General features: G+C 61.3%; 96 protein-coding genes, 3 tRNA genes and 1 riboswitch (2 of these 100 cut by a window edge). Of the genes, 45 read left to right on the top strand and 54 right to left on the bottom strand.

Features of this window, described 5'->3' with window-relative positions:
- Nucleotides 1–616 carry the start of a glutamyl-tRNA reductase gene (gene hemA, locus AC07O2_RS07220; protein ID WP_495075051.1) on the bottom strand. It extends 653 nt beyond the left edge of the window, so only the first 616 of its 1269 coding nucleotides appear in the window; the start codon lies at nucleotides 614–616; the stop codon falls past the left edge of the window.
- 67 nt (nucleotides 617–683) lie between these two features.
- On the opposite strand from hemA, the gene AC07O2_RS07215 reads away from it, so the two are divergent.
- Nucleotides 684–953 (top strand): hypothetical protein, encoded by a 270-nt coding sequence (locus tag AC07O2_RS07215; RefSeq protein ID WP_495075050.1) that lies wholly within the window; start codon nucleotides 684–686, stop codon nucleotides 951–953.
- On the opposite strand, the gene AC07O2_RS07210 is transcribed toward AC07O2_RS07215, so the two are convergent.
- The 6 genes from AC07O2_RS07210 to ugpB all read right to left on the bottom strand — a co-directional run bounded on the left by AC07O2_RS07210 (nucleotide 936) and on the right by ugpB (nucleotide 7037).
- Nucleotides 936–1646, bottom strand: coding sequence for a GGDEF domain-containing protein (locus AC07O2_RS07210; RefSeq protein WP_495075049.1), 711 nt, complete (start codon nucleotides 1644–1646; stop codon nucleotides 936–938). The two genes, AC07O2_RS07215 and AC07O2_RS07210, sit on opposite strands and share 18 nt — an antisense overlap.
- Before the next feature lie 172 nt (nucleotides 1647–1818).
- The gene (ugpQ, locus tag AC07O2_RS07205; protein ID WP_495075048.1) at nucleotides 1819–2568 is read right to left on the bottom strand and encodes a glycerophosphodiester phosphodiesterase; all 750 of its coding nucleotides are present in this window, start codon (nucleotides 2566–2568) and stop codon (nucleotides 1819–1821) included.
- A 5-nt stretch (nucleotides 2569–2573) separates the two neighbouring features.
- The gene (locus AC07O2_RS07200) at nucleotides 2574–3608 is read right to left on the bottom strand and encodes a sn-glycerol-3-phosphate import ATP-binding protein UgpC (protein WP_495075047.1); all 1035 of its coding nucleotides are present in this window, start codon (nucleotides 3606–3608) and stop codon (nucleotides 2574–2576) included.
- A gap of 72 nt (nucleotides 3609–3680) precedes the next feature.
- Complete coding sequence (ugpE, locus tag AC07O2_RS07195; protein ID WP_495075046.1) at nucleotides 3681–4532, bottom strand: sn-glycerol-3-phosphate ABC transporter permease UgpE; 852 nt, start codon at nucleotides 4530–4532, stop codon at nucleotides 3681–3683.
- Nucleotides 4533–4682: 150 nt separating this feature from the next.
- A complete protein-coding gene (ugpA, locus tag AC07O2_RS07190) occupies nucleotides 4683–5564 on the bottom strand; it encodes a sn-glycerol-3-phosphate ABC transporter permease UgpA (RefSeq protein WP_495075045.1) in 882 nt (293 codons plus the stop codon).
- A 165-nt stretch (nucleotides 5565–5729) separates the two neighbouring features.
- The gene (gene ugpB, locus AC07O2_RS07185) at nucleotides 5730–7037 is read right to left on the bottom strand and encodes a sn-glycerol-3-phosphate ABC transporter substrate-binding protein UgpB (RefSeq protein ID WP_495075044.1); all 1308 of its coding nucleotides are present in this window, start codon (nucleotides 7035–7037) and stop codon (nucleotides 5730–5732) included.
- 280 nt (nucleotides 7038–7317) lie between these two features.
- On the opposite strand from ugpB, the gene serA reads away from it, so the two are divergent.
- The 11 genes from serA (at nucleotide 7318) to AC07O2_RS07130 (ending at nucleotide 20886) form a co-directional block, all read left to right on the top strand.
- Nucleotides 7318–8547: a phosphoglycerate dehydrogenase gene (serA, locus tag AC07O2_RS07180; RefSeq protein ID WP_495075043.1), complete on the top strand. Its 1230-nt coding sequence runs from the start codon at nucleotides 7318–7320 to the stop codon at nucleotides 8545–8547.
- Nucleotides 8548–8665: 118 nt separating this feature from the next.
- Nucleotides 8666–12649 (top strand): DUF3683 domain-containing protein, encoded by a 3984-nt coding sequence (locus tag AC07O2_RS07175; RefSeq protein WP_495075042.1) that lies wholly within the window; start codon nucleotides 8666–8668, stop codon nucleotides 12647–12649.
- The gene (locus AC07O2_RS07170; RefSeq protein WP_495075041.1) at nucleotides 12649–13062 is read left to right on the top strand and encodes a gamma-butyrobetaine hydroxylase family protein; all 414 of its coding nucleotides are present in this window, start codon (nucleotides 12649–12651) and stop codon (nucleotides 13060–13062) included. Before AC07O2_RS07175 ends, AC07O2_RS07170 begins: the two co-directional genes overlap by 1 nt.
- An 84-nt stretch (nucleotides 13063–13146) precedes the next feature.
- Nucleotides 13147–13878: a bifunctional demethylmenaquinone methyltransferase/2-methoxy-6-polyprenyl-1,4-benzoquinol methylase UbiE gene (ubiE, locus tag AC07O2_RS07165; RefSeq protein ID WP_495075040.1), complete on the top strand. Its 732-nt coding sequence runs from the start codon at nucleotides 13147–13149 to the stop codon at nucleotides 13876–13878.
- Nucleotides 13879–13954: 76 nt separating this feature from the next.
- Nucleotides 13955–14926, top strand: coding sequence for a Tim44 domain-containing protein (locus tag AC07O2_RS07160; RefSeq protein WP_495075039.1), 972 nt, complete (start codon nucleotides 13955–13957; stop codon nucleotides 14924–14926).
- Between the two features lie 35 nt (nucleotides 14927–14961).
- Nucleotides 14962–15510, top strand: a complete 549-nt coding sequence (locus AC07O2_RS07155; RefSeq protein WP_495075038.1) for a hypothetical protein — start codon at nucleotides 14962–14964, stop codon at nucleotides 15508–15510.
- A complete protein-coding gene (gene ubiB, locus AC07O2_RS07150; protein WP_495075037.1) occupies nucleotides 15507–17087 on the top strand; it encodes a ubiquinone biosynthesis regulatory protein kinase UbiB in 1581 nt (526 codons plus the stop codon). The genes AC07O2_RS07155 and ubiB overlap by 4 nt, the downstream gene beginning before the upstream one ends.
- A gap of 67 nt (nucleotides 17088–17154) precedes the next feature.
- Nucleotides 17155–17499, top strand: a complete 345-nt coding sequence (locus AC07O2_RS07145) for an FmdB family zinc ribbon protein (protein WP_495075036.1) — start codon at nucleotides 17155–17157, stop codon at nucleotides 17497–17499.
- 8 nt (nucleotides 17500–17507) lie between these two features.
- A complete protein-coding gene (locus tag AC07O2_RS07140; protein WP_495075035.1) occupies nucleotides 17508–18134 on the top strand; it encodes a DUF502 domain-containing protein in 627 nt (208 codons plus the stop codon).
- A gap of 81 nt (nucleotides 18135–18215) precedes the next feature.
- A complete protein-coding gene (gene aspS, locus AC07O2_RS07135; RefSeq protein ID WP_495075034.1) occupies nucleotides 18216–20024 on the top strand; it encodes an aspartate--tRNA ligase in 1809 nt (602 codons plus the stop codon).
- Nucleotides 20025–20190: 166 nt separating this feature from the next.
- Nucleotides 20191–20886, top strand: a complete 696-nt coding sequence (locus tag AC07O2_RS07130) for an aspartate/glutamate racemase family protein (protein ID WP_495075033.1) — start codon at nucleotides 20191–20193, stop codon at nucleotides 20884–20886.
- Nucleotides 20887–20961: 75 nt separating this feature from the next.
- Here AC07O2_RS07130 and AC07O2_RS07125 read toward each other — a convergent pair whose 3' ends face one another.
- Nucleotides 20962–21765 (bottom strand): AraC family transcriptional regulator, encoded by an 804-nt coding sequence (locus tag AC07O2_RS07125; RefSeq protein ID WP_495075032.1) that lies wholly within the window; start codon nucleotides 21763–21765, stop codon nucleotides 20962–20964.
- A gap of 79 nt (nucleotides 21766–21844) precedes the next feature.
- On the opposite strand from AC07O2_RS07125, the gene AC07O2_RS07120 reads away from it, so the two are divergent.
- Complete coding sequence (locus AC07O2_RS07120) at nucleotides 21845–23083, top strand: MFS transporter (RefSeq protein WP_495075031.1); 1239 nt, start codon at nucleotides 21845–21847, stop codon at nucleotides 23081–23083.
- 68 nt (nucleotides 23084–23151) lie between these two features.
- Here the strand turns inward: AC07O2_RS07120 and arsA are convergent, their stop codons facing one another.
- The 14 genes from arsA to AC07O2_RS07050 all read right to left on the bottom strand — a co-directional run bounded on the left by arsA (nucleotide 23152) and on the right by AC07O2_RS07050 (nucleotide 41781).
- On the bottom strand, nucleotides 23152–24933 hold the full coding sequence (arsA, locus tag AC07O2_RS07115) for an arsenical pump-driving ATPase (protein ID WP_495075030.1): 1782 nt from the start codon (nucleotides 24931–24933) through the stop codon (nucleotides 23152–23154).
- A 22-nt stretch (nucleotides 24934–24955) separates the two neighbouring features.
- Nucleotides 24956–27481, bottom strand: coding sequence for a cation-translocating P-type ATPase (locus AC07O2_RS07110; protein ID WP_495075029.1), 2526 nt, complete (start codon nucleotides 27479–27481; stop codon nucleotides 24956–24958).
- Between the two features lie 238 nt (nucleotides 27482–27719).
- Complete coding sequence (locus AC07O2_RS07105; protein WP_495075028.1) at nucleotides 27720–28841, bottom strand: ABC transporter permease; 1122 nt, start codon at nucleotides 28839–28841, stop codon at nucleotides 27720–27722.
- Complete coding sequence (rbbA, locus tag AC07O2_RS07100; RefSeq protein ID WP_495075027.1) at nucleotides 28842–31565, bottom strand: ribosome-associated ATPase/putative transporter RbbA; 2724 nt, start codon at nucleotides 31563–31565, stop codon at nucleotides 28842–28844.
- Nucleotides 31562–32554: an HlyD family secretion protein gene (locus AC07O2_RS07095; protein ID WP_495075095.1), complete on the bottom strand. Its 993-nt coding sequence runs from the start codon at nucleotides 32552–32554 to the stop codon at nucleotides 31562–31564. Before AC07O2_RS07095 ends, rbbA begins: the two co-directional genes overlap by 4 nt.
- A 137-nt stretch (nucleotides 32555–32691) precedes the next feature.
- The gene (locus AC07O2_RS07090) at nucleotides 32692–34086 is read right to left on the bottom strand and encodes an efflux transporter outer membrane subunit (RefSeq protein ID WP_495075026.1); all 1395 of its coding nucleotides are present in this window, start codon (nucleotides 34084–34086) and stop codon (nucleotides 32692–32694) included.
- An 86-nt stretch (nucleotides 34087–34172) separates the two neighbouring features.
- A complete protein-coding gene (gene arcC, locus AC07O2_RS07085) occupies nucleotides 34173–35120 on the bottom strand; it encodes a carbamate kinase (RefSeq protein ID WP_495075025.1) in 948 nt (315 codons plus the stop codon).
- Nucleotides 35117–36115: an ornithine carbamoyltransferase gene (gene argF, locus AC07O2_RS07080; protein WP_495075024.1), complete on the bottom strand. Its 999-nt coding sequence runs from the start codon at nucleotides 36113–36115 to the stop codon at nucleotides 35117–35119. The genes arcC and argF overlap by 4 nt, the downstream gene beginning before the upstream one ends.
- A 14-nt stretch (nucleotides 36116–36129) precedes the next feature.
- Nucleotides 36130–37356, bottom strand: coding sequence for an arginine deiminase (locus tag AC07O2_RS07075; RefSeq protein WP_495075023.1), 1227 nt, complete (start codon nucleotides 37354–37356; stop codon nucleotides 36130–36132).
- 16 nt (nucleotides 37357–37372) lie between these two features.
- Entirely contained in the window at nucleotides 37373–38818 is a 1446-nt protein-coding gene (gene arcD / locus AC07O2_RS07070) for an arginine-ornithine antiporter (RefSeq protein ID WP_495075022.1), read from the bottom strand.
- Between the two features lie 266 nt (nucleotides 38819–39084).
- Complete coding sequence (locus tag AC07O2_RS07065) at nucleotides 39085–39423, bottom strand: chaperone modulator CbpM (protein WP_495075021.1); 339 nt, start codon at nucleotides 39421–39423, stop codon at nucleotides 39085–39087.
- Entirely contained in the window at nucleotides 39404–40333 is a 930-nt protein-coding gene (locus tag AC07O2_RS07060; protein WP_495075020.1) for a DnaJ C-terminal domain-containing protein, read from the bottom strand. Before AC07O2_RS07060 ends, AC07O2_RS07065 begins: the two co-directional genes overlap by 20 nt.
- A gap of 403 nt (nucleotides 40334–40736) precedes the next feature.
- A tRNA-Pro gene (locus tag AC07O2_RS07055) sits at nucleotides 40737–40813 on the bottom strand.
- A gap of 38 nt (nucleotides 40814–40851) precedes the next feature.
- Nucleotides 40852–41781, bottom strand: coding sequence for a polyprenyl synthetase family protein (locus AC07O2_RS07050; RefSeq protein ID WP_495075094.1), 930 nt, complete (start codon nucleotides 41779–41781; stop codon nucleotides 40852–40854).
- 201 nt (nucleotides 41782–41982) lie between these two features.
- Between AC07O2_RS07050 and rplU the strand changes: the two genes are divergently transcribed.
- The 4 genes from rplU (at nucleotide 41983) to proB (ending at nucleotide 44983) form a co-directional block, all read left to right on the top strand.
- The gene (rplU, locus tag AC07O2_RS07045; RefSeq protein WP_092756606.1) at nucleotides 41983–42294 is read left to right on the top strand and encodes a 50S ribosomal protein L21; all 312 of its coding nucleotides are present in this window, start codon (nucleotides 41983–41985) and stop codon (nucleotides 42292–42294) included.
- Between the two features lie 12 nt (nucleotides 42295–42306).
- Nucleotides 42307–42567 carry a 50S ribosomal protein L27 gene (gene rpmA, locus AC07O2_RS07040; RefSeq protein WP_490592743.1) on the top strand — a complete coding sequence of 87 codons (261 nt, stop codon included), beginning with the start codon at nucleotides 42307–42309 and terminating at the stop codon, nucleotides 42565–42567.
- Nucleotides 42568–42662: 95 nt separating this feature from the next.
- On the top strand, nucleotides 42663–43745 hold the full coding sequence (cgtA, locus tag AC07O2_RS07035; protein WP_495075019.1) for an Obg family GTPase CgtA: 1083 nt from the start codon (nucleotides 42663–42665) through the stop codon (nucleotides 43743–43745).
- 65 nt (nucleotides 43746–43810) lie between these two features.
- On the top strand, nucleotides 43811–44983 hold the full coding sequence (gene proB, locus AC07O2_RS07030; RefSeq protein ID WP_495075018.1) for a glutamate 5-kinase: 1173 nt from the start codon (nucleotides 43811–43813) through the stop codon (nucleotides 44981–44983).
- A 23-nt stretch (nucleotides 44984–45006) separates the two neighbouring features.
- Here the strand turns inward: proB and AC07O2_RS07025 are convergent, their stop codons facing one another.
- Nucleotides 45007–45651, bottom strand: a complete 645-nt coding sequence (locus AC07O2_RS07025; RefSeq protein WP_495075017.1) for an RNA pyrophosphohydrolase — start codon at nucleotides 45649–45651, stop codon at nucleotides 45007–45009.
- 100 nt (nucleotides 45652–45751) lie between these two features.
- Here AC07O2_RS07025 and AC07O2_RS07020 point away from each other — a divergent pair, with 100 nt between their 5' ends.
- Together AC07O2_RS07020 and AC07O2_RS07015 are read left to right on the top strand one after the other, a co-directional pair.
- Nucleotides 45752–47509: a proline--tRNA ligase gene (locus tag AC07O2_RS07020; protein WP_495075016.1), complete on the top strand. Its 1758-nt coding sequence runs from the start codon at nucleotides 45752–45754 to the stop codon at nucleotides 47507–47509.
- A gap of 55 nt (nucleotides 47510–47564) precedes the next feature.
- Nucleotides 47565–48143, top strand: coding sequence for a lytic transglycosylase domain-containing protein (locus tag AC07O2_RS07015; RefSeq protein ID WP_495075093.1), 579 nt, complete (start codon nucleotides 47565–47567; stop codon nucleotides 48141–48143).
- Here AC07O2_RS07015 and AC07O2_RS07010 read toward each other — a convergent pair.
- The 22 genes from AC07O2_RS07010 to AC07O2_RS06905 form a co-directional block, all read right to left on the bottom strand.
- A complete protein-coding gene (locus AC07O2_RS07010) occupies nucleotides 48140–48688 on the bottom strand; it encodes an NUDIX hydrolase (RefSeq protein ID WP_495075015.1) in 549 nt (182 codons plus the stop codon). The genes AC07O2_RS07015 and AC07O2_RS07010 overlap by 4 nt on opposite strands.
- Before the next feature lie 23 nt (nucleotides 48689–48711).
- Complete coding sequence (locus tag AC07O2_RS07005; RefSeq protein WP_495075014.1) at nucleotides 48712–49407, bottom strand: fumarylacetoacetate hydrolase family protein; 696 nt, start codon at nucleotides 49405–49407, stop codon at nucleotides 48712–48714.
- Nucleotides 49408–49422: 15 nt separating this feature from the next.
- Nucleotides 49423–50406, bottom strand: a complete 984-nt coding sequence (gene tolA / locus AC07O2_RS07000) for a cell envelope integrity protein TolA (protein WP_495075013.1) — start codon at nucleotides 50404–50406, stop codon at nucleotides 49423–49425.
- 5 nt (nucleotides 50407–50411) lie between these two features.
- Nucleotides 50412–50834: a protein TolR gene (gene tolR, locus AC07O2_RS06995; RefSeq protein ID WP_495075012.1), complete on the bottom strand. Its 423-nt coding sequence runs from the start codon at nucleotides 50832–50834 to the stop codon at nucleotides 50412–50414.
- Nucleotides 50835–50847: 13 nt separating this feature from the next.
- Nucleotides 50848–51540 carry a protein TolQ gene (gene tolQ / locus AC07O2_RS06990; protein WP_495075011.1) on the bottom strand — a complete coding sequence of 231 codons (693 nt, stop codon included), beginning with the start codon at nucleotides 51538–51540 and terminating at the stop codon, nucleotides 50848–50850.
- Entirely contained in the window at nucleotides 51537–51938 is a 402-nt protein-coding gene (ybgC, locus tag AC07O2_RS06985; RefSeq protein ID WP_495075010.1) for a tol-pal system-associated acyl-CoA thioesterase, read from the bottom strand. The genes tolQ and ybgC overlap by 4 nt, the downstream gene beginning before the upstream one ends.
- A gap of 2 nt (nucleotides 51939–51940) precedes the next feature.
- On the bottom strand, nucleotides 51941–53125 hold the full coding sequence (locus AC07O2_RS06980; RefSeq protein ID WP_495075009.1) for a pyridoxal phosphate-dependent aminotransferase: 1185 nt from the start codon (nucleotides 53123–53125) through the stop codon (nucleotides 51941–51943).
- Nucleotides 53126–53135: 10 nt separating this feature from the next.
- The gene (gene nusB, locus AC07O2_RS06975) at nucleotides 53136–53681 is read right to left on the bottom strand and encodes a transcription antitermination factor NusB (RefSeq protein ID WP_495075008.1); all 546 of its coding nucleotides are present in this window, start codon (nucleotides 53679–53681) and stop codon (nucleotides 53136–53138) included.
- Nucleotides 53678–54154 (bottom strand): 6,7-dimethyl-8-ribityllumazine synthase, encoded by a 477-nt coding sequence (gene ribH / locus AC07O2_RS06970; RefSeq protein WP_495075007.1) that lies wholly within the window; start codon nucleotides 54152–54154, stop codon nucleotides 53678–53680. The genes nusB and ribH overlap by 4 nt, the downstream gene beginning before the upstream one ends.
- Nucleotides 54148–55290, bottom strand: coding sequence for a bifunctional 3,4-dihydroxy-2-butanone-4-phosphate synthase/GTP cyclohydrolase II (ribBA, locus tag AC07O2_RS06965; RefSeq protein ID WP_495075006.1), 1143 nt, complete (start codon nucleotides 55288–55290; stop codon nucleotides 54148–54150). The genes ribH and ribBA overlap by 7 nt, the downstream gene beginning before the upstream one ends.
- Nucleotides 55287–55931 carry a riboflavin synthase gene (locus AC07O2_RS06960; RefSeq protein ID WP_495075005.1) on the bottom strand — a complete coding sequence of 215 codons (645 nt, stop codon included), beginning with the start codon at nucleotides 55929–55931 and terminating at the stop codon, nucleotides 55287–55289. Before AC07O2_RS06960 ends, ribBA begins: the two co-directional genes overlap by 4 nt.
- Nucleotides 55932–55982: 51 nt before the next feature.
- Nucleotides 55983–57068: a bifunctional diaminohydroxyphosphoribosylaminopyrimidine deaminase/5-amino-6-(5-phosphoribosylamino)uracil reductase RibD gene (gene ribD, locus AC07O2_RS06955; RefSeq protein ID WP_495075004.1), complete on the bottom strand. Its 1086-nt coding sequence runs from the start codon at nucleotides 57066–57068 to the stop codon at nucleotides 55983–55985.
- A 54-nt stretch (nucleotides 57069–57122) separates the two neighbouring features.
- Nucleotides 57123–57461, bottom strand: coding sequence for a hypothetical protein (locus AC07O2_RS06950; protein WP_495075003.1), 339 nt, complete (start codon nucleotides 57459–57461; stop codon nucleotides 57123–57125).
- Nucleotides 57462–57736: 275 nt separating this feature from the next.
- On the bottom strand, nucleotides 57737–58228 hold the full coding sequence (locus AC07O2_RS06945; protein WP_495075002.1) for a type IV pilin protein: 492 nt from the start codon (nucleotides 58226–58228) through the stop codon (nucleotides 57737–57739).
- Complete coding sequence (locus AC07O2_RS06940) at nucleotides 58225–63291, bottom strand: pilus assembly protein (protein ID WP_495075001.1); 5067 nt, start codon at nucleotides 63289–63291, stop codon at nucleotides 58225–58227. Before AC07O2_RS06940 ends, AC07O2_RS06945 begins: the two co-directional genes overlap by 4 nt.
- A 51-nt stretch (nucleotides 63292–63342) precedes the next feature.
- A complete protein-coding gene (locus AC07O2_RS06935; RefSeq protein WP_495075000.1) occupies nucleotides 63343–64014 on the bottom strand; it encodes a pilus assembly PilX family protein in 672 nt (223 codons plus the stop codon).
- A gap of 35 nt (nucleotides 64015–64049) precedes the next feature.
- Nucleotides 64050–65150 carry a PilW family protein gene (locus AC07O2_RS06930; protein WP_495074999.1) on the bottom strand — a complete coding sequence of 367 codons (1101 nt, stop codon included), beginning with the start codon at nucleotides 65148–65150 and terminating at the stop codon, nucleotides 64050–64052.
- A complete protein-coding gene (gene pilV, locus AC07O2_RS06925) occupies nucleotides 65147–65851 on the bottom strand; it encodes a type IV pilus modification protein PilV (protein ID WP_495074998.1) in 705 nt (234 codons plus the stop codon). The genes AC07O2_RS06930 and pilV overlap by 4 nt, the downstream gene beginning before the upstream one ends.
- Before the next feature lie 26 nt (nucleotides 65852–65877).
- Nucleotides 65878–66483: a GspH/FimT family pseudopilin gene (locus AC07O2_RS06920; protein WP_495074997.1), complete on the bottom strand. Its 606-nt coding sequence runs from the start codon at nucleotides 66481–66483 to the stop codon at nucleotides 65878–65880.
- Nucleotides 66484–66573: 90 nt separating this feature from the next.
- Nucleotides 66574–67017 (bottom strand): transcriptional regulator NrdR, encoded by a 444-nt coding sequence (nrdR, locus tag AC07O2_RS06915; protein WP_495074996.1) that lies wholly within the window; start codon nucleotides 67015–67017, stop codon nucleotides 66574–66576.
- A 13-nt stretch (nucleotides 67018–67030) separates the two neighbouring features.
- Complete coding sequence (gene glyA / locus AC07O2_RS06910; RefSeq protein WP_495074995.1) at nucleotides 67031–68275, bottom strand: serine hydroxymethyltransferase; 1245 nt, start codon at nucleotides 68273–68275, stop codon at nucleotides 67031–67033.
- Nucleotides 68276–68311: 36 nt separating this feature from the next.
- Nucleotides 68312–68471, bottom strand: a riboswitch (ZMP/ZTP riboswitch).
- 26 nt (nucleotides 68472–68497) lie between these two features.
- Nucleotides 68498–69331: a lytic transglycosylase domain-containing protein gene (locus tag AC07O2_RS06905; protein WP_495074994.1), complete on the bottom strand. Its 834-nt coding sequence runs from the start codon at nucleotides 69329–69331 to the stop codon at nucleotides 68498–68500.
- A gap of 628 nt (nucleotides 69332–69959) precedes the next feature.
- Between AC07O2_RS06905 and AC07O2_RS06900 the strand changes: the two genes are divergently transcribed.
- The 3 genes from AC07O2_RS06900 (at nucleotide 69960) to AC07O2_RS06890 (ending at nucleotide 78474) form a co-directional block, all read left to right on the top strand.
- On the top strand, nucleotides 69960–73811 hold the full coding sequence (locus AC07O2_RS06900; protein WP_495074993.1) for a DUF748 domain-containing protein: 3852 nt from the start codon (nucleotides 69960–69962) through the stop codon (nucleotides 73809–73811).
- Nucleotides 73812–73964: 153 nt separating this feature from the next.
- Nucleotides 73965–76772 (top strand): DUF349 domain-containing protein, encoded by a 2808-nt coding sequence (locus AC07O2_RS06895; protein WP_495074992.1) that lies wholly within the window; start codon nucleotides 73965–73967, stop codon nucleotides 76770–76772.
- 109 nt (nucleotides 76773–76881) lie between these two features.
- Nucleotides 76882–78474 carry a glycosyltransferase family 39 protein gene (locus AC07O2_RS06890; RefSeq protein ID WP_495074991.1) on the top strand — a complete coding sequence of 531 codons (1593 nt, stop codon included), beginning with the start codon at nucleotides 76882–76884 and terminating at the stop codon, nucleotides 78472–78474.
- A gap of 4 nt (nucleotides 78475–78478) precedes the next feature.
- Here AC07O2_RS06890 and AC07O2_RS06885 read toward each other — a convergent pair whose 3' ends face one another.
- The 4 genes from AC07O2_RS06885 to AC07O2_RS06870 form a co-directional block, all read right to left on the bottom strand.
- On the bottom strand, nucleotides 78479–80461 hold the full coding sequence (locus AC07O2_RS06885; protein WP_495074990.1) for a 3'-5' exonuclease: 1983 nt from the start codon (nucleotides 80459–80461) through the stop codon (nucleotides 78479–78481).
- A 77-nt stretch (nucleotides 80462–80538) separates the two neighbouring features.
- Nucleotides 80539–81093, bottom strand: coding sequence for an elongation factor P (gene efp, locus AC07O2_RS06880; protein WP_490592775.1), 555 nt, complete (start codon nucleotides 81091–81093; stop codon nucleotides 80539–80541).
- Nucleotides 81094–81216: 123 nt separating this feature from the next.
- Complete coding sequence (gene earP / locus AC07O2_RS06875) at nucleotides 81217–82332, bottom strand: elongation factor P maturation arginine rhamnosyltransferase EarP (RefSeq protein ID WP_495074989.1); 1116 nt, start codon at nucleotides 82330–82332, stop codon at nucleotides 81217–81219.
- The gene (locus AC07O2_RS06870; protein ID WP_495074988.1) at nucleotides 82329–82841 is read right to left on the bottom strand and encodes a M48 metallopeptidase family protein; all 513 of its coding nucleotides are present in this window, start codon (nucleotides 82839–82841) and stop codon (nucleotides 82329–82331) included. Before AC07O2_RS06870 ends, earP begins: the two co-directional genes overlap by 4 nt.
- Nucleotides 82842–82886: 45 nt before the next feature.
- Between AC07O2_RS06870 and uvrC the strand changes: the two genes are divergently transcribed.
- From uvrC to AC07O2_RS06810, 12 genes are all read left to right on the top strand, one after another.
- A complete protein-coding gene (gene uvrC, locus AC07O2_RS06865; protein ID WP_495074987.1) occupies nucleotides 82887–84863 on the top strand; it encodes an excinuclease ABC subunit UvrC in 1977 nt (658 codons plus the stop codon).
- Nucleotides 84864–84896: 33 nt separating this feature from the next.
- Nucleotides 84897–85463, top strand: coding sequence for a CDP-diacylglycerol--glycerol-3-phosphate 3-phosphatidyltransferase (gene pgsA, locus AC07O2_RS06860; protein ID WP_495075092.1), 567 nt, complete (start codon nucleotides 84897–84899; stop codon nucleotides 85461–85463).
- 327 nt (nucleotides 85464–85790) lie between these two features.
- Entirely contained in the window at nucleotides 85791–86063 is a 273-nt protein-coding gene (locus AC07O2_RS06855) for an HU family DNA-binding protein (RefSeq protein ID WP_490592778.1), read from the top strand.
- 17 nt (nucleotides 86064–86080) lie between these two features.
- A tRNA-Val gene (locus tag AC07O2_RS06850) sits at nucleotides 86081–86156 on the top strand.
- A gap of 62 nt (nucleotides 86157–86218) precedes the next feature.
- On the top strand, nucleotides 86219–88144 hold the full coding sequence (locus tag AC07O2_RS06845; protein ID WP_495074986.1) for a SurA N-terminal domain-containing protein: 1926 nt from the start codon (nucleotides 86219–86221) through the stop codon (nucleotides 88142–88144).
- Nucleotides 88145–88184: 40 nt separating this feature from the next.
- Nucleotides 88185–88260, top strand: a tRNA-His gene (locus AC07O2_RS06840).
- A 332-nt stretch (nucleotides 88261–88592) separates the two neighbouring features.
- Nucleotides 88593–91079: a sensor domain-containing protein gene (locus tag AC07O2_RS06835; protein ID WP_495074985.1), complete on the top strand. Its 2487-nt coding sequence runs from the start codon at nucleotides 88593–88595 to the stop codon at nucleotides 91077–91079.
- A gap of 107 nt (nucleotides 91080–91186) precedes the next feature.
- A complete protein-coding gene (gene surE / locus AC07O2_RS06830) occupies nucleotides 91187–91948 on the top strand; it encodes a 5'/3'-nucleotidase SurE (protein WP_495074984.1) in 762 nt (253 codons plus the stop codon).
- 14 nt (nucleotides 91949–91962) lie between these two features.
- Nucleotides 91963–92769 carry a protein-L-isoaspartate(D-aspartate) O-methyltransferase gene (locus tag AC07O2_RS06825; protein WP_495074983.1) on the top strand — a complete coding sequence of 269 codons (807 nt, stop codon included), beginning with the start codon at nucleotides 91963–91965 and terminating at the stop codon, nucleotides 92767–92769.
- 13 nt (nucleotides 92770–92782) lie between these two features.
- Nucleotides 92783–93688, top strand: coding sequence for a peptidoglycan DD-metalloendopeptidase family protein (locus tag AC07O2_RS06820; protein ID WP_495074982.1), 906 nt, complete (start codon nucleotides 92783–92785; stop codon nucleotides 93686–93688).
- A gap of 5 nt (nucleotides 93689–93693) precedes the next feature.
- Nucleotides 93694–94671, top strand: coding sequence for a sigma-70 family RNA polymerase sigma factor (locus tag AC07O2_RS06815; protein WP_495074981.1), 978 nt, complete (start codon nucleotides 93694–93696; stop codon nucleotides 94669–94671).
- Nucleotides 94671–95234, top strand: coding sequence for a DUF1439 domain-containing protein (locus tag AC07O2_RS06810; protein ID WP_495074980.1), 564 nt, complete (start codon nucleotides 94671–94673; stop codon nucleotides 95232–95234). The genes AC07O2_RS06815 and AC07O2_RS06810 overlap by 1 nt, the downstream gene beginning before the upstream one ends.
- A 93-nt stretch (nucleotides 95235–95327) precedes the next feature.
- Here AC07O2_RS06810 and trxB read toward each other — a convergent pair whose 3' ends face one another.
- On the bottom strand, nucleotides 95328–96284 hold the full coding sequence (trxB, locus tag AC07O2_RS06805) for a thioredoxin-disulfide reductase (protein WP_495074979.1): 957 nt from the start codon (nucleotides 96282–96284) through the stop codon (nucleotides 95328–95330).
- 227 nt (nucleotides 96285–96511) lie between these two features.
- Between trxB and AC07O2_RS06800 the strand changes: the two genes are divergently transcribed.
- From AC07O2_RS06800 to lolA, 3 genes are all read left to right on the top strand, one after another.
- On the top strand, nucleotides 96512–97186 hold the full coding sequence (locus AC07O2_RS06800; protein WP_490592787.1) for a Crp/Fnr family transcriptional regulator: 675 nt from the start codon (nucleotides 96512–96514) through the stop codon (nucleotides 97184–97186).
- Nucleotides 97187–97307: 121 nt separating this feature from the next.
- The gene (locus tag AC07O2_RS06795; protein ID WP_495074978.1) at nucleotides 97308–99647 is read left to right on the top strand and encodes a DNA translocase FtsK; all 2340 of its coding nucleotides are present in this window, start codon (nucleotides 97308–97310) and stop codon (nucleotides 99645–99647) included.
- Nucleotides 99648–99651: 4 nt separating this feature from the next.
- Nucleotides 99652–100296, top strand: coding sequence for an outer membrane lipoprotein periplasmic chaperone LolA (gene lolA / locus AC07O2_RS06790; RefSeq protein WP_495074977.1), 645 nt, complete (start codon nucleotides 99652–99654; stop codon nucleotides 100294–100296).
- Between the two features lie 18 nt (nucleotides 100297–100314).
- Here lolA and AC07O2_RS06785 read toward each other — a convergent pair whose 3' ends face one another.
- Nucleotides 100315–101508 (bottom strand): HD-GYP domain-containing protein, encoded by a 1194-nt coding sequence (locus tag AC07O2_RS06785; RefSeq protein ID WP_495074976.1) that lies wholly within the window; start codon nucleotides 101506–101508, stop codon nucleotides 100315–100317.
- Nucleotides 101509–101809: 301 nt separating this feature from the next.
- Here AC07O2_RS06785 and AC07O2_RS06780 point away from each other — a divergent pair, with 301 nt between their 5' ends.
- The 7 genes from AC07O2_RS06780 to AC07O2_RS06750 all read left to right on the top strand — a co-directional run bounded on the left by AC07O2_RS06780 (nucleotide 101810) and on the right by AC07O2_RS06750 (nucleotide 112078).
- Nucleotides 101810–103120: a replication-associated recombination protein A gene (locus tag AC07O2_RS06780; protein WP_495074975.1), complete on the top strand. Its 1311-nt coding sequence runs from the start codon at nucleotides 101810–101812 to the stop codon at nucleotides 103118–103120.
- A 496-nt stretch (nucleotides 103121–103616) separates the two neighbouring features.
- Complete coding sequence (locus AC07O2_RS06775; protein ID WP_495074974.1) at nucleotides 103617–104546, top strand: branched-chain amino acid ABC transporter permease; 930 nt, start codon at nucleotides 103617–103619, stop codon at nucleotides 104544–104546.
- A gap of 13 nt (nucleotides 104547–104559) precedes the next feature.
- Complete coding sequence (locus AC07O2_RS06770; protein WP_495074973.1) at nucleotides 104560–105636, top strand: ABC transporter permease subunit; 1077 nt, start codon at nucleotides 104560–104562, stop codon at nucleotides 105634–105636.
- Between the two features lie 9 nt (nucleotides 105637–105645).
- Nucleotides 105646–106431 carry an ABC transporter ATP-binding protein gene (locus tag AC07O2_RS06765; protein ID WP_490592794.1) on the top strand — a complete coding sequence of 262 codons (786 nt, stop codon included), beginning with the start codon at nucleotides 105646–105648 and terminating at the stop codon, nucleotides 106429–106431.
- A 2-nt stretch (nucleotides 106432–106433) separates the two neighbouring features.
- Complete coding sequence (locus tag AC07O2_RS06760) at nucleotides 106434–107174, top strand: ABC transporter ATP-binding protein (protein WP_495074972.1); 741 nt, start codon at nucleotides 106434–106436, stop codon at nucleotides 107172–107174.
- 162 nt (nucleotides 107175–107336) lie between these two features.
- Nucleotides 107337–108614: a metallophosphoesterase family protein gene (locus AC07O2_RS06755; protein ID WP_495074971.1), complete on the top strand. Its 1278-nt coding sequence runs from the start codon at nucleotides 107337–107339 to the stop codon at nucleotides 108612–108614.
- Nucleotides 108611–112078: an AAA family ATPase gene (locus AC07O2_RS06750; RefSeq protein ID WP_495074970.1), complete on the top strand. Its 3468-nt coding sequence runs from the start codon at nucleotides 108611–108613 to the stop codon at nucleotides 112076–112078. Before AC07O2_RS06755 ends, AC07O2_RS06750 begins: the two co-directional genes overlap by 4 nt.
- A 101-nt stretch (nucleotides 112079–112179) precedes the next feature.
- On the opposite strand, the gene bfr is transcribed toward AC07O2_RS06750, so the two are convergent.
- Both bfr and AC07O2_RS06740 read right to left on the bottom strand, forming a co-directional pair.
- Nucleotides 112180–112656, bottom strand: a complete 477-nt coding sequence (bfr, locus tag AC07O2_RS06745) for a bacterioferritin (protein ID WP_495074969.1) — start codon at nucleotides 112654–112656, stop codon at nucleotides 112180–112182.
- A 113-nt stretch (nucleotides 112657–112769) separates the two neighbouring features.
- Nucleotides 112770–113555, bottom strand: coding sequence for an oxygen-binding di-iron domain-containing protein (locus tag AC07O2_RS06740; protein WP_495074968.1), 786 nt, complete (start codon nucleotides 113553–113555; stop codon nucleotides 112770–112772).
- Between the two features lie 98 nt (nucleotides 113556–113653).
- Here AC07O2_RS06740 and AC07O2_RS06735 point away from each other — a divergent pair, with 98 nt between their 5' ends.
- Nucleotides 113654–114154, top strand: coding sequence for a 3'-5' exonuclease (locus AC07O2_RS06735; protein WP_495074967.1), 501 nt, complete (start codon nucleotides 113654–113656; stop codon nucleotides 114152–114154).
- Nucleotides 114155–114187: 33 nt separating this feature from the next.
- Here AC07O2_RS06735 and AC07O2_RS06730 read toward each other — a convergent pair whose 3' ends face one another.
- On the bottom strand, nucleotides 114188–114771 hold the 3' portion of the coding sequence (locus AC07O2_RS06730) for a GGDEF domain-containing protein (protein ID WP_495074966.1). It continues 406 nt past the right edge of the window; the window shows 584 of its 990 coding nt (coding positions 407–990); its start codon lies beyond the right edge, outside the window — the gene reads right to left on this strand; the stop codon is at nucleotides 114188–114190.

Below are 114771 nucleotides of genomic sequence, written 5' to 3'. Positions count from 1 at the left end.
ATTTGGGGTTCTTGGCGGCAAAGTGGGTGGCCGCCAGTTCGATCATTTCACCGGCGCCGACAAACAGTACCCGCACCTGGCCCAGGTCTTCAAACAACTGGCTGGCCAGGCGCACCGCAGCCGCCGCCATGCTGATGGAGTGCGCGCCGATCTCGGTGGAGGTGCGTACTTCCTTGGCCACGGCGAACGAGCGCTGGAACAGCTGATTCAGGGTCGTGCCCAGGGCGCCGGCTTGTTCGGCCACGCGGACTGCGTCCTTCATCTGGCCCAGGATTTGCGGCTCGCCCAGCACCATGGAATCCAGCCCGCTGGCCACGCGGAAGGCGTGGCGCGCCACGGGGCCGTCTTGCAAGGTGTAGGAGTGCGAACGCAGCAAGGCGGGCGATACGCCACCGCTGTGGGCCAGCCAGTCCACCGTGTGGTCCAAGGCCTGTTGGTTGCCCGCACAGTAGATTTCGGTGCGGTTGCAGGTGGAGATGATGGCGGCTTCCGGGCCGGCCAGGGCGGCGCGCAAGCCTTGCAGCGTGGGCGCGATCTGGTCCAGGGCGAACGCAAACCGACCGCGCAAATCCAAGGGTGCGGTGGTGTGGTTAATGCCTAATGCCCAGACTGCCATTACCAGATTATAAAATTTGTGCGGCCCGAATTCGCCAGTTCGCGGCCAAAGCCTCAAAATTGCCGCTATGGGACCCATAGATTCATTGATTCACCTGCTGAACTTCGCTGCACCTGCCCTGGTTGTGGGGCTGCTGACGGCGCTGCTCGCCCGCATATTTATGAAAAAAAGGGCTGCGGCGCAGGGATTACTTGCGCAAGCAGCTATTAATTTTGTAGTGTGCATGTTGGTGCTGCTGGGCGGGCTCTGGTTTTTCGGCCATGACGGCAAGATGGCGACCTATGCCGCGCTGGTGCTGGCCTGCGCCAGCAGCCAGTGGTTATTGACCGGCCGCTAGCGGGCTAGGCATAAAACCGCTGGGCGGTGTGGCCAGCCAGACCTGGTTGCGGCCCGCGCGTTTGGCGTCGTACAGCGCACGGTCGGCCTGTTGTACCAGGGTGTCCAGCGTGGTGGAAGACTGGGCCACGGTGCCGGCCACGCCTATGCTGATCGTCGCCCTTACAGCGCCTTGCGCGGCGTAGAGCTGGGCCGAGTAGGCCACGGTTTCGCGCATGCGCTCGGCCAGTTGGTGGGCCTGTTCGTAGTCGGTATTGGGCAGCAGCACCACAAATTCCTCACCGCCCCAGCGCGCCAGCAAATCGGTGGTGCGCAGCACCTGGGCGCAGCGCCGGCCTACTTCCACAAGTACCTGGTCACCTACGTCATGGCCGTGCTGGTCGTTGACGCGTTTGAAGTGGTCGATATCCAGTATCAGCAGGGCCAAGGGCAGGTCGTGGCGCTGGGCCAGGTCCAGCTCACGCTGGGCGGTTTGCATGAAGTGGCGTCGGTTGTGCAGGCCGGTCAGCACATCGGTCATGGACAGGGTGTGTGCTGTGTGCCGGGCCTGTTCCAATGCGGCCACCAGCGCGAAGATCAGGCTGCCGGGCAGCAGTGTCATGGGCAGTGGCACCAGCAGCGAGATGTAGAAGGCTTCGCCCATTTCGCCGTAACCCATCAGGCGGATATAGAGCCAGGTGAGCGCCAGCGACATCAGGGAAATACTGGCACTAAACAGCAACGTGGTGCGCCACACACCCAGCCGCACGACTGCCCGTGAACACCGCTGCAGTAGCGGTGTCAAAGCGGGAGCGGCTGAACGGGAAGTGGAGCGTGCTGGCATGCGCTGCAATGCTAGCAAACACTGCCGCCGCAGGGTGTGCGGCTCAATCCGCGGGCGAGAACAGGTCCACGCGGTCGGTGATGACGCCGTCGGTTTCCAGGGCCAGCAGGCGCTGTACGGACTCGGCGTTGTTGACGGTGTAGCTGGAGGTACGCAGGCCAGCGGCTTTGACGCGCGCCACGGTTTCGGTATTCCACAGTGTGTGGTTGCAAATGATGGCGACGCAACCGAGTTGCAGGGCAGCTTCCAGCCAGCCGTCGCAGAGTTCGTCCAGCAGCAGGCCGCGTGGTAGAGCGGGCTGGGCGGCTTTGGCGCCTTCCAGTGACTCGGTGCTGAAAGAGCTGAGCAGCGGCGGCACGGCATGGCCGCGCCACAGGCGGGATGCGTGGTGCGCCACGGCTTCGCCGGTGAGGCGTTCCACACCAGGCGTGGGTTTGATCTCGATGTTCAGGAAGTAGCTGTTGCGCAGGCAGAAGGCGGCGATGTTGTCCAGCGTGGGCAGGGTTTCGCCCGCATAGTTGCGCGAATGCCAGCTGCCAGCGTCTAGCTGGGCTAGTGCACTCCAGGCATGGTCGCCGCCCAGGCCTTTGCCGGTGCTGGTGCGCTCCAGCGTGTCGTCGTGCAGCAAAAACGGCACGCCGTCGGCGCTGAGTTTGACGTCGCACTCGAACATGCGGTAGCCGTGTTGTGCTCCCAGGCGAAATGCGGCGAGGGTGTTTTCTGGCGCCAGTTTGCCCGCGCCACGGTGGGCGACCCAGCGGGGGTAGGGCCAGTTGCTTGCGGTGATTTGCATGGAATTCAGGGGTTTAAGCGTTTTCCGGTGTCGCTATTAAACCAGTGCAGCTTATCTGTGCGCGGCGTGGCGTGGATGGTGCTGCCGATGGCGGGTGCGGCTTCGCTTTCTTCGGTGCGGATGATCAGCAGCTCGCTGCTGGGGCCGGTGCCCAGACGCGCGTAGGTCAGGCGTTCCGCGCCCAGCATTTCGGTGGTTTCCACGGTCAGCGGCCAGCCGTCGGCGCTGAGCTGCAGGTGCTCGGGGCGTATGCCCAGGATGGCGTCGGCCGGGCCACCCAGGCTGGTATTGGGTGCAGTCTTCAGCAGGTTCATAGGCGGACTGCCTATAAAGCTGGCGACAAAGGTGCTGGCGGGCCGGGTGTAGACCTCTTCGGGCGTGCCAAACTGTTCCATCACGCCGCCGTTCATCACGATCATGCGCTGCGCCAGCGTCATGGCCTCAACCTGGTCGTGGGTGACGAACAGGCTGGTGATGCCCAGTTCGCGGTGCAGCTTCTGGATCTCCAGCCGGGTCTGGGCGCGCAGCTTGGCGTCCAGGTTGGACAGCGGTTCGTCGAACAAGAACACCTGTGGCTGGCGCACGATGGCCCGGCCCATGGCGACGCGCTGGCGCTGGCCGCCGGACAGTTCGCGCGGCTTGCGCGCCAGGTACTGGCCCAGCTCCAGGATCTTGGCGGCCTTGTCGACCCGGGTTTTGATCTCGTCCACCGGCACCTTGGCGATCTTCAGACCGTAGGCCATGTTGTCGAACACCGTCATGTGCGGGTACAGCGCATAGTTCTGGAACACCATGGCGATGTCGCGTTCGCTGGGTTCCAGGTTGTTGACCACGCGCCCGCCGATGGAGATGGTGCCGTCGCTGACTTCTTCCAGCCCGGCAACCATGCGCAGCAGGGTGGATTTGCCACAGCCCGAGGGGCCGACGATGACGATGAATTCGCCGTCTGCAATCTCGGCGTTGACGCCGTGGATCACCTGGTTGGCGCTGGCGCCTTTGCCGTAGCGCTTGATGACGTTCTTGAGTGTGATGGCGGCCATAAATTGTTCTGCTAGTCTTTTAATAGCTGCTGACGCAGGTAATATCTGCGCTAGAGCCAAATTTCTTTTAAATTATTTCTCTGTATCCACCAGGCCTTTAACGAACCACTTTTGCATCAGCATCACCACTAAGGCAGGTGGCAACATCGCCAGAATGGCTGTGGCCATCACCAGGTTCCACTCAGTCTGGCCGTCGCCGCCGGAGATCATGCGTTTGATGCCGATCACCACCGGGTACATGTTCTCGTTGGTGGTCACCAGCAGCGGCCACAGGTACTGGTTCCACCCGTAGATGAACTGGATCACGAACAGCGCGGCCATGCTGGTGCGTGACAGCGGCAGCAGGATGTCCCAGAAGAAGCGCATGGGGCCCGCGCCGTCCATGCGTGCGGCCTCCACCAGCTCGTCCGGCACACCCATGAAGAACTGGCGGAATAAAAAGGTGGCAGTGGCCGAGGCAATCAGCGGAATCGTCAGGCCGGCATAGCTGTCCAGTAGCCCCAAGTCGGCCACCACCTTGTAGGTCGGGCCTATGCGCACCTCCACCGGCAGCATCAGGGTGACGAAGATCATCCAGAAGAAGAACTGCTTGAACGGAAAGCGGAAGTACACCAGCGCAAACGCCGACAGCAGCGAGATGGCGATCTTGCCGATGGCAATCACCAGCGCGGTGACCAGGCTGACCACCATCATGCGGCCCACTGCCGCGTTGGAGCCGCCGTGGGCACCCGTGCCTTGCAGCGCCGCTGTGTAGTTTTCAACCAGATGTGAACCGGGCAGCACGGGAATCGGGCGCTGCACCATCTCGGATGCGGTGTGGGTAGATGCGACAAAGGTGATGTAGACCGGAAAGGCCACGATCAGCACGCCCAGAATCAGAATCACATGGGCCAGCATGCCCATGGTGGTGCGGCGTTCAACCATGCTAAAGCACCCCCCCAGGCTGCGCGCACTGCGTGTCGCTACTCCAACCCCCTGCAGGGGGCGATACCGACGGCCCGGCAAAGCCGGTTCCGTGGTATCCCACGCTAGGTGTGTCTGCCCCGTTCCGTTGAGTCATGGAATAAGCAGCCATCAATAATTCACTTTCTTTTCGACAAACTTGAACTGCACCACGGTCATGGCGACCACGATCACCATCAGTACCACCGACTGCGCGGCCGAGCCGCCCAGGTCCATGGCCTTGAAGCCGTCGAAGTACACCTTGTAGACCAGGATGGCCGTGTCCTTGCCCGGTCCGCCCTGGGTGGTGGAGTCGATGATGGCGAAGGTGTCGAAGAAGGCATACACGATGTTGATCACCAGCAGAAAGAAGCTGGTGGGAGTGAGCAGCGGAAACTGGATGGTCCAGAAGCGGCGCCAGGGCCGAGCCCCGTCCATGGCCGCGGCTTCGATCAGCGACTTGGGAATCGACTGCAAGCCCGCCAGGAAGAACAGAAAGTTGTACGACAGCTGCTTCCACACCGCCGCCATCACCACCAGGGCCATGGCGTGGCGGCTGTTCATCAGGTGGTTCCAGTCGATGCCCAGCAGGCCTAGCCAGTAGGCCACGATGCCGATGCTGGGCGAGAACATGAATAGCCACAGCACGCCCGCGACTGCAGGCGCAACCGCATAGGGCCAGATCAGCAAGGTTTTGTAGATGCTGCTGCCGCGCACCACGCGGTCGGCAAACACGGCCAGTAGTAGCGACAGGCCTATGCCCAGCACCGCTACCAGGATGGAGAACACGGCGGTGGTCTGGAACGAGGCCATGTAGCTGGCGTCGTTCCACAGGTTGCGGAAGTTGTCCAGCCCGACCCAGTCCACCGAGGTGCCAAACGCGTCAGACTGCTGCAGCGATTGCAGCATGGCCTGGCCCGCGGGCCAGAAAAAGAAGATGCAGATCACCACCATCTGGGGCGCGATCAGCACCCAGGGCAGCCAGGCCGATTTAAAGACGACGCGTTTTTCCATAAGAACTACTCACACCCCCAGGCTACACGCTTCGCGTTTCCGCCAACCCCCTTGCAGGGGGCGAACCCAGTGGCCCGGCAGAGCCGGTTCCACGGGTTCCTGGGCAGGGAGTTATCGAGCCCATCGGCCGCTGGTGAGTAGTTGCTTTTCATGGGCGATTACTGATTACTGCTTGTTGGCTTTTTCGAAGCGTTCCAGTTGCTCGTTGCCGCGCAGCACGATGGAGTCCAGGGCTTCCTTGGCGGACTTCTTGCCGGCCCAGACTTGTTCCAGTTCTTCGTCCTCGATCGCACGCACCTGCAGGTAGTTGCCCAGGCGGATACCACGCGAGTTGGTGGTGGTCTTGCGGATCATCTGGGTCGGTGCGACATCGGTGCCGGGGTTCTCTTGGTAGAAGCCCGACTTTTCGGTCAGTGCGAATGAGGCCGTGGTCACGGGCAGGTAGCCGGTGCGCTTGTGGCTGGCGGACTGCACTTCTGCGTTCGACAGATAGGTGAAGAACTTGGCCACGCCCTTGTATTCATCCGACTTCTTGCCGGCCAGTACCCACAGGCTGGCGCCGCCGATCACCGTGTTTTGCGGTGCGCCGGGCACATCGGGGTAGTAGGGCAAGGCGGACTCGCCAAAGGCGAACTTGGCGTTCTTCTTCACGTTGCCGTAGAAGCCGCTGGAGGTGGTGGTCATGGCGCATTCGCCGGACACAAAGCTGGCTTCAGGGATGTTGCCGCGGCCCTTGTAGACGAATAGGCCTTGCTTGGCCATATTGCCCAGGTTCTCGATGTGGCGCACATGCAGCGGCGAGTTGATTTTCATGCGGGCGTCCATGCCGCCCAGGCCGTTGGCCTTGGTGGCGAACTCGACGTTATGCCAGGTGGAGAAGCTTTCCAGCTGGGTCCAGCCCTGCCAGGCGATGGTCAGCGGACATTTGTGGCCGCTGGCCTTGAGCTTGGCGGCCGCCAGCGCCACTTCGGGCCAGGTGCTGGGGGCTTTGTTCGGGTCCAGGCCGGCGGCCTTGAACGCGTCCTTGTTGTAATAGAACACGGTGGTCGAGCTGTTGAACGGGAAGCTCATCATCTGGCCGTTGGCTGCGGTGTAGTAGCTGGCCACGGCGGGGATGTAGACGCTGGGGTCGAACTTCTCGCCGGCGTCCTTCATGACCTGGCCGACTGGCACGATGGCCTTCTTGCTGGCCATCATGGTGGCGGTGCCCACTTCAAATACCTGCAGGATGTGCGGCGCGTTGCCGGCGCGGAAGGCGGCAATCGCGGCAGTCATGGATTCGTCGTACTGGCCCTTGTAGGTCGGCACGATCTTGTATTCCTTTTGGCTCGCATTGAAGTCTTTTGCGAGGTCGTTGACCCATTCGCCATTGACCGAGTTCATGGAATGCCACCACTGGATCTCGGTCTGTGCCTGCGCGGAAAGAACAGCGGTGGCAGCCACTGCGGCCAGCGCTAAACGGTTGAATTGCATGGAGTCTCCTGGGGGAACGGTAAGAGCGTCAAAGGGGCCGATGCTAGGTGCCGCTTATGACAAAACAGTGAAATTTTGGCGCGTAACTGACGAAATCTATAGCGGGAAAACCCGTTCGTATGGCTGCGTTTCATTGCGTTTGTTTGCGTTTTTCTGGGATTTTTGCCCCAAGCGCGCATAGCCCTGGTGCCAGCAATGCCGCCTTTCGGCGGGTGCGTTTGCTGCGGTGCAGCATGCTAGGATCATCGCCCCTTCCTCTCTACCTGACGCCGGGCAACGCATGCGCAAGACCTCTCTGGACAAAAGCAAGATCAAGTTTCTTTTACTGGAGGGCGTGCACCCTTCCGCGCTGGAGGTACTGCGCAGTGCTGGCTATTCCCAGATCGAGAGCTTGCCCGGTGCTTTGCCAGAAGAGCAACTGAAGGAGAAGATTGCCGATGCGCATTTCATCGGCATCCGCTCGCGCACCCAGCTGACGGCGGACGTGTTTGCCCATGCCGGCAAGTTGGTTGCCGTGGGCTGCTTCTGCATAGGCACCAACCAGGTGGACTTGGAGGCTGCGCGCGAGCGCGGCATTGCGGTGTTCAATGCGCCGTTTTCCAATACCCGCTCGGTCGCCGAACTGGTGCTGGCCGAGGCGATCCTGTTGCTGCGCGGCATCCCAGAGAAAAGCGCGGTCGCGCACCGCGGCGGCTGGCTCAAGTCGGCCGAGAATTCGTTCGAGATCCGCGGCAAGACCCTGGGCATCGTTGGTTACGGCTCCATCGGCACCCAGCTGTCGGTGCTGGCCGAGGCGCTGGGCATGCAGGTCTGTTTTTATGACGTGGTGACCAAGCTGCCGCTGGGCAATGCGCGCCAGGTGGCGAATCTGCACGAGCTGTTGGGCCAGAGCGACATCGTCACCCTGCATGTGCCTGAAACCGCGGCCACCCAGTGGATGATCGGCCCGGCCGAGATCGCCGCGATGAAGGAGGGCGGCATCTTGATCAATGCCGCGCGCGGCACGGTGGTGGATATTGATGCCTTGGCCACGGCGTTGAAAAGCAAGAAGCTGCTGGGTGCCGCCATCGACGTGTTCCCCGAAGAGCCCCGCAGCAACAAGGACGAGTTCCAGTCGCCCTTGCGCGGACTGGACAACGTGATACTGACCCCGCATGTCGGCGGCTCCACCATGGAGGCGCAGGCCAATATCGGCCTGGAAGTGGCGGAAAAGCTGGTCAAGTACAGCGACAACGGCACCTCCACCTCGTCGGTCAACTTCCCCGAGGTGGCGTTGTCCAGCCACTCGGGCAAGCATCGTTTGCTGCACATCCACCACAACGTGCCCGGCGTGCTGTCGGCGGTAAACCAGGTGTTCAGCGACAACCGCATCAACATCGCCGCCCAGTTCCTGCAGACCAACGAGAAGATTGGCTATGTGGTGATAGATATAGACGCCGCGTCCAGTGATTTGGCCTTGGAGAAGCTGGCCCACGTTCCAGGCACCATCCGCAGCCGCGTCCTCTTTTAATCCGTTTGTCGCCTCTGGACAACCCGCTGTCGGCGGGGTGATAGAGCGCTGCCCTAAAATTGCTACCCGATCTGTCATCCCAGGCCCATGGGCGCTGCAGCCCACCCAGGTTATCTCCATGAATGCTCCCACCGCCTTGTCCACCCTGTTGTCGCAAGCGCCCGAGGCTGTACGCCTGCGCGAAATTCCGTATAACTACACCTCGTTTTCCGACCGTGAGATCGTCATCCGCCTGCTGGGCGCGCGTGCTTGGGATGTTCTGAATGGATTGCGCCAGGAGCGCCGCACCGGCCGCTCGGCCCGTATGCTGTACGAGGTACTGGGCGATATCTGGGTGGTGCAGCGCAATCCTTATTTGCAAGACGATCTGCTGGACAGCCCCAAGCGCCGCAAGCAACTGGTCGATGCATTGCACCACCGCCTGGACGAGGTGGGCAAGCGCCGTAAGCCCGATGTCGACAGTGAGCGCGATGCCTTGGTGGGCGAGCTGCTGGTGGCCGCCACTGCGGCCGTCACCCAGTTTGGAGCTACCTTTACCCAGGTGGCCGAGCTGCGCCGCAAGACCGCACGGGTGCTGGGCAAGCTGACCGCCAAGGACAACATCAAGTTCGACGGCCTGAGCCGGGTCAGCCACGTAACCGACGCCACCGACTGGCGCGTCGAATATCCGTTCGTGGTACTGACCCCGGATACCGAGGCCGAAATGGCCCGCCTGGTCAAGGGCTGTATCGAGCTCGGCCTGACCATCATTCCACGCGGCGGCGGCACCGGCTACACCGGCGGTGCGATCCCGCTGACCTGGAACAGCGCGGTGATCAACACCGAAAAGCTCGAAGCCATGACCGAGGTGGAAATGGTGACTCTGCCCGGTGTCGACCACCCGGTGGCCACCATCTACAGCGAAGCCGGTGTGGTGACCCAACGCGTGGCCGATGCGGCCGAGCGCGGCGGCTATGTGTTTGCGGTCGATCCCACGTCCGCCGAAGCCTCCTGCATCGGCGGCAATATCGCCATGAATGCGGGCGGCAAGAAGGCTGTGCTGTGGGGCACGGCGCTGGACAACCTGGCCTCCTGGCGCATGGTGACGCCCGACGCCCAGTGGCTGGAAGTCACCCGCCTGAACCACAACCTGGGCAAGATCCACGACGTGGAAGTGGCCAGCTTCGAGCTGCAATATTTCGAGGCCGACGGCAAAACCAAGATACGCACCGAGCGCCTGGACATCCCCGGCAAGACCTTCCGCAAGGAAGGCCTGGGCAAGGACGTGACCGACAAGTTTCTGGCCGGCTTGCCCGGCATCCAGAAAGAAGGCTGCGACGGCCTGATCACCAGCGGCCGCTGGGTGGTGCACCGCATGCCGGCGCACACCCGCACTGTGTGCCTGGAGTTCTTTGGCGACGCCAAGAACGCCGTGCCTAGCATCGTCGAGATCAAAGACTTCATGTTCGCCGAGCAAAAGCGCACCGGCGTGCTGCTGGCCGGCCTCGAGCATCTGGACGACCGCTACCTGAAGGCTGTGGGCTACACCACCAAATCCAAGCGCGGCGGCCTGCCGAAGATGGCGCTGTTTGGTGACATTGCCGGCGACAACGCCGACGACGTGGCCCGTGCGACCAGCGAAGTGGTGCGCATTGCCAATTCGCGCAGCGGCGAAGGCTTCATCGCCATCAGCCCTGAGGCGCGCAAGAAATTCTGGCTGGACCGCAAGAAGACCGCCGCCATCAGCCGCCACACCAACGCCTTCAAGATCAACGAAGACGTGGTGATCCCGCTGCCGCGCATGGCCGAATACACCGACGGCATCGAGCGCATCAACATCGAGCTCAGTCTGAAGAACAAGCTGGAGCTGTGCGACGCATTGCAGGAGTTCTTCAGCCGCGGCAACCTGCCCCTGAGCAAGGGCGACGAGGACGGCGATGTGCCATCCCCCGAGCTGCTGGAAGAACGCGTGGTGCAGGCCCAAAGCCTGGTGGCCGAGACCCGTGCCCTGTGGCAGGGCTGGCTGGACGGTGTGGAAACCCTGTTTCCGCAGCTGCAAGACCACAGCCTGCGCGCCAGCTGGAAGACGCAGATCCGCGCCCAGCTGCAAAACATCTTCACCGGCGCCGGCTTCAAGGGCATCCTGGACGAATGCACCGCCATCCACAAGACTGTGCTCAAGGGCCGGGTCTGGGTAGCGCTGCACATGCACGCCGGCGACGGCAATGTGCACACCAATCTGCCGGTCAACAGTGACAACTACGCCATGCTGCAGACCGCGCATGAGGCGGTGAAACGCATCATGGCGCTGGCCCGCAGCCTGGACGGCGTGATCTCCGGCGAGCACGGCATCGGCATCACCAAGCTGGAGTTTTTGAGCGACGCCGAGATGCAGCCGTTCACCGATTACAAGCAGCGCATCGACCCCGAAGGCCGCTTCAACAAAGGCAAGCTGCTACGAAATTCGCAGCTGCATGCGCAGGCAGGGACTGCGCTAGAGCCCGATAGGGCTCAAGGTTTCACCGCCGGGCCGCCCCAAGGTGAAACGCGCCCCCACGGGGGGCAGGGAGGACACGCCAGTGCCGAGCGTGGGGGCACTATTTACGCTGATTTGACCAATGCCTACACCCCGAGCTTCGGGCTGATGGGCCACGAATCTCTGATCATGCAGCAGAGCGATATCGGCGCCATTGCCGACAGCATGAAGGACTGCCTGCGCTGCGGCAAATGCAAGCCCGTCTGCGCCACCCACGTGCCGCGCGCCAATCTGCTGTACAGCCCGCGCAACAAGATCCTGGCGACCTCGCTACTGGTTGAGGCCTTTCTCTACGAAGAGCAGACCCGACGCGGCGTGTCCATCAAGCACTGGGAGCAGTTTGAAGACGTGGCCGACCACTGCACGGTGTGCCACAAGTGCCTGACGCCCTGCCCGGTGAAGATCGACTTTGGCGACGTGACGATGAATATGCGCAACCTGCTGCGCAAGATGGGCAAGAAGAGCTTCCGCCCCGGCAATGCCGCGGCCATGTTCTTCCTGAATGCCACCAACCCCGAGACCATCAAGTTCGTGCGCTCGGCCATGGTCGACGTGGGCTTCAAGGTCCAGCGCCTGGCCAATGACTTGCTGCGTCCTGCGGCCAAGAAGCAGACGGCTGCGCCGCGCGCCAGCCTGGGCACCGCGCCGATCAAAGAGCAGGTGATCCACTTCATCAACAAGAAGATGCCGGGCAATCTGCCGAAGAAGACGGCGCGCGCGCTGCTGGATATCGAGGACAAGGACTACGTGCCCATCATCCGCAATCCGGTGGCAACCACCAGCGAATCGGAAGCGGTGTTCTACTTTCCCGGCTGCGGCTCGGAGCGACTGTTCAGCCAGGTCGGCCTGGCCACCCAGGCCATGCTCTGGCATGCCGGCGTGCAGACCGTGCTACCGCCTGGCTACCTGTGCTGTGGCTACCCGCAAAAGGGCAGCGGCCAGTTCGACAAGGCCGACAAGATCATCACCGACAACCGGGTGCTGTTCCACCGTGTGGCGAATACGCTGAACTACCTGGACATCAAGACCGTGGTGGTGTCGTGCGGAACCTGCTACGACCAGCTGCAGGGGTATGAATTCGACAAGATTTTCCCCGGCTGCCGCATCATCGATATCCACGAATACCTGCTGGAGAAGGGCATCACCCTGGGCAACGGCGGCACCTATCTGTACCACGACCCCTGCCACACGCCGATGAAGCTGCAGGAGCCGATGAAGACGGTGAAGGCGCTGCTGGGCGACCAAGTGACCGAGAGCAAGCGTTGCTGCGGCGAGTCCGGCACCCTGGGCGTGACCCGGCCCGACATCTCCACACAGATTCGCTTCCGCAAGGAAGAAGAGCTGCGCAAGTCCGAAACCGCGCTGCGCGAATCCGGCCAGGTGGGTCCGCAAGAGAATTTGAAGATATTGACCAGCTGCCCCAGCTGCCTGCAAGGCCTGAGCCGCTACGGTAACGACTTGCAGAACGGCCTGCTGGAAGCCGACTACATCGTGGTCGAAATGGCCAACCAGATCCTGGGCGACCAGTGGCTGCCGACCTATGTGGCGCAAGCCAACAACGGTGGCATTGAGCGGGTGTTGGTCTGATGGCCGGCTTGACGGCGGGATCGCCGACCCCACAAGACATCACCGTGCACGGCCAGTCCAAGGTACTGGAAGTGAGCTTCTCCGATGGCGCCAGCTTCCGCATTCCGTTCGAGTTGATGCGCGTGTATTCGCCCTCCGCCGAGGTGCAAGGCCATGGCCCAGGCCAGGAAACCCTGCAGACCGGCAAGCGCGAAGTCACCCTGGTGGGGTTGGAGCCGGTAGGCAACTACGGAGTGCAGCCCACGTTTTCCGACGGCCACAGCACCGGTATCTTCACCTGGGACTACTTGTATTTCCTGGGGGCGGAACAAGAAAGGCTTTGGGCCGAATACGACCAGCGCCTGGCCGCCGCCGGGCTGGATCGCGATGCGCCCATGGTCGACAATAAGGGCCATGGCTGCGCCAGCCACTGAGTTGCTGGCGGCTATACTTTTGATAGCTGCTTGCGCAGGAATTACCTGCGCTACAGCCCTATTTTATTGAAACGGTGCGCTGAGATGACTTCTACCCATTTTGGTTTTCAGTCGGTGGACGAGAGCGAAAAGGCCCGCCATGTGCGCGGCGTGTTCGACTCGGTGGCCAGCAAGTACGACTTGATGAACGACTTGATGTCCGCCGGGCTGCACCGCGCCTGGAAGGCCTACACCGTGCTGGTGGCCGACATCCGCGAAGGCCACCAGGTGTTGGATATCGCCGGCGGCACGGGTGATCTGTCCATGGCGTTTGCCAAGAAGGTCGGCAAGACCGGGCGCGTGGTGCATACCGACATCAACGAAGCCATGCTGCGTACCGGCCGCGACCGGCTGATCGACAAGGGCATCGTGCTGCCCACCATGGTCTGCGATGCGGAAAAGCTGCCGTTCGAAGATGCCAGCTTTGACCGTGTCAGCGTGGCCTTTGGCCTGCGCAATATGACCCACAAGGATGTGGCCCTGGCCGAGATGTGCCGCGTGCTCAAGCCCGGCGGCAAGCTGCTGGTGTTGGAATTTTCGAAAGTGGCCCAACCTCTGGAGAAGGCGTACGACTGGTATTCCTTCAAGGTGCTGCCCCGTTTGGGCAAGCTGGTGGCGGGTGACGACGCCAGCTACCGTTACCTGGCCGAGTCCATCCGTATGCACCCGGGCCAGCAGGAACTGAAGACCCTGATGCAGGGCGCCGGCTTTGGCCATGTGGATTACCACAACCTTACCGGTGGCATGGTGGCTTTACACGTGGGTATCAAGTGCTAGCCGTGTTCCCGTATAACTCGGCCGTATACCTTGCGTTGCTTGGCAGTGGCGTCTGAATAATTCAAATGGAGATGGTATGAAAGTGTGGGCATTGGTTTTGGCTGTGACCGTGGCGTTGACGTCGGTCGTGGATGCCGAGGCCGCGCGTTTGGGCGGCGGCAGGTCGGTTGGCAAGCAGTCCAGCAATGTCATCCAGCGTGAAGCCACGCCTGCGGCGCCCGTCGCACCGATGCAAAGCACCACCAACGCAACCCGCCCCGCGCCAACGGCAGCGCCCGCAACTGCGGCAGCGCCACGCCGTCCCTGGGGTGCCATGCTGGGTGGTTTGGCGGCAGGTTTGGGTTTGGCATGGCTGGCCCATTCCTTGGGTCTGGGTGCCGAGATGGGCCAGTTTCTGATGATCGCCTTGCTGGTTTTGGCGGGCATGGTGCTGTGGGGTGTTTTCCGGGCGCGCAAGAGTGCGAGTGCGGCCGCTTCGGCCAGCCCGTATGCCTTCCAGGGTGCTGCTGCGCCCATGGCACCCAGCGTGTATCGCCCTGAAAACGTGGGCAACGATGCATCTGCACGCCCATTCGAGCGCAGCAACGTGCTGCCGCTGGAGGCTGCGGGTGGTTCTACCTCGATGATCGGCTCGGCGCTGGCCGGTCCGCAGGGCTGGGGTGTGCCGGCGGGCTTCGATGCTGAGGGATTTTTGCGCTCCGCCAAGAACAACTTCATCACCTTGCAGTCGGCCTGGGATCGTTCCGACATCGCGTTGCTGCGGGCCATGATGACCGACACCATGCTGGGTGAGATCCAGTCCCAGCTGAACGAGCGCGAGCTGCACATCGGTGCCCAGATCAACAAGACCGACGTGGTCATGCTGGATGCCAAGCTGCTGGGCATCGAAGATCTGGGCAACGACTACATGGCCAGCGTTGAGTTCTCCGGCATGATCCGTGAAGAACCATCCGCCGGCCCCAGCCCGTTCCGCGAGGTCTGGAATATGACCAAGCCCAAGAGCGGCGCCAGTGGCTGGCTCGTTGCCGGGGTACAGGCCCTGCAGTAAGAGCAGCTTGTTTCTATCCGGGATAATGGGGGACTATGGCAACACAGTCCCCTTTTTCTTTGTTCGAAAACCTTTTCAACCGTGTCACTGAGAGCTTGCAGCCACCCGCCTGGGTGGTGGACGAGGTGCAGAACCGCGTTGTCCTGCTGCTCAACCACGTGCTGCAGCAGGAGCCCGAGGCCATGGCCCGGCTCACGCGGCAAAAAGGGCAGGTGGTGCTGGTGCAGTGGCGCCATTTCCACATGGCTTTGCGGGCCACCCCGGCCGGTTTGCTGGACCGGGCCGAGCCCGGTTTGCAGCCCAGCCTGACGCTGACCGTGACCGAATCTTCGCCTTTGTCCCTGCTGCAGCAGGCGCTGAATGCCGATAAGCCGGGTGTGCGCATCGAAGGCGATGTGCAACTGGCGGCCGAGGTCAACTGGCTGGTAGACCATGTGCGCTGGGACCTGGAGGAAGATCTGTCCCGCATCATCGGTGATACCGCGGCCCATACGGCCGGCCAGGTGGCACGCCGTGTCGTGGGGGCTTTGCACCAATTCCTGGGCCAGCGCATGGCCGCCAGCGCCGACAAGGCGCACACATGAGCCGGATTTTTCGCGGCGCCTATATCGTCTGGATCGTATTCCGTTACGGCCTGGACGAGCTGGTACTGACCAGTTTGCAAAAGCCCTGGCTGGCCGTGCTGGCCCGTGTGTTGTCGATTGGCCGCAATCTGCAGGCGCCGCGCGGTGAGCGTCTGCGTGAAGCGCTGGAGCGCCTGGGTCCCATCTTCGTGAAGTTTGGCCAGGTGCTGTCCACCCGGCGCGACCTGTTGCCGCCGGATCTGGCCGACGAGCTGGCCCGTTTGCAGGACCGCGTGCCGCCGTTCCCCTCGGAAATTGCGGTGGCGACCATAGAGCGCTCCTTCCGCAAGCCCCTGGACGCTATTTTTGAAAGCTTTGACCACACACCGGTGGCCAGTGCGTCGATCGCCCAGGTGCACTTTGCGGTGCTGAAGGACCGCAACGGCCGGCTGCGCGAGGTGGCGGTGAAGGTGCTGCGCCCCGGTATGCTGCCCGCGATCGAGAGCGATCTGGGGCTGATGCGCACCATGGCTGGCTGGATCAATGGCCTGTCTGCCGACGGCAAGCGTCTGAAGCCGCTGGAGGTGGTGGCCGAGTTCGACAAATACCTGCATGACGAGCTGGATCTGGTACGTGAGGCGTCGAGTGCCGCGCAACTGCGCCGCAACATGGAAGGCCTGAACCTGGTACTGATTCCAGAGATGTTCTGGGACTTCTGCGCCACCGAGGTCATCGTGATGGAGCGCATGACGGGCATCCCCATCAGCCATACCGAGCGCCTGCGGGCTGCGGGCGTGGACTTCAAGCAGCTGGCGCGCGACGGCGTGACCATCTTTTTCACCCAGGTGTTTCGCGACGGCTTTTTCCACGCTGACATGCATCCGGGCAATATCCAGGTGTCGGTAGAGCCGGCAACCTTCGGGCGCTATATCTCGCTGGACTTCGGCATCGTCGGCACGCTGACCGAGTTCGACAAAGAATACCTGGCGCAGAACTTCACGGCTTTCTTCCGCCGCGACTACAAGCGCGTGGCCGAACTGCATATCGAGTCCGGCTGGGTGCCTGCGAACACCCGGGTGGACGAGTTGGAGGCCGCTATCCGTGCGGTGTGCGAGCCTTACTTCGATCGGCCCTTGAAGGAAATCTCGCTGGGCATGGTGCTGATGCGCCTGTTCCAGACCTCGCGTCGCTTCCAGGTGGAAATCCAGCCTCAACTGGTGCTGTTGCAGAAAACCCTGCTCAATATCGAAGGCCTGGGCCGCGAGCTGGACCCTGAGTTGGATTTGTGGAACACCGCCAAGCCCTTCCTGGAAAAGTGGATGCTGGACCAGGTAGGCCCCAAGGCTTTCTTCGAGCAGCTGAAAAACGAAGCCCCGCGCTACGCCAAGTTGCTGCCGGAGCTGCCACGCCTGCTGGTGGACTACCTGAAGCAGGGCGCCGCAGACCGGGGCGGCGACCAGCGCAAGCAGATCGAAGAGCTGCTTGCCGAGCACAAGCGTACCAACCGTTTGTTGCAAGGCCTGATTTTTGGCGCCATCGGCTTTGGCCTGGGCCTGCTGGTGATGCGTGTGGCATTGCTGTCGCCCTTCCTCTTCTGAGTCCGGGTTTTCACCCGGGCAAACTATAATCATAGGTTTTGCGACTTCAACCCGAGCCTTCTACGCCATGCCTATCTACGCTTACAAATGCGAGTCTTGCGGGCACGCATTAGACGTGCTGCAAAAAATGTCCGACGCTCCGCTGACCGACTGCCCCAGCTGCGGCGCTCCTGCGCTGACCAAGCAGGTCACCGCCGCGGGTTTCCAGCTCAAGGGTTCGGGCTGGTATGTAACCGATTTCAAGAGCGGCGGCGCCACGTCCACGCCAGCGCCCAAGGTAGACGACAGCAAGCCTGCAGCCACCGAGCCGACCAGCGCCACCAAGTCCGCCGACACCCCGGCAGCCGCAGCCCCGGTGGCGGCGCCTGCACCGGCGCCTACTGCGTCCGGTGGCACGGGATCGGGTAGCTGAGAGCCATGATGGCCGCGATCCGTAAATGGTTGCTCTCTGGCCTGCTGGTGATCGTGCCGCTGGCGATCACTGTGTGGGTGCTGGAGTCCATCATCAGCACTTTGGACCAGACCCTGCTGATCCTGCCGGACAGCTGGCAGCCCGACAAATTGCTGGGCTTCCATATTCCGGGTTTCGGCGTCTTGCTGGCCCTGGCCATGCTGTTGCTGGTGGGCGGCGTTGCCAGCAATTTCATCGGCAAGAAGCTGGTCGGCTGGTGGGACAACCTGCTGCACCGCATTCCCATCGTGCGCTCCATCTATTCGGGTGTGAAGCAGGTGTCGGACACCTTGTTTTCGGAAACCGGCAATGCTTTTCGCAAGGCTGTGCTGATCCAATGGCCGCGCGACGGTGCCTGGACCATTGCCTTCGTGACCGGTGTGCCAGGTGGCGATGCAGCGAACTACCTGCAGGGCGACTACCTCAGCGTGTACGTGCCCACCACGCCCAACCCGACAGGCGGCTACTTCATCATGCTCAAGAGCAGCGACTGCATTGAGCTGAAAATGAGCGTGGACGAGGCGCTGAAATACATTGTTTCCATGGGGGTGGTTGTGCCTAACGTCGTTGCACCCCACCTCGCCAAGCCCCATTAAGACGTGATGGGCGTGGCAGGCCCTGGTGGCCTGCCTTCTTTGTAACCATTGCGCCCCGCGGGGCGCCAGAAATCGATAGCCATGCAATCTCAAATGCGTACCACCTACTGCGGTCTCGTGACCGAAGCCCTGCTGGGCCAAACCGTCACCCTGTGCGGCTGGGTGAACCGTCGCCGCGACCACGGTGGCGTGATCTTCGTTGACCTGCGCGACCGTGAAGGCTATGTGCAAGTGGTGTGCGACCCGGACCGTGCCGAGATGTTCGCCGTGTCTGAAACCCTGCGCAACGAGTTCTGCGTGCAGATCAAGGGCCTGGTGCGTGCGCGTCCCGAAGGCACGGTCAACGACAACCTGAAGAGCGGCAAGATCGAAATCCTGTGCCACGAGCTGACGGTGCTGAACCCCTCGGTTACGCCCCCGTTCCAGCTGGACGACGACAACCTGTCGGAAACCACCCGTCTGACCCACCGCGTGCTGGACCTGCGCCGCCCGTACATGCAGAACAACCTGATGCTGCGCTACCGCGTGTCGATGGAAGTGCGCAAGTTCCTGGACGCCCATGGTTTTGTGGACATCGAAACGCCCATGTTGGGCAAGTCCACGCCTGAAGGCGCGCGCGACTACCTGGTGCCCAGCCGCGTGCACGAAGGCATGTTCTTCGCGCTGCCGCAAAGCCCTCAGCTGTTCAAGCAGTTGCTGATGGTGGCCGGCTACGACCGTTACTACCAGATCACCAAGTGCTTCCGCGACGAAGACCTGCGCGCTGACCGCCAGCCAGAATTCACCCAGATCGATATCGAAACCTCGTTCCTCACCGAACAGGAAATCCGCGATATGTTCCAGGGCATGATCACCACCGTGTTCAAGAACACGCTGGGTGTGGACCTGGGCGAGTTCCCGGTGATGACCTTCCAGGAAGCGGCGGCCCGCTATGGCTCGGACAAGCCTGACCTGCGCGTCAAGCTCGAATTCACCGAACTCACCGACGTGATGGCCGACGTGGACTTCAAGGTGTTCTCGGGTGCGGCGACGATGAAGAACGGCCGTGTAGTCGGCCTGCGCGTGCCCGGCGGCGCCAAGGAAGTCGGCGGCCTGAGCCGCAGCGACATCGATGGCTATACCGAGTTCGTCAAGATCTACGGCGCCAAGGGCCTGGCCTACATCAAGGTCAACGAGCTGGCCAAGGGCCGCGACGGCCTGCAAAGCCCGATCGTCAAGAACATCCACGACAAGGCCCTGGCCGAAGTGCTGGCCCGCACCGGCGCGCAAGACGGCGACCTGATTTTCTTCGGTGCCGACAAGGCGAAGATCGTCAACGACGCCATCGGCGCGCTGCGCATCAAGATCGGCCACAGCGAATTCGGCAAGAAGAACGGCCTGTTCGAAAAAGGCTGGCGCCCGATGTGGGTGGTCGACTTCCCGATGTTCGAATTCGACGAAGACGCACAGCGCTACACCGCCACACACCACCCGTTCACTGCGCCCAAGGACGGCCACGAAGACTGGATGGTCACCGCGCCCGAGAAGTGCATCTCTAAGGGCTACGACATGGTGCTGAACGGCTGGGAAATGGGGGGCGGCTCGGTGCGTATCCACCGTGCCGACGTGCAGCAAAAGGTGTTCGACGCGCTGAAGATCACGCCCGAAGAAGCGCAAGACAAGTTCGGCTTCCTGCTGGATGCGCTGCAATACGGCGCGCCCCCGCACGGCGGCCTGGCTTTCGGCCTGGACCGCATCGTGACCTTGATGACCGGCGCCGAGTCGATCCGCGACGTGATTGCCTTCCCCAAGACCCAGCGTGCGCAGGACTTGCTGACGCAAGCGCCTTCGACCGTGGACGAGAAGCAACTGCGCGAACTGCACATCCGCCTGCGCAACCCCATCGTCTAAGCCGCTGCAGCCCTGGGGGCTGCTGGCGTGCACCGAAAGGCCAGCTTTGTCTGGCCTTTTTTTATGGCGAAATTGCTATTGATTGTGTAGCTGCTTGCGCAGATAAATATTGCGCTGGCGGCCTGAAATGCCTAGTATCTCCAGCCCTTTGTCTGGCGGAATTTGTATGAAAACCATAGGCTTGATCGGCGGCATGAGCTGGGAGTCCACCATTCCCTACTACCGCATCCTGAACGAAACCGTGAAGCAGCAGCTGGGCGGCTTGCATTCGGCCAAGGTGGTGTTGTACAGCGTGGACTTCCATGAGGTCGAGCGACTGCAGCATGCGGGTGACTGGGATGCCGCCGGGCTGCTGCTGGCGGGCGCCGCCCGCGCGCTAGCGGCCGCCGGGGCCGACTGCCTGGTGCTGTGTACCAACACCATGCACAAGGTGGCGGCGGCGATCGAGTCGGCCGTCTCGATTCCGCTGCTGCACATCGCCGACCCGACTGGCGCCCAGATACAGCAGGCGGGCTGGCACACCGTGGGCCTGATCGGAACTCGCTTCACCATGGAGCAGGATTTCTACCGCGACCGCTTGCGCGAGCGCCACGGCCTGCGTGTCCTGGTGCCTGAAGCGGCAGAGCGTGACACCGTGCACCGCGTGATCTACGAAGAGCTGTGCCTGGGCCGCATAGAGCCCGCATCCCGCGAGGCTTACCAAAAGGTGATGGCCCAGCTGGTGGCGCAGGGTGCGCAGGCCATCATCCTGGGCTGTACCGAAATTTCGCTGCTGGTGGGCGTGGCCGATGCCAGTGTGCCCCTGCTGGACACCACGGCCATCCATGCGCGCAGCGCGGCAGTGTGGGCTTTGCAGTCCTAAACTTTTGAATGAAATAGGCCGCTGGCGCAGGTATCTTCTGCGCAGGCAGCTATCAAAAGCATAGTAACCACGAACTCAGGATTGCCAGGCCTGGAACTGGCTGGGGGTATGGCCCATGGCGGTCTTGAACATGGCGGCGAAGGCGCTGTCGCTGGTATAGCCGCAGGCCTGGGCCACCTGGCTTACCGGCATGCTGCGCGCCAGCAAGGGCAGGGCATGGGCCAGCACCGCCTGCTGGCGCCATTGCAGATAGCTGGTGCCCAACTCATCACGGAACAGGCGGGCAATGGTGCGTTCGCTGGCGCCGATATGCGAGGCCCATTCGGCCAGCGTGGCCTGGCGGGCCAGGTCGCGCAACACGGCGTCGCACAGGGCGCGCAGACGCTTGTCCTGGGGTAGGCGAATGGCCAGGTGGTGCGGCGCGGCCTGGCTGATTTCCTGCAGGGTCAGCAGCGTCAGGGCGTCCTCGCGCGGGCCGGGTTGCATACCTTCCAGGGCCTGTATGAGTTCTCGCAGCAGCGGCGACACCACCAGCGCACGCGCCTGGGTCCAGCCGGCAGGCGTGGCCGATGCGTGCATGTACACCGTGCGCAGATGGGCGTTTTCCAACATGGTCACGGCGTGCAAGGTGTTGGCCGGTATCCAGACTGCGCGCGACGGCGGCACCACGAAGCTGGTGTGGCCTTGCGGCTCCATGGCGGTCACCTGGATCAAGCCCTGGTCGCAATACGCTAGCTGCACCCAGGCGTGCTGGTGCGGCTCGAAATGCGCGTCCGCTGGCTGCATCTGGGTGCGGCTGCGCACCGGCCGGCCAGGGCTGGGCGTGAAGTTCTGGAAGTCTCCCAGGTCGGCGGATGTGAGCGGGCCTCTGCGCAGCATGGTGGGTTTGGCGTAAATTCGATGAAAACTGTCTATTTAATGCATTCCAGAAGATGCAGGCGAATACTACGATAGTCGCATGTCTACCTCCAGTACCTCCTTACCCTTGCCTCCCACTGCCAGCCTGCGCCACGAGGCCTCCGTGATCGGGCTGGTGGGCACGGCCCACATGATCAGCCATTTCAGCCAGCTGCTGTTGGCGCCTCTGTTCCCCTGGTTGAAGCAGGACTTCAATGCCAGCTACGCGGAACTGGGTTTCTTGATGACCATCTTCTTCGTTGTTTCCTGCGCGGTGCAGATGGCTTCGGGCTTTGTGGTGGACCGGTTCGGCCCGCGCCCTATTCTGTTTGCAGGCCTGGGACTGCTGGGCTTGGCGGCTTTTGGCTTCTCGGCCAGCACCAGCTACGCCATGCTGGCGGCTTTCTCTGTGTTGGCTGGCATTGGCAATGGCGTGTTCCACCCGGTCGACTACACCTTGCTGAACCGCAAGATCAGCGCACCGCGCCTGGGCCATGCCTATAGCGTGCACGGCATTACCGGCAGCCTGGGCTGGGCCTTGGCGCCGGCCATGCTGGTGCCGATTGCGCTGGCGTTCTCCTGGCGCACGGCTCTGGCCGCGGCAGGCACCCTGGCCTTCGCAGTGCTGGCCGTGCTGTGGGTGAACCGCGACAAGCTGGCTCTGCCTGTGTTGCCGGCAGTGAAAGCCGGCGCGCCTGTATTGGAGGGCGGCAGCATGGGCTTTATGCGTATACCGGCGGTGTGGATGTGCTTTGCCTTCTTCTTTTTCTATGCCATCGCGCTGAGCGTGGTCCAGGCTTTTGCGCCCGAAGCCGCGCGCCAGCTGCATGCTGTGCCGCTGGGCATGGTCGCCATGTGCCTGACCATTTACATGGTGTGCAGCTCTGGAGGCATGGTGCTGGGCGGCTTTCTGGCGGCCGACCCCACGCGCTGCGAGCGGATTGTGGGCGTGGGCTTTGGCGTCGCGGCCAGCTTCGCCCTGGTGCTGGCCCTGGTGGATGTGCCGGCCTGGAGCGTGCCCGTGCTGTTCGGCCTGATGGGTTTTGCTGCCGGCACCGGCGGGCCTTCGCGGGACCTCATCGTCAAGCGGGCCACGCCGCCCAATTCCACCGGGCGTGTCTATGGCGTGGTGTATTCAGGTCTGGATATTGGCCAGGCGTTGTCGCCCCTGGTGTTTGGTACTTTGATGGACCACCAGCGCTACACCAGCGTATTCGTGGGCTTGGCGCTGGTGCAGGCGGTGTTGATTGCCAGCGCCTTCAATGTACGCAAGGTCCGGCGCACCGCGCTGGCCGTCTGACGGCGCAGGCAGCACGGGGGGAAGAATGCAGTGTTCCAGCTGCATGCGTCCATGCGGTAAGCCGGTAGCTAAGGCTTGCTCACCATGCGGCTCAGCTGGGCGATGCCAATCGGCGGCTGGCTCAGCCATGGCACCACGAAGCTGCGCTTTGCCAGCCCAGCCGCCATGCGCTCTATCTGCTTGCGTTCGCCCACCAGCCTTGCCGCGAGCAAGGGGTCGTGGGTGCCGGCGGCCAGAACGCTTTTGTTGAGTACCCAGGCATACGGTTCGATGTGGGCGCGGCGCAGATCGTCCTGCAACGCAGCGGCCTGCGACACCGGAGTCGCTTCGGGCAAGGTCACCAGGATGATCTTGGTGTAGCTGCCGTCTTGTAGCCGCATCAGCGGCGTCACAACGTGGCCGGCGTTTTTGCCCTCGAATTCGCGCAGCATCTGCCGGTGGTAGGCGCTGGTGGCGTCCATCAGCAGCAGGGAGTGCCCGGTAGGGGCGGTATCCAGCACCACAAAGGCGCTGCGCGCTTCGCTGACTATGCGCGAGAAGGCATGGAACACGGCCACCTCTTCGGTGCAGGGTGAGCGCAGGTCTTCCAGCAGCAGGGCTTGCTCCTGCGCGTCCAGGCCGGGCGACTTGGCTGCCATGACCTTGTCGATATAGCGCTGTGTCTCCGTCTTGGGGTCGATGCGGTCCACGCGCAGGCCTAGCAGCGCACCGCCAAGCGTGCCGGCCAGGTGTGCGGCCGGGTCGGTGGTGCTCAGGTGCACGGTTTTGCCGCGCTGCACCAAACCGAGGGCAAGTGCTGCGGCAATGGTGGTTTTGCCCACGCCGCCTTTGCCCATCACCATCACCAGGCCATGGTCTGTGGCGGCCAGCGCGTCGGCCAATGCCGCCAGGTCGTGGCCAGCGGTAGCGGGTTCCATCGGCGAGGGCGGGGGCGCGATGGGCAGTGCTTGCCCGGATGACAGCAAGGCGCGCAGAGCGGGCAGTCCAATGGTGTCAAAGGCGCGCAGCGGGATCGTGTCCTGGGGCAAGGCGCGCAAGGACGCGGGCATGTCTTGCAAGGCCTGCAGGCCCAGCGCCTCGATGGCGTTGGCGACGGCATCGTCGCGTTGGCTGGCATGGAACACACTGTTGATCGCCAGGCGTTGGTTGCGCAGGCCCAGCCCCTTCAGCTCTTCAGCGCTGCGGGCTGCCTCGGCGATGGCGCCCTTGTCCGCCCGGGTGACCAGGACCACCGTGGTTTGCCTAGGATCGCTCAGCGCCGCCAGCGCTGCCTTGAAGCGCTCTTCCTGCATCTTCAGACCCGAATGCGGGCCCAGGCAAGAGGCACCTCGGTCGTTGCTAGCGAGGAAGCCACTCCAGGCCTGGGGCAGGCTTAGCAGCCGCAGGGTGTGGCCGGTGGGTGCGGTGTCGAACACGATGTGGTCGAAGCGCGCATCGTGCTCGGACAGCAGCGTGGCGAACTCGTCGAAAGAGGCTATTTCGGTGGTGCAGGCGCCGGACAGCTGCTCGCGCACGGTGGCAAGTTCGGCGACGCTGGCTGCCACACCCATCTGTGCCAATACGCGCTGGCGGTAGGCCTCTGCTGCCGTGTCGGGGTCGATGTTCAAGACCCACAGGCCGGGCGCGCCTGGCACAGCCGTCGGCGTGTTGCGCAGTTCAACACCCAGCATCTCGTCGAGGTTCGAGGCCGCATCGGTGCTGACCAGCAACACATGTTTGCCAGCATCGGCCAGTGCCAGCGCGGCGGCGGTGGAGAGCGAGGTTTTGCCGACGCCGCCTTTGCCGGTGAAGAACAGGTGCCGTGTGGCGTGGGACAGAAAGGCCATAGGCTGCTGAGATGGCGTAGGCATGTTGAGGTCTCCTGGTCACGTTTTACTTGTTGGCTGCAGACTGTCGCCCCATGGCCCATTTCACAGCCTCGAACCACAGCAGGCTGAGGGCGGCCAGGCCCAGCGCGGCCAGCAGCATCCACGGCGCGGGCTGCTCGAATGCAAACAGGCGGCGGATCGGGGCGAAGCCGAGCACCGCGCCCAGCAGTAGCACGGTGGCGGCGCAGGTCCAGCCAAAGTAGCGGTTGCGTGCGGCGTCCTTGCGCCACGAGGGTCGGGTCCAGCTGCGGTTGGCGTAGATCAGGCCCAGGTTGGACAAAACCAGCACGCTGAACACCAGGGCCCGGGCCACGCCCTCTGAGTGCATCCGGGAGGTGGCATATACGGCTAGCAGCAGTACCAGCAGGCCCAGGCCCTGCCACAGGCCACGGAGCAACACGCTGCGGTCGAACAAATGGGCACTGGCCGGGCGCGGCGGCACGGCCATGGCGTCTGCCTCCAGCGGCTCGGCCTCGAACACCACCGAGCAAGCCGGGTCGATGATCAGCTGCAGAAACAAGATATGCACCGGCATCAGCAGCAGTGGCCAGCCCAGCAGCACGGGCAGCAGCGACAGGCCGACGATGGGCAGGTGCACACCCACCACGAACACAATGGCCTTGCGCAGATTGGCAAACACGCGGCGGCCGTAGCGCACCGCTGTGACGATGGAGGCAAAGTCGTCGTTTAGCAGCACCAGGTCGGCTGCCTGGCGGGCCACTTCGGTGCCGCGCGCGCCCATGGCCACGCCGATGTGGGCGGCCTTGAGGGCCGGCGCGTCGTTCACGCCGTCGCCGGTCATCGCCACCACGTCACCGCGCGCGCGGAAGGCCTGCACCAGCCTCAGCTTGTGCTCGGGCTGCACGCGGCAAAACACGTTGGTGTTCGCCAGGCGGGCCTGTAATTCCGTGTCGCTGAGGGCGGCGAGCTCCTGCCCGGTCATGGGCGCTGCACCGCTGGGCAGGCCGACCTGGCGGGCGATGGACAAGGCGGTGGCCGGGTGGTCGCCGGTCATCATCACCACGCGGATGCCGGCGGCGTGGCATTCGGCGATGGCCTGGGGCACATCGGGCCGTACCGGGTCTTCCAGCGCCACAAGGCCCAGGAATACGAAGTCGAAGTCGTGCTGGTTGTCTGGCAGGGGCTGGGCAGGGAACACGGCGCTGGCCACGCCCAGCACCCGCAGGCCGTCGCCAGCCAGGGTGGCGACCTGGGCGGCAATCTGCTGGCGTTGTGCAACGGGTAGGTGGCACAGGTCCACGATGGCCTCGGGCGCGCCCTTGGCGGCGATCATGCGTTCGCGCAGATCGGGCGACTGCCATACACGCGACATGGCCAGCATTTCTGGCGACAGTGGGTAGTCGTCCACCAATGTCCAGTTGGCGTGCAGGTGTTCGGTATGCGCCAGCAGGCGCGCGCCTGCGTCAACGATCGCGGTTTCCATGGGGTCGAAGGCGCGGCGGTGGCTGGCCAGCACTGCGTATTCCAGCACGCCATGCAGGCCCTCGGCCAGCGGGGCATTGCCAGCCTGCAGGCTGTCATATGTCTCTGCGCCGGCGCACAGCCGCCGTACCGCCATGCGGTTGGCCGTGAGCGTACCCGTCTTGTCCACACACAACACGGTGGTGGCGCCCAGCAGCTCCACGGCGGGAATGTTACGGGCCAGCACTTGCTGGCGCGATAGGCGCCAGGCGCCCAGGCCGAGGAATAGCGTCAGGATCACCGGCAGCTCCTCGGGCAGCACTGCCATGGCCAGCGTCAGTCCGGCCAGCAGCCCGCCCAGCCAGTCGCCGCGCAGCAGGCCGTAGGCCACGGCCAGCGCAGCCGCCAGGGCAATACCCACGATGGCCACGGCTTTGACGACGTATTTGGTTTCCTGCTGGATGGGCGTAGTCTCGCTGGCGATGCCTTCCAGCGACTTGCCTATGCGGCCCAGCGTGCTGCGTTCGCCGGTGGCCACCACCAGGCCCTGCCCGCTGCCCTGCGTGACCAGCGTGCCTGAGAAGGCCTGCGCTGCTGCAGCGCCACCGGCTTGCTTCTGCACCGGCACGGATTCGCCGGTGAGTAGGGATTCGTCCAGTGCGAGGTTGGCGGTGTGGGTCAGTTGCAGGTCGGCGGGCACGCGGTCGCCCTCGGCCAGCAGCACCGCGTCGCCGCAGACAAGGTCGCGGGCTGAGATTTTCAGAGGCTGGTCGCCACGCAGCACCAGCGCCAGTGGGCTGGACAGGTCGCGCAGGGCATCCAGCGAGCGTTCGGTGCGCCGCTGCTGCACAAAGCTGATGCCCATCACCACGAACACAAAGCCCAGCAGCATCAGTGCTTCCTGGTGGTCGCCCAGCAGCATGTAGAGCGCGCCGCAGGTCACCAGCAGCAGGAACATGGGCTCCAGCACCACATCAACCACCAGGCGCAACAGGCTGCGCGGCCTGGAGGTGGGCAGGGCATTGGGGCCGTCTTGCGCCAGGCGCTGTTGCGCTTCGGCCTGGGTCAGGCCGGTGGTGTTCAGGCTTGGCGGGATAATGTCCGCCACTATGTTGGCCTGGCGGAATCTGCCGACCAAGCGGAGATGATGACGCTCGCCACCAGCAGGGCAGCCAGGGCGCTGCGAACAATTGAAGTTGTCATAGGGGCTTTCGCTGGATTGAGGTCGTTCGCGCACGAGGCTTCCGCAGCACTTCAGATTTTTGCTGTGCTGTTTAGTCTGACGCCAGCTTGTTTTCTGTTGTTGATGCAGGTCAAGCCATCCATTGCAGCCCCTGGGGACACACTCAGGCCATCTGGCTGATCGTCTTGCGAAAGCGGGCCAGGGAGGCAAAGAAAAATACAGTGCCAATCACCAGAATGGCCAGCAGCTGCGGCCATACCACCGCCAGGCCCGCACCCCGGTACAAAATCGCCTGACCGGCGGACACAAAGTGGGTGGTGGGGGCCACCAGCATCACGTTTTGTACCAGGGCCGGCATGCTTTCACGTGGGGTGGCGCCGCCCGACAGCATCTGCAGCGGCAGCAGCACCAATACCAGCAGCATGCCGAATTGGGGCATGGAGCGCGCCAAAGTCGCCAGGAAAATCCCCAGTGAGGTCGTGGCAAACAGGTGCAGCGCGGCCGCCAGCATGAACAGCGCCACCGACCCTTCGATCGGCACGCCTAAAGCGCCCTGCACCACAAACACCAAGGCTGTCAGCGCAGCCAACAGCACCACCAGGCCCATGGACCACACCTTGGCCAGCATGATCTCGATGGGCGTCACCGGCATCACCAGCAGATGCTCCAGCGTACCGTGCTCGCGTTCGCGTATCAGTGCAGCGCCGGTGAGGATGATGGAGAGCATGGTCACGTTGTTGATGATCTCCATCAATGACCCGAACCAGGCTTGCTCCAGATTCGGGTTGAAGCGCATGTGCAGCACCAGCTCCACCGGCGCTACCGCAGTGCTGCGGTAGCGCTGCACAAATTCGGTTACCTCGCTGGTCACAATCTGCTGAATGTAGCCACTGCCGGTGAACGCCTGGCTCATCAGCGTGGCATCTACATTCAACTGCACTGCGGGGGACTGCCCGGCCAACACGTCGCGCTGGAAGTTGGGCGGGATGTCCAGCACAAAGGTGTACTGGCCGCTGTCCATGCCCGCATCCACTTCGGCCAGCGACACCATGGCAGGGGGCTTGAAGTGCGGTGGGTACAAGCTGGAGATGATGCGCGCCGACAGCGGCGATCCATCCTCGTCCACGATGGCAATCGGCGCGTTGTGCAGGCTCTCGGGCATGGCCGTGGCCGCCACATAGATCGACAGGGTGAAGGTGTAGGCGATCAGCACCAGCATCATCGGGTCGCGCACCAGACTCCACAGTTCCTTCACCCCCAGGCGGTAGATATTGGGGACGCGCATTCAGCGGGCCTGCTTTTTCAGCAGCCATATGGCCGTGACCAGAATGACCGGCGCGGCCAGTAGCAAAGGCCAGAACGATGGGCCCAGGTTGGAGAAGTCCAGCGCCTTGTTGAACACGCCGCGGCAAATCGTCAAGAAGTGCGTGGCGGGATAGATGTGCCCAATCGTCGCCCCCACGCCTTCGAGTGAGGACACAGGATTCGTCAGGCCCGCAAACTGCACGCAGGGGATGATGGTGCCGATCATGGTCACAAATATCGCGGCGATCTGGCTCTTGGTGAAGGTGGACGCCAGCAGGCCAATGCCGGTAGAGCTGAGCACAAACACCAGGGCGGCCAGTGTCAGCGTGGCAAAGCTGCCCTTGATGGGCACGTCAAACACGGTCACGGCCAACGCCGCCATCAAGAAAAAATTGAACATGGCCAGCGCGATGTACGGCAGCTGCTTGCCCAGCAGGAACTCGCTGCGGGTGACCGGGGTGACGTACAGGTTGATGATGGAGCCCATCTCTTTCTCGCGCACCACCGACAGTGCCGTCAGCATGGCGGGGATCATCATCAGCAGCATGGGGATCACCGCCGGCACCATGGCGGGCAGGCTTCGGACGTCGGGGTTGTAGCGGTAGCGCGTCTCGATGCTGGCGGGCGCGGCCACCGACTGGCCTAGCCGGTGGCTGGCCATGTCGGCCAGCCAGGTCGCGTGCATGGCCTGCACATAGCCGCGCACGGTTTCGGCCCGGGCGGGCATGGCGCCATCGACCCATGCGCCCATCTGCACCGGTGTACCGCGCGCTATGTCGCGGCCGAAGCCATGGGGTATCTCAATGGCCAAGGACAACTCGCCGCTGCGCATGCGCTGGTCCAGATCGGCATAGCTGGTGATGGGCGGCTTCTCGATGAAGTAGCGCGAACCGGAGAGGTTGAGCACGTAGTTCTGGCTCAGCGCCGTCTGGTCCTGATCCATCACGGCGTAGGAGAGGTTCTCCACATCCAGATTGATGCCGTAGCCCATGATGCACATCAAAAACGCGGTGCCCAGCAGTGCCAGCGCAGCCCGCACCGGGTCGCGCTGCAGCTCCAGCGCCTCGCGCAGGGTGTAGCTCCAGGCGCGTGCAAAGCTGAAGACGCGTGTGCGGGGAGCCGATTCTGTGCTTTTGCCCGCTACAGGTGCTGCATCGGCCTTGGGTGCGGGAGGTGCGGCCTCTTCCAGATAGGCGATGAAGGCCTGCTCCAGATTCTCCGCGCCACGCTTTTGCACCAGGCCGGCCGGGCTGTCGGTCACCAGCACCCGGCCGGCGTGCATCAGAGAAATGCGGTCGCAGCGCTCGGCCTCGTTCATGAAATGGGTGGAGATGAAGATCGTCACCAGGTCGTTGCGGGCCAGGTCGATCATCAGCTGCCAGAACATGTCGCGCGCCACCGGGTCCACGCCGGAAGTCGGCTCGTCCAGAATCAGCAGCTCAGGTTTGTGCACCATGGCCACCGCCAGCGACAGGCGCTGGCGTATGCCCAGCGGCAGGCTTTCCGGCAGGCTGTTCAAGACCTCGCGCAGATTGAAGCGCTGCACCATGGCGTCCACGCGGCCGGGAATCTCGGCCTCGGCTACCTGGAACAGGCGCGCATGCAGCACCAGGTTTTGCTGCACCGTCAGCTCGCCATACAGGGAAAACGCCTGCGACATATAGCCCACCCGCCTGCGGGTGGCTATGTCCTTGGGGTTCACCTTGCTGCCAAACAGCAGAGCCTGCCCCTCGGTGGCGGGCAGCAAGCCGGTCAGCATCTTCATGGTGGTGGACTTTCCGCAGCCGTTGGAGCCCAGGAAGCCAAAAATCTCCCCGCGCCGGATACGGAAGTCCACCTTGTCCACGGCCAGAAAGTCGCCGAAGCGCATGCTCAAACCCTGGGCTTCAATGGCGATCTCGGGCTGGGCCGACTCCACCAGCGGGGGCACGTGGATGGCATGGTGGTCGTGCCGCTGGGCCTCGGGCAGCAGGGCGATGAAGGCGGCTTCCAGTGTCTCGGTGCCGGTGCGTGCGCGCAGCTCGGCGGGCGTGCCCTGGGCCAGTATGCGGCCGGCGTCCATGGCCACCAGCCAGTCAAAGCGGTCGGCCTCTTCCATGTAGGCAGTGGCCACCACCACGCTCATGCCGGGGCGCTCGCTGCGGATGCTGTCGATCAAATCCCAAAACTGGCGGCGTGATAGCGGGTCCACGCCGGTGGTGGGCTCGTCCAGAACCAACAGGTCGGGGTCGTGGATCAGTGCGCAGCACAGGCCCAGCTTCTGCTTCATGCCGCCGGACAGCTTGCCCGCTGGCCGCGACAGAAACTCTTGCAGCCCGGTGCTGCGTGTCAGGCTGTCGATGCGGCGGCGGCGCTCGGCACTGTTGTGGCCAAACAGGCGGCCGAAGAACTGCAGGTTTTCCTCTACCGACAAGGTGGGGTAGAGGTTCTTACCCAGGCCTTGCGGCATGTAGGCAATGCGCGGGCACACGCTGTTGCGATGTGCGGTGCTGGCCATGTCACCGCCCAGTACCTGCACCTGGCCCTGCTGCACCGCCCGGGCGCCGGCCAGCAAAGACAGTAAGCTGGACTTGCCCACGCCGTCCGGCCCGATCAGGCCCACCATGCACCCGGCGGGCAGGTCCAGCGTGATGTCGATCAATGCCTGCGTCTTGCCGTAGTGCAGATGCACACTTGCCAGCCGCGCAACCGGGGCTGCTGTCACTGCGGCACCTTGACGGTCAACTCCGCAGGCCACACGCTTTGTGCGTCGGTTTTGATCCAGGCCATGCCTGGCACGCCGGTCTTCACTTGTTGCAGGTGTTTTTGCAGCAGCGCAGGGTCGATTTGCGCCTTCACACGGAACATCAGTTTTTGCCGTTCGCTGGCGGTCTCCACCGTCTTGGGTGTGAACTGCGCGGTGCTGGCCACAAACGAAATCTTGCTGGGGATCACATACTGCGGTGCGGCATCCAGCACCAGATGCACCTCGCTGCCCAGCGCCAGCCGGCCGGCGTTGGCCTCGGGCACAAAGAAGGTCATGTACACATCGGACAGGTCCACCAGGCTCAGCACCTTGCCGCCGGCTGCGACCACCTCACCGGGCTGGGCAATGCGGTACTGCACCCGGCCAGCACGCGGTGCGGTCAAGGCGCTGTCGTCCATATCGGCCTGGATGCGTACCACGGTGGCATTGGCGGCCAGCACGGCAGAGCGGGCGGCCGTCACCTGGGTTTCGGCGGCGGCTACGGCGGCGCTGGCCGCTGCCACCTGGGCGCGGGCGGCATCCACCGCGGCCTGCACGCTGCGCACCCGGGCGCGGTCGTCGTCCAGCTCTTGCTCGGACGAAGCGCCTTCACGGGCCAGGATTTGCGAGCGCTGCAGACGCAGTTGTGCCGCGTCGAATTCGCTCATACGCTGCGCCACCACGGCCTGGGCGGCCAGGCGGTCGCTGGCGCGCATGGCCACCTGGGCCACTGCCGTGTCTATGCCGGTCACGGCCTGTTGCGCGCGGGCGCGGGCTTCATCGCGCTGGGCTTCCAGCGTTTGCACCTGCATGTGGCCCAGCACCTGCCCGGCCTGCACCAGCTCGCCTTCATCCACCAGCAGGTCTTGCACGCGCCCGCCAAGCTTGGCCGCCACATTGATTTCGGTGGCCTCGATGCGCCCATTGCTGCTGACGAAACCCGGCCCTGGGCCCTGGGGACGCAGCATGTACCAGGCGAAGTAGCCGGCGGCAGCCAATGCGGCCGCAGCAGCTGCGGTCAGCAGCCAGGGCTTCCATTTTTGGATGAGCGAAGGTGGCGGTGGAGGTTGGGTTGCCGGGCTGGCGGCAACAGTGAGGGCGGTGTTCATGGCGTGCCGTGTTCTGAGGGAGAGGTGTTTTCCAGCGCACCGCCGCCCAGGGCGGCATACAGGCTGACACGGCTGGCCAGCAAGGCGTAGCGCGTTTGCACCAGCTGCTGCTGGGCGGCCAGCAGGTCGCGCTGGGCGTCCAGCACATCCAGGTAGGCGGCGGCGCCGTTGTCAAAGCGCATTTGCGACAGGCGGGCGCGTTCGGTCTGGGTGGCCAGGGTGGTCTGGGCGATGGCGGTCTGCTCGGTCAGCCAGCGGCGGGCCGACAAGGCGTCGGACACGTCACGAAAGGCGCTTTGTACAGCTTTGTCGTACTGGGCCAATGCGATGTCGCGGCGGGTCTCAGTCAGCGCCAGGTTGTTGCGGCGGCGGCCTGCATCGAATATCGGCAACGTGATGCTGGGCGCGAAGCTCCAGGCCTGGCTGCCGCCGGCAAACAGGCCGTCCAGCTCGGCGCTGGCCGTGCCCCAGCTGCTGGTCAGGGCCACGCGGGGGAAAAAGGCCGCGCGTGCGGCACCGATATTGGCGTTGGCGGCTTGGAGCTGGTGCTCGGCGGCCTGGATGTCGGGGCGTAGCAGCAGCAGGTCGGATGGTAGGCCGGCACGCAGCTCCAGTGCCATGCCGGGTGAGCCGGCCGTGGAGGCTAGCTCGCCGGGTATACCCACCAGCAGCGTGAGTGCGTGCATCTGGCTGGCGCGGGCTTGTTGCAGCTGAACCCCCAGCGCCTGGGCCTGGGTGAACAGTGTTTCGACCTGCGTCAGATTCAGCCGCGAGGTGGCGCCCACCGCCACCCGGCGCTGAAAGATGCGCAGGCTCTCGGCCCGGCTGGTGGTGGTTTGCTGGGCCAGGGCGATGCGCTCGTCCAGCTCGCGCAGCGCAAAGTAGCTGTTCGCCACCTGGGCGACCAGGGCCACGGTGGCCGCCTGGCGGGCCGCATCGGTGGCCAGGTAGCTCTGCAGCGCGGCGTCTTGCAGGCTGCGGACCCGGCCCCAGAAGTCAATCTCCCAACTGGCCATGCCCAGCGCCACCTGGTACTGGCTGCCCAGCAGCGGCTTGCCGGTAAAGCTCAGGTCCGCCGGGGTGCGCGAGCGGGTGGCGCCAGCCTGGGCCGCCAGCGTGGGGTAGGCATCTGCACGCTGGATGCCATAGGCGGCGCGGGCTTCATCGACCCGTAGCACCGCGGTGCGCAGGTCGCGGTTGTTCGCCAGCGCCTGGGCAATCAGGCTATGCAGCGCGGGCTCGCTAAAGTAGTCGCGCCAGCCGGTGGCAGCGGCTTGGGCGCCTTCTTGCGTGGTGTCGGGGGCATAGTGGTTGGCGACCGGAAGTGCGGGGGCTTCATAGGGCGGCGCCATCGACGCGCAGCCCGCCAGAAGCAAGGCTGCCACCAGCATTGCGCTTTTGCGCAGCCCGTGTTTACTATGGTTTTTATAGCTGCTAGCGCAGGTAGATATTGCGCTAGAGGTCTTTTCTTTATAAATCATCGTGCGACGGGTCTACCTATGGGATCAGGGCGGACCTGGGTGCCAGCGGTGCCGGCCAGCAGGGCTTCGATGTCGTCCAGCGACCCGATGACGGCGCGGCGGCCGGTAGCGATGACGAAGGCGCAGGCGGCAGCGACCTTGGGCCCCATTGACCCGGCAGGCCAGCTGTGTCGCGCTAGCTCCTGCGGCGTGACTTTGCCCAGGGCGCGCTGGCTGGGCTGGCCCCAGTCCAGGTAGACGGCGGCCACATCGGTGGCGATCACCAGGCAGTCGGCCTGGAGTTCGCGTGCCAGCAGGCTGCTGCACAAATCCTTGTCGATGACCGCCTCCACGCCCTGCAGGCTGTGGCCGTCGGCGCGCCTGGCGACGGGTATGCCGCCACCGCCGGCTGCAATCACCAGCGCGTCGTGCTCCAGCAGCCAGCGTATGGCATCCAGGCCCAGCACGCGCAGCGGCTGGGGCGAGGCGACCACGCGCCGCATGTTGTCGCCGTCAGCGGCCATCTTCCAGCCCTTGTCGGTGGCCAGCTGCGCCGCCTGGCTGGCGGTGTACACCGGGCCTATGGGTTTGCTGGGATGGGCAAAGGCGGGGTCGAGCGGATCGACCTCCACCCGCGTCAACAGCGTGGTGATGGCACGCGTGGCGGGCAGCAGGTTGGCCAGCTCCTGCTCCAGCAGGTAGCCAATCATGCCCTCGGTCTCGGCCCCCAGCACGTCCAGCGGGTAGCTGTCCACGGCGGTGTCCAGTGCGGTATAGGCGGCGGACTGCAGCGCCAGCAAACCCACTTGCGGCCCGTTGCCGTGGGTCAGCACCAGCGTGTGGGTGTGGGCGATGCGTGCCAGCTGGGTGGCGGCGCGGCGGATGTTGGCCAACTGGTTGTCGGCGCTCAGCGCCTGGCCGCGCCGCAGCAGCGCATTACCGCCCAAAGCGACGACGATCTTCATGCCAGTGTGGCCACCAGTACCGCCTTGATGGTGTGCAAGCGGTTTTCGGCCTGGCTGAAGACGATAGAGGCATCGGATTCGAAGACTTCGTCGGTGACCTCGATCTCGCTCAGTCCATAGCGCTCGTGGACCTGGCGGCCCACCTCGGTGTCCAGGTTGTGGAAGGCGGGCAGACAGTGCATGAAGCGCGAGCGCGGCTTATGGGTGGCCTGCATCAGCGCGGCGTTGACCTGGTAGGGCAGCAGCTGGTCGATGCGCTTCTTCCACACCTCGTCCGGCTCACCCATGGAAACCCACACATCGGTGTAGACAAAGTCGGCCAGCGCCACGGCTTTGAGCGGGTCGGTCTCCAGGGTGATGCGGGCGCCGGTGCTGAGGGCCAACTCGCGCATCTGTGCCACCAGTGCTGCCGGTGGCTGCAGCTCTGGCGGAGCGGCGATACGCACGTCCATGCCCATCTGCGTGCCGCCAATCAGCAGCGAACAGCCCATGTTGAAGCGTGCGTCGCCCAGGTAGCAGAATGACAGCTCGTGCAGCGGCTTTTCGCCAAACTCCTGCATGGTCAGCAGATCGGCCAGTACCTGGGTGGGGTGGGCTTCATCGGTCAAGCCATTCCACACCGGCACATGGGAAAAGCGCGCCAGGTCTTCCACCACGCTCTGGTGAAAGCCGCGGTACTCGATGCCGTCGTACATCCGGCCCAGCACCCGGGCCGTGTCTTTCAGCGATTCCTTGTGGCCCATTTGCGAGCCTACCGAGTCGATGTAGGTCACGTGGCCACCCTGGTCGTGCACCGCGACCTCAAAAGCGCAGCGGGTGCGGGTGGAGGCTTTTTCAAAAATCAGCGCGATGTTCTTGCCCTGCAGCCTAGGGTGTTCTGTGCCGGCTGTCTTGGCGCGTTTCAGGTCGGCGGCCAGGTCCAGCAGGTAGCGGATGTCGTCGGGGCTGAAGTCTTGCAGCGTCAGCAGGCTGCGGTTGCGGAGGTTGAAGGCCATGGGGGTTTCTCTGGTTAGATGGGGTCGCGTTCGATGGGGCAGGACATGCAGTGGCTGCCGCCCCGCCCGCGCCCCAGCTCGCCGCTGGGCACGGTGATGACCTCCACCCCGGCCTTGCGCAGCAAGGTATTGGTGTAGGTATTGCGGTTGTAGGCCATGACCACGCCCGGGGCCAGGGCCAGCAGGTTGTTGCCGTCGTCCCACTGTTCGCGCTCGGCCTCATAGCTGTCGCCGCCGGTGGCTACGCTGCGCAGCCGGGGCAGGCCGATGGCGGCGGCGACCACATCCAGGAAGGGCTGTGTTTCGGTGCGCACATCTAGCGTGCCTTCGGTTTTGCCGGGGCGCAGGCTGTGCACGCGGATGGCATCCACCACGTCGGGGAACACCGTCACCAGATCCACGTCGCAAAAGCTGAACACGGTATCCAGATGCATGGCGCCGCGTGATTTGGGCAGTTGCGCGGCCAGCACGTGGGTGGCCGCACCCTGTGCGAACAGGCGCCGGGCCAATTGGCTGACGCCCTGTGGCGAGCTGCGTTCGCCCATGCCGACCAGTACCACGCCGTGGCCCACCGGCATCACGTCACCGCCTTCCAGCGTGGCCAGGCCGTGGTCTGTATCCGGGTCGCCCCACCATTCGGTGACGCTGCCTGCAAATGTGGGATGGAAGCGGTACACCGCCGCCATCAGCAGCGTTTCCTGGCGCCGGGCCGGCCAGTACATGGGGCTGAGCACCACACCCGTGCCAATCCAGCAACTGTTGTCGCGGGTGAATAAGGTGTTGGGCAGCGGCGGCAGCAGAAAATCGGCGGGGCTGGCGCAGCAGGCCAGCAGGCCGTCCATCTCAAACGGCAGCTCGGCCCGGGCTACACCGCCGATCAGGTGTTGGGCCAGCAGCGCGGGTGGCAATGTCTCCAGCCAGGGGCGCAGCTGCGCGGCAGTTTCTGCGTCTACGAAGTTGGGGCCGAGCTTGCGGTCCAGCAGCCAGGTGCGTGCGGCGGGGATGGCGACTGTATCGGCCAGTAGGTCGTGCAGTTCCAGCACTTCCACGTCGCGCTCGGTCATGGCCGAGGTGAAGGCGTCATGGTCGTTACGGGCCTGCGCCACCCACAGCACATCGTCAAACAGCAGCTCGTGGCAGTTGGCGGGGGTCAGGCGCTTTTGCGCCAGGCCGGGGCGGCAGACCAGCACTTTGCGCAGGCGGCCAACTTCGGAGTACAGGCCTTTGGGCAGGGTTATCATGGTGATGCGTCCGGTTCTATAAGCTGAGTTGGCCCACGCTGAGCAAGTAGGCGGCGACCAGGGCCAGCGCCACCAGCAGCGCCAGTACCAGCCATTCCCAGGGGGTGAAGGCTTTTTCAGCGCGCTGGCGTTTGGCCACGATGTACAGCAGCGCACCCGGTGCGTAGAGCAGGGCGCTGAGCAGCAAGTACTTCAGCCCAGCGGCATACAGCAGCCAGCCGCAATACACCGTGGCTAGAGCGGCGATAGCGATGTCACTGCGGTGCTGTGCAGCCCGTGGACCTTCGCCGCGCCAGGTCAGGACCAGGCCGTAGACGGCGCTGAACAGATAGGGCACCAAAATCATTGCCGTGGACAGCGAGATCAGCGCCAGGTAGGACGCCTTCCAGAACAGCGTGACCAGCAAAAACACCTGCACCATGCCGTTGGTCAGCCACAGCGCGTTGGCGGGTACGGCTTTGCTGTTTTGTTGGGACAACCAGGATGGCATGACACCGCCACCTGCAGGGGTGAACAACGACTCCGCCGCCAGCAGCGTCCAGGCCAGGAAGCCACCGCCAACCGAAACGATCAAGCCCAGGGTGATGGCCACCGCGCCCCAGGTGCCTACCGCTTTCTCCAGCACGCCGGCCATGGACGGGTTTTTCAGCGCGGCCAATTCAGGCTGGGTGGTGATGCCCAGCGACAGCAGCGATACCGCCATCAGCAGCAGCAAACACAGCAAAAAGCCGATGACGGTGGCGCGACCCACATCTTTGCGGTCGCTCGCACGCGCTGAATAGACGCTGGCCCCTTCGATGCCGATGAACACCCACACGGTGACCAGCATGGTGCTTTTGACCTGGTCCAGCACCGAGCCCAGCTTGGCATCGCCCCAGAAGTCCAGCCGGAAGGTATCCACCTGGAAGGCCATGGCCACCAGCACGATGAACAGCAGCAGCGGCACCACCTTGGCCAACGTGACCACGGCGTTCAGCACCGCTGCACCTTGTATGCCGCGCAGCACCAGTGCATGGATGACCCACAGCGCGACCGAAGCGCCCAGCACCGCGGCGGGTGTGTTGCCTTCGCCCAGTACCGGGAAGAAATAGCCCAGCGCGCCAAAGGCCGCTACCAGATAGCCCACGTTGCCAATCCAGGCGCTGATCCAGTAGCCCCAGGCCGAATTGAAACCCACGTATTCGCCCGACAAGGCCCGGGCATAGGCGTAGACGCCGTTGTCCAGCTCCGGCTTGCGCAGCGACAGGATTTGGTACACGCGGGCCAGGGTCAGCATGCCTACACCGGTGATGATCCAGCCCAACAGGATGGCTCCTGCACCGGCGCCCGCCGCCATGTTCTGCGGCAACCCGAAGATGCCACTGCCAATGATGGAGCCCACCACCAGCGCCACCAGCAGGCCGAGGCCCAAGGTGCCTGGCGCGCGCGCCTGTACAAGCGGGCTTGGTGTTGCAGCGTTCATGGTGTTATCTCTTGCATGGATGGGAGGATCGGGCCTGGTTCGGCGCTTGCACTAATGTTGTACAGACCGGTATCGGGTCGGCTGATCTATGTCAATGTTTCGCGCGGGTACTGCAAGTTAGACCGCTTATGCAAGCTGGATTGCGGGCTTGAAGTGCCAGCCTGCAGGAGCAGCTTCCCGATCAGGTTGTTGCAAGCCATTTAAGCCTCTAGCGCTTATTCTGTCTGCGTGGATAGCTATCTTTATTGATACTGCACGACGCCGCACTAAGCAAGGGCGTGGGACGGCAATTGGGCCTGCAGCGACCGCACTTGGCGCTCCAGCGCCTCGATGCGGTTGAGGTGACCGAGCAGCAAGGCCACGCTGAACAGGTCCAGGTCAAAGTCCTTGCGCAATTTGGCCGCAGTGCGTAGCGGGGCCACCCATTCGGCGCTGAAGGCGGACTCTTGCGGGGCGGCTTGTAGGGGGGCTAGCGGCACCAGGGCGCTGTAGTCGATCAGCTCTTCCAGGTCGGCGGTGCCCATTCCGCAGCAGCGGGATAGTTCGGCCAGGGTCATGGTCTCGCTGGCATCCAGCCAGACCCATTCAACGAGGGTGAGGTTCATGGTGTGACTCCTTGGGTGGCGTTTGGCGTGGATTGAAATGGGAGATGCGCGACAGCTCCACATACAGCTCGCGTTCCCGGTCCGACAGCGTGGTGGGTACCTCAATATGGACAAGTGCATAGAGGTCGCCGAACCCGTTTTTTCCTTGGGACAGGCCCCGGCCTCGCAAGCGCAACTTGCGGCCTGAGCGGGTGCCTTGCGGCACGGTCAGCAACACCGGGCCGTCCAGCGTGGGCACCTCGATTTCCGCACCCAAGGTCGCTTCCCACGGAGTCAGCGTCAGGTCAAAGTACAGGTCGTGGTGGTCCGGGCGGAACAAGGGATGGGGCGCCAGCGTGATGTGCAGGTAGATGTCGCCATCGGCCCCACCGTTGCGCCCCTTGCCGCCTTTGCCGCGCAGCCTGAGCTTTTGGCCCTCGCGCGTGCCGGGTGGGATGCTGACCTCCAATGTGCGCGTGCCACTGGTATCAGCCAGGTTCAGGTTGAGTGTGCAGCCCCGGTGTGCGTCCTCCAGGCTGATCTGTACCGTGTTTTCATAGTCATGGCCGGGTGTGGCCACAGGTGCGCGGGCCGATCCTCGGCGGCCGTGGCCCATGGCCGCCAGCAGGTCGGCCAGGTCCATGTCGTCAAACGATGCAGCATCTGCCGCATGTTCGTGCCGCCATTGGGGTGGTGGTGCAAATTCTTCTCCAGCCGGTGGCTGGCCTAGCGCGTCGTAGGCGGCCCGCTTCTCGGGGTCCTTGAGGGTGGCGTAGGCCTCAGCGGCATCCTTGAAGCGGGCTTCGGCATCGCTTGCCTTGGAGACGTCGGGGTGGGTCTGGCGCGCCAGTTTGCGATAGGCCTTTTTGATCTGGTCCAGGCTGGCATCGCGCGGTAAGCCCAGCGTGGCGTAGTAGTCTTTGTATTGCATAGCGGGTGGCCTTACGTAAAAGACGCATTCATGGGCCGGGTGTTCTGCACCCATGTACCCGAACCTTAGGTTGCCGCGTTGCTGGCCGGCTTGTGCACGGCGAATGTATGGCCGCAGAAACCCATTCCCATGGTGTCCGCATCTGCGCCGGACAGGCTGATCTATGTCAAGGTTTTGCTTGGAACTTGCAGCTGTGGAAGTTCAGCAGCTATCTCTGTAGCCGGGCAACGCAGAGTCAATGATTGACAGCAGATGACATAACAAGCTGTGCCTGCGCCACTATGGTGGTGGGCGCAAGGGTGCTGCGCATAGAGCATTTGTCTACACACTGCACATCCACAGCAAGGGGGCAGGGAAATCCAACAGAAAAAAGGTTGCGACCTGTCCGGGTGTCCCGTTTTGATGGTCGGGGTGAGAGGATTCGAACCTCCGGTCTCTACGTCCCGAACGTAGCGCTTTACCTGACTAAGCTACACCCCGCAGAAGCGATGCCAGAACTGCATAACCCACTATACGGGCTAAGAGCGGCGCTCCAATAATTGAGCTGCTAATTGTAGCAAACCATCGGTATAGGCATTGGGCTGGAAGTGCTTTGTTGCCTCTATTGCGCGCTGTGCTTCGGCTGCCGCGGCCTGGCGGGTGACGTCCAGTGCGCCTGTGCTTTTGACGATGGCGATGATCTCTTCCAGGCGCTCGGTTTCACCTGTCTCGATGGCTTGGCGTATCAGTGCGCACTGAGCGGGGGTTCCGCGTTGCATGGCGGCAATCAGGGGTAGGGTGGCCTTGCCTTCGCGGAGGTCGTCGCCCAGGTTCTTTCCCATTTCGGTGGCATCGCCGTCGTAGTCGAGTACGTCGTCAATGACCTGGAATGCAGTGCCTAGCGCTTGGCCGTAATCGGCGCAAGCTTGCTCCACTTCGGGGCTGCTGTTGGACAGCAAGGCTGCCAGGCGCGCGCTGGCCTCAAACAGCTTGGCGGTCTTGGAGCGGATCACCTTTAAGTACGCCGCCACATCGAGTGAGGCGTCGTGCATGTTCACCAACTGCATGACTTCGCCTTCGGCGATCACGTTGGTGGCATCTGCCAGGGTTTGCATGATGCGCATGTCCTTCGCATCCACCATCATCTGGAATGCGCGGGAGTACAGGAAGTCACCTACCAGCACACTGGCCGGGTTGCCAAAGGCTTCGTTGGCGGTGGGACGTCCGCGGCGCAGTGTGGATTCGTCCACCACGTCGTCGTGCAGCAGGGTGGCGGTGTGGATGAACTCGACCACGGCCGCCATATTGAAGCGCTGTGCCTCGCGGTAACCCAGTGCGCCGCAGACCAGCAGCAGTATGGCCGGTCGCAATCGCTTGCCGCCAGCCGAGATGATGTACTGCGACACCGTGCCTACTAATGGCACGCCGGAGGCGAGTCGTTGCGCTATGACGAGATCTACCTCACGCATGTCATCGGCAATGAGTGCGAGGGTGTCGGCTGTGCGGGATGAGTTGACGGACAAAATATGAAACCGGGAGTTGGCCAATTATATGAAGGTCGCAAACCCGTTATGAGATAGATAGCAGGGCCTGCGCAGCTTATCGGCAAAGAATGCTAGAATCTAGGGCTCTGTGGAAATTGGTCTGCAGATTAAGTGAAGAGGTCAAGCATGTACGCGGTCATAAAAACCGGCGGCAAACAATATCGTGTTGCTTCCGGCGAAAAAATTAAAGTAGAACAGATTGCTGCGGACGTAGGCCAAGAGATCGTGTTCGACCAGGTTCTGGCAGTCGGTAACGGCAGCGAGATCAAGGTTGGCACGCCCTTGGTGTCCGGCGCAACGGTCACAGTCACGGTTGTGGCGCATGGTAAGCACGACAAGGTGGGCATTTTCAAAATGCGCCGTCGTAAACACTACATGAAACGTCAAGGGCACCGTCAGCAGTTCACCGAACTGCAAATCGGCGCTATTGCGGCATAAGGGGCATAGGTCATGGCACAGAAAAAAGGCGGCGGCTCTACGCGAAATGGGCGCGATTCCAAGCCAAAAATGCTTGGTGTCAAGGCGTTCGGTGGTGAACTGGTGAGCGCAGGCTCCATCATTGTTCGCCAACGTGGTACCAAATTCCACCCCGGCACCAATGTCGGCGTGGGCAAGGATCACACCTTGTTTGCCCTGGTGGACGGCCACGTGTCTTTCGCTGTCAAGGGTTCGATGAACAAGCACCAAGTGGTCATTACGCCAGCGGCCTAAAGCCCTGGTTGCATAGATCGCTTTGATCCCTCCGAAGCCCCGCCTGGTCGGGGCTTCGGTGTTTTGGGGATTCTATTTTGTGAACTGGAGTCGGTATGAAGTTCGTTGACGAAGCATTTATTGACATTTCCGCAGGCGATGGTGGGGCGGGTTGCGTGTCGTTTCGTCACGAGAAATACAAGGAATTCGGCGGCCCCAATGGCGGCGATGGCGGCCGTGGCGGCCATGTGTTTGCTGTGGCAGACGTTAATTTGAATACCTTGGTCGACTTCCGTTTTTCCCGGCGCTACGACGCCAAGCGGGGCGAGCACGGCATGGGCTCCGACATGTTCGGGGCCGCCGGTGATGACATCACGCTCAAGATGCCGGTCGGAACCATCATTTCCGATGCCGAAACCGGTGAAAAGCTGTTTGAGTTGCTGGTGCCCGGTGAGGTCATCACCATCGCCAAGGGCGGCGATGGCGGTTTTGGCAATATGCGCTTCAAAAGTGCGGTCAACCGTGCACCACGCCAAAAAACACCTGGCTGGCCAGGCGAAAAGCGCAGCCTGAAGCTGGAGTTGCGGGTGCTGGCCGACGTCGGTCTGTTGGGCATGCCCAACGCAGGCAAGTCCACCTTTATTACGGCGATCTCCAATGCCCGTCCGCGTATTGCGGACTATCCCTTTACGACCTTGCACCCCAATCTGGGTGTGGTGCGTGTGGGGCCGGAGCAAAGTTTTGTGGTGGCAGATTTGCCTGGCCTGATCGAAGGCGCTTCCGACGGTGCGGGTCTGGGGCATCTGTTCTTGCGCCATTTGCAGCGCACCCGCTTGTTGCTGCATGTTGTTGATATGGCGCCATTTGATGATTCCGTTGATCCCGTAGCGCAGGCCAAGGCCATCGTGGGCGAGTTGAAGAAATACGACGAAGATTTGTATAAAAAGCCGCGCTGGTTGGTTCTCAACAAGCTGGACATGGTGGACAACGACAAGCGTGCAGCCTTGGTCAAGGATTTCGTCAAACGCTTTAAATTCAAAGGTCCGGTGTTTGAAATTTCCGGTTTGACGCGCGAGGGTTGCGAGCCCTTGGTCAAGGCGATTTACCAGCATGTGAAAGCCCAGCAATTGGCTGAGCAGGTACATGTAGAGGTGGATCCTCGATTTACCGTCAATCCCGCGGATGCTGCTGGCGAATAGCTACCAGATGGTTGCTATATAAATAATAGCTATTACCGCAGGGAATATCTGCGCTACAGGCATAAATGACATCAAACTTTGCTTCAACGGTATTGCGGGATGCGCGGCGCATCGTCGTCAAAGTGGGTTCCAGCCTGGTCACCAACGAGGGCCGGGGACTGGATGAACAGGCCATAGGCGAATGGTGCCGGCAGCTGGCGGCCTTGGTGAAGGGTTTGGACCCGCAATCAGATGGCCAAGCGCAGCTGCGTCCGCGTGAAGTCATCATGGTCTCTAGTGGCGCCATTGCCGAGGGCATGAAGCGTCTGGGTTGGACTACCCGGCCCCGCGAGGTGCATGCTTTGCAGGCGGCGGCGGCTGTGGGTCAGATGGGCTTGGCCCAGATGTATGAAACCAAGCTGCGTGAAAACGGCTTGGGTAGTGCCCAGGTGCTGTTGACCCACGCCGATCTAGCTGACCGGGAGCGCTACTTGAACGCCCGATCCACGCTGCTTACCCTGCTGCAGCATGGGGTGGTGCCGGTGATCAATGAAAACGACACGGTGGTCAACGACGAGATCAAGTTCGGTGACAACGATACCCTGGGCGCCTTGGTGGCGAACCTGGTGGAAGCGGATGCCCTGGTCATACTGACGGACCAAAAGGGTCTGTATACCGCCGATCCACGCAAAGATCCTGCGGCGCGCTTTGTCCATGAAGCCCAGGCGGGCGATCCTGCTTTGGAAGCGATGGCGGGTGGCGCGGGCTCCAGCATTGGCCGTGGCGGCATGATCACCAAAATATTGGCGGCCAAGCGCGCCGCCGGCTCTGGTGCTTCCACAGTGATTGCCTGGGGGCGAGAGCCCGATGCCCTGGTGCGCTTGTCGCGCGGCGAAGCGATTGGCACTTTGCTGGTGGCCCAAACCCAAAAAACCCAGGCGCGCAAGCAGTGGATGGCCGACCATCTGCAGCTGCGCGGTGCGGTGACGGTAGATCTGGGCGCGGCCGCGAAGGTCCGGGACGAAGGCAAGAGCTTGCTGCCTATCGGCATGACCCAGGTGGATGGTGATTTCTCTCGTGGCGACGTGATTGCCATCCGCGGCCCGGACGGCACCGCCATCGCTCGCGGTTTAGCCAACTACGCCAGCACCGAAGCTCGGCTGATTTGTCGCAAACCGTCTAGTGAGTTTGAGAGCTTGCTGGGCTATGTGGCTGAACCTGAAATGGTGCACCGCGACAACCTGGTGCTGGCCCGCTAGGGCAGCCCAGATTCGTCTATTGCTTAGATGAGGTGGTTACCCGCAGGGTAACTGTGGTGCGGATCAGGCTCGAAGGTGGCGCCCGGCGGCAGTTCAAAGTGCAGCGGCCTGGAGGGCATCTCACAAGGCGCTTCGACCTGTTCACCTTCGCGGCCACGCATGCTGCTGCGCAGGTAGCGGTTGCGATGGTCTTGCTGCCGGGGTAGAAAACGCGCCAGTTCGGTCAGCGCCATTTCGTAAACGCCACGTTTGAACTCGACCACTACGTCCAGGGGCACCCAATAGTCGTTCCAACGCCAGGCATCGAACTCGGGATGGGTGGTAGCGCGCAGGTTCAAATCCCAGTCGTGACCAACCAACTGCAGCAGATACCAGATCTGTTTCTGGCCTTTGTAATGACCGCGTGCATCCCTGCGGATGAAGCGGTCTGGCACCTCGTAGCGCAACCAGTCACGGGTGCGGGCCACAACGCGTACATGCTCAGGATGTAAGCCTACTTCCTCGTGCAGCTCCCGGAACATGGCTTGCTCGGGCGTTTCACCACGGTCAATGCCACCTTGCGGAAACTGCCAGGAATGGGTACGAATGCGTTTGCCCCAAAATACCTGATTTCTCTGGTTGAGCAAGATGATGCCGACGTTAGGCCTAAAGCCTTCGCGGTCAAGCATAATCAAACCCCAATTTTTAAACTGAGTCCATTATGCACAGCGTGGCCTGTGTATCAAGCGAGTCAGCCCGTTTCCCGAACCTCAGAACCGAATTCACCCCATGAAAGCCTCCCAGTTCCTGATTTCCACGCTCAAAGAAGCGCCATCCGATGCCGAGGTGGTCAGCCACCAGCTCATGATGCGGGCGGGCATGATCAAAAAGTTGGGCGCTGGCATCTACAGCTATATGCCCATGGGTCTGCGCGTCATCCGCAAGGTAGAGGCCATCGTACGTGAGGAAATGAACCGTGCCGGCGCCATCGAAGTCGCGATGCCGGTAGTGCAGCCTGCTGAACTTTGGCAGGAGACAGGTCGCTTCGACAAGATGGGCCCCGAATTGCTCCGCATCAAGGACCGCCATGATCGTGACTACGTGGTGCAGCCTACCAGCGAGGAAGTGGTTACTGACATCGCTCGCCAGGAGTTCCGCAGCTACAAGCAGTTGCCGAAGAACCTGTACCAGATCCAGACCAAGTTCCGTGATGAGCGCCGTCCACGCTTCGGCCTGATGCGTGGCCGTGAATTCACCATGAAGGACGCGTACAGCTTTGACCGCGACCAGGCGGGCGCTAAGGCCAGCTACCAGGTCATGGCCCAGGCCTACCGCAAGATTTTCGACCGCTTTGGCCTGACCTACCGTGCGGTGGCGGCAGACAGCGGAGCCATCGGCGGCGACCTGAGCGAAGAGTTCCAGGTGATTGCTGCAACCGGCGAAGACGCCATCGTGTACTGTCCGAGCAGTGATTACGCGGCCAATATGGAAAAGGCCGAGGCCTTGCCACCCCAGGTCGAGCGTAAGGTTGCGAGCCAAGCCATGGTCAAGACGGCCACGCCCGGCAAGAGCACCTGCGCGGATGTGGCTGAGTATTTGAACCTGCCTCTGCAAAACTCGGTTAAGTCTCTGGTGTTGGCTACCGAAGTAACCAACGAAAAAGGGGACATCGTAAAGACCCAGGTCTGGCTGCTGTTATTGCGTGGCGACCACTCCATGAATGAAATCAAGGTCGGCAAGGTGCCGGGCCTGGACGCAGGTTTCCGCTTTGCGACCATCGAGGAAATAGACGCGCATTTCGCCAGCCTGCCGGGTTATCTGGGGCCTGTGGGTGTGAAGCTGCCCGTCAAACTGGTGGTGGATCGCGAGGTGGCGGTCATGTCGGACTGGGTGTGCGGCGCCAACGAGGCCGACTTCCACTACACCGGTGTGAACTGGGGTCGTGACTTGCCGGAGCCGGACGTGATCGCTGATTTGCGCAACATCGTCGAAGGCGATCTGTCGCCCGACGGCAAAGGGGTGTTGGCCATCGAGCGTGGCATTGAGATCGGCCACGTGTTCTACCTGGGCACCAAGTACAGCCAGGCCATGAATGCGACCTTTCTGGACGTGAACGGCAAGCCGCAATTCATGGAAATGGGCTGCTACGGCATCGGTATTACGCGTTTGCCGGCCGCGGCGATTGAGCAAAATCACGACACGCGCGGCATCATCTGGCCGGATGCTTTGGCACCTTTCACCGTGGTGGTGTGCCCGATCAGCCCTGACCGCAGCCCCGACGTCAAGGCGGCTGCAGACAAGCTGTATGGCGAGCTGCTGGCAGCGGGTGTGGACGTGATCCTGGACGACCGGGGTGAACGCCCTGGCGCCATGTTTGCCGATTGGGAGTTGATTGGTGTGCCGCACCGCGTTACCGTGGGTGACAAGGCGCTGAAAGACGGACAGGTGGAATACCAGCACCGCCGTGATGCCGCTGCGACCAAGGTGGCTGCTGCGGACATATTCACTTTCATGCAAACAAAGCTGGGACTTGCAACAGGAGCTTGATACTGTGGAGATACCAGGTTTCACTAGAAGAAATGCGGTCTTGCGTACAGCTGCTATGCTGGGGCTGCTATCAAAAGTGGAGCTTTCGCATGCAGGGGGGCAGGTCGAGGAGCCTCTGGCCGACTCCGTGCGCACGGCCTTGAGCTCGGCGGTCCACAACGCGGCACCGCCGGTACCCGAGTTTTCCAACACCGAATCGCGCCTGGCCTACTTGCGCTGGCTTGCCGCGATGAGCGACAAGTTGCGGGCTAAAAAGCCCGAGTGGCAGGTGCGCAAGGAGTTCCTGGAAACCGTCTGGTACGAGAGCAAGCGTGCCGGGCTGGACACAGCCCTGGTCCTGGGCCTGATCCAGGTGGAAAGCAACTTCCGTAAATTTGCCATCAGCAGCGTGGGCGCCCGTGGCTATACCCAGGTGATGCCGTTCTGGACCCGCGTACTGGGCGACGGTGATGCCGACAAGCTATTCCACATGCAGACCAATTTGCGCTTTGGCTGCGTGATCCTGCGCCACTACCTGGACCGTGAAGGCGGCGACCTGTTCATGGGCCTGGGCCGCTATAACGGCTCGCGTGGCCGGGCGCCTTATCCAGACGCGGTGCTGGGTGCCAAGCGCAACTGGGAATTCAAAGCTTAGTCCAGGCTGGCGTGGTGCAGGCCAAACTGTCCCGAGCGTCGGTCCGCGAAATAGTGCTTCAACGTGTGGGCTACGGTGCGAAAGGCGATTTCGTCCCAGGGAATCTCAGACTCGGTAAATAACCGGGCCTCCTGGGTTTCGAAGCCCGGGTTGAATACCTCGCTCAACAGGCGTGCTCGGTAGTACATATGTACTTGCCCCACGTGGATAACGCTCATCACGGTGAACAACTCTTCCATCTCGAACTGGGCGCCAGCTTCTTCCTGGGTTTCGCGGGCGGCTCCGTCGGATGTGCTTTCACCCAGCTCCATGAAGCCAGCGGGCAGCGTCCACTTGCCAAATCGCGGTTCGATATTGCGCTTGCACAGCAGCACCTTGTCACCCCAGTGTGGCACGGTGCCGACCACGTTCAGCGGGTTTTCATAGTGGATGGTTTGGCAGGCAGGGCAGACCGCGCGTTCTTTGGTATCGCCGTCGTCAGGGATGCGGTAGACCACCGCAGTGCCGCAGTTTTTGCAGTGTTTGATGGGGCTGCGGTAAATCATGTCGCCAGTGTAGTGGCTAGCTTTTACACAATGCGTAGCGACAAGGGTGCCAGGCTGCCTACGCCGCCCACCAAGGTGTCACCGGCCACGACGGCCGCCACGCCTTCGGGCGTGCCGGAGTAGATCAGGTCACCGGGCTGCAGCTCCCACGCGGTAGACAGGGATTCGATGGTTTCCGCCAGGTTCCAGATGAGTTGGGTCAAGTTGCTGCGTTGGCGGTCTTGCCCATTCACCTGCAGATAGATCTCGGCATGTTCTACGTCACCCGCCTGGGCCAAGGGGGTGATGGGGCCAATAGGTGCCGATTGCTCAAAGGCCTTGCCTATGCACCAGGGGCGGCCCTGTTTCTTCATTTCGTTCTGCAGGTCACGACGGGTCATATCCAGACCGACCGCGTAGCCGTAGATGTGCTGGTGCGCATCGGCTGCGGCAATGTTCTTGCCACCCTTGCCGATCGCTACCACCAGCTCGATTTCATGGTGCAGGTTGTTGGTGAGGCTGGGATAGTGCATGGTGCCGGTGTGACCGGCTTCGACTGCCAGTACGGCGCTGGCGGGTTTGATGAAAAAGAACGGGGGCTCACGGCCGGTGAAGCCCATTTCCTTGGCGTGCTCTGCATAGTTGCGGCCCACGCAGTAAACGCGGTGTACGGGGAAGCGGGCGGTTTGGCCGACAACCGGCACAGACACAATGGCAGGGGGCGTGAAAACGTAGTCCATCTAGGTCCTTGCAGATCAGTCTTTGGGGCGTAAGGTGAGGATCATTGTTGACGGAACGGTTCCGTCGGTGTCGCGGGGCATGGTTTCTGTCTTGTCGATGGCCTTGAGCACGGCGTCGTCCCAGTTCTTGTTGCCACTGGACTTGGTCAGACGGCGGCTGAGGATGCTGCCGTCGGACGAGGAGCGCACTTCTACTTCCGCTACAGGGTTGTTGTCCACTCCGTCGGGAAAGACGATATTTGCTTTAACCTTGGCCGCCACCTTGCCACCATAGCCGGCGGATGGTGCGGTGGACCGCAGTGCCGAGCCGGTGGCATTGGCCGCGCCGGTGGCCCCTGCCATACCAGCGATGCGCTTCAGGTTTTCTGCGCGTTGTGCTGCAGCAGCTTTGGCATCCGCCTGCGCCTTGGCCTTTTGGGCCTCTTCCTTCTGTGCTTCCTGGGCTTCCTGGGCTTGTTTTTCCTGGGCGGCTTTTTTATCTTTGATGCGCTTGTCTTCGGCCTGCTTTTCTTCGGCGCGTTTCTTGTCCGCAGCCTCTTGGGCCTTTTGCTCTTTCTGGGCCTTCAGTGCATCTTGCTTTTCTTTTTCGAGCTTGGCTTTTTCGCGCAAGGCTTTTTCCTGCCGGTCTTGCTCTGCCTGGGCTTGTTTTTCAGCTTCGCGCTTTTTCTTGGCGCGTTCCAGCGCAATCTCGGCTTCGTGCAGATCCGGCGCGGGTGGCGGCACTACCTTGGCCACAGGAGGAGGGGGCGTAGGTTCTGGTGCGGGCGTCGGCGGCGGTGGGGGGGCGGGGGCTTCCTCGACCGCTTTGGGCGCGGCCTGCTGCACGCTGCTGGACCAGAGCTCGGCTTCCACCGAGGCCACTTCGGTCTGCTTCCAGTGCACATTCCAAACCAGTGCCAGCAGCAGCAGGGCATGTGCCAGCAGTGCCAGGCCAACCGCCCGCAGCATGCCCGGCGGTTCGGGCGGCGCGAAGCTGATGCTGTCCTGTGCTGCGTGCATGGGGCTTATTTGCCCAATTGGACGGACAGGCCGACGCGCTGGATGCCAGCCTTCTGCAGGGTGTCCATGATTTTCACGACCGACTCGTACTTGACGTTGCGGTCGGCACTGATGACCACGGGCGTGTTCGCCTCGCCATCCTGTGCAGTTTTGACGGCGCTGGCCACATCGCGACTGGTAAGGTGGCTGCTGTTGCCGCTGGCCTGCTTCAGCTCCAGAGATTCGTCCTTGTTGATGACGATCTGGATCACCCGGTCAGGTTGCTTATTGGCTTTGCCAATGCTGGGCAGGTTGATCAAGCTGGGCGTCACCATGGGGGCAGTGACCATGAAAATTATCAGCAGCACCAGCATCACGTCAATGAAGGGCACCATATTGATCTCATTGATGGTGCGCCGTCCGCGGCCGCGGGAAACCATGGAAGGCATGTGCGCGGCTCCTTTAGCGGGGTGCGGGCGTTTGCGCCGCTACATTGCGCTGCAAGATATTGGAGAACTCTTCAATAAATGTCTCCAGGCTGTTGGCGGTGCGATCGATGTCGCGTGCAAAGCGGTTGTAGGCCACCACTGCCGGTATGGCCGAGAACAGGCCAATGGCGGTGGCCACCAGGGCTTCGGCGATGCCGGGCGCCACCGTGGCCAAGGTGACCTGCTGCATGCTGGCCAAGCCGGTGAAGGCATGCATGATGCCCCATACTGTGCCGAACAGGCCTACATAGGGCGACACCGAACCGACGGATGCCAGAAACGACAGGCTGGACTCGATCACGTCCATCTCACGTTGGAAGCTGGCGCGCATGGCGCGGCGTGCGCCGTCCATCAGGGTCCCTGCATCGGCAATGCGGCGCTCGCGCAGCTTGTGGTACTCGCGCATGCCGCTGGCGAATATGCGCTCCATGGGGCCTCCATCCTGTGCCTTCTTGGCCGCGCCGGTGTACAGATCATTCAGGCTGGTGCCAGACCAGAAATCGCGTTCGAAGGACTCGTTCAGTGCCTTGACCTTGCCCAGGGCAAACAGCTTGCGGAAGATGGCTGCCCAGCTGGCGATCGATATGCTGACCAGCAGCAGCATGACCAGCTGCACCACGATGCTGGCGTTGAGAACCATGGTCCAGATGGACAAGTCTTGTGTCATTGCAGAACTTCTAAAAGATGGGCCGGGATGCGGCCGGATTTAAGCGTGTCAGCCTCCACCCAGCAGATGCGGATGCTGCCCTCACACAGCACCACGCCGTCACAAATGGCTTCTTGCTGCAATGTGATAGTGGATCGGCCAATTTGTTCCACACGGGCTGTTACCAAAAGTTGGTCGTCCAGCCGGGCCGAGCGCAGGTATTTGACGGTGGTTTCGGCCACCACAAACATGCCACCATGGGTCTCCCTCAGGTTGCGCTGCTCCAGGCCCAGAGCGCGCAACCACTCGGTGCGTGCGCGTTCAAAGAACTTCAGGTAGTTGGCAAAGAAGACTATGCCACCTGCGTCTGTGTCTTCCCAATAGACACGTATAGGAAAGGTAAAGATGTTCTTCTCCATCGTTAATTCAACATTTCGCGCAGCCGCGCGATGGCAGTGTGCAGGTTGTCCATGGAGCTGGCGGTGGAAAAACGCAGAAAGCGGTGCGTGTCTGCGCTACCGAAATCGCGCCCGGGTGTCACTGCCACATGGGCGCGGTGCATGATTTCAAATGCCAGGTCCCAGCTATCCTTGATGCCTAGCGTGCTACAAATTTGAGAGCAGTCTGCCCAAGCATAAAAAGCACCATCGGGCATTTCGGGTACTAAAAATCCGAGCTCGTTGAGTGCTGGAATAAAGTAGTCGCGCCGTGCCTTGAATTCAGCACGGCGGCGTTCAAACTCGGCAATGCTTGCGTCTTCAAAGCAGGCTAGTGCGGCGTGCTGGGCCACGGTGCTGGGGCAGATGAACAGGTTTTGTGCAATGCGCTCCACCACTGGCACCAGCGCTTCAGGTATCACCAGCCAGCCCAGGCGCCAGCCGGTCATGTTGAAGTATTTGCTGAAGCTGTTGATGCTGATGACCTGGTCGTCCAGCGCCAGCGCAGTCTGGCCAAAACGCGCGTCATGGCTGAGACCCAGATAGATTTCATCCACCAGGGTGATACCCCCGCGTTCTTGGACCACGCTGTGGATGCGGCGCAATTCCTCAGGGTCTATAGACGTACCCGTGGGGTTAGAGGGGGAGGCCAGCAGCACGCCACGGGTCTTGTCGGTCCAGGCGGCGGCCACCTGGTCGGCACTCAATTGGTAGCGGTCGGCTGCGGTAGTGGGCAGCAGCACGGCCTTGCCATCTGCCGCGGACACGAAATGCCGGTTGCAGGGGTAGCTGGGGTCCGGCATCAGGATTTCGTCACCTGCGTCTATCAGCGCCAGGCAGGCCAATTGCAAGGCGGCTGAGGCACCCGCCGTGACCACGATGCGGCTGGCCGGCACCTGCACACCAAAGCGGCTTGCGTACCAGGCGCTGATGCGCTCGCGCAGGGCTTGCAGGCCGGTGGCCTGGGTGTACTGGGTTGTGCCATTGCGCACGGCCTGGGCCGCCGCTTCCTGCACTAGCGGCGGTGCGGTGAAATCGGGCTCGCCGATATTCAAGAACACCATGGGCCGGTCGGTGTGGGCCACTTTTTGGGCCAGCTCAGAGGCGGCTTTGGCTACCTCCATGACATAAAACGGCTCTATGGCCAACGCCCGCCGGGAAATCCGCATGCCGGGCGCCTTAGTCGGTGTTGGTTTTGCCAACTTTGCCGGCCTTGTCGGCCTGCACTTCGGCGGCCCGCAGCTGGGGCGCCAGGCTGTTCAAAATGCCGTTCACGTACTTGTGGCCGTCGGTGCCGCCAAACTCCTTGGCCAGCTCGATGCACTCGTTTAGCACCACGCGCCACGGCACGTCTAGGCAATTACGCATCTCGTACACGCCAATCCACATCACGGAGCGTTCGACCGGCGAGATTTCTTCCAGCTTGCGGTCCAGCAAGGGCACGATCAGCGCGTCTAGCTCAGCGGATTGCGCTATGCAGCCATGCAGCAGTGCGTCGTAATGCACCGAGTCGGCTTTGTGAAAGCCGGCCAGGTCGCGGGTAAAGCTGTCGATGGCTTCGGGAGCGTTGCCACCAACAAGGTGCTGGTACAGCGCTTGCAAGGCAAACTCGCGGGCCCGGCTGCGGTCAGATTTGGCGGCCGCTTTGCGTACACCAGTATCGGTCAGGCCGCTACGGGACTGGCGGGGGCGCTTGGGGGTGGACGGGGTTTCAGGGATGTTCATGCCAATTGTTCCAACAGTTTGGCCATTTCCACGGCGACGCGGGCGGCATCGCGGCCTTTGTCGGTCTGGCGGGCCACGGCTTGCGCCAGGTTCTCGGTCGTGATGATTGCGTTGGCAATCGGGATTTGGTAGTCCAGCCCAATGCGGGTGACGGCGCTGCCGGATTCGTTGGCCACCAGTTCGAAGTGGTAGGTTTCACCACGGATGATGCAGCCCAGAGCGACCAGGGCGTCGTATTGCTCGGTTTCTGCCAGGGCCTGCAGTGCCAGTGCAACCTCCAGTGCGCCCGGAACCTGCACGTGGTCGATGTTGTCAGGCTGTACACCCAATGTCTGCAGCTCGCTCTTGCAGGCTTCAGTTAGCGCGTTGGTAATGCTTTCATTGAAGCGTGCCTGCACGATGGCAATACGCAGCTTGCTGCCATCCAAGCGGGTATCGTCGGAGCTCAGTGCTCCTTGGTCGGCGTTCAGCATGTTGATTCCTTGTTGTTATTTTTGGGCGAGAGGTAGCCGGTGGTTTCCAGGCCATAGCCCGCCATGCTGGGCATGCGACGGGGTGCGCCCATCAGTTCCATCTTGTGCACTCCGCAGGCCAGTAGTATCTGCGCGCCCACGCCGTAGGTGCGCAGGTCCATACGGCCACGCTCGGGCGCCTGGGCGGGGCGGGCCGTGCCTTCAAACTGTGCCAGCAGCTCGGTCGCACTCTCGCCGCAATTGAGCAAGACGGCTACGCCCTGGCCCTCGGCTTCGATATGGCGCAGGCTGGCGTCCAGGCTCCAGGAGTGCAGGCTACGGTTGATTTCCAGCGCATCCAGTACGGACAACGGCTCGTGGACCCGTACCGGGACGGTGGTGTCGGCTGTCCATGTGCCTTTGACTAAAGCTAGGTGCACGCCCTGGCTGGGTTTGTCGCGAAACGCATGGGCGGTAAAGCTGCCAAAAGCCGTCTCGATCGTGCGGCTGCCAATTTTTTCAATCAGCGATTCATTGCGGCTGCGGTATTCGATCAGGTCGGCAATCGTGCCAATCTTGAGACCGTGTACGGCGGCAAAGATTTGCAGATCGGGCAGGCGCGCCATGGTGCCGTCGTCGTTCATCACTTCGCAGATCACCGATGCCGGGCTGCAGCCCGCCATTACGGATAGGTCGCAGCCCGCTTCGGTATGGCCGGCGCGCATCAACACGCCGCCGTCTACCGCTTGCAGGGGGAATATATGGCCGGGCTGTACCAGGTCTTTTGCTGTGGCATTGCGGGCTACGGCAGCTTGAACGGTGCGGGCACGGTCGGCAGCAGAGATGCCGGTACTGACGCCTTCGGCGGCTTCAATCGACACGGTGAACGCTGTGCCTTGCTTGGTACCGTTGTGGGCCACCATGGGGGGCAGTTGCAGGCGTTCGCAGATCTCACGCGACAGGGTCAGGCAGATCAGTCCGCGTGCATGGCGGGCCATGAAGTTGATGGCGTCCGCCGTCACGTGGTCGGCTGCAATAATAATGTCGCCTTCGTTTTCGCGGTCTTCTTCGTCGACCAATATCACCATGCGGCCGGCACGGATGTCGGCGACGATGTCTTCCACCGGGGAAATAGCGACCGGCACGGGTGCTGTCATAGCTGGGCTTTCAAAGGTTGCTGTGGGTCAGCCTGGAGCATGCGCTCCACGTAACGCGCGATCAAATCTATTTCCAGATTCACGTGAGAACCTGCTTTCAACTGGCCCAGAGCCGTGTTGTCCACGGTGTGCGGTATCAGGTTTATATCCATCTCGCAGCCGTCGGCCGTGTCATTGATCTGGTTCACCGTCAGACTGACGCCATTGACCGTGATGGAGCCCTTGTAGGCCAAGTATTTGGCCAGGCTGCGCGGCGCCAGTATCTGCAGCAACCAGCTTTCACCTACCTGGGTGAATTGCCTAACGCTGCCAATTCCATCCACGTGACCGGACACAATATGCCCGCCCAGCCTGTCATGAGCCCGCAAAGCCTTTTCCAGGTTGACCGGGCCTGGCTGGTCCAAACCAGTGGTTTTGGTTAGCGACTCGGCCGAGATGTCGATGGTGAATTGGTTCTGGCCCGTGTCGAGCGTGGTGGCAGTCATGCATGCGCCATTGAGCGCGATGCTGTCGCCCAAGCCCACGTCGTCCAGATACCCGGCGGGCGTCTGCAGGGTCAGACGCTTGCCGTACGAAGAAGAGCTACCCAGGTCGTGCACGGCGACGATGCGCCCGACGCCGGTGATGATTCCGGTAAACATCTCGCTATTTTCGCAGGGTTTGGTCGCAAGCCCTGCGCGCCTTGAAATTCTTCAGAACTGGTCGCGGCCCTGAACGCGCGCGGCAATGCGGATATCCGGGCCGACCTGGCTGACGGATGTGAAGTCCAGGGTGAGCGCGTCCTGCAGATGTGCCAGCGGGCTGAGTTGTGCCATATCCATGCCCGGGCCGATCAGTTTAGGCGCCATGTAGACCAGGAACTCGTCCACCAAACCAGCCTGCACCAAGGCGCCGTTCAGCGTTTGGCCAGCTTCCACATGGACTTCGTTGATTTCCCGCCGCGCGAGTTCACGCAGCATGGCTGTTAAATCGACTTTGCCGTCTGCGCCGGGTAGATGGAGCACGGTGGCGCCCGCAGCTTCCAAGGCTGATTTTTTGGCTTCATTTTCGACGCTGGCGCAGATATATACTGCGCGACCAGCTATAAAAATACTAGCGTCTGGCGGTGTGTCCATTCGACTGTCCACCACCACCACATGGGGCTGGCGCGGCGTGTCTACCAGGCGCGCATCGAGACGTGGGTTGTCTTTCAACACAGTGCCAATGCCGGTCAAGACAGCGCAGGCGCGTGCCCGCGAGGCATGTCCGTCTGCACGTGCTGCGGCGGAGGTGATCCACTGGCTTTCACCATTCGATAGCGCGGTGCGGCCATCTAGCGATGTGGCCACTTTCATACGCACCCATGGTGTTTTTCGCACCATGCGGCTGAAAAATCCCAGATTCAATTCGCGCGCTTCCTCTGCCCCCGGACCCACTTCCACCTCAACCCCGGCAGCGCGCAGGCGTGCAAAACCATTGCCTGCTACCAGGGGGTTGGGGTCGGCTAGAGACGCAACTACCTTGCGGATGCCCGCCTTCACCAAGGCATCGCAACACGGGCCGGTGCGGCCCTGGTGAGAGCAAGGTTCCAGGGTGACGTAGGCCGTGGCGCCTTCTACGCTGTGACTTTGGGCCGCTGCGTCACGCAAGGCCATGACTTCGGCATGTGGGCCGCCCACGCGCTGGGTGTGGCCTTGACCCAGAACGCGCCCATCTGCACTGGTAATGACGCAGCCAACTGCGGGATTGGGAGGGGCCAGCAAGCGCGCTCGAGTAGCCTGGGCCATCGCTTCCCGCATGGGGGTATGAAGTGAGGTCAATGGAGTCGGTTTCTAAATATATGCACGATGCAGCTATTCGTGGGTAATCACCATTTCAAGGCGCCGATAGCTGGGGACCGCAATATTGTTGCGCATTGCGGGGTTTACCGATGTGCGATCAAGGTCTGTCAGTGCTTTGAGGGCATAGGCCTTGTTGCCACTGAGACTGTCCAGCTCCCACTTATCTATGTTTCCGCTGGCGGAAATCCACACCAATACTACTAATCGCAATGTGTATCCGTGGGGAAGGACTTCTGTGTCTACGAGCCAATCACCTAGCGGTGTAGCTGGTTCATCTACCTCATTGATAGGGAAATAGCCGCCTTGCTCTACCAATGGTACTGGCTCCGGCTCAACTGCTATTTCCGCCATATGAGGGGGCAGATGAGAGTCTCCTGCCGAGACTGGTGTCACTGGGTGTAGAGGTATTGGGGGGGACTTGCTAATAGGGGGTGTTTGGACTGCCGTGCCTATGTTCTCGTGTACGGGGAGTATTTGCGCATGCACCAACAAAGTGTTTGGGTGGGCTGGGCGCAGTGGTGTTTGAGGCCAGAGACTATAGGCAGTGAGGGCATGCAAGCCTATTGAGCCTGCCAGTGCCCAGAGAAAACTTGCCCGACCCACCGTGCCTAAAGTCTGTAGTGAGTTTATTTCCAGCAATAGGTAATAGCGTCGGAAAGGCTAGAAAATTTGGTCGTGCTGTAGTTCACCATACTGCGGCGCCCTAGGTTATCCACCGTAAAGTCGCCGCATACATCGCTTGCCATGGCCGTGCCAGTTTTGCGTGTGGCCGTTATGGTGTATGAGGGAACACTGTTCGTAAAACTAGCGACAACAGCGACGTTGTATACCGCAGTGCCTTGACCGGGGGCGGGTGAGGTACTAAATCGTGAAGGAAATTGACTGGCGTCAGTGACTGCTGTGCCCGCACTATTTTGGTCGTATCTGAAATTTTCCGAGTAAAAGCGTTCCATCCACTGCTGGCCTGCGAGCAAGATGGTTTGCGCTTCGGTGCGGCGTCCCCGGGCTATTTGCTCTTTGTAGGACGGAAAGGCGATCGAAGCCAGTATCGCCACCACTGCAACGGTAATCATCAATTCAATCAGGGTGAAGCCCCGGGAAGGGCGTGGGTATGTCATTGGTCGGTCCTCAATCCGGGAATTTCGCGCCATTGCACCCGACCCAACGGGTTGTAGCAGAGGTTAGCGCTGTTGTTTTGGGTAATCACGGTTTTGCAGATTTGGTCTGCATTGGCTGCATTGGTTTTGCCCGTGGTGGTGTTGCAGTTATATCCTGAGCTGCATGTCTGGCTTGTGTAGGGTCCGCTGGTTTTATTGACCACGGTAACCCATTTTTGGTCGGAAACTGCCACTCCGGCAACAAAGGTGCCATTCGAGGCAACACCCTGTGCTGAGCGGGTTGCGACACCTGCCAATGGGTCAATGATGTATCGCGTGACATTCGGCGTGTCAAAGCAAGAAGCCGTTGTTTTGGGCAGGATGGATTGAAATACCAAAAAGCCAGAATCTAGTTCAGGGTTGGTATTCAATGCCTCGGACGTGCCGGGGAAAAGGAAATACCAACCATCCTTGTTGGTCCAATCTACGCCGTTATAAGTTGATACACCTCCGGATGTAGTGTCAGGCGTGATGGTAACTGTGCCGCTGGAGTCCACGGTGTAAGTCCGCTGTACCAGTGTGCTGCGATCGGCCGCAATCATCGGGCCTGTGCCTGTGGTGGTACTTGCAAAAGAAGGACGATCCCAAACACCAAAGAAGCTGTGGCGTGTGGTCGATGGGGCGGGGTAATCGCCTGCCTCAAAGGCATTGCCGGTCCCAAAGTTGATGATGAGGCCATCAAACGCTGGATACACGTATTCAGGAGCCGTGGTAATCGGAAGTGGCGTGACGGTGGTCACGCTACCCGAGGTCGTCGATTGCTGTGCGGTAAACAATGGACGATTTACGCCGGCTGAAGTTTGGTAAGCAACCTTCCATTGCGCGCTGCTGGTGTTGCTGATATCAAATTTCCACAGGTTACCTTTGAGGTCTCCTGCATATACGACGTCAGCAGTGCCATTCCCGTCTCTATCTACCCAGGTCGGAGTCATTAGACCGTTTCCGCTGCCAGTGTCTGCCACGATTTTGGTGTACTGGCCGGTCCAACTTACGCTGTTCGTCGTGACTGTAGGTCCATCGACATACAGAATAAATAGAGCTGCCTTCCCGTTCGTGGACTTGTAGCCATTGCCGAGAATGATCGCGAATTTTCCGTTGTTCAGCTTCACAACGGGGCTGGCTTGCCCGGAGTCGCTGTGCTTGCTGATATCGCCTACGATGTAGCCCAAGTCGGTGTCGTCATCCGATGTAAATTGCCATTTGAAGATGGAGCTTGCGTTGCTTTCGCCAATATTCAAAGTGCTGATGCTGGTGCTGTCCAGCGCATAAACTGTCCGTCCGCCACGCCCCAGGGTGCCAAACACATAGGTTTTCCACGTACCTGTTTCGTTACCGCTGGAGTCGGTGCCAATGGCTGTCTTTACATCCGCTGTAAACGGATTTCCGTCCACATAGGCCCATACCGTGCCGGTGGGTTGGTTTTCTACGGAGTCCAGCGTGAAGTTTGCGTTGTTCAAGCGCGTTCTTCCAGTTGTTCCTCGCTGCAACGGAATTTCGGCTAGACGATTGGCCAAAACGCCTGGAATATACGCAAATATTTCCTTCCCTGACTGTGAGCAGCTAGAGGATCCAGATACGTCATCGGCACACAGCGCATGCAGCATTCCATCGTTGGCGGCAACCCAAAGCAGCTTGTCACGGTTTTTATTCGTGCTGACAAAGGTGCTATAGCCGGGAAACTGATCGTCAACATAAGTTGCCGCAGGTGTGGTTTGTACCCAGGGGGTTGCGTTCACTACCGGGCCTAGCATGTTGTCCCCTCGCTCCCGTAAGCCAGTCGACGCGTTCTCTAGGGTCTGATCGCCACGTATGTAGTTCAGCGCAATTTGTGCGTTTGCTGCACTCAACGTATTGGTGCTTGATGTGGTCATTTGCGTTTGATAGCCGCTGGGTAGAGAGGCCCATCGAAACGGAACGGCGGTGGACGAAGTTGAGCTGGTGTAGTTAGTGATGATTTGGCGCGAGTTGCCTTGGTCACCTGCATCGCCATTCGCACCACTGGTACGCAATCTCAAGAGTTGCCCTGCTTGCCAATTTGGGGTGCTAGGGTAAGAGCCATCAGACAAAGCTTTAGAGGCTTCAATATTGCCTGTAACCGTGGTGGAATCAAATTTGGCAACGAATTTGTAACTACCTTCTATGAGATTCCCGGAGGTGGTCGCAGGCGCGGAGTTGGAGTTCTTTGCTAAGCTATCTAGCGCTTTGCGGAGTTGTTGCTCCAATAGGTCGGGGCGACGCGCAAGGAAATAACCATCGGGAATACCATCGCTTCCCGTTGTTCCATCGGTTTTTAATTTATCCCAAGATGCGACATTGGGTGGCAAGGATAGGTCGGTATAAGTGCCGTCTACGTTTTTAGTACTAGAGTCAAAATCACCATATTTTGCGGCGTAATATAGTGGATCCTTAATGAGTGCATCGGATTCACCGACCATTTTGAAGGTTAATGAAACGGGATAATCTGCATTTTTAACGGTGCAGTAAGAGGGGAGGTTGGGAATTCCGGGGTCGCCGGTAGTCCCATCGCCAGTGATATTGCAGACGGTAGAAGCGTACGAAGCACCAAATGAAGGGCTTGTAAGTTTGATGCCGTTGTAGGTGATATTTTGAATGCCTGTCAATCCTCTATAGGTATTATCCCCGCATAGATATTCGGAGCTTGCCGGCATTCCTGCTAGTATTCCAGAATTGTAGTGTTGATGTGTTAAATAGCGACCATTCTTGCTATTGTTACCCGTGCTGTCGGTAACTCCAATAATACTGAAACCATGGGTGCCCGCACCACCACCGCAAACACCGGGAATGTCAGTGGTAATTTTGATGTAAGGGCCGCTTGCGTTGGCTACTCCGTTCGCATCTACAAGGTCATAGCGTAGAAAACCGGTAATGTCCATGTCATAGTCACCGCCCATCAAGATGTCGTTCCAAGTGACAAGGAATGATCCATAGGTGCTGCTTGAACTAATGGATACAAATGTCAGTGGCGCACTAATCCCGCCGTTTGATTGAACGCTTTCTGGTGTAATGTAAATATACTTCGTGGGACTGGTGCCTGGTACTGGAACGTCAATACGTGGTGCACCACCGGTTAGTGATGCTGCCAATGTCTTAACTTTTAGGGCATCTTTTATTTTGTTTAGATCACTTGGTGGGCTAGATATATTACGTATCTTGGATGTGTTTCCATATAAGGCGGCTCCTGCAACTTGGTATGTTCCGCCCATGGCTGGTGCCTCGGGGCAAATTCCTGACACATTTGATAGTGTGCCTACAGTTTTAGCTGCGCACGATGTTCCATACCCCCCTGTGACAGAGCCGACAGATCTAATGGTATTGTTTAGGCCTTCTGTGCTGCCAACAGTGTCGGTGTAACTATTGATATCACCTGTTCTATTGATCAGGGTGGAAAACGGTGTAGCCGCTTGGCCATCAAAACTCAGTGCACTATGAGAAAGCAATAATGTATTCAAAGGTCTGCAAACGGAGTTCCCGTACAAGGACGTGCGTGTGGCATTGCTATTCGATAATGGGTTGCTCCATGTAACAACTGGTTCGCCCACCGCTGTATCTTTGGTCGTGCTTGATGGATTGGTAGGCGTTGGCGTTGACCCATCGTATGAATAGTATTGGAGGGCCTGTACAAGCATTTCTCCAATTGGATTGCCCCAAGAAGATAAGCTACCCTCGGACACCGAGCTGGGTGTGCCGGACGTACCATAAGACGCACCGTTTCGGTCGTTCAATATAATTCCATCAAAAGTTTTGATGGCTCCATTGCCGGTGGTTCTACCATCTGGCGCGGGAAGTGTTGCTGGGCATCCAGATGAAGCGCTATGGCAAAAAACGCCTGTTGTGGAGTTTATTTCGTCAGAAAAATCACCCATATTTTTGCGCAATGCACCGGCTGTATAGTTTTTATCGTAGCTTCCGGTAATTACTCCAAATTCTGCGCGTGCTGCTCCACCGGTATACGGATATCCAAACTCCTGAAACAAGCCATAGGGTTTGAAGTTGGTGGTGGAATTAGCGGGGAATGCTTGGCAGCGCTCTTCACCAATTAAAGCAGGATCGCAAACTTTAACCCGTGCAGTAAGTTCGGGGCCAATGGTACTTCCGGAGCTGGTATATGTGGCTCCATCCGAAGTAATACTGGGAATGGTTATTTCATGTGCGATACCACCATTGCCTTTGTCCGTGTCTTGGTAATATCTGGCTAATTTAGGGCCAAAGGTCCCACTGCTATAAGTGTCTCTCCATTGGCAAACAGTAATTTCCACGGTTGCCCAAAATCGCACATTACCTCTAACCATGCGCATAATTGGAGGGTTGGGCGAGGTGGTTGAGCTATCGGATGTTCCCGTGTTGCAGATGCTGATGCCTGCATAAACATTGGCATTGCTGCCAGTTGTTTTTGTCAACGCCGCAGTTGTAAAAGGTGTGTAGTCTCTAATGTCTGTGCCGCGGTAATATTTTACAAATGAATGAGCATCATAGTTTAAAAGTGCACGCTCTAATACGGTGTTTCCATTGCTGTCAGTGCTTCGCTTCCCTCCATATAGCATTTTACGAACTACATCTAGTCGGGTCATGCTTGCCCAATTTAAGAAATTTCCACTCCAGTAACTTTGAGTGGATGGGCAGGTATATCGCGTTAATGTCTGGGTGCCTACAGTTGTGGGCGTAAGCGTAGCCAGTGCTACAGGGAAAAATTGCTTATTAGTTGTACTGTAGTCGTAACATTTTGTGGAATCGAAGTAGCCATAGTATTTAAATGTAGGAATAAACGTGGTATCAATGATTCCATCGCCATCTACATCTTCAAAATCTGTGTAAATGGGTCCAAATAAGCTGTGGTCTTTAGATGCAGCCAACATCAACATGGGGCGATTTGATGTGGTCGTGATATTTGGGGGGACCAGAGATCTGGGGGTAGACACATCAACGGCAGTTGCTTGTGCGAGAGATCCGCTAAATGCGGCAGTGGTTATCAGTAGATGGACTATGTATTGGAATATTTTTTTCATGGCATGCTCCAGGGTGCATTGGCAAGCGAAATAATTTAACGCTTAATGACTTTATTCGGGTAAATAAACGGTCTGCAGCACGACTTGGGTGCGCTGCGTATATCCAAAACCTCGGGCTGTTATGCGATAGACAGCCATTTCTTTGCGTGCCGGTACAGTTCTTTTGAAATACTCGATGATGTATTCGGGCTGGACGGCTACACCTAATATGGCGGGGGCTCCGGTGTATGTGCCCAGTGGTACACCACCGGTAAAGCTGCAGTTGGTGTTTGCAGTTGCAGGTGTACGTATTGGTTTACTGCTAAAGGTATTGTTCCAGAGCCCGCCTTTTCCTGTTGGCCACCAGGGCTCAGAATTTGCTGTACTGCCGCTGGTCGCGGTGCTCCATTGGGAGATGGCGTAGTTTGAATCCCTCATGTAGCACAAACCGCTGGTGCATGTGCTGTTAAAGCTCGACGGGAGTATGTAGCCACCGCGGCTGCAAGAGGTAGTACCTAGGTTTGTGACATTGTTGATATCACGCTCGGCATCGCGCAGGGCGGACTCTGCCGCTTGACGTGCAACTTCCAATTCCTGTTGGTTGCGTGACAAGCCTTCTCCCAGCATGGATTGGCGCGCGGCCCAAACTGTGAGGCCTGTAATAGCGACCAAAAACAACAAGACCATGATGAGCGCTACACCCTGCTCACGGATGCTGTTGGAGTGCAATCGTCGTACGTGCATGGTTGTCACCAGGGAGGGCAGTGAATTCGAGCGCATTAGAAGGACTGATTCATGCGGTTGCGCACAGCGAATATCTGGACAAAGCGTTTGCGCAAGCTGGTATCGGTTGTAGCTGGTGTGACCGTAGCGTCATTGCAGTCCACGTAGCTGCGCTGGCTACCTGAGGCATCACCGATTTTGGGACTGGCGCCCATGCTCTTGGTCATGATGCATACCCGTACCGCAACCACGCGCGACCAGGGCGATAGCAGGACAGGGCCGGTGCCCGTATCTACAGTGACGGAATTCAGGGCATTCACTTGGGTGGCGGTGTAAAAACTGTCTGGCGTCAGGCGAGTTGTATCTGCGGTCGAGGCGAAAACACCATAGGTGAACTGCATGTCCTCAATTCCAGCAACCAAGGGTTGGTAAGTGTTCGACTGGGCACCGTTTCCATTGCATGCCAGGCTCTGGGTGGTTATCGTCTGCTGATCGATTGAAGTTTTGGTTGTGTTTAAACCGAAGCGGTTGGACACAAATAATGGTTGCAAAGGAGGAGTCAGGGAATTGGCGGCGTTCACTCTATTTTGGTTGCTTGGATCGCCGTTGTAGGTGCCACTGCTGGAATAGCTGCCAATGCTGGCACCTGTGCAATCGAAGCTATCTCCCACTTTGGCAGAGCCCATATTGTCATTGGTGAAATAGTTGATGACGATAGAGTCAGGTGAGCCAGATACGGCAGTATCGCAAGTGCCAGTAACTGGCAGAAACTTGGCGCCATCACAACCAAACAGTCCAGACAAATACACGCCAGCAGGCGTTGTTGTAGGTGCAGTCCAGTCCGTAGCTGTTGCCGCGTTTTGTGCTAGCTTAATAGGAGGGTAGCTGGTTAGCTTGGGACGTATTTCGGTGGCTGAAAGTCGTGTCACGGTAGCTGGATAGAAGCCCGCTTTCATGATTTCCCGTCCAATCAGTTGAAGCGCAAATTCGCCTGTTTCGGTATTACTGCTGCTGCGTTCTATAGCTCTTTGGGTTTCTCGGGTGTTTAGGTAGACGTAGGCGGCGGCAGCAACCAGAAACAATGTGATGGCGATGGTGACCATCAACTCGATTAGCGTGACGCCACGCTGCCGCAATAGTTTATGGGGTGTTGTCATGGGACGAAGAAGAAGCGAGCACAACGAACACCTGCGGGAACTGCAGCTGCCTGGGGGCAGCAGGTTTGCAAGGACATGCCAGTGTCCGCAGTGATGTCTTCGCAATTTGTAGCGCTTACTTTGCTAACCGTGGTGTTGGACGTGCCGTCGTTGGTATTGACTTGTTTGTCGGTATTGTCTTTGTCGAACCACATCAAAGTTACCTTGATCCCAGTTTTTCGATTTCCTTGCACATACACAGAACCTTGTGGCAGTCCGTCACGCACACGCTTGCGCCATGCCAGCATGTCTGAAGTCGCTCGGTTCGACGGCGAGCAAGCAGCGCTGCTGCTTGTGTCGCAGGCGGTGCTTAGGGTGATGGAGGATTGTTGTGTCGCCCAAGTGGCTTGATAAGCATAAAGGGAGTTGTCGGTGGCACTGCTGAGTGCGGTATCGGTGGAGCCTGTAACAGCGTTTGGGCCAGACATGCTGGGGTTCAGTCGAACCCGATCTGTGTAATCTGAATAAAGGTTGGCAGTTGCCGCTCGAGCACTGCTGCCCATGCGGAATTTTGCGGTTGCTACCTGCAGACCGGCAATCCCGAGCAAACCAACGGACAGGATGATGACCGCGATGAGCACCTCGATGAGGGTGACTCCTTTTTCTTTTTTCCGAAATCCCAATGTGGCTTGAGTTGATGGGGTCTTTGGTGTGTATTGCATAAATGAGTACCCGCTGACTAAGAGTATTAGTAGGTGCTGCAATTTGATTGGCCCGGGACTGAGCGTGTGCGCCCTATAGCATCAAAGCATATGCTGATCCCATAGGTCGTGTTGAGGTTGTTGTCTGACGGATAGTTGATGTCAAAACGGTCTGCAGTCGAGAGACCCGCTCTGCCCCTAGCGTCAAAATCTATGCGCCGTGTATTGCTTTGCGCCATCACTGTGTAGTTGGTGTTCCCAACTCTGCGAACCAGGATCATGTCTTGGGCGGCCACAGCATTGGTGGTGGCATTTTTCCCGTAGTTGCTGTCGCAATTGGCATTCAGAAAAACTATCCAGCCTACTTGCCAGTCTTGGGTACTCTGTTTGCAAAACGGCGTTGCGTTGTCCACGGTGTCACTCATGCACATAGTGGTGCATAGGTTTTTACTCACCGCTTCATTGCGAGCCCTCAGGAGGCTGCCACTGAACTCGTTGCCGATGTTCGCGAAATTGTTGCGCACAAAAAATATGCGCAGAGATGGTACGGCGAGACTCGCCAAGATCGCAAGAATGGTTAGAGCAACCATCAATTCGATCATGGTGAAACCGCGCTTGTGCGAGATACGGGCGTAAAGATGGGGGGCCAACATGTATCTGATTGTGCAATCAATACACGCCGCGGGGATGGCCGCTAGTCCTGCCAAACTTACCGTTTGCCCTGCACGGAGGGCTATGGGAGGCTAGATATCCTGGATCAGCCTGCTGAACTCGTCCACGTCTTCAAAGCTGCGGTAGACCGAGGCAAAGCGAACATAGGCTACCTTGTCCAGGTTCTTCAGCTCGCGCATGACCAGCTCGCCCAGTTTGGCAGTAGGCATTTCCTTGACACCGCTGGATAGCAAGGTGCGTTCGATACGGTCCAGGGCCGCCTCTACTTGTTCAATGCCCACGGGCCGTTTGCGCAGCGCCAGGCGCATGGACGCCTGTAATTTGCTGCGGTCAAAGTCGGTGCGGCTGCCATCCTTTTTGACTACGCTGGGCATGGCGACTTCTGCCCGTTCGTAAGTGGTAAAGCGTTGCTCGCAGCCCCCGCAGCGGCGCCGGCGACGGACCAGGTCGCCGTCGTCAGATTCACGGGTTTCGACAACTTGGGTCTCACCGTGGCCGCAGAAGGGGCATTTCATGGCTAGCTAACGCTTAGCGGTAGACAGGGAAGCGGCTGGTCAGTGCTGCGACCTTGGCACGTACGGTGTCCAGGTTCGCCGCGTCACGCGGGTTGTCCAGCACGTCGGCCACCAGGTTCGCGGTAGCACGGGCTTCTTCGTCCTTGAAGCCACGGGTGGTCATGGCGGGGGTGCCGATACGCACGCCGCTGGTGACCATGGGCTTTTCCGGGTCGTTGGGGATGGCGTTTTTGTTGATCGTCATGTGGGCACTGCCCAGCACGGCCTCGGCTTCCTTGCCCGTGATGCCCTTGGCGCGCAGGTCCACCAGCATGACGTGGCTTTGCGTACCGCCGCTGACGATGCGCAGGCCACGTTGGGTCAGGGTTTCGGCCACGATCTGGGCGTTCTTCAATACCTGTTGTTGGTAGGTCTTGAATTCGGGCGTGAGTGCTTCCTTGAACGCCACAGCCTTGGCTGCGATGACGTGCATCAGCGGGCCGCCTTGCAGGCCTGGGAAGATGGCGCTGTTGATGGCCTTCTCAAACTCCGACTTCATCAAGATGATGCCGCCACGTGGGCCGCGCAGGCTCTTGTGGGTGGTGGAGGTGACGATGTCGGCGTGGGGCACGGGGTTGGGGTAAATGCCGGCGGCAATCAGGCCTGCGTAGTGCGCCATATCGACCATGAAGATGGCTCCTACGTCCTTGGCGACTTTGGCAAAGCGCTCAAAATCAATAGCAAGAGAGTAAGCGCTGGCGCCCGCAATAATCAGTTTTGGCTTGGTTTCATGGGCCTTGCGTTCCATCGCGTCGTAGTCGATGGCTTCGTTGGCATCCAGACCGTAGCTGACGACGTTGAACCATTTGCCGCTCATGTTCAGTGCCATGCCATGGGTCAGGTGGCCGCCTTCAGACAGGCTCATGCCCATGATGGTGTCGCCGGGCTTGAGGAAGGCCAGGAATACGGCTTCGTTGGCCGATGCGCCGCAATGTGGCTGCACGTTGGCGGCTTCAGCGCCAAAGAGTTGCTTGACGCGGTCGATGGCCAGTTGTTCGGCTATATCGACGTATTCGCAGCCGCCGTAGTAGCGGCGGCCGGGGTAGCCTTCGGCGTATTTGTTGGTGAGCTGCGAGCCTTGCGCGGCCATGACGGCGGGAGAGGCGTAGTTTTCGCTGGCGATCAGCTCGATGTGGTGTTCTTGGCGGGCGTTTTCGGCCTGGATGGCGGCGAACAGCTCGGGGTCGGTTTGTTCAATCAGAATGCGGCGGTCGTACATGGCAGTCCTATCAGACGAAGGTCTTGGGGTTGGAACAAGTGCTGCCCAGGCGAACGGCTGAACACCAGACCACAGCCTGGTGGCACGCTTCCCAGTGGTTGTCCGAAAAACCTTGTAATAAAGGTGCTGCGGTGGTCCACGTCAGCGTGAGCACCCGCTGCCGGGGTCACGCCTATCGCCAGTTGCGTACCTGCCTAGTGTAACGGAGCCAGTGAACGCAGATCAGTACTTGCCGAGTGCTGCCACTTTTTGTACGTCATCCGTTGCGGGCAGCTTTTGGGCGGGCGCAGTGACGGGGATCGTACGGAGCTGCGGGGCCGTGGGCGTTGCGCGACCGGCGGCCACTTGTTGTAGTCGGGCGTGTTCGGCCATGACTTTGCTGGCGTAGCCACCGTCATCTTCGATGTTGGCCGCACCTACGTAAAAACGTAGTCCGCCTTCGACTGAACCGGCGCGAGCAATGCACTCTTGCAATACTTTGACACCCACGCGCAGATTGGTCAGCGGATCAAACGCTGCCAGCTTGCCGCCAAAAACGTCGTACTTCTGGGTGTGAACCTGGGTCATGACTTGCATCAGGCCTTGGGCACCCACAGAGCTTTGGGCAAAGGGGTTGAAGCCGGATTCGATGGCCATGACGGCCAGGATCAAGGTCGGGTCAAGCTTGACCCGACTGCCGATGTCATAGGCTTCGGCCACCAGGGCGCTGACCGGTTCGGCCGCAACATGGTATTTTTTGCTCAACCAATAAGCCACGGCCGCTTGCTGTTTAGGCAGGTCCTTGGGGTTGCTTGCGGTTGCACGGTCCACCGCCTCGGTGTCTGCCTCGGCAATGTCTTCCATGCCGGTAGGTTCAACCTGGCGTTCTTGCAACCAGCCCATCAACTGGACTTCGGCCACCTGGCGCAGATCGGGCCGGGCGGTCATGGTCACGACGGTAAAAGCCACAACCAAGCCCAAGAGGGCAAATCCGTTGTGGGTAATCTCAAAAAAGCCTTGGGCAATATCGGATGCGAAGGTTCGCAGTCCATGTCCTAACTTTTGTAACGCTGTCATAGCACTTCCTCATCGAGCGAAGGCCGGGGGCGATCAATTTGCGTAAGAGCAATTCGCTTTGGCACTTCGATTGGGTGGGTACGCTATCAGTATCCTGCGGCGCCTTCCAGGCTTGTGCAGCGATCTGATGTAGCCGGGGGTCGGCAGCGGATTCGGGTTGTCCCTAGGCCATAGGGGGAGGGACGGGCGGATTCTAGGAGGACTTATCATATCAAGTCAAGAATATGAAAGTTAATCTTTATAATAAATTAGCAATTTCGAAGCCCGTTTTCACCTAATTTGCACAGCGAAACTGTCACTTGGGAAAGGTGTCAGGGATTTTTTTGTTTCATGATGTAAGTGCATGATGGTGGTGTATACACCTGTTGTGTTGCTACTACCTCGATTTCATGTGTCAAGAAAATTGACTCAATCGCAGACTGCATATGCATTGAAAAGCAGATTTGTAATCCGCACCACCATGGACTAAATTGACACCGCCTGTGCAAACAGGCGTTCACCGGTAGGAGCCTGCTAAGCCTGACACTTTGCGACGGCGGTGTGGAGCAGCCCCGGTACTATATGGAGGCAATCTCTTGCTTCCAATGCAATGGGGGACATCACTCTCTCCCTTGCAAACCCAGACGGCATGAACCGCAAGTTCGCCGTCAAGCCCGGCGGCCAGGCTCACTACCTACCGTCCGGGCTTTCTGCTTTTCAGGCGGTGCATTCCCTCACAGCGCCGCGCATGTCTGGCGGCAAAATGGGCACCATGACTTTTGCATCTTTTGTTTCCCGTCCATGGCTGCGCCGCGTGCTGTGGGCCCTCGCTGGTTTGTTGGTGTTATGGGCGCTGGCCTGGTTGGCGGTGCCACCGCTATTGAAAAGCCAGTTGGAGAAGGCGGGCAGCGAAAAGCTGGGTCGCCAGGTGCAGGTCGGCCACGTGGACTTCCACCCCTGGACGCTGGCACTGACGCTGGACCAGCTCTCGATCGCCGCTTCCGCGGGGGCCACGCCGCAGCTACGCATAGAGCATGTGCTGGTGGACGTGGCGCTCTGGCAATCCCTGCGCCGGCTGGCTCCCGTGGTCGATGCGATTGCGGTGCAACAGCCGCAGCTGAAGATCACCCACCTGGGCGAGGGGCGCTACGACTTTGACGATATCGTGGCCCGCCTGGCCACACCGCCTGATCCCCAGCCCAGCCCTACGCCCTCGTTTGCGCTGTACAACATCACTCTGACCGGCGGGTCGGTGGACTTTGTGGATCAGCCTGTGGGCAAAACCCATGCGGTGCGCGATCTGCACCTGAGCCTGCCTTTCATCAGTAACCTGGATTCGCAGCGCAGCATCCAGGCCGAGCCCAGGCTGGCCTTTACCCTGAATGGCAGCAGTTTTGACACCGCGGCCCAGACTACGCCCTTCGAGCCCACCCGCAAGACGGATGCGCATCTGGTCTTGAAAAACCTGGACTTTGCGCCCTATCTGCCTTATTTGCCCGCCAGCCTGCCGGTCAAGGTGCAGGGGGCGGTGCTGAATGCCGACCTGCAGCTGGCGTTTGAAGAGACTCCCAAGATGGCCGTGCGCCTGCGCGGCGTGCTGCAGGCCGACAAGCTGCGGGTGGCGAACCCCCAAGGCGCACCGTGGCTGGCGCTGGACAGCTTGAAGCTGACGCTGGACGATGTGCGGCCGTTGGAGCAGGTGGTAAAGCTGTCTTCGGTCGAATTGAACGCGCTAGCGCTGGATATGCGCCGCAATGCTGCCGGTCAGCTGGATTTTCTGGTGCCGCCGGTTGCTCCTAAAAACGTAGCTTCTCCCGCAGGTAAATCAAGCGCTAGCGGTCAAAAAGATGTTGAGGTTGCAGCGTCCTCGCCGTGGAAGCTCAACGTGGCCAAGCTGGCGCTGACACGGGGCAGTATGCGCTGGACCGACGCCACGACCCGCCCGGCAGCCCAGCTGGCTTTGAACGATGTGGCATTGGAGGCATCGGCCATCGCCTGGCCGTTCACCCAGCCGCTGAAGTTCAGCGGGCAGGCCCAGTTGGAAGGGGGGGGGAAGGCCCCGGTTGGCAAGGCTGCCGAGCTGCGCTTTAGCGGCTCCGCCACCGACCAGGAAGCGAATGTCGATGCCAGCCTGGGCGGCTTGCCGCTGGACCTGGCTGCGCCGTACTTGACCGCCGTGCTGGAGCCCCGGTTGAGTGGCCAACTGAATGCCGATCTACAGCTGCACTGGAAGGCGCCTGACGCGCTGCAGCTCACGGCCAAGCAACTCACCCTGGACGGCCTGGCGCTGGGTACGCCGTCCAACGGCGGCAAGCCGGCAGCGGCAGCCCTGGCCAGCCTGCGCCAGCTGCAGTTGCTGCAAGCCCAGGTCGATCTGGCCCAGCACAGCGTGCGCATCGGCAAGTTGGCCATGACCGAGCCGCGTGCCAAGGTGGAGCGGGGCGCCGACCAACGCTGGATGTTCGAGCGCTGGCTGAAAACGGCCGCCGGTACCACGCCAGCAGCCGCGTCCGCGGCGACTGCGCCGGCGACTTCCAGCGCAACGGCCAAGCCCTGGTCCATCAACGTGGCTGACTTTGCCTTGGAAGGCGGCGCCGTCTCCTATATAGATAAGGCGACGTCTCAGCCTGTCTCCTTGGATTTGACGGCTTTGCAGGTGCAGATGAAAGACCTGGACCCGAACAGTGCAAAGCCCTCGCCGCTGAATATTGCCGCCCGTATCGGCGCCGGCAATGTAGAGGCTGGACGCATGTCTTACAAAGGTACGCTGGCTCTGCAGCCGCTGGCAGCCCAGGGCCAAGTGGATTTGGTACATCTGCCCCTGCATGCCCTGGAGCCGTATTTCGGTGCCGGCCTGAATGTGGACATTGTGCGGGCCGACACCAGCTTCAAAGGCCAGGTCGCTTACAGCGCCAGCCCGGCCGGGCCGGTGCTCAAAGTGCGTGGCGACGGCACGCTGGAGGAGTTCCGCGCCAACCGTTCGCCCTACAGCAGCACCCCGGATGCGGGCGCCAACCAGAACCGTGAATTGCTGAGCTGGAAGCTGCTGAACCTGCGCGGGGTGGACGTGGCACTGGCTCCGGCCGCCGTGACCCGCATCGAGGTCAAGGAAACCGCGCTCAGCGACTTCTATGCCCGCGTGGTCTTGGACGAAACCGGCCGTATCAACTTGCAAGACCTGGTCAAATCCAGTCCGACGGAACCGGTTGGTGCTACTAATACTGTAGCTGCCAGCGCAGGTAAATCCAGCGCTGGCGGCCAAAATAATGCAAATGGCGCAGCGCCTGTGGTGCGCATAGGGGCCATCAGTCTGGTCAATGGCCGGGTGCAGTTTTCGGACCGTTTCATCAAGCCCAACTACAGCGCCAACCTCAGCGAGCTGACCGGTAAGCTGGGGGCGTTCTCCTCCGTGGCCGAGCAGGGCGTGGTACAGCAGGCCGACCTGGAGCTGCGCGGCCGGGCCGAGGGCACGGCCTCGCTGGAAATTCTGGGCAAGCTCAACCCGCTGGCCAAGCCCTTGGTGCTGGACATCAACGCCAAGGTCCGCGACCTGGAGCTGCCCGCGCTGTCACCCTACAGCATCAAATACGTCGGCCACGGCATCGAGCGCGGCAAGCTTAGCGTGGACGTGCACTACGTGGTCCAGCCCGATGGCCAACTGACCGCCACCAACAGCATCATCCTGAACCAGCTGATTTTTGGCGACGAGGTGGCGGGCGCGCCGACCAGCCTGCCGGTGAAGCTGGCCGTGGCCCTGCTGGCTGACCGCAATGGCGTGATCGACTTGAACTTGCCCTTGTCCGGTTCGCTGAACGACCCGCAGTTCCGTATTGGGCCGGTGATCTTCAAGATCATCGGCAACCTGATTGCCAAGGCCATTACCTCGCCTTTCAGCCTGCTGGCCAGTGCCTTTGGCGGCGGTGGGGACGAGTTGAGCGTGGTCCACTTCGCCCCCGGCAGCACGGTATTGACCCCCGAGGCCCGGCAAAACCTGGACAAGGTGGCCAAGGCGCTGGAGGCGCGCAATGGCCTGAAGTTGACCGTGGTGGGCAGCGCCAGTGCCGAAGCCGAGCGTGAGGCTCTGCAAAAAGCCCGCTTGCAACGCCGTGTGTTGGCCGAAAAGCGCCGCAACGCCGTGGTGGACGGCGCGGCCGCGCCCGATGCCGATACCAGTGAGCTGGCGTCCATGGCGGTAGACCCGGCCGAATACCCGGCCCTGCTTAAGTCCCTGTACAAGCGGGCCAACTTCCCCAAACCGCGCAACGCCCTGGGTCTGGTCAAGGACTTGCCGGATGCCGATATGGAGCAACTGTTGCTGGCCAATCTGCCCGCCAGCGACGACGCGCTACAGCGTCTGGCGGTACAGCGCGGCGTGGTGGTGCGTGACTACCTGGCGGGCCAAAAGATCCCGCTGGAACGCTTGTTCCTGGGGGCCGCCAAAACCTTGACAACCGAGGCTACCTGGCAGCCACAGGCCGAGCTGCAGTTGGCCATGCCTTGACACCGAACGGCTAAAACCGGGGCCGCCAGAGCGGGATTTATGCGGTGATTTGAAAAGCGGCGAAAATAGCACCTTTGCCCCGAACCGGACTTGTGTGCCGTGGGGCCTAGCGGCCCCGGTGGCCGCTTGTTCTATCCCCAAATAAATTCATCCATGTTCGGCTTCTCTTCTCCTAAAACAACGCCTGCCACTCCTTCTGAAAAGCCTGCCGTGAACGCCACAAAATCCCAAGAACCGCATCCGCTCGACACCCTGACGGGGGGCGCTTTTTCCGCCCACACCGCGGGAGAGCGTGCGCAGCGCATCCGCGACTGGCTGGTCACCAACCCCAGCTACGAGCAGATGCAGGAGGTGTTCCAGGAGCTGAACGGACGGGACCGCGGTGCAGCCAAGCCGTTGAAGGAAAAGCTGGACGAACTCAAGCGCAGCAAGGGCGCTGAAATCATCGCCGCCGAATGGGCCCGCAAGGCCACCGCGCTGCTGGCTCTGCCTAAGCTAAACATGGCCGATGCCATGGCCTGGCAGCGCGATGCCGCCAAGGCCGGCGCGCCGCTGAGCAAGGAGCCGCTGGCCGCCCTGAAGGTACAGCTGGCTGACCGCGTCAAAGGCATTGAAGACCTGCAGCACCGCGTGCAGGTGCAGCGTGAAGCCGCAGTGCTGCTGGCCCAGCGCATCGAAGTGCTGTCCACCAAGCCTTGGCGCGATGCCCAGGCCGCACTGGACGTGCTGCGCAACGACGTGCAACACTGGCAAGACCAGGCTGCAGCCCTGGCATCCGACAGCAACTGGACCAGCGTGGACGGCAAGTACCCCACCATGCTGGATGCCTCGCGCGGCCAACTGCTGGTGGTGTGGGACGCCTTCCAGGGCGCTTTGGCCCTGGTCGTCGCGGCCGACGCCGACGCCAATGCGCCGTTGCCCCCCGTGAACGTGTGGGCGGACGAAATCCGCGTGGCCCGTGGCATCCCGCTGGAGGCCGCCAAGCCCGCCAGACAGGCCAAGGAGGCCAAGGCCCCGGTGGACCCGGCCTTGCGCGAAGCCGCTAACAAGGCGGTGCAAGACGCACTCAGCAAGGTCGAGCAAGAAGTGGCCGAAGGCCATGGCAAGGCCAGCGCCGGCGCTGCAGCCGCATTGCGCAATGCCTTGAAAGAACACAACCGCCTGGTCGATGAGAAGCTGGGCAACGCCGCGCAAGCCGCGCTGGCTGCCGCCGGTGAACTGGAAGGCTGGCAGCGCTGGCGCGCCGACCAACTGCGTGAAGAACTGTTGATCAAGGCCGAAGGCCTGCTCAAGCGCCCCGAGGGCCATGCCCTGGGTGGCCGCAAGATGCAAGACACGCTGCGCCAGATGCGAGAGCAATGGAAGCAGACCGACCAAGGCGGCGTGCCCAACCATGCGCTTTGGAAGCGTTTTGACGAAGCCTGCAACGAAGCCTACAAGGTCGTCGAAGCCTGGCTGGACAAGGTCAAGACCGAAGCCGTGGCCAACAAGGCCCAGCGCCTGGCGCTGATCGAAGAAGTCAAGGCCTGGGCCGCCGAGAACGTGACGGCCAAGGACGGCGACTGGAAGGGCTTCTCCCGCATCCTGCACCAGTTCGGCGACCGCTGGCGCGATGCCGGCCACCTGGGCGAAAAGGCTTTCGCTGAAATGCAGCCGCTATGGAAAGAGGCCATCAGCCTGGCCGCTGCGCCACTGGAAAACCTGCAAAAGCAGAGCGTGGAACGCCGCCAGGCCATGATCGAAGAGGCCAAAGTGCTGGGTACTGCACCCGTGCTGCGCATCGACGCCGTCAAATCCCTGCAGCAACGCTGGCAGGCCGAGGCCCAGGGCGTGCCGTTGGATCGCAAGTTCGAACAAAAGCTGTGGGACGCCTTCCGCAAGCCACTGGACGAGGCCTTCAACCGTAAGACCGAAGAGCGCAGCAAGGCCGCCACGGCCCTGAGCGACCGCGACCGCATGGTGCTGGACGCCGCCAAGGCTCTAGATGCCGCGAACGCCTCCGGCGATGCGCAAAAGATCCGCTCCGCCATGGCCGACCTGGAAGCCGCCCTGCGTGGCCAGGCCCTGGCCCAGGCCGCCGTGAATGCCGACAAGGCCGACGCTGCCGCCCAGTCCGCTGTGCAGGCCGAGTCTGCGGCTGCCGCACCGGCGGCTGAGACTTCTGAAGAAAATACGCCTGCAGCGCAGGAAGAATCTGCGCAAGCAGCTATTGAAAATGTAGCAAACGCAGAACCCGCCGCAGAAGCAGCCCCGGTTGAAGCGCCCAAGCCGGTGCGCAAGCCTGTGGTGGCGATGCGCGGCGACGACCGTCCCGGCATGAAGAAGGCCGAGCCTGCGCCCGCTGCGGGCCGTGGCGGTAAGTTCGGTGACCGTAAGGACGGCCCGCGTGGCGCGGCCCGCCCTGGCGACAACAAGTTCGAGCCCCGCCGCGACGACCGTGGTGGCCGTGACGGTGGCCGTTTTGGCGAGCGCCCCGCGTTCGAAGACCGTGGCCCACGCCTGGGCGATGCGGCCTTCCGCGCCCAGCGCGATGCGCTGGAAAACGCCCAGCACGCGCTGAAGAAGCTGGCCGCGCAAGCCCATGGCGAGGTTTTGACCGACCTGCTCAGCGCTTGGGAAAAACGTGACGTGGCTCAGCTGCCCAGCGCCCAGGCCCTGGGTCATGGCGTGAACCCCGCGACCCGCACGGCCTGGGCACAAAGCCTGAGCGCCCCCGCAAAGACCGATGAAAAGACGGCCGCAGAAGCCCTGCTGCGTCTGGAAATCGCTGCTGAAGCACCCACGCCGGCCGAGTTGGTCAGCGCCCGTCGCATGCTGCAACTGCAGTTGCTGACCAAGCGCAACGACCCGTCGCCCGCACAAACCTGGGCGCAAGATGCGGCCAAGGTCTGGGCCAGCAACTTCGATGCCGGCCAGGCGCGACGCATGCAGACCGTGCTGAAAGTCTTGCTCAAGCGCTAAGCGAGAGGTGGTGTACGGTGTGGCCGGCGGCTTGTAACGGGCAGGCTCTCGGCTTGGGATGGCGTAAGCGTATTCCAGGGAGTGCTACTCTGGTGGGCGGGCTGTGCCCATGAGTACGGATGCCATGCCTGTAGAGGCCCGGAGCACCGGCACTGCATTGAAGGCCGTGCGCGAGCGCCCCGTGTGGCATACCGTGCTGCTGCTGTGCCTGGGTCAGGTGCTGTTATGGAGCCTGGCCTCAGGCCTGACCTACAAGGCACCTGAGATCGATTCGGCCGAGCAGTTCATCTGGTCGTTTTCGCTGGAAAACGGCTACTGGAAGCATCCGCCCGTGCCGTCTTGGTTGATGCACGGCTTGCTGCAGGTGTTTGGCCCTTCGGTGGTGCTGCCATTCGTGGCAGCGCAGGCTAGTACTGTGCTGGCCTTGTTCCTGACCTGGCGCCTGGGCTGCGAATTCATGTCGCAGCGGCGGGCGTTGGTGGCGGTCGCCCTGACCTCGCTGGTGACCTACCACAACCTGGGTGCCGACAACTTCAACCACAACACCGCGTTGCTGCCCTTCCAGGCGGCGATGGTGTTGACGTTCTATTTGGCGTCCCGCCGGAGATCGCTTTATCTGTGGGCTTTGGCGGGGCTGTATGCCGGCTTGTCCATGATGGTGAAGTATGTGGCGCTGATGCCCATCGCCGGTTTGCTGTTGTACCTGGCGCTGGACCGGGCCATGCACCACCGCATCACGCTGCAGGGCCTGGCCGTGGCGGCCCTGGTGTGTGTGGCCGTGCTGGTGCCGCACGCCATCTGGCTGCAAACCACGAATTTCCTGCCTTTTCGCTATGCCCATTCCGTGACACAGCCCTTGCAAGGCTGGGCCGCCCAGTTGGCTAGCCTGGGGGCTTTTGCGGGCATCCAGCTGGCCCGCGTCTGGCCGTTGGTGCTGGGCCTGCTCTATTTGCGCAGGCTGTGCCGTAGAAGTACGGAGGCGCTGCAACCCACGCCGGCCCTGAACCCATCGGACCGCTTATTCCTGTGGGTTGCCACCTTGGCGCCGCTGGTGCTGACGGTGGTGTACTGCGTTGCGACCCGGACGGAGTTGGTGTCCCGTTGGGGCGCGAATGCATTTTTACTGACGGGCTTGCTTGCGATGGCCGTGCTGCGTACACCTACGTCCAGTTTGATTGAGCGTTCTATCTTGCGTGCGGTGATCGCTGCGCATATTGTTCTATGCCTGATCTTGGTGTTGGGCAAGACGGTGGTGGCCGAGCATTTCCATTGGCGGACCCGGGCCAACTTCCCAGGCGGTTTGCTGGCGAGCAATGCCATGGAGGAGTGGCGCAAGAACACCAGCGTGCCCTTGCGCATCGTTGTCTCGGATATCTGGCTGGGCGGCAATATCGTGGCCCACAGCTCAAGTTCGCAGCGGGTGGCGGTGCTGATTGACGGTTACTACTTCAAATCGCCCTGGGTCAATGCCGAGGCCATCCGCACCTGCGGTGCCATGGTGCTGGACGATCAGACGCGGGGCGCTACCGGTTCGTCGACCAACAGCCCGGAGCTGAACCGTCTGATGGCGCAGGCTTCGGTCACCGGTGCCTGGAATATGCCTTGGGCCGTGTCGCAGGCCCAGGCCACCGAAAGCGGTACCGGCGTGGTGCGCTGGGGCATTATCCTGCCCAGTGCACCCGGTAGCTGCATGGTCCGCTGAGGCTTCAGTTCTTATCGCCCAGCAGGCTGCTGGGCCGTGTCTGGCTGGCCAGTAGCGTTAGCTGGCGTCGGGCGCGGGTGATGCCTACATAGAAGGTATTGGCTTCCTCGCCCGCGTCGGAATGCGGGTCGGGGAACTCGCCTTGTGCCAGATACGGTATTTGCACCATATCGAATTCCAGGCCCTTGACGCTGGTAATGCTGGCAAGCAGCAGGCTGTTACCTTTGTCGCGCTGGCTGTCGTGCTGCTTTTGCTCGATTGCGTTCAGGTGCTGGAAGAATAGCGCCGGGCTGGCAAAGCGCTCGGCCGCCTGGGCCAGCCAGGCCAGGTTGGTTTCGGCCTCCACACGGCGTAGGCGTGAGCTGAGCACCTGGTTCATCAGGGTGTGGATCTGCAAATCTTTCAGCACGGCGTCCAGCAGGCCGGGGTCGGTGTGGTTACGTATGCGCTGCACGGCAGCCTGCAGTCGCTTGCGGGTATTGATTGGCGCATTGCGCAGCACCTGGTTGTCGAAGAATGAGGTCAGGAACAGCGGGTTATCGGTGACGCTGCGCACGGCATCGTCCAACAGCTCCTGCTGCGACTCGTGCTCGCGCCCCTCCACCTGGATGTGTGAGCCGGCAAAAAACACCAGCGCGCGCATCACCAGGGCGCGGGTGCGCTCCACGGTAACGCTGCGCAGGTCGTCGGTAGCCACGGCCAGCAGGCCGCGCAGGAACAGCACCTCGGGCCGCAGCACATAGCTGTCGAAGCCGCGCGTGGTGTAGGGCAGGCCGGCCTCGATCAAGGCGTTTTCAATCTGCACCGACTGGTGGGCATGGCGCAGCAGCACCGCACATTCATGCATCTTGGCGCGCGGCTGGCTCTTCCATTGCAGGGCCTGCTGCACCACCTGTGCAGCGCAGGCGGCGTTGTCGGCATAGTCCAGGCGCGTGAGCTGGGTGGTGTGCGGGGCCATGGTGGCGTAAGCCTTGTTGGCGATCTGGCCAGCCAGCTTGGCCACGGCGGTGCCGAAGCGGAAGCTATGCGTCAGCGGGTAGCGCTGAACCTTGTGGCTGCTGTGTTCGGCCAGGCTGCTGCGCATGAATTTGGCGTCGGCGCCGGTGGCTTTGTGGATCACCTGGTCGATGTCTCCCACACCGCAAAAGAAGCAGCGGTTGCTGGCCAGCAGGGCCTGCAGCACGGTGAACATGGCCTGGTTCATGTCGTGCATTTCGTCGATGACCAGCACCTTCACCCGGGTCGGCCAGGCGGGGTAGTGCTCCATGGGCTCGGCCTCCTGCAGCATGCAGGCCAGATCGTAGGTGGCGTCATGCGGGCCGCGGAAGGCGGGCTTTTCGGGGTTGGCGCAACGCAGGCGTTCAAACGCCAGGTAGATCTTGAGCTGGGTGTATTCGATTTCCAGGGAGGCGGCGTAGTCGGGCGTGACGGACTGCTCCTGGCGCTCCAGCACATCGCGCAGCGTGCCTTTGAGGATTTCGCTGTATTGCAAAAAACTGTCGACCAGACCCTGGTCACCCAGGGTGGGCATGAGCAGTTCTTCTGGCCATTTTTCACCGGGGTGTTCAGCCACGCGTTCCACGGCCTCCCACAGCACGGGGCTGAATTGTTCGGCCTCGGTGTAGAGAGGTATGGGCCCGCCCTCCATGTCGCGTAGCACCTGGCTGCAAAAGGCCTCGAAGGTTTGTATGCGCAGTTGCTGGACGATGGCGGCTGGCACACCGATCTTTTTCAGCGCCGTCTTGAGTGCCAGCTGGGCGGCGTCGGTATAGGTCAACGCGAAGATGTGTTCGGGCCGGGTGCCGCGCGTCCAGGCTTCGGCCATACGCAGGGCCAGCACGGTGGTTTTGGAGGCGCCCGCGTTGGCCTCCACGATCGCCATGCGCGCTGGGCTGACCTGCACCGCCAGCTGTTCGGCCGTGGGCGTGATGGCCTTGGGCTGGAAATGCGCCACGGTTTTGGGATCGACTGCGGATATTGCTTGCATGGAGGCCTGAGAGGGTGGTTTGTCGGCCATAAAAAAAGCTCCCGAAGGAGCCTTTTTAGGGTTCGCCTGGGCGTGTATTAGACGCGCTTGCGGTATTCGCCGGTGCGGGTGTCGATTTCGACCTTGTCGCCCTGGGCCACGAAGATTGGCACGCCGAATTCAAAGCCGGTAGCAATCTTGGCGGGCTTCAGCACCTTGCCGGACGTGTCGCCCTTGACGGCGGGTTCGGTCCAGGTGATTTCGCGCTGCACGCTGGTGGGCAGCTCGACCGAGATGGCCTTGCCGTCGTAGAACACGACTTCCAGTTCCATGCCGTCTTCCAGGTAGTTCAGTGCGTCGCCCATGTTTTCGGCTTCGACTTCGTACTGGTTGTATTCGGTGTCCATGCAGATGTACATGGGTTCGGCGAAGTAGGAGTAGGTGCACTCTTTCTTGTCCAGCACGATCTGGTCGATCTTGTCGTCGGCCTTGAACACCACTTCGGTGTTGAAGTTGGCGATCAGGCTCTTGAGCTTCATGCGCACGGTAGCGGAGTTGCGGCCGCCGCGGCTGTATTCGGTTTTCAGGACGACCATCGGGTCCTTGCCGTTCATGATGACGTTGCCTGCGCGGATTTCTTGGGCGATTTTCATAGCATTCTCTGGAGTGAGGGCCGCGCAACGCTCCCGGGAACATCTTCGGGGGATATGTCTGCGGCGGGTGGGGCAAAACATCGCGTTTGCCGATAGCAGCCCGTTTGGGCAAAGCCCTGGATTTTAACGGTTTTTAGGCTGGAAGCTCAGAAGCTGCGTCGCCAGGTCAGCTTGCAGCAACAGTCGGGCCCGTAAAGCCTTGGCCCAGGTATTCCAGTCCGCTAGGTCGAGTACCGGCAACTGGCCGGCCTGTAGCCCGTTCCAGACGCGGTGGAATTGGCGCAGCGAGTCTGGCGCCTGGGCCATGTCCAGAAAGGCTTCCAGCTTGGCGTGGTGGGCCGCGTCGTCCTGCGGATAAATGTGCCAGACGAAGGGCTTGCCGGCCCAGATGGCCCGCACCAGGGAGTCTTCGCCGCGCACCAGATTCCAGTCGGCGGCCCACAGCAGGTGGTCGAATTCGCGTTGGGTCAATGCGGGTAGGTATGAAATCGATAGCTGCCCCTGCAGGTAGGATAAGCGCCGCAGGCAGTTTTCATCTGAAAGCAATGCCTGCACCGCGTGCGCCGCCCGGCCGGCGGTGACCAGCAGCCGGGTGGGGCGGGGTGCGCTGGCCAGCTGTTCCAGAAAGGCTTTCAGGGCTGGGGGCTCGTAGCAGAACAGGCTGACCAATGTCTCTTCGCTGCTGGCCTGTGGGGCGCCCAAGCCGTGCTGCAACCGGGGCCATAGGTCTTGTAGCCAGGCGCTGCGGTCGAAGTCGGCTTGCCTCTGGGCCAGATCGGTTTCGCGCAGCAGGCCGCCGGTCTTGTCGCTGAAGCCGGGGTAGAAGAACCATTTCAGTCGACCCGCGGCCGGGCCGTCGCGCACCTGCGAGGGCAGGGCGTGGCTGCGCTCCACATAGCCCTCGGCCGACAGGTATTCGAGGTTGATCCACAAGGGTTTTGAACCACTGGCGCAGGTATCGCCTGCGCGAGCTGCTATGAATTCAGGAGCAATCTCGCAACCGAAGGCTTCAACCCAGACATCGCTGGAGCTTAGTCCCGCCAGGTCCAGTGGCTGGGTCCAGTGCCTGACTTCCACGCCAGCGCAGCCATGCGGCGCCATCCAGGCCAGGGCCGACGGATCGTCCACCCACAGCCGCACCTGCATGCCGCGCGCGGCCAGGTCGGTGGACAGGCGCCAGCAGACGCCGATGTCGCCAAAGTTGTCTATCACCTGGCAGAAGATGTCCCAGGTTTTCATGCGGGCCAGTCCAGTTTGCCGGCCACGTCGATATGCGTCAGGTACAGGCGCACGTCGAATTCCAGCTGGTGGTAGTCGGGCTCCATATAGGTACACAGCTGGTAGAAGGCCTTGTCGTGGTTGCGCTCTTTCAGGTGGGCGAGTTCGTGCACCGCGATCATTTTCAGGAAGGCATCGGGCACGTCCTTGAACAGGGTGGCGATGCGGATTTCGTGCTTGGCCTTGAGCTTGTTGCCCTGCACCCGCGACACCGTGGTGTGGGTGCCCAGCGCATGGTGGTAGACGTGCAGCTTGGCGTCAAAGCCGACCTTGTTGATCTGCGCGGCATTGCGCAGGTGTTGGGTTTTCAGGTCCATCACATAGTCGTACAAGGCTTTGTCGGTGCGCACGCTGTGGGCGCTGGGGTATTTTTTCAGCAGCAGTGGGCCGAGCTTGTCGGTGGCCAGCAGCTGCTGCACCTGGGCGGTGACGTGGGCCGGATATGCCGACAGGTATTTCAGGGGGATCATGGGGCGGTGGAGGAGCGCAGCCTTGGATTGTCCACAATACGGCTTATGTCCGAGATTAATCCTGTTGAACCACCTGTCGTGCCCGCTGTCGAGCCCGTGCATTCCGAGCAGTTGCTGAGCGAAGTTGCCGCCTTGCCCGCCTTGCCCGGCGTGTACCGCTATTTCGATGCTGATGGCACGGTGCTGTATGTGGGCAAGGCCAAGAACCTGAAGAAGCGCGTTACGACCTACTTCCAGCGCGACCATGGCGGCACCCGCATCGGCCACATGGTCGGCAAGATTGCGCGCATGCAGACGACAGTGGTGCGCTCCGAGGCCGAGGCGCTGTTGCTGGAAAACAACCTGATCAAGACGTTGCACCCCAAGTACAACATCCTGTTCCGCGACGACAAAAGCTACCCCTATCTGAAGATCACCGCGCTGCCGACCATATCGAGTGTGACGGCCGAGCCGAGCGCCGCGACCTTTCCGCGCGTCGCCTATTACCGTGGCGCGGTCGAGAAGAAGCACCGTTACTTCGGCCCCTTCCCCAGCGCCTGGGCGGTGAAGGAATCCATCCAGCTGCTGCAAAAAGTGTTCCGCCTGCGCACCTGTGAGGACACGGTATTCAACAACCGCACGCGGCCCTGCCTGCTGTACCAGATCAAGCGCTGCTCCGGCCCGTGCGTGAACTTTGTCTCGCCGCAAGACTATGCGCAGGACGTACTGAACGCCGAGAAGTTTCTGGACGGCGAAACCCAGCAGGTGTTGAAGGCGCTGGAGGTCCGCATGATGGCCCACGCCGACAAGCTGGAGTTTGAGCAGGCGGCCGAGCTGCGGAACCAGATGAGCGCCCTGTCTACCGTGCTGCACCAGCAGTCGGTGGACAACGTGTCCGACAAGGACGTGGACATCCTGGCGGTGAAGGTGCAGGGAGGCAGGGCCTGTGTGAACCTGGCCATGGTGCGCGGCGGACGTCACCTTGGCGACAGGGCTTACTACCCCACGCATGTGGAAGACGCGGTGTTCATGAACGCGGTCGAGGTGGAAGGCGAGGATGCGGCCCAGGGCGTGGAGGTGCAGGTGCTGGAGGCCTTTATAGCCCAGCATTACATTGACATCCCCATTCCGCCGGCTCTGATCACCAGCGTGCCAGTTGGCAAGAGTTTGCTCGACGCCTTGTCGTCGCAAAGCGGCACCAAGGTCACGGCGGTGCACAGTCCGCGCGAGCAGCGCCGTGTCTGGCTGGAGATGGCGCAGAAGAATGCCGGCCTGCAGCTGGCTCGCCTGCTGGCCGAGGAGGGCTCGCAGCAAGCCCGCACGCGTGCCCTGGTGGACGCGCTGGATCTGGCGCCGGACGACCTCGATACCTTGCGCATCGAATGTTTTGATATTTCCCACACGGCCGGCGAGGCGACCCAGGCTTCCTGCGTGGTGTTCCAGCAGCACAAGATGCAAAACTCCGAGTACCGGCGTTACAAGATCGAAGGCATTACGCCGGGCGACGATTACGCGGCCATGCGCCAGGTGCTGACACGGCGCTACAGCAAATTTGGCGTGCAGGCTGAGCCCGGTGTTGAGCCACCGGCTGGGCGCATGCCTGACCTTGTGCTGGTCGACGGAGGCAAGGGCCAGGTGTCGATGGCGAAGTCGGTGTTCGAGGCTTTGGGGCTGGACCTGGGGTTGATCGTGGGGGTCGAAAAAGGCGAGGGTCGCAAGGTCGGGCTCGAAGAGTTGGTGTTCGCCGATGGCCGCACCAAGGCCACGCTAGCTCGCGATTCGGCGGCGCTGATGCTGGTTGCGCAGATCCGTGACGAGGCCCATCGCTTCGCCATCACTGGCATGCGCGCCCAGCGCGCCAAGGTCCGTGTGGGTGGTAGCAAGCTGGAGGATATTGCCGGTATCGGCCCGAAGAAACGCGCCAGCCTGTTGCAGCGTTTTGGTGGCATCCGTGGCGTGGCCGCTGCGGGTGTGGACGATATCGCCAAAGTTGACGGCATTTCGCGGGAATTGGCGGAAGAAATCTACCGCGCATTGCGTTGAGGCCCACACCCCAATCGCATGACACAATCAGGTATGTTCTGGACCATTCCCACCATCATGACCTGGACGCGTATCGTCGCGATACCGTTGATCGTCGGGGTCTTTTATTTGCCCCTGGCCGAGCCCAGCCGCAACCTGATTGCGACCGTGATGTTCGTGGTGTTTGCCGCCACCGACTGGCTGGATGGTTTCCTGGCTCGCCGGTTGAACCAGACCTCGTCCTTCGGGGCCTTTCTGGACCCGGTGGCGGATAAATTTCTGGTGTGTGCCTGTGTGTTGGTGCTGGTTTATTTGCGCCGTGCCGATGTCTTCGTGGCGCTTATCATCATTGGCCGCGAGATTGCGATTTCTGCTCTGCGCGAGTGGATGGCACAGATCGGCGCGTCCAAGAGTGTGGCTGTGCACATGATCGGTAAATTGAAGACCGTATCGCAGATGGTGGCTATTCCATTTTTGCTTTTTGACGGCCGCTTGTTCGGCGTGGTGGACACCCATGCGTGGGGTCAGTGGCTGATCTGGATTTCTGCAATCCTGACCATTTGGTCCATGGTTTATTATTTACAGAAGGCCTTGCCGGAGATACGCGCACGTACAAAATAAGTGTTTGCGGCGTCTGCGTTGAAGGCCCCAAAGTAGTGCAATTGCTGCGGGTCACGCGCACCGTTTGTGAGCTGTTGTTGCGGCGAGATAAAAAGTGTGAGTGCTGTTCAAGAGTGGCCCGATTTCAGTCTAGAATCCGCCTCCGCGCCGCTTGAATGCAGTTTGTCCGATTGACATGTTGGGAGTCCAAAGTTTTAATCGGTTGCGCAGTAGGTGCTGCAAAGTTATGTTTCCCCCAGGCCTGTTTTTTTGCGCGCCGCAGAGCAGCAAGTCGGGGGGAATTTGTTAGATACATTGGTCTGAATAAATTAGAGCGAGGGGCTCCTTGTGAACAAAACTGAATTGATTGAACACATCGCAAAGCATGCTGATATTTCCAAGGCTGCTGCTGCGCGTGCGCTGGAGTCCACCATCGGCGCGGTGAAAACCACGCTGAAAAAGGGGGGCACCGTTTCGCTGGTAGGATTCGGCACCTTTGCTGTTGGCAAGCGTGCTGCTCGTGCCGGACGTAATCCGCGTACCGGCGTTGCGATTAAAATCAAGGCAGCCAAGGTGCCAAAGTTTCGTCCAGGCAAGGCATTGAAAGATGCGTTGAACTGAGTTTTCTGTTTCAGGTGGGGTGCTTAGCTCAGTTGGTAGAGCAGCGCCCTTACACGGCGTAGGTCGGCGGTTCGAGCCCGTCAGCACCCACCAACCCCACCCAGTAAAGGCGAACAGATTGTTCGCCTTTTTTGTTTTTTCAAAAGAGTTCTTCCATGTTTGATTTCGTTCGCAAGCACAGCAAGATCATGATGGGCTTGATGTTCTTGTTGATCATTCCTGCGTTCGTGGTGGTCGGTGGTCGTGAGGGCTTCCGGCGTTACAACGAAGGCGGCGATACGGTCGCCAAGGTAGCCGGGCACGACATCAAGCAGGCCGATTGGGATGCTGCGCACCAACGCGAGGTGCAGCGCATGATGGCTTCGCGGCCCAACCTGGACCCCAAGCTGCTCGACTCTGCGGATGCGCGTTACGCCACCTTGGAAAGCTTGGTGCAAGAGCGCGTGCTGGCGGCAGCTGCCGAGAAATTCCGCCTCGTGACCAGCGATGGCAGACTGGCTCGCAGTCTGCAGGAGGACTCCACGATTGCGTCCTTGCGCAAGCCAGATGGATCGTTGGACATGGAGCGTTACCGCCAATTGCTGGCCGCCCAGGGTATGACGCCGGAAATGTTTGAATCCCGCGTGCGCACCGATTTGTCGCAGCGGCAGGTGGTGAATGGTGTGGCTGCCACGGCGTTCGCATCGGGGGTAGAGGCCGATGTGTCTTTGAACGCTTTCTTTGAAAAGCGCGAGGTGCAAGTGGCACTTTTCAAGACGGCGGATTTTGCTTCCAAGGTCAGTCCCAGTGATGCAGAGCTTGAGGCTTGGTACAAGGACCACGCCTCTCTGTACCAGGCTCCCGAACAAGCCCAGGTGGAATACTTGGTACTGGACCTGGATGCCGTGAAAAAAGGCATCGTACCTAACGAGCAGGATTTGCAGACTTACTACAAGGAAAATGCCGAACGTTTGGCAGGCAAAGAAGAGCGTCGTGCCAGCCATATCCTGATCAACGCGCCTAAGGATGCGTCGGTCGAAGATCGTAAAAAGGCCCGTGCCAAGGCCGAGGAATTGCTGGCCCTGGTGAAAAAATCGCCAGCCAGTTTTGCTGATGTCGCCAAGAAGAATTCCCAGGACACAGGCTCTGCTGCGAAGGGCGGTGACCTGGATTACTTTGCGCGTGGCGCTATGGTCAAGCCTTTCGAGGACGCTGCATTTGCCTTGAAGAAAGGTGATATTAGCGACATTGTGGAGTCGGACTTCGGTTTTCACATCATTCAGTTGACGGATATTCGAGCACCCAAGCAACGCAGTTTTGAAGAAATGCGCCCTGAGCTGGAAGCTGCACTGAAGAATCAGCAAGCCCAGAGCAAGTTTGCCGAGGTGGCCGATGTGTTTACAAACGGCGTCTATGAGCAGGCGGACAGCCTCAAGCCTATTGCGGATAAATTGAAGCTGGAGATCAAGACAGCCAGCCTGGGGCGTACCCCTGCAGCAGACGCCAAGGGTGTATTGGCCAATGCCAAATTCTTGAATGCCATTTTTTCGGCAGATTCGATTGAGAAAAAGCACAACACGGAGGCCATTGACGTTGGCTCCAACCAGTTGGTTGCGGGGCGCATCACCCAGTATGCGCCGGCACATACCTTGCCATTGTCTGAGGTCAAAGACCGAGTGCGTATGCAGTTGATTGCGTCGCGTGCAGCAGAGCTGGCCAAGAAGGACGGTATGGACAAGTTGGCGGCCTGGAAGGCCAGCCCTGGTGCGGCGAGTTTGTCTGCTCCTGTCTTGGTGTCGCGGGAAAACGCCCAGCAACAGCTTCCTCGCGTAGTGAATGCCGCCATGCGTGTCGATCTGGCCACTCTGCCTGCGTGGACGGGTGTGGATTTGGGGGAGCAAGGTTATGCCGTGGTCAAGGTCAACAAGCGCGTGCCCCGCGACGTGCCTGCCGCGGATGTGGCGCAGCAAGGGCGTGAGCAATACTCCCAAGGTTGGGCTGCAGCTGAGGGGCGTGCGTACTACCAAACCTTGAAAGAGATGTTCAAGGTCAAGATCAATGTGGCCAAACCGATGCTGAAAACACTATCTGCTGCGGAATAGTCGTTAACCCGCAAAACTCGGGTTATAATTTAAATCTACGGTGGCTGTAGCTCAGTTGGTAGAGTCCAGGATTGTGATTCCTGTTGTCGAGGGTTCGAGCCCCTTCAGCCACCCCAGTTTATAAAAAGCGCACTACTCTTTGGGTAGTGCGCTTTTTTATTTTCCACGTGTCGATGGTTCTTGGCCGTGGTCATGCAGTGGGCATGTGCCAGAAAGCCTGTCTACCATACATGGCGAGAGTGGTGCTAGCCGGCGGTACTCGGCGGTACTCTTTACCGCGAATCAAATATAGATACCCGCATGCGGCCCAGGATCGGGTTCTCGTATACAGTTTGAAAATATTATCTTGAACACCCAACCGCCTTATTTCTAGAAAGCTTGCGTGGAAACACAGCACCCTCAAGTTCTATTGGAACCTGCTTTGCCACAGCTTGCTCGGCAAAGCGGCATGGGTGCAGGAGACGTGACCCAGGCGGCGTTGGCGTCTCTGGTGACGGGTGTTGCGGTGTCGCCCCAAATACTGAGCGTGTTGGACAGTCTGCCTGTCCTGGTTTGCGCCAAGGACTTACACGGAAACCAAGGCATCACCTACTGGAACCGCGAATGCGAGGCTGTTACGGGCTATAGCCGTGACGAACTGGTTGGCCACCCTGAGGCCTTGCAGTGGCTGTATCCGAACTCCGCATACCTGGCACGCAAAATCGCCGACTTCATGGAGCAGGGACCGAGCTTTCGGGATCTGGAGGCCACGCTGACCACCAAGTCCGGTACCAAACGCCGCATTGCCTGGTCCAGCATCGACGGGCTGCAGAAAGGCGACGCCTCTGGCTCCATCTGGTGCATAGGCTTGGATGTGACGGCGCGTTCGGAATCTGATCGCCTGCTGCGCGACCGCGACAAGCTGCTGGGTTCGGTGTTTGGCCATCTACCAGACTTGGTGTATCTCAAGGACGGTGAGGGGCGTTGGCTGTTGACCAACCCTGCGGCACGTGCGGTGCTGGACATATCCGAGCAGCAGGCTTACGGCTATACCGACTTGGAGATTGCCGACCGAGACCATCCCCAGGGCGATAGCCTGCGCCACGGTGCATTGGCTGACGAGGCGACCTGGCAATCAGGGCTGCCGTCGCAGATGCAAGAGATGGTGGAAGATGGCCACGGCAACGCCCGTTGTTTCGACGTGATCCGCGTACCCACCTTTGGTCGACGGGGCGAGCGCATGCATCTGCTGGTGGTGCGCCGCGACATTACCGACCAGCAAATTGCGGCGACCAAGCTGGAGCTGGCGGGCCGCGTTCTGGAGCAGAGCACCGACGGCATCATGGTCACCGATGAGCGCAACCGCATCATCATGGTGAACGGTGCATTTTCTGAAATCACCGGCTACCAGTCCAGCGAAGTGCTTGGGCGCGACCCGCAATTCCTGGCGTCCGGGCAGCACACGCCCATGTTCTTTGAGAATATGTGGAAGGTCTTGACTGGCGAGGGGCGCTGGGCTGGCGAGATTTGGAACCGGCGCAAGAACGGTGAGGTGTATCCGCAGTGGCTGAGTCTGTCGGCACTTCACCAACGTGCCCACGGCGAAATCACCCACTACGTGGCGGCGTTTACCGATTTGAGCTCGCGCAAGGCAGCTGAGGAGCAGATTGCCTATCTGTCCAGCCAGGACGTGATTACCGGTTTGCCGAACCGCACCCACGTAGCGCTGCGCTCTACGCTGGTGCTCAAACATGCACAAAGCACCCACGAGCAGGTGGCGATGATCGTCATTGACGTGGATAACTTCAAGACGCTGAACGACTCCCTGGGCCATGGCGCAGGCGACCAGATGTTGCGTGAGGTCGGCTTGCGCTTGAGCCGGTTTGCCGACGAGCGCTCCGTCATCGGTCGGCTCAGTGGAGACGAGTTTCTGATCCTGCTGCGCAATGTGCAGAGTACGGCGGATGCGGCCCATGCCGTCACGGCTCTGATGGATGCCGTGGGCCAGCCTATGGTGCTAGCCGATATGCCGGTGAACGTGTCCATCTCGGCTGGCATCGCCATGTTTCCTGCCGATGGCGACAATTTCGATGCCCTGTTTGGCAGAGCAGATTCGGCCCTGTATGCCGCTAAACGCGGTGGCCGGGGCACCTACCAGTTTGCCGACGCCACCATGAACGAGGCGGCGCTGGAGCGCTTGCGCATCGAGTCGGCCCTGCGCCGGGCGATTGAAAATAACGCCCTGCGCCTGGAGTACCAGCCTTTGATCCATCTGCCCAGCGGGCGCGTGATCGGTGTCGAGGCCTTGTGCCGCTGGGACCACCCCGAGCGTGGCGCAATTCCCCCTGGCGTGTTTATCCCGATTGCCGAAGACTGCGGCGTGATTGAAGCTTTGGGAGGCTGGGTGCTGAAGACTGCAGCCTTGCAACTGCGCGCCTGGCACGATGCCGGCCGTCCTGATTTGATGATGGCGGTGAATCTGTCGGCCCGGCAGTTTCAGCGCGGTGTGGTGCTCAAGCAGGTGGAAGAGGCGCTGGATGTTTCCGGCATTCCCCCCGATTGTCTGGAGCTGGAGTTGACCGAAAGCGTACTGCTGCACGATGGAGAGGCGGTCACCGCCGTACTGCGCCGACTGCAGGCCTTGGGCGTGAAGCTGTCCATCGACGACTTTGGCACCGGTTATTCCAGTTTTGCGTATTTGCGGCGCATCAAGTTCGACAAGATCAAGATTGACCAGTCTTTTGTGCGCGACCTTATCGACGATCCGGACAATGCCGCCATCGTGCGCGGCATGATTTCGCTAGCCTTGAGCCTGGGTTTGCCGGTGCTGGCCGAGGGTGTGGAAACCGAGGCGGTGGCCCATCGCCTGCGCCATCTGCAGTGCACCTATGCCCAGGGCTACCACTTTGCGCGGCCTTTGCGCCCCGAGGTGTTTGCGCAGCAGCAGGGACTGTAAAGGTCTGGTCGGCGGCAGCCACACAGGTTGAGCGACAGAACTTCCCTACAATCCAAAATCACATTTTGAAACCGGTCTGCTGAACGGACGGGCATGTTCCTGTTGTTATGAAAATTCTTATCTCCAACGACGATGGTTACCAGGCCGCTGGCATTGTTGCGCTGTATGAAGCCCTGAAAGACGTGGCCGAGGTCGAGGTGGTTGCGCCCGAGCACAACAACAGCGCCAAGTCGAATGCACTGACCCTGTACTCCCCGCTGTACGTGCACCAGGCCAGCAACGGCTTTCGCTATGTGAACGGCACGCCAGCGGACTGCGTGCATATCGCGCTGACCGGCTTGCTGGGTTACCGGCCGGACATGGTGATCTCTGGCATCAACAATGGTGCCAATATGGGCGACGACACCATTTACTCTGGCACCGTGGGTGCAGCCATGGAAGGCTATTTGTTCGGCATTCCGTCTTTGGCTTTTTCGCAAACCCAGAAGGGCTGGCAGCATCTGGATGCCGCAGCCCAGACTGCGCGCAATTTGGTGGTGCGCATGACCCAGCAGCAGTTGGTGGGTGCCCAGCCGTTTCTGTTGAACATCAATATCCCCAACTTGCCGCTGGAAGAGCTCAAGCCACTCAAGGTGTGCCGATTGGGCCGCCGCCATGCGGCCGAAAAAGTCATCACCATGGACAGTCCGCGTGGCGACACCATGTACTGGATAGGCGAGGCCGGCCGCGCCAAGGACGATGCCGAAGGCACCGATTTCCATGCCAGCCTGCAGGGCCATGTGACCATGACTCCTCTCAAAGTGGATCTCACTGACCACGACCATCTGGGTTACTGGGCGCAGACTGCGGCCCATCTCGCGGGTGCATAACGGCAGTGGATTCCATGACCCAACGTCCCCGCTTTCCCGCGCGACTGGACCTCTCCTCCGGTGCTCCATTGGGCAAGACAGTTGCTATTAAAAAAGTAGCTGTTGCCGCAGCTAATTCCAGCGCCAGAGGCCCTAAAAGCTTTGAACATGCGCCGGCACCCGGCCACGGCATGGACTCGGCTGCGGTGCGTGCGCGCATGGTGCAGAAGCTGGCCGCCATGGGCATAGGCTCGGCCGCCGTGCTGCGCGCCATGGGCCAGGTGGAGCGCCACCGCTTTGTCGATACCGCCTTGGTGAATCAGGCCTATGAAGACACTAGCCTGCCCATCGGCCTGGGTCAGACCATCTCCAAGCCCAATGTGGTGGCCCGCATGGCCGAGCTATTGCTGGATTCGCCGTTGGGCCATGCCGGGCCGCTGGGCCGTGTGCTGGAGATTGGCACGGGCTGCGGCTACCAGGCTGCCGTGCTGGCCGTGCTGGCGCGCGAGGTCTACAGTATCGAGCGTCTGCGCGGCCTGCACGACAAGGCACGCGCCAATCTGCGACCCTTTCGCCTGCCGAATGTGCACCTGCTGTTTGGCGACGGTATGGTTGGCTATGCCAAGGGCGCGCCCTATGCGGGCATCATTGCCGCTGCGGGTGGCGATGCGATTCCCCAGGCCTGGCTGGACCAGCTCGCTGTGGGTGGGCGCCTGGTTGCACCCATGGTGACCCCCGGGGGGCAGCAGGCATTGGTGGTCGTGGATAAAACGGCCAAAGGTCTGCAGCAGCAATTGCTCGAGGCCGTTCACTTTGTCCCTCTAAAATCAGGGATTGCTTGAACAGGAATTACACATGCTCGCTTTGCGTCCTCAGGATTGGAAATACACGGCCGCCGTTTTGGCCGTACTGGCCGTGGTCGGCTGCTCCAGTACCAGTTTGCACAAAGCCCCGGTAGAAGACCGTGGTACGGGGGCAGTCCGCACCCAGTCGTCCGTTGCCGTTGCGCCGGCTGATGCCGCTCCCGCCAAACCCTTGCCCGGCGCCGAAAATGCAGGCAAGCCTGGTTATTACACAGTCCGCCCTGGCGACACCCTGATCCGCATCGGCCTGGACAACGGCCAGAGCTGGAAGGATATTGCGCGCTGGAACGGGTTGGATAACCCCAATCTGATTGAAGTTGGCCAGGTGCTGCGCGTGATCTCGCCGAACGCCACGGCCACCGAAGCTGGCGTGGTGACGCGCCCGGTCACCAGCTCTACCGTGACGGCGGCTGCGGTGCCTGCCGCCAGTGCCGCGGCCAGTGCGGCCAGCAGCCCGGCCAGCGCTGCCAGCAAGCCGATGGCACCCGTATCTGCAGCTCCTGCGGCTGCCGTGGCCACAGGTGGTGATGACGACGTGGCTTTCATCTGGCCCACCAGTGGCAGCCAGATCGCCGGTTTCGACGAAGCCAAGAACAAAGGCCTGGACCTGGGTGGCAAGGCCGGTGACCCCGTGCTGGCCGCCGCCGATGGCCGCGTGGTCTATGCCGGTGCCGGCTTGCGCGGCTACGGCAATCTGCTGATCCTGAAGCACAACAACACGTATCTGACAGCCTATGCGCACAACCAGACCTTGTTGGTCAAAGAAGACCAGTCTGTGCGCAAGGGCCAGAAGATCGCCGAGATGGGCAGCAGCGACACCGACCGTGTGAAGCTGCACTTCGAGATTCGGCGCCAGGGCAAGCCGGTTGATCCGACCAAATACCTCCCCAACCGGTAAACACCATGCAAAAGCCTGACGTATCCGCTAAGACCTTGGTCGTGGATGCGTTGGGCGAAGATGCCATACCCGAGGTCGATGCCGCGCCGTTGGCGGGCGACGGCCTGGCCTCCTGGCTCGCCACGGGCGGCGAAATCCACGACGCGCTCACGCTGTATCTGCGCGATGTGCGCCGCACCGAGCTGTTCACCGCCAGCGAAGAGTTCGACATGGCGGTGCGTGCCAGGGCCGGTGACTTTGCGGCCCGCCAGGCCATGATCGAACACAATCTGCGCCTGGTCGTGAGCATCGCAAAGGCCTATCTGGGACGCGGCGTGCCCATGGGCGATCTGATCGAAGAGGGCAACCTCGGCCTGATGCATTCCATCGACAAGTTCGAGCCCGACCGGGGCTTTCGCTTTTCCACCTATGCCACCTGGTGGATACGCCAGTCGGTCGAGCGTGCGGTGATGCAGCAGGGCAGGGTGATACGCCTGCCGGTGCATGTGGTGCGCGAGCTGCAGCAGGTGTTGCGGGCCCGGCGCACGCTGGAGCATGACCCGGTATTTGCCGCGTTGCGCCCGGACGGCGTGCGTGTGGACGACGTGGCAGCTCTGATGGGCCGCGACGAGCATGAGGTGGCCGACCTGCTGGCTCTGGCCGAAACACCGCGCTCGCTGGACTCGACCTTCGACCGCTCAGAAGACGGGCAGACCCTGGGTGACACCTTGACGGACGAGAGCGCACTGGACCCCGCTGCACACACCCAGATCCACGAGGTGGAGCGCCTGCTGGAGGCCTGGACTGCCACCTTGACCCGGCGCGAGCGCGAGGTGCTGGATGGCCGCTTTGGCCTGCACAACCGTGAACCCGAAACCCTGGATACTTTGAGTGTGCGTCTGGGCCTGACCCGTGAGCGGGTGCGTCAGGTGCAAAACGAGGCCCTGCGCAAGCTGCGCATCCAACTGGGCCGCAGTGGTGTAGACAAGGAGGCTTTGCTGTAATGCGTTTGTATGTTTATCTGTTGCGCTGGGTTCTGCTGCTGGGTGTGAGTGTGCTGGCTGCATGCGTTGGCACCGGGCCGCGTAGCACCACTATCAGTACCGAGAAGATTCAGTCGCTGCTGGCGCAGCGTTTCCCTTATACCGGCCGCATCGGCCCGTTGTTTGAAATCCAGGCCCAAACGCCCCAGGTGCGCATGCTGCCCGAGCGTAACCGCGTCGGCACGTCGCTGCAGATCCAGGTGTCCGAGCGCCTGGGCCGCAATGTATTCAATGGCACATTGGATGTGGACTATGGCCTGCGTTTCGAGCCCAGCGACCAGACCATCCGCCTGGTCGATCTGCACGTCAACAGCCTGGATTTTGCCGGCGTGCCGGAGCGCTACCAAAGCCTGGTGCAAGGCTTGGCACCTCAGCTGGCCGAACGTTTGCTGGACGACGCCAGCCTCTACCAGGTCAGCGCCAAGAACATGGCCACCGTGGAAGGCATGGGCTATGTACCCGGCAGCCTGGAGGTGACGCCGCAGGGTCTGCGCATCACCTTGCAGCCCAAGCCTGCGCAGTAGCTATTTACTATCAAAAAAAGAGCGGCCGGTGCAGGTGGTACCTGCGCCGGCCGCTCTTTTTGTATAAATTCAGGCCCGCCTGCGGGCTGGCGTTTAATGCGTGCCTTGTTCCAGGAAACGCTGTGCGTCCAGTGCCGCCATGCAACCCGTACCAGCGCTGGTGATGGCCTGGCGGTAGATGTGGTCTTGTACGTCGCCGGCGGCAAATACGCCGGGCACGCTGGTCATGGTGGCAAAGCCTTGCAAGCCGCTACGGGTAACGATGTAGCCGTCCTTCATTTCCAACTGACCAGCAAAGATCTCGGTATTGGGTTTGTGGCCGATGGCGATGAAGCAGCCCTTGAGGGTGACGTCGGTGGTCGCATCGCTCTGTGTGCTTTTCAGGCGCACGCCGGTCACGCCGGAGGCATCGCCCAGCACCTGCTGCAGCGTGTGGAAGAGCTTGAGCTCGATCTTGCCCTCTGCAACTTTTTCGTGCAGCTTGTCCACCAGAATGGCCTCGGCCTTAAAGCTGTCGCGGCGGTGCACCAGGGTGACCTTGCGGGCGATGTTGGACAGGTATAGCGCCTCTTCCACGGCGGTATTGCCACCGCCAACTACGCACACGTCCTCACCACGGTAGAAGAAACCGTCGCAGGTGGCGCAGCCGGATACGCCGCGGCCCATAAAGGCGGTTTCGGACTCCAGGCCCAGATACTGGGCGGATGCGCCGGTGGCCAAAATCAGGGCATCGCAGGTGTAGCTGCCGCTGTCGCCGGTCAGGGTGAAGGGGCGCTTGCTGAAGTCCACGGTGTTGATGTGGTCGAAGATGATTTCGGTCTTGAAGCGCTCGGCATGCTCCTGGAAGCGCTGCATCAGTTCCGGGCCTTGCACGCCCATCACGTCGGCGGGCCAGTTGTCTACTTCGGTGGTGGTCATCAGCTGGCCGCCCTGGGCGATGCCGGTGATGAGTACCGGGTTCAGGTTGGCGCGGGCAGCGTAGATGGCGGCGGTGTAGCCGGCGGGGCCCGAGCCCAAAACCAAAACTTTGGCGTGTTTAATCATGGACATGGATGAAAACCTGTGGTGAAAATAGGAGGGTGCCGTGTACAGTTCGCGGCTTGCTATGAAAATGCAAGTCAGCGTGGCTGCCGGGCGCTTTTAATGATGGCGTTTAATTGAAATTTTGCCCCAGATTGTAAGAACCTATGGCTTGCAGGGTTCCGTGCAGTTGCCCTTGCCGAGGGCTAGGCATGGGCCGGGCAAAGGCTGATGTGTCTTTTAAAGAGGAAATGCGAATGTCAATGTTGTCCAACATAGAGCTGCTGTTACGCGTTCCCCTGTTTTCCAGCATGACGTCCGAGCAGGCGGATGTCGTGGCCAAGGCGGTCACCAAGCGGCGCTTCAAACGGGGCGAGGTGATCGTCGAGCAAGGCCTCAAGTCTGACACGCTGTTCATCGTGCTCAGCGGCCGGGCCCGGGTGCTGACCACTGACGGTCGCGGTCGCGAGGTGATCCTGGCTACGCTGCAAATGGGTGACTATGTGGGGGAGATGAGTCTGATCGACCACGAGCCCCATTCGGCCACCGTGCAGGCGGATGCCCTTACCGACTGCCTGGTGCTGGGCCGTGCTGAATTCGAGCACTGCCTGGAGGGCAATACCGCCATGGCCCGGGCCGTGATGACTGGGCTGGTCAAGCGGTTGCGCCGTGCCGACCAGAAGATCGAGTCGTTGGCCCTGATGGATGTGTACGGTCGTGTGGCCCATGTGCTGCTGGAGTCTGCCGCCCATGACGTGAACGGCCAGATGGTCATTCGTGACAAGATTTCGCGCCAGGACGTGGCCAAGATGGTGGGGGCCTCGCGCGAGATGGTCAGCCGCGTCATGAAAGACCTGGAGGAGCGTGGCTACATCGTCAGCCAGGACAATGGCTCGACCCACATCCAGTCGGTGCTGGGTAGCCTGATTTAAACGATTGGCAGTACTGCACGGGCTGTTTGAACACGTTCTTACATCTTGCGGCGAGTGCGTGGCCGCCGTGCCCCATTCGGGGGCTGGGCTTGGGGTAAGCTCAGGGCAGTACTTCTTGCCCATGACTTATTCTCTCAATACCCTCAATTCATCTGGCCCGGTGGTGTCGCCCGTACGCACGGGCCTCAACCGTTTTGCGCGTGAAATCGGTTTGATCCTGGGGCTGCTGGCCCTGGTGTTCTGGCTCATGTCCATGTTGGGCTATACCTTGCAAGACCCCGCTTGGTCCACCTCTGGCCAGAGCGCCGTGGTGCGCAACTGGGGCGGGCGCCTGGGTGCCTGGATCGCAGACCTCAGCTATTTCAGCCTGGGTTTTTCTGTATGGTGGTGTTTTGCTGCCGGCGTGCGCGCCTGGCTGGCCGCCCTGGCCGGCTGGATGCGTGGCCATGCCCCGGATGAGCGTGCCCAGCAGCCTGCGCCACGTCTTAGTGGCAATGCCTGGACTTTCTGGATTGGCCTGGCCGTTCTGTTGTGCGCCAGCACCGGGCTGGAATGGTCGCGTCTGTACCGGCTTGAGCCGCAGCTGCCGGGCCATGTGGGCGGTGCGCTGGGTTATTTGATCGGTCCGTTTGGCGTCAAGTGGCTGGGTTTTACCGGCTCCGGCCTGGTGTGGATCACGCTGGGGGTGATTGGTGTGTCTGCGGTGTTCCGCTTTTCCTGGAGCCAGGTGGCTGAGCGCCTGGGCGCCTGGACCTATTCCCTGGTGGAAACGCGGCGCGAGAAGCGCGAAGTGGCGGTGGACCTGGCCGTGGGCAAAAAGGCTGCCAAGAAGCGTGAAGCCGTGGTGCGCGAGGAGCGCGTCGAGATCGAGGCCCACCACCCGCAGCCGGTCATGATTGAACCGACTTTGGTTGATCCACCCAAGAGCCAGCGTGTGGCGAAGGAGCGCCAGAAGCCGCTGTTTACCGAGATGCCTGACACCAAGCTGCCGCAGGTGGACCTGCTCGACGGCCCGCAGCTGCGCCAGGAAACCGTGGCCCCCGAGACGCTGGAAATGACCAGCCGCATGATCGAGAAAAAGCTGAAGGACTTTGGCGTCGAGGTGCGCGTGGTGCTGGCCTCGCCCGGCCCGGTGATCACCCGCTACGAGATCGAGCCGGCCACCGGAGTCAAGGGCTCGCAGATCGTCGGCCTGGCCAAGGACTTGGCGCGTAGCTTGAGCCTGGTGTCGATCCGGGTGGTGGAAACCATTCCCGGCAAAAACTATATGGCGCTGGAGTTGCCGAACGCCAAGCGCCAGTCGATCACGCTGTCGGAAATCCTGGGTTCGCAGGTCTACCACGAAGCCAAATCCATGCTGACCATGGGCCTGGGCAAGGACATCATCGGCAACCCGGTGGTGGTGGATCTGGCCAAGATGCCGCATGTGCTGGTGGCCGGTACCACCGGCTCGGGCAAGTCGGTGGGTATCAACGCGATGATCTTGAGCCTGCTGTACAAGGCCGAAGCGCGCGATGTGCGCCTGCTGATGATCGACCCGAAGATGCTGGAAATGTCGGTCTACGAAGGCATTCCGCACCTGCTGGCCCCGGTAGTCACCGACATGCGCCAGGCCGCGCACGGCCTGACCTGGTGCGTGGCCGAGATGGAGCGCCGCTACAAGCTGCTGAGCAAGCTGGGCGTGCGCAATCTGGCCGGCTACAACGCCAAGATCGACGAAGCCGCGTCGCGCGAAGAGTTCATCTACAACCCGTTCAGCCTGACGCCTGATAGCCCCGAGCCCTTGAAGCGCGAACCGCACATCGTGGTGGTGATCGACGAGCTGGCCGACCTGATGATGGTGGTCGGCAAGAAGATCGAAGAGCTGATTGCCCGCTTGGCGCAAAAGGCCCGGGCGGCCGGCATCCACTTGATTCTGGCGACGCAGCGGCCCAGCGTGGACGTGATCACCGGCCTGATCAAGGCGAATATCCCGACCCGGATTTCCTTCAAGGTCAGCAGCAAGATCGACAGCCGCACCATTCTGGACCAGATGGGCGCCGAAGCCCTGCTGGGCCTGGGCGACATGCTGTACATGCCCGGCAGCGGCATGCCGACCCGGGTACACGGCGCCTTTGTCAGCGACGAAGAGGTGCACCGCGTTGTAAGTTACTTGAAGACCCAGGGCGAGCCCGACTACATCGAAGGCGTGCTGGAAGGCGGCACGGTCGATGGTGAGGACGGCGAGGGTGCTGACGGTCTGGGTGGCGGCAGCGGGGGCGAGAAGGACCCGATGTACGACATGGCAGTGGAGGTAGTGTTGAAGAACCGCAAGGCCAGCATCTCCCTGGTGCAGCGCCATTTGAAGATCGGCTACAACCGCGCCGCGCGCCTGGTGGAAGACATGGAAAAAGCCGGCCTGGTCAGCGCGATGAGCGGTGCGGGCCAACGTGAAATTCTGGTGCCGGCGCGCGCGGAGTAAATACATGAAAAAACTGATTGCTACGGTATTCATAGCTGCTAGCGCAGGTATTGCCTGCGCCGGAGGCCTTGAAAGCTTGGAAGACTTCGTGAAGACAGCGAAGACCGGCCGCGCCGAATTCACCCAGGTGGTGACTTCGCCACCCAAGGACGGGCAGGCTGCGCGCAGCAAGACCTCCAGCGGCACGTTTGAGTTTCAACGCCCCAGCCGCTTCAAGTTCATCTACAAAAAACCGTTTGCGCAGAGCATCGTGGCCGATGGCCAGACCCTGTGGCTGTATGACGTAGACCTGAACCAGGTGACGGCGCGCAAGCAGTCGCAGGTGCTGGGCTCCACGCCTGCAGCGCTGATCGCGGCTGCACCCGATCTGAAAGCCCTGCAGGCCGATTTCACTCTGCAGGCCGCACCTGACCAGGATGGCCTGCAGTGGGTAGTGGCCACCCCCAAGGCCAAGGACGGTCAGCTGCAAAGCGTGCGCGTGGGCTTCAAGCAGGTGGACAAAGCGACCGAACTCGGCGCGCTGGAGATTCTGGACAGCTTTGGCCAGCGCTCGGTGATGAGCTTCGCCAAGATGGAGCTCAACCCCAGCTTGGCGGCGGACAGCTTTCAGTTCAAGCCGCCGGCAGGTGCCGACGTGGTACGGCAGTAGCCGTTGGCTGAGGCACTTTCAGTTGTTCATCGGCTGCTTGCCCAGGGCGCGGTGCACCCGCTCGTGGTGGATGCGCATGCTGTCGGATGCCACGGGTGACTGGATGGCATAGTTTTTCTCCCGCGTGTCGCGCATCACATAAATGCCCAGCGGTAGGCCTTGCGGGTTGACCACGCTGACGACCAGCGGGGTGTTTACTGAGGCACCTTTCTTGGCACTCACGGCTTTCTCTCCGTTGGCCAGCAGCACATAGGTGCCGGGTGGGTAAAAGCCTACAGCGGTTGCCATGGCTTTGGCGACTTCGGCATCTTCTTCCACCGCGCCCACGATGCCGTCCTTGGCAGCGCCCAGGGCGGAGAAGGCGGGCCGGGTGGAGCGGGCCGCCATTTTGCCAATGAAGGCATCGGCTGTGTACAGAATGCGCCGGCACAGCAGATTGCGCTCCAGTCCTTTTTTCGGGTCACGGTCGTGGTGTAGCAGCACGATGTCCAGCAGGTCGTCATTGACCTCGCCGAAGCCGCGCAGCATGCCCACGCTACGCTGCGGGTGGTCTTGCACCATCTGCTTTTGTGTCGCGTCCAGCGGCGTGGTTTGTGTGGCCAAAGCGTCCTGCAGCTTGACCATGCCGATGTTCATCGTCAGGGCTGCCTGCATCAGTACCGGGCGCACGGCTTCTTCCACCTCCATCTTGCGCGCGGTCAGCTCACACACTGCCGCGCACAGCAAGGCGTGGGTGGCACAGTAGCCCAGCGACTTGTCGGCCAGGGCCTGAAAGAGCTTGAACAGGCTGTCGTCCGCGTCGTGGTTCAGCAGTTCCATTACGCGCTTTTGTACGCCCTGCAGCCGTCCCAGCGGATTTTTGGCCGCGGTGCCTGCGTGCAAAATGGTGCCGAGTACGGCTTGTACATCGGTCCAGTCGCCGGTGATGTCTTCGCCCACGGTGTAGTCCAGCTCCAGGACTTCTTCCGGCATTTTGGCTTTGGCGATTTCATCGATGCTCGCACCAGCGCGCAGCATGGAGTAGACCAGGCGGTCGTAACTGTGGGCCCAGGCCTTGAAGTCACTCTGTATGGCACAGGCGCCATGTGCAAACAGGTGGTCGCGGTGGTGTTCAGAGGTGATGGCCTGGCCTCTGCGCAGCAGCAGATTGCCTTTGGAGTCCCAGATATTGATGGGCAGGGGCCGGTCGATCTCGATGTGCCAGACGGGCACGGGAACATAAATCATTTGGGAACAGCGCGCGCAAAAGGTTGCTCGGAAAGTGCCCGAGGATACGGTATCTGGCGGGCTCGGTGCCTGCGGGCTGTTGCGGATGGACCGCATGGCAGAATCAGTGCAGCGCTTGCTGCGCAAAAAAATCCTCCCCATTTCCGCCCGCGCGACACCATGACCTCCACCCCTCCATCCAAGGACGCCCACCGGGCCGATCACCTGCGTCCGAGCAGGCTGGCAGGGGGGCTGGTATGGATTGCGCTGTATGGAGAACTTGCCCGTGGTTTTGCAGGGGTTCGCCATGCTTGATCTGTTCGCACAAGAGCCTTCTGCGCCGTTGGCGGAGGCGCTGCGCCCCAAGACCCTGGACGAGGTGGTTGGGCAGTCCCATCTTCTGGGTGAAGGCAAGCCCTTGAGGCTGGCTTTCCAGTCGGGAACGCCGCATTCCATGATTTTCTGGGGCCCCCCGGGCGTGGGCAAAACCACCTTGGCGCGACTGACGGCCACTGCTTTCAAGTGCGAGTTCATTGCCCTGTCGGCGGTATTTTCGGGTGTCAAAGACATCCGTGCGGCGATGGAGCAGGCGCAGCAGAACCTGGCTATGGGCAAGCACACCATCTTGTTCGTGGACGAGATCCACCGATTCAACAAGTCCCAACAAGACGCGCTGCTTCCATATGCGGAAAGTGGCCTGGTGACCTTCATAGGCGCGACCACCGAGAACCCTTCGTTTGAAGTGAATTCGGCCTTGCTGTCGCGGGCGCAGGTCTATGTGCTGAAGTCGCTGACTGACGAAGAATTGAAGCTGCTGCTGAAGCGTGCGCAGGCAATGGCCTTGGGCCATCTGGAGTTTGATGACCTGGCACGAGACACCATCATTGGTTACGCCGACGGCGACGCCAGACGATTCTTGAACCTGCTGGAGCAAACCAGCACGGCCGCCAAGGCGACAGGTCTGAGTGTGATCACGGCCGATTTCCTGCAGAACGCCCTGAGCTTGAACAGCCGGCGTTTCGACAAGGGGGGCGACAATTTTTATGACCAGATTTCGGCCCTGCACAAATCGGTCCGTGGTTCACATCCCGACGCCGCGCTCTACTGGCTCACAAGAATGCTGGACGGTGGGGCCGATGCACGTTATTTGTCGCGGCGGATCGTGCGCATGGCCTGGGAAGACATTGGGCTTGCGGACCCTCGCGCCATGCAAATTGCCAATGATGCCGCCCTGACGTACGAGCGCTTGGGCAGCCCCGAGGGCGAGTTGGCACTGGGCCAGGCGGTGATCTATCTGGCGGTGGCGGCCAAGAGCAATGCGGGCTACAACGCCTACAACCAGGCCAAAGCCTTCGTCAAGCAAGACAAGAGCCGTGAAGTACCAGTGCACTTGCGCAACGCCCCCACCAAGCTGATGAAGGAGCGGGGTTATGGGCATGAATACCGCTACGCCCATGATGAACCCAATGCCTATGCGGCGGGTGAAACCTATCTTCCGGATGGCATGCAGGAGCCGACTTGGTACCGGCCCACACCCCGTGGCTTGGAAGCCAAGATTGGCGAGAAGCTGGCCTTGCTGAGGAAGTGGGATGACGAGGCGGGTACATCGGACAAATAGCTGCAGTTGCGCAAGCGGCTGCCTGTGCGCGGGCCTGCGCATACCGGTGGATATGCACCCACCACTGGCTGGCGCTGCGCTGCATTGGTGCTGACCCGCCGTATTTCTCTGCCGTCCGGTTGCGCTGGCCATGGAAACGCTTCGCTGAAAGCAGGACTTTTGAAGCGGGGACTTGTATCAAGGTATTTCCAGTCCGAAAAGCCAGAACGCTTTGCAAGGCCTATGTCCTATAAGTTGTGCTCGTTAATGTATTTGCATAATGAGTCAGACTAATACTTGTGAAAAACCGCTTATCCGTCTGTTTCCGAGGGTAAACACGGCATAAAACCCTGGTTTTGGCCCGATTCATGCTCGCTACAATCCCGGCAGAACCCGACCAGGGATGGACCTGGCGGGTTTTTTGCTAGATGGGTGCTTGTGTATGAACGCCGGCCCCGGATCGCGGGCTATGCACTGACGCTGGCTGTGGTGCATTACAAAATGGAGAATAATTTTTATGGATATCTTGCTTCAGCAGATCATCAACGGTCTGGTACTGGGCAGCATGTATGCCTTGGTCGCCTTGGGTTACACCATGGTGTACGGCATCATCAACTTGATCAACTTCGCGCACGGCGAGGTACTGATGGTCGGCGCGCTGACCAGCTGGACCATCATCGGCTTGATGCAGGACGCCATGCCGGGAACACCCGGCTGGATCATGCTATTCATCTCGATGATCATTGCCTGCGTGGTTGCAGCGACACTCAATTTCGTCATTGAAAAAGTAGCCTATCGGCCGCTGCGCAGCAGCCCGAAACTGGCCCCCTTGATCACCGCTATCGGCATGTCCATCCTGCTGCAGACGCTGGCCATGATCATCTGGAAGCCCAATTACAAACCCTATCCCACCTTGTTGCCCAGCACGCCCTTCAACGTGGGCGGCGCGGTGATCACGCCCACCCAGATCCTGATCCTGGGCCTGACAGCGGTGTCCCTGGCGGTGCTGGTGTGGCTGGTGAACTACACCAAGCTGGGCCGCGCGATGCGCGCTACGGCCGAGAACCCCCGTGTGGCGGCACTGATGGGCGTTAAGCCTGACATGGTGATCTCCGCCACCTTCATCATTGGCGCCGTGCTGGCGGCCATCGCCGGCATCATGTATGCGTCCAACTACGGCACGGTGCAGCACAGCATGGGCTTCCTGCCCGGTCTGAAGGCCTTTACGGCAGCCGTGTTCGGCGGCATCGGCAACCTGGCTGGTGCGGTGGTCGGCGGTATCTTGCTGGGCCTGATTGAATCCATTGGCGCAGGCTACATCGGCCAGGTGACTGGTGGCATCCTGGGTAGTAACTACTCGGACATTTTTGCCTTCATCGTCTTGATCATCGTGCTGACGCTGCGTCCCTCGGGTCTGCTGGGTGAGCGCGTGGCCGACCGCGCCTGACCGGAGCACTTTCATGAAACAGAACAAAACAATTACTTTCATCATCGCGGCACTGGCTGCGGTGATTCTGCCGCTGGTCCTGCAAGGCTTCGGCAACGCCTGGGTGCGTATCGCCGACATGGCGCTGATCTATGTGATGCTGGCCCTGGGCCTGAATATCGTGGTCGGCTTTGCTGGTCTGCTGGACTTGGGTTATGTGGCCTTCTTTGCCGTGGGTGCCTACACCTACGGCCTGTTGGCTTCGCCCCAGCTGACGGATGCCTTCCCGGCCATCGCCGCCATGTTCCCCGAAGGTCTGCACATGCCCCTGTGGCTGATCTTGCCGGTCGGGGCGGTGATCGCGGGCTTGTTCGGCATGCTGCTGGGGGCTCCAACCCTCAAGCTGCGTGGCGACTACCTGGCCATCGTGACCCTGGGTTTCGGTGAAATCATCCGCGTGTTCCTGAACAACCTGGACCACCCCATCAACATCACCAATGGCCCCAAGGGCTTGGGCCAGATCGACTCGCTGAAGTTCTTCGGTATCGACCTGGGCAAGCCGCTGACAGTGTTTGGCTTCGAGGTGGCATCCGTCAGCTTGTACTACTACCTGTTCCTGGCACTGGTGGTGATCAGCGTTGTGCTGTGCTCCCGCCTGGAGCTGTCGCGTATCGGCCGCGCCTGGATGGCCATCCGTGAAGATGAAATCGCCGCCAAGGCCATGGGTATCAACACCCGCAACATGAAGCTGCTGGCCTTCGGCATGGGCGCTACTTTTGGTGGCGTGTCGGGCACCTTGTTCGGCGCGTTCCAGGGCTTTGTGTCGCCCGAGTCCTTCAGCCTGATGGAGTCGGTGATGATCGTCGCCATGGTGGTGCTCGGCGGTATCGGCCATTTGCCTGGCGTGATTCTGGGCGCGATCTTGCTGTCGGCCCTGCCCGAAGTACTGCGCTATCTGGCCGGTCCGCTGCAGGCCATGACCGGTGGCCGTCTGGATTCGGCCATCCTGCGCCAACTGCTGATTGCCGTGGCCATGATCATCATCATGCTGTTGCGCCCCCGTGGTCTGTGGCCTGCGCCCGACCATGGCAAGTCGCTGCAAGGTAAGTAAGGAACACACATGACTGATACAAATAACACCGATGTGGTCCTGCGCGTCGCGGGCATTTCCAAGCGTTTCGGCGGCCTGCAGGCCCTGAGCGATGTAGGCATCACCATCAAGCGCGGTCAGGTGTATGGCCTGATCGGCCCGAACGGCGCCGGCAAGACCACGTTCTTCAACGTGATCACCGGCCTGTACACGCCTGACAGCGGCAGCTTCGAGCTGGCCGGCAAGCCGTACTCCCCCACGGCGGTGCATGAAGTCGCCAAGGCCGGTATCGCACGCACGTTCCAGAACATTCGCCTGTTCGCTGAAATGACGGCGCTGGAAAACGTGATGGTCGGCCGCCATATCCGCACCCATTCGGGTCTGCTGGGCGCCTTGTTCCGCACCCCTTCGTTCAAGAAGGAAGAGCTGGAAATCGCCCAGCGCGCCCAGGAGCTGCTGGACTATGTCGGCATCGGCAAGCTGGCCGACTACAAGGCCCGCACCCTGAGCTACGGCGACCAGCGCCGCCTGGAAATCGCCCGTGCCCTGGCGACCGACCCGCAGCTGATTGCGCTGGACGAGCCCGCTGCCGGCATGAACGCGACCGAAAAGGTCATGCTGCGCGAACTCATCAGCAAGATCCGCAAGGACAACCGCACCATCCTGCTGATTGAGCACGATGTGAAGCTGGTGATGGGCCTGTGCGACCGTCTGACCGTGCTCGACTACGGCAAGCAGATTGCCGAAGGCACACCTGCCGAAGTGCAGAAGAATGAAAAAGTGATCGAAGCTTATCTCGGAACCGGAGGACATTGATAATGGCTGCAACACCCAACAAAAAAGCGGGCGAAGTGCTGCTGAAGGTCAGTGGGCTGAAGGTTTCCTACGGCGGCATCCAGGCCGTTAAAGGCGTGGACTTTGAAGTGCGCGAAGGCGAGCTGGTCTCCCTGATCGGCTCCAATGGTGCTGGCAAAACCACCACCATGAAGGCCATTACCGGCACCCTGCCATTCGTGGCCGGCGACATCCAGTACCTGGGCCAAAGCATCAGGGGCCAGGGCGCATGGGACCTGGTCAAGAAGGGTCTGGCCATGGTGCCGGAAGGCCGTGGCGTGTTCACCCGCATGACCATCACGGAAAACCTGCTGATGGGCGCCTACATCCGCAACGACAAGGCCGCGATCCTGGAAGACATCGAGAAGATGTTCACCATCTTCCCACGCCTGCGCGAGCGCAAGGACCAACTGGCCGGCACCATGTCCGGTGGCGAACAGCAAATGCTGGCCATGGGCCGCGCGCTGATGTGCCGTCCCAAGGTGCTGCTGCTGGACGAACCCTCCATGGGTCTGTCGCCCATCATGGTCGACAAGATCTTTGAAGTGGTGAAAGACGTGTACGCCCAGGGTGTGACCGTGCTGCTGGTGGAGCAAAACGCCAGCCGCGCTCTCGGCATTGCCGACCGTGGCTATGTGATGGAGTCCGGCATCGTCACCATGAGCGGCGACGCCAAGGAAATGCTCAGCGATCCCAAGGTCCGCGCCGCGTACCTGGGCGAGTAGGCATCAGGGCGGGCAAGCCCGCTCTGCAAAAACAATAGCACCTGGCGCAGATTCCATCTGCGCCAGGTGCTTTTTTTATGTCCAAGTGCAACGCCAGTGGCAGGCTGATTTCTGTCGCTTGATAAAAGCCCTTCGCCGCATATTCCACCTACACTGTCCGCTATGAATACTGTAGTGGAAACCTCCGGCAGCTTCCGTTTCATCCACGCCGCTGACCTGCACATCGACAGCCCCTTGCGCGGCCTGAGCCGCTATGCGGGCGCGCCGGTGGAGCGCCTGCGTAACGCCACGCGGCGTGCTTTGGAAAACCTGGTCGATCTGGCGCTGGCCGAGCAGGTGCAGTTCGTGCTGCTGGCCGGCGATCTGTACGACCGCGACTGGCCCGACTTCCACACCGGCCTGTTCTTCCGCGAGCAAATGGTGCGGCTGGGCCGGGCGCAGATTGGCGTCTACATCGTCCAGGGCAATCACGACGCCCAGGGCACTATCACCCGCGAACTGCCTTTGCCCGAGCACGTGAAAGTGTTCTCCAGCCGCAGTGCGGAAACCGTGCGCATCGACGCGCTCGGCGTCGCCATCCACGGCCGCAGCTTTCCGCAGCGCGCGGTGGACGAAGACTTTGTGCCCGACTACCCGGATGCCGTGCCCGGCCAGTTCAATATCGGCATGCTGCATACCAGCCTGACGGTCGGCGGCGGCATCCACGATACCTACGCGCCCACGACCTTGCCGATGCTCAAGACCAAGGGCTACGACTACTGGGCGCTGGGCCATGTGCATACCCGCGACGTCGTTTGCGAGTCGCCGCGTGTCGTCTTCCCCGGCAACCTGCAGGGCCGGCATGCGAACGAAACCGGGCCCAAGGGCTGCGAACTGGTGACGGTGGTAGGCGGGCAGATGGAGGCGCGCTTCGTGCCGCTGGATGTTGTGCGCTGGCACCAGCTGCAGCTGGCGCTGGACGGCATGGACAGCCTGGCGCAAGCCACCCAGCTGATCGCCGCCACGCTGGCCGACGCCACCCGTGGCGCCGGCGACCGCCTGCACGCGCTGCGCGTGGCGCTCACCGGCCGCAGCGCCTTGCACGGCACCGAGGCCCAGCAACCCGGCACGCTGGAGGCAGCGGTCCATGCTGCCGCCCAGGACGTGGCCGGCGCCGAACTCTGGATAGAGCAGGTCCAGCTGCGCCTGGCCAGCCCCATAGACCGCACCCAGCTGGCCCAGGGCGAGGACGCGGTGGCCGAGCTGCTGCGCCTGGTCGACGAACTGGCTGCCGACCCCGCAGCGCTGGCCGCCTGGACGGCCAAGGCCTGTGGCGACGTGCTGCACAAACTCCCCGCCGAAGCTAAGAACGAGGCGGACTGGAGCAACCCTGCTTTTATGGAAGCCTTGCTGCTGGACGCCGAAGCCACGCTATTGGCCCGGCTGGGGAGCGCCGCATGAAGCTGCAAAAACTTTTCTTGAGCGCCTTCGGCCCATTCACCGGCAAAGAGCTGGACTTCAGCGCTACCTCGGCCAATGTGCACCTGCTGTACGGCCCGAACGAGGCTGGCAAGTCCTCGGCCCTGCGCGCCATGGCCGACTTGCGTTTTGGCATTCCGCTGCGCAGCGCCGACAACTTTGTGCACGACAGCGCCAAGCTGCTGCTGGCCGGGGTGTTCGCCGATACCGATGGCCAGCCGGTGGCCGTGGCCCGGCGCAAGAAGAACAAGGATGCGCTGACCACTGCCGACCCCGCCACCGGCCTGCCGCTGGCCACACCCGTGTCGGCCGCCATTGCCCAGGCGCTGACCGGCGGCCTGGACCGCGCCGGCTTCGAGCGCAGCTTTGGCCTGGACCATACGCGCCTGCGCCAGGGCGGCGAAGATTTGCTGAAAGGCGAGGGCGAGCTGGGGGCTGCGCTGTTCGAAGCCAGTGCCGGCCTGCAAGGCGTGAAGGCGCTGCTGGCCAGCCTGCAGGACGACGCCAAAAGCTATTACAGCCCGCGCGCCACCCAGGCCACCATCCCCGAGGCGTTGCGCCAAATCGAAGAACACAAAGCCGCCTTCAAGGCCGCGCTGGTGCGACCCGCCGAATGGAAGGACCGGCAGCGCGCACTGGAGTCGGCCAATGCACAGCTGGCCGACCTGAAGCAGCAGTTGGCCAGCCATACCAAGCGCATCCACGCGCTAACCGAGCTGCGTGCCGTGCTACCTTTATTGCAGCAGCATGCGCAGGTAGATTCAGCGCTAGAGGCACAAAACACTATAAAGCTGTTGGCACTGGACGCACGCGAGCAGCGCCTGGCCACGCAGCACAGCCTGCACACCGCGCACAGCCAGTGGGATACCGCCCAGGCCGAGATCGACCAGTGCGCCCAGGCCCAGTCCGGCCTGCGGCTGGAGCCGGCCTTGCTGGCCCACGCGCCGGCGATCGAACGCCTGCTGCGCGACTGCGCGGCCGTGCGCCAGCAACGCAGCGAGCGCCTGCAGACCCAGGCCCAGGTGGAGCAGGGCGCGGCCGTGTTGGCCGCCATGGCCCAGCGCATCGCCCCGCAGCAAGATCTGGCCACGGTGCTGGCAGCCGTACCGGGCACGGCAGACCGGGTCGCGCTGGACGACTTGCTCGACAACTTGGCGCGCCAGACCCAGGCGCTGGCGCAGCAGCAGGCGCGGCTGGCGCAGATCGACGCGCAACTGGCCGACACCACCGATGGCGAGGTACACAGCGTGGCCCCGCCGCTGCAAGCCGCCGTGGACACGGCTGTGCAGCAGGCCCAGGCGCTCGGCGATACGCCCAAACGCCTGGCCGAGGCCCAGCGCGGGCTGGACGCAGTGGCGCCCCGCCTGCAACAGGCCCTGGCCGGGCTGCGTCTGCCCGACACCGCTGCTCTGTACGCGGTGCGCCCGCTGCTGCCGGCCGAGATCGCCGAGGCCGAAAAAGCCCAGACCGCGCTGGCCGCGCTGAGCGATGCCTTGCAGCAGGAGGACGCCGCCCTGCAACGCGCGCTGCAGGCCTACCAGCTGCGCCAGCAGCAGCTCGCGGCCGTCGGCGAGCTGGTCACCGCGCAGAGCCTGCAGGCCGCACGCCAGCAGCGCGACAGCCATTGGCTGCAGCTCAAGCATGCCTATGCCAACCCGGCTGCCGACCCGGCGTTGCTGGCGGCTTTCGAACAGGCCCAGGCCGAGGCCGACCGCCAGGCCGATCTGCTGCGCGCCGGCGCCGAGCGGGCCGCCCAGGCGGCCGAATGCGCGCTGCAGACCAGCGAGGCCCAGAGCCGGCGCGCCGCGATTGCCGAGCAGCGCAGCGCCTGCGCCGCCCAGGGCGCGCAGCAGCAGAGCGACTGGCAGGCCGCCCTGGCCCAGGCCGGCCTGCCGCCGTACCCGCCAGCGGCGCTGCGCGAGTGGCAAGGCCAGCGCCAGAACGCGCTGGCCCTGTGCGAGCAGCACGACACATTGCAGCGTGAGCTGGCCGATCTGCAAGGCCGTGCGCAGGCAGCAACCCAGGCTTTGGTCGCGGCGCTGCAAGCGGTCGGGCAGGGCGCGTCCGCCGACCTGGCGGCGCTGCTGCCACAGGCCGTGACCTGGCTGCGCGGTGCGCTGGAAGCCGACACCCGCATCCGCGAGCGCAGCCGGCAACGCGGCCTGCTGCAGGCCGAGCGCAGTACGCTGCAGGCCAGCCTGGCCGCGCAACAGCAGGCGCTGGACGCGCATGCGACCGCCCAAGCAGGTTGGACCGCGCGCCTGTTCCTGCCGGCGGCCAGCAGCGCGGCGACCATCAAGGCCCGCCTGGCCGAACTGGCGGCGCTGGACCAGGCCCAGGCAGAGCAGAACCGGCGCGTCCAGGCGATTGCCCAGCTGCAGGCCCGCGAGGACGCGCTGCAGACCCAGGCCCAGGCCCTGGCCGCGCTGCTGCAGGAGCCGTCGGTGCAGCACGTGGACGATTTTGTCGACGGGCTCGGCACCCGCGTGGCCCTGGCCCAGGCGCATGCCACGCAAGCGACCGAGCTGCAGCGGCGTCTCGATGTGGCCCTGCGCCAGCAGGCGGTAGCGGGCCAACAGAAGTCGGCCAGCCAGAGCGTGCTGCAAGCCCTGTGCGCGGAGGCATCGGTAAACGATGCAGCCGAATTGCCGGAAGCCGAGGAGCGCTCCCATGCCAAGCGCGCGCTGCAAGAGCAGCTACGCACCCTGGAAGGCCAGCTGCTGCAGGCGGCGACACGGCCCCTGGCCGAACTGCGGGCGGCGGTGGCCGGCGTGGATGTGGTGGATATCGACGCCGAACGCAGCGCTTGCGAGGCCCGCGTCGCGCAGCTGGACCTGGACATCGCCCAGGCCAGCGAGGCCGCGCAGAATGCCCGCCGCGCGCTGCAGGCCATCGACACCTCGGCAGCGGCCGCCGAGGCGCGCGAGCAGATGGAATCAGCCGTCGCCCGCCTGCGCGGCGCGGTCCGGCCCTGGGCCCAGCTGCGGCTGGCCGAGACCCTGCTGCAAGAGGCTTTGAAGCGCTTTCGCGAACGCGCCCAGGCGCCCATGCTGCGGTTGGCGTCGGAGTACTTTGGGCTGATCACCGGTGGGCGTTACCCCAAGCTGCTGGTTGACGCCTCGGCTGACAAGCCGGTGCTGCAGGCCGAAGGCGCCGACGGCCGGGTGATCGGTGTCGAAGCCATGAGCGAGGGCACGGCTGACCAGCTGTACCTGGCGCTGCGCCTGGCCGCGCTGGAGTTGCAGCGCGAGGCCGGCAAAGCCATGCCGCTGGTGCTGGACGATGTGCTGATGACTTCCGACGACAGCCGCGCCGCCCAGGTGTTCAAGGCCCTGGCCCGCTTCGCTAAAGGAGGCCAGGTGCTGCTGTTCACCCACCACCAGCATCTGGTGCAGGTGGCCCAGGCAGCTTTGCCAGCAGAGGCGCTCACCATCCACTATTTATAGAAATAAGGGCTGTAGCGCAGGTGATTCCTGCGCAAGCAGCTACTAAAAAAAATAGCGGACCGGTTTGCACCGGCCCGCTATGGACCTGGGGTTGGCGGGGGTTAGCCCAGCTCGCCCATCTGGCTTTGCAGGTAATTTTGGATGCCGACCTTGCCCAGCAGGTCGATCTGGGTTTCCAGGAAGTCGATGTGCTCTTCGGTGTCGTCCAGGATGCCTTGCAGCAGGTCGCGGGACACGTAGTCGCGCACGCTTTCGCAATAGGCAATGCCGTCCTTGATGGTGGCTTGCGCGCCTTGCTCGGCCTTCAGGTCGCAGGCCAAGCATTCGGGCACGTCTTCACCGACCAGGATTTTGGCCATGTCTTGCAGATTGGGCAGGCCGTCCAGCATGAAGATGCGGTCCATCAGCTTGTCGGCGTGCTTCATTTCGCCGATGGATTCTTCGTATTCTTTCTTGGCCAGCTTGTCCAGGCCCCAGTGCTTGTACATGCGGTAGTGCAGGAAGTACTGGTTGATGGCGGTGAGCTCGTTCTTGAGTTGCGCTTGCAGATGCGCGATGACTTGTGGGTCGCCCTTCATGGTGTTCGTCCTCTAGCGTAGGGGTGAAAAGATGGGCCATTGTCGCTGCAGTCTGCGGGACTATCAAAAGAAATGTGCCTGCTTTGCCTCCCTGCTACACCGGGCAGCGTGGTTCAGCGGTCAATGCTTTGGGTAGGTATCTGGTAGGCCCGTTCGTCAAACAGGTCGATACCGCACGCGAGTGACTCGGCCCATTCGAAAAACGCCGCTATCGCTGGGGCTCCGACAATCGGTGCGCCGTGTTGTGGCACCAGCATGGAAATGTCCAACTGGCGTGCCATGCGGACCCACAGGCGCAGCACTTTGTTGGCCACCATGTAGCGACGGTGAAAGCCTTCCATGTGCGGGATATGCTTGCGCAAATCGGTAATGGCCTGCTTGGACTCTTCACCCGTGAGCACGGAGGCGCCCAGGTCGCCCGTGAACAAGATGCGGCTGATCGGGTCGTAGAAGTGGAAGTTGCCTTCGGAGTGCAGAAAGTGCGCGGGCAGCAACCAGAGCTCGCTTTTGCCCAGCGGCAGGCGGCCGCCTGCATCGGCTACACCGATGATGCGGTCCTCGGTTTTGCCGACCTTGGTGAAGTGCGGCACAAAGCGTTCCCACACTTTGGAGATGACGAGCTGGGCCTTGGTGGAAGTGAGCCAGCGGTCGAGCGAGGCAATGATGTCCGGGTCGGCGTGCGAGGCCATGACGTAGGACAGCTTGTGTGGGCTGAAGTAACGCGTCATGCCCAGGAATAGCTCGTTGAAGGCCAGGTTGCCGCCCGGGTCGATGATGGCGCCCGTGCCGCTGTCTACGATCAGGAATTGGTTGGCCTGCACGGCTTGTCCGCCTTCTTCGATCAGGTCGGCAAACATGAGGCAAGTGTGTTGAGGGTCGCGGTAGAGCTCGATGGGCATGTGGGGTCCGGGTTGGGCCGTCCACTCTATGCCGATACAGGTTGTGGCGACTTGATAAAAATCAGAGATGAATCAATTGACGCAGTCACAATTGCCATATGCATGCACACCCCGCTCCCGCCGTCCTGGATATCGAAGCCTCTGGTTTGGGGCGTAACAGCTATCCGATTGAAGTGGGGTGTGTGTTGTCTGACGGTCGCAGCTTTTGTTCCTTGATCAAGCCCGAACCGGAGTGGACCCATTGGGACCCGGCGGCTGAACAACTGCATCATATTTCCCGTGATCTGGTTGTGCACAAGGGGCGCTCCGCACTGGAAGTGGCTCAGTTGCTCAACACCCAGTTGCGTGGGCAAACCGTGTACTCCGACGGTTGGGCGAATGATTACAGCTGGATCAACGCGCTGTTTGAAGTGGCCGACCTCAGCCCCTATTTCAAGCTCGAAAACCTGCGCTCTTTGTTGCGGGAAGATGAACTGTCACAGTGGCATGGCATGAAGCAGCAAGTGTGTATGGAGCTGGGGGAGCAGCGGCACAGGGCCAGCAACGATGCCCGTTTGCTGCAGCGCACATTGCAGCGTCTGATCGACCTGCGCGTTTAGAGCTCAGACGGGTTGGTCGTGTAGTTAAGCGGCTTATACGATGCGCCGCTCTATGGGGGCGGCAGCGTAGAAGCGGTTTTTCTCGGCAAACATGCGCTGGTCGGCCAGATGCAGGCTTTCGTCGATGTCTCCCGCGGCGCTGCAGGTGGCCATGCCTATGGATAGGCTAATGAGGTACTCGGGGTCATGCAGATTGCTTTCGCTCACCAGCTTGGTGATGCAGTCGATCAGAGCTTGCGCCAGCAATTCGTTGCAGCCAGGCATCAAGGCGGCGAATTCGTCTCCGCCAATACGGACCATGGAGCAGGCAGGGTGGGACATGGCATGCGCCCGGCGCAACAGGTCTCCCACGCGCCTCAGTACTGCGTCACCGGCCGCATGGCCTTGCGCATCATTGATGCGCTTGAGCCCGTTGAGGTCCATGACCACTACGCACAGCGGCCACGTGCCTTGGCGCGCAATGCGCTCCAACTCCGAGGTATAAAAAGCGCGGTTATACAGACCTGTCAAAGAGTCGTGGGTGCTGACATATTCCAGGTTGGCGGCGATTTTCTTGCGGATCGTGATGTCCTCCAGTGTCACCATCACCCGGCTCCAGCTTTCTTCGTGGCCGGGCA

It is taken from the genome of Rhodoferax sp. GW821-FHT10B06, from assembly GCF_059415605.1.
The sequence above is the reverse complement of the archived record's forward strand: the minus strand, read 5'-3'. Positions and strand labels throughout refer to the sequence as shown.

Excerpts from the sequence above, each read along its gene's own strand:
- tolQ (WP_495075011.1), bottom strand. The coding sequence starts at position 51,540 with ATGACACAAGACTTGTCCATCTGGACCATGGTTCTCAACGCCAGCATC.
- rplU (WP_092756606.1), top strand. The coding sequence starts at position 41,983 with ATGTACGCGGTCATAAAAACCGGCGGCAAACAATATCGTGTTGCTTCC.
- argF (WP_495075024.1), bottom strand. The coding sequence starts at position 36,115 with ATGGCCTTCAACCTCCGCAACCGCAGCCTGCTGACGCTGCAAGACTTC.
- AC07O2_RS07005 (WP_495075014.1), bottom strand. The coding sequence starts at position 49,407 with ATGGACTACGTTTTCACGCCCCCTGCCATTGTGTCTGTGCCGGTTGTC.
- ugpA (WP_495075045.1), bottom strand. The coding sequence starts at position 5,564 with ATGGAAAAACGCGTCGTCTTTAAATCGGCCTGGCTGCCCTGGGTGCTG.
- AC07O2_RS06740 (WP_495074968.1), bottom strand. The coding sequence starts at position 113,555 with ATGCCCATCGAGCTCTACCGCGACCCTCAACACACTTGCCTCATGTTT.
- uvrC (WP_495074987.1), top strand. The coding sequence starts at position 82,887 with ATGTCCGAGATTAATCCTGTTGAACCACCTGTCGTGCCCGCTGTCGAG.
- AC07O2_RS06945 (WP_495075002.1), bottom strand. The coding sequence starts at position 58,228 with ATGACATACCCACGCCCTTCCCGGGGCTTCACCCTGATTGAATTGATG.
- AC07O2_RS06795 (WP_495074978.1), top strand. The coding sequence starts at position 97,308 with ATGACTTATTCTCTCAATACCCTCAATTCATCTGGCCCGGTGGTGTCG.
- efp (WP_490592775.1), bottom strand. The coding sequence starts at position 81,093 with ATGAAAATCGCCCAAGAAATCCGCGCAGGCAACGTCATCATGAACGGC.
- AC07O2_RS06820 (WP_495074982.1), top strand. The coding sequence starts at position 92,783 with ATGCTCGCTTTGCGTCCTCAGGATTGGAAATACACGGCCGCCGTTTTG.
- AC07O2_RS06960 (WP_495075005.1), bottom strand. The coding sequence starts at position 55,931 with ATGTTTACCGGAATCATCACCGGCGTCGGGCGCATCGTCGCCGTGCAC.
- AC07O2_RS06825 (WP_495074983.1), top strand. The coding sequence starts at position 91,963 with ATGACCCAACGTCCCCGCTTTCCCGCGCGACTGGACCTCTCCTCCGGT.
- ribH (WP_495075007.1), bottom strand. The coding sequence starts at position 54,154 with ATGCTGAACGCCGACCAAGGAGCACTGAGCTCCGACGATACCCGCTTG.
- AC07O2_RS07105 (WP_495075028.1), bottom strand. The coding sequence starts at position 28,841 with ATGCGCGTCCCCAATATCTACCGCCTGGGGGTGAAGGAACTGTGGAGT.
- cgtA (WP_495075019.1), top strand. The coding sequence starts at position 42,663 with ATGAAGTTCGTTGACGAAGCATTTATTGACATTTCCGCAGGCGATGGT.
- AC07O2_RS07120 (WP_495075031.1), top strand. The coding sequence starts at position 21,845 with ATGTCTACCTCCAGTACCTCCTTACCCTTGCCTCCCACTGCCAGCCTG.
- AC07O2_RS06895 (WP_495074992.1), top strand. The coding sequence starts at position 73,965 with ATGTTCGGCTTCTCTTCTCCTAAAACAACGCCTGCCACTCCTTCTGAA.
- trxB (WP_495074979.1), bottom strand. The coding sequence starts at position 96,284 with ATGTCCATGATTAAACACGCCAAAGTTTTGGTTTTGGGCTCGGGCCCC.
- AC07O2_RS07145 (WP_495075036.1), top strand. The coding sequence starts at position 17,155 with ATGCCTATCTACGCTTACAAATGCGAGTCTTGCGGGCACGCATTAGAC.
- arcC (WP_495075025.1), bottom strand. The coding sequence starts at position 35,120 with ATGAAGATCGTCGTCGCTTTGGGCGGTAATGCGCTGCTGCGGCGCGGC.
- rpmA (WP_490592743.1), top strand. The coding sequence starts at position 42,307 with ATGGCACAGAAAAAAGGCGGCGGCTCTACGCGAAATGGGCGCGATTCC.
- AC07O2_RS06885 (WP_495074990.1), bottom strand. The coding sequence starts at position 80,461 with ATGCAAGCAATATCCGCAGTCGATCCCAAAACCGTGGCGCATTTCCAG.
- tolR (WP_495075012.1), bottom strand. The coding sequence starts at position 50,834 with ATGCCTTCCATGGTTTCCCGCGGCCGCGGACGGCGCACCATCAATGAG.
- bfr (WP_495074969.1), bottom strand. The coding sequence starts at position 112,656 with ATGAAGGGCGACCCACAAGTCATCGCGCATCTGCAAGCGCAACTCAAG.
- ribBA (WP_495075006.1), bottom strand. The coding sequence starts at position 55,290 with ATGACAGCACCCGTGCCGGTCGCTATTTCCCCGGTGGAAGACATCGTC.
- AC07O2_RS07075 (WP_495075023.1), bottom strand. The coding sequence starts at position 37,356 with ATGATAACCCTGCCCAAAGGCCTGTACTCCGAAGTTGGCCGCCTGCGC.
- pilV (WP_495074998.1), bottom strand. The coding sequence starts at position 65,851 with ATGCAATACACACCAAAGACCCCATCAACTCAAGCCACATTGGGATTT.
- AC07O2_RS06940 (WP_495075001.1), bottom strand. The coding sequence starts at position 63,291 with ATGAAAAAAATATTCCAATACATAGTCCATCTACTGATAACCACTGCC.
- proB (WP_495075018.1), top strand. The coding sequence starts at position 43,811 with ATGACATCAAACTTTGCTTCAACGGTATTGCGGGATGCGCGGCGCATC.
- AC07O2_RS07155 (WP_495075038.1), top strand. The coding sequence starts at position 14,962 with ATGGCAACACAGTCCCCTTTTTCTTTGTTCGAAAACCTTTTCAACCGT.
- nrdR (WP_495074996.1), bottom strand. The coding sequence starts at position 67,017 with ATGAAATGCCCCTTCTGCGGCCACGGTGAGACCCAAGTTGTCGAAACC.
- arsA (WP_495075030.1), bottom strand. The coding sequence starts at position 24,933 with ATGCCTACGCCATCTCAGCAGCCTATGGCCTTTCTGTCCCACGCCACA.
- surE (WP_495074984.1), top strand. The coding sequence starts at position 91,187 with ATGAAAATTCTTATCTCCAACGACGATGGTTACCAGGCCGCTGGCATT.
- AC07O2_RS07015 (WP_495075093.1), top strand. The coding sequence starts at position 47,565 with ATGCTGGGGCTGCTATCAAAAGTGGAGCTTTCGCATGCAGGGGGGCAG.
- AC07O2_RS07210 (WP_495075049.1), bottom strand. The coding sequence starts at position 1,646 with ATGTCGCTGGCGCTCACCTGGCTCTATATCCGCCTGATGGGTTACGGC.
- AC07O2_RS06930 (WP_495074999.1), bottom strand. The coding sequence starts at position 65,150 with ATGACAACACCCCATAAACTATTGCGGCAGCGTGGCGTCACGCTAATC.
- AC07O2_RS06800 (WP_490592787.1), top strand. The coding sequence starts at position 96,512 with ATGTCAATGTTGTCCAACATAGAGCTGCTGTTACGCGTTCCCCTGTTT.
- lolA (WP_495074977.1), top strand. The coding sequence starts at position 99,652 with ATGAAAAAACTGATTGCTACGGTATTCATAGCTGCTAGCGCAGGTATT.
- AC07O2_RS06755 (WP_495074971.1), top strand. The coding sequence starts at position 107,337 with ATGAATACTGTAGTGGAAACCTCCGGCAGCTTCCGTTTCATCCACGCC.
- AC07O2_RS07090 (WP_495075026.1), bottom strand. The coding sequence starts at position 34,086 with ATGCTGGTGGCAGCCTTGCTTCTGGCGGGCTGCGCGTCGATGGCGCCG.
- nusB (WP_495075008.1), bottom strand. The coding sequence starts at position 53,681 with ATGAACATCCCTGAAACCCCGTCCACCCCCAAGCGCCCCCGCCAGTCC.
- AC07O2_RS07215 (WP_495075050.1), top strand. The coding sequence starts at position 684 with ATGGGACCCATAGATTCATTGATTCACCTGCTGAACTTCGCTGCACCT.
- AC07O2_RS06835 (WP_495074985.1), top strand. The coding sequence starts at position 88,593 with ATGGGTGCAGGAGACGTGACCCAGGCGGCGTTGGCGTCTCTGGTGACG.
- AC07O2_RS06750 (WP_495074970.1), top strand. The coding sequence starts at position 108,611 with ATGAAGCTGCAAAAACTTTTCTTGAGCGCCTTCGGCCCATTCACCGGC.
- pgsA (WP_495075092.1), top strand. The coding sequence starts at position 84,897 with ATGTTCTGGACCATTCCCACCATCATGACCTGGACGCGTATCGTCGCG.
- AC07O2_RS07140 (WP_495075035.1), top strand. The coding sequence starts at position 17,508 with ATGGCCGCGATCCGTAAATGGTTGCTCTCTGGCCTGCTGGTGATCGTG.
- AC07O2_RS06735 (WP_495074967.1), top strand. The coding sequence starts at position 113,654 with ATGCATGCACACCCCGCTCCCGCCGTCCTGGATATCGAAGCCTCTGGT.
- AC07O2_RS07130 (WP_495075033.1), top strand. The coding sequence starts at position 20,191 with ATGAAAACCATAGGCTTGATCGGCGGCATGAGCTGGGAGTCCACCATT.
- AC07O2_RS06935 (WP_495075000.1), bottom strand. The coding sequence starts at position 64,014 with ATGCACGTACGACGATTGCACTCCAACAGCATCCGTGAGCAGGGTGTA.
- aspS (WP_495075034.1), top strand. The coding sequence starts at position 18,216 with ATGCAATCTCAAATGCGTACCACCTACTGCGGTCTCGTGACCGAAGCC.
- ybgC (WP_495075010.1), bottom strand. The coding sequence starts at position 51,938 with ATGGAGAAGAACATCTTTACCTTTCCTATACGTGTCTATTGGGAAGAC.
- AC07O2_RS07025 (WP_495075017.1), bottom strand. The coding sequence starts at position 45,651 with ATGCTTGACCGCGAAGGCTTTAGGCCTAACGTCGGCATCATCTTGCTC.
- AC07O2_RS07020 (WP_495075016.1), top strand. The coding sequence starts at position 45,752 with ATGAAAGCCTCCCAGTTCCTGATTTCCACGCTCAAAGAAGCGCCATCC.
- AC07O2_RS06980 (WP_495075009.1), bottom strand. The coding sequence starts at position 53,125 with ATGCGGATTTCCCGGCGGGCGTTGGCCATAGAGCCGTTTTATGTCATG.
- AC07O2_RS07125 (WP_495075032.1), bottom strand. The coding sequence starts at position 21,765 with ATGCTGCGCAGAGGCCCGCTCACATCCGCCGACCTGGGAGACTTCCAG.
- serA (WP_495075043.1), top strand. The coding sequence starts at position 7,318 with ATGCGCAAGACCTCTCTGGACAAAAGCAAGATCAAGTTTCTTTTACTG.
- AC07O2_RS07170 (WP_495075041.1), top strand. The coding sequence starts at position 12,649 with ATGGCCGGCTTGACGGCGGGATCGCCGACCCCACAAGACATCACCGTG.
- arcD (WP_495075022.1), bottom strand. The coding sequence starts at position 38,818 with ATGAACGCTGCAACACCAAGCCCGCTTGTACAGGCGCGCGCGCCAGGC.
- ubiE (WP_495075040.1), top strand. The coding sequence starts at position 13,147 with ATGACTTCTACCCATTTTGGTTTTCAGTCGGTGGACGAGAGCGAAAAG.
- AC07O2_RS07095 (WP_495075095.1), bottom strand. The coding sequence starts at position 32,554 with ATGCTGCGTCCCCAGGGCCCAGGGCCGGGTTTCGTCAGCAGCAATGGG.
- AC07O2_RS06760 (WP_495074972.1), top strand. The coding sequence starts at position 106,434 with ATGGCTGCAACACCCAACAAAAAAGCGGGCGAAGTGCTGCTGAAGGTC.
- AC07O2_RS07175 (WP_495075042.1), top strand. The coding sequence starts at position 8,666 with ATGAATGCTCCCACCGCCTTGTCCACCCTGTTGTCGCAAGCGCCCGAG.
- AC07O2_RS07160 (WP_495075039.1), top strand. The coding sequence starts at position 13,955 with ATGAAAGTGTGGGCATTGGTTTTGGCTGTGACCGTGGCGTTGACGTCG.
- AC07O2_RS06845 (WP_495074986.1), top strand. The coding sequence starts at position 86,219 with ATGTTTGATTTCGTTCGCAAGCACAGCAAGATCATGATGGGCTTGATG.
- AC07O2_RS06815 (WP_495074981.1), top strand. The coding sequence starts at position 93,694 with ATGCAAAAGCCTGACGTATCCGCTAAGACCTTGGTCGTGGATGCGTTG.
- earP (WP_495074989.1), bottom strand. The coding sequence starts at position 82,332 with ATGAAAACCTGGGACATCTTCTGCCAGGTGATAGACAACTTTGGCGAC.
- ubiB (WP_495075037.1), top strand. The coding sequence starts at position 15,507 with ATGAGCCGGATTTTTCGCGGCGCCTATATCGTCTGGATCGTATTCCGT.
- ugpQ (WP_495075048.1), bottom strand. The coding sequence starts at position 2,568 with ATGCAAATCACCGCAAGCAACTGGCCCTACCCCCGCTGGGTCGCCCAC.
- AC07O2_RS07010 (WP_495075015.1), bottom strand. The coding sequence starts at position 48,688 with ATGATTTACCGCAGCCCCATCAAACACTGCAAAAACTGCGGCACTGCG.
- AC07O2_RS06920 (WP_495074997.1), bottom strand. The coding sequence starts at position 66,483 with ATGTTGGCCCCCCATCTTTACGCCCGTATCTCGCACAAGCGCGGTTTC.
- AC07O2_RS07200 (WP_495075047.1), bottom strand. The coding sequence starts at position 3,608 with ATGGCCGCCATCACACTCAAGAACGTCATCAAGCGCTACGGCAAAGGC.
- glyA (WP_495074995.1), bottom strand. The coding sequence starts at position 68,275 with ATGTACGACCGCCGCATTCTGATTGAACAAACCGACCCCGAGCTGTTC.
- AC07O2_RS06950 (WP_495075003.1), bottom strand. The coding sequence starts at position 57,461 with ATGGCGGAAATAGCAGTTGAGCCGGAGCCAGTACCATTGGTAGAGCAA.
- AC07O2_RS06770 (WP_495074973.1), top strand. The coding sequence starts at position 104,560 with ATGAAACAGAACAAAACAATTACTTTCATCATCGCGGCACTGGCTGCG.
- AC07O2_RS06765 (WP_490592794.1), top strand. The coding sequence starts at position 105,646 with ATGACTGATACAAATAACACCGATGTGGTCCTGCGCGTCGCGGGCATT.
- AC07O2_RS06870 (WP_495074988.1), bottom strand. The coding sequence starts at position 82,841 with ATGATCCCCCTGAAATACCTGTCGGCATATCCGGCCCACGTCACCGCC.
- AC07O2_RS06775 (WP_495074974.1), top strand. The coding sequence starts at position 103,617 with ATGGATATCTTGCTTCAGCAGATCATCAACGGTCTGGTACTGGGCAGC.
- AC07O2_RS06900 (WP_495074993.1), top strand. The coding sequence starts at position 69,960 with ATGAACCGCAAGTTCGCCGTCAAGCCCGGCGGCCAGGCTCACTACCTA.
- AC07O2_RS06905 (WP_495074994.1), bottom strand. The coding sequence starts at position 69,331 with ATGACAGCGTTACAAAAGTTAGGACATGGACTGCGAACCTTCGCATCC.
- AC07O2_RS06810 (WP_495074980.1), top strand. The coding sequence starts at position 94,671 with ATGCGTTTGTATGTTTATCTGTTGCGCTGGGTTCTGCTGCTGGGTGTG.
- tolA (WP_495075013.1), bottom strand. The coding sequence starts at position 50,406 with ATGCACGCAGCACAGGACAGCATCAGCTTCGCGCCGCCCGAACCGCCG.
- ugpE (WP_495075046.1), bottom strand. The coding sequence starts at position 4,532 with ATGGTTGAACGCCGCACCACCATGGGCATGCTGGCCCATGTGATTCTG.
- AC07O2_RS07065 (WP_495075021.1), bottom strand. The coding sequence starts at position 39,423 with ATGAACCTCACCCTCGTTGAATGGGTCTGGCTGGATGCCAGCGAGACC.
- ribD (WP_495075004.1), bottom strand. The coding sequence starts at position 57,068 with ATGCGGGAAGCGATGGCCCAGGCTACTCGAGCGCGCTTGCTGGCCCCT.
- AC07O2_RS06890 (WP_495074991.1), top strand. The coding sequence starts at position 76,882 with ATGAGTACGGATGCCATGCCTGTAGAGGCCCGGAGCACCGGCACTGCA.
- ugpB (WP_495075044.1), bottom strand. The coding sequence starts at position 7,037 with ATGCAATTCAACCGTTTAGCGCTGGCCGCAGTGGCTGCCACCGCTGTT.
- AC07O2_RS07060 (WP_495075020.1), bottom strand. The coding sequence starts at position 40,333 with ATGCAATACAAAGACTACTACGCCACGCTGGGCTTACCGCGCGATGCC.
- AC07O2_RS07050 (WP_495075094.1), bottom strand. The coding sequence starts at position 41,781 with ATGCGTGAGGTAGATCTCGTCATAGCGCAACGACTCGCCTCCGGCGTG.
- AC07O2_RS06780 (WP_495074975.1), top strand. The coding sequence starts at position 101,810 with ATGCTTGATCTGTTCGCACAAGAGCCTTCTGCGCCGTTGGCGGAGGCG.